Annotated in this window: 103 protein-coding genes, 12 tRNA genes, 3 rRNA genes, 1 pseudogene, 2 riboswitches and 1 other annotated feature (2 of these 122 only partly in view); of the genes and pseudogenes, 23 read left to right on the forward strand and 96 right to left on the reverse strand. The window is 45.8% G+C overall.

What is annotated here, in order from left to right; genetic code table 11:
- The 4 genes in view from ribH to ribD are tightly spaced (each overlapping or abutting the next) and all read right to left on the reverse strand, a layout consistent with a single transcriptional unit that may run on beyond the window.
- Positions 1 to 20, reverse strand: the 5' portion of a protein-coding gene (gene ribH / locus K7399_RS11000) for a 6,7-dimethyl-8-ribityllumazine synthase (protein ID WP_128167108.1). It extends 448 nt beyond the left edge of the window; only the first 20 of its 468 coding nucleotides appear in the window; the start codon lies at positions 18 to 20; its stop codon lies beyond the left edge, outside the window.
- The gene (gene ribA / locus K7399_RS11005; RefSeq protein WP_128167110.1) at positions 17 to 1,222 is read right to left on the reverse strand and encodes a GTP cyclohydrolase II; all 1,206 of its coding nucleotides are present in this window, start codon (positions 1,220 to 1,222) and stop codon (positions 17 to 19) included. Before ribA ends, ribH begins: the two co-directional genes overlap by 4 nt.
- A complete protein-coding gene (locus K7399_RS11010) occupies positions 1,215 to 1,841 on the reverse strand; it encodes a riboflavin synthase (RefSeq protein WP_128167112.1) in 627 nt (208 codons plus the stop codon). The genes ribA and K7399_RS11010 overlap by 8 nt, the downstream gene beginning before the upstream one ends.
- Positions 1,842 to 2,900: a bifunctional diaminohydroxyphosphoribosylaminopyrimidine deaminase/5-amino-6-(5-phosphoribosylamino)uracil reductase RibD gene (ribD, locus tag K7399_RS11015; protein WP_128167114.1), complete on the reverse strand. Its 1,059-nt coding sequence runs from the start codon at positions 2,898 to 2,900 to the stop codon at positions 1,842 to 1,844.
- Between the two features lie 140 nt (positions 2,901 to 3,040).
- Positions 3,041 to 3,178: riboswitch (FMN riboswitch) on the reverse strand.
- A gap of 214 nt (positions 3,179 to 3,392) precedes the next feature.
- On the opposite strand from ribD, the gene K7399_RS11020 reads away from it, so the two are divergent.
- Complete coding sequence (locus K7399_RS11020; RefSeq protein WP_128191227.1) at positions 3,393 to 3,821, forward strand: RpnC/YadD family protein; 429 nt, start codon at positions 3,393 to 3,395, stop codon at positions 3,819 to 3,821.
- Positions 3,822 to 4,253: 432 nt separating this feature from the next.
- Here the strand turns inward: K7399_RS11020 and K7399_RS11025 are convergent, their stop codons facing one another.
- The 4 genes from K7399_RS11025 to K7399_RS11040 all read right to left on the reverse strand — a co-directional run bounded on the left by K7399_RS11025 (position 4,254) and on the right by K7399_RS11040 (position 6,907).
- Positions 4,254 to 5,084 (reverse strand): SDR family NAD(P)-dependent oxidoreductase, encoded by an 831-nt coding sequence (locus tag K7399_RS11025; protein WP_028976551.1) that lies wholly within the window; start codon positions 5,082 to 5,084, stop codon positions 4,254 to 4,256.
- A gap of 80 nt (positions 5,085 to 5,164) precedes the next feature.
- Positions 5,165 to 5,785 carry a TetR/AcrR family transcriptional regulator gene (locus K7399_RS11030; RefSeq protein ID WP_152540355.1) on the reverse strand — a complete coding sequence of 207 codons (621 nt, stop codon included), beginning with the start codon at positions 5,783 to 5,785 and terminating at the stop codon, positions 5,165 to 5,167.
- Positions 5,786 to 5,910: 125 nt separating this feature from the next.
- Positions 5,911 to 6,429 (reverse strand): spermidine/spermine N(1)-acetyltransferase, encoded by a 519-nt coding sequence (gene paiA / locus K7399_RS11035; RefSeq protein WP_028976549.1) that lies wholly within the window; start codon positions 6,427 to 6,429, stop codon positions 5,911 to 5,913.
- A 25-nt stretch (positions 6,430 to 6,454) separates the two neighbouring features.
- A complete protein-coding gene (locus K7399_RS11040) occupies positions 6,455 to 6,907 on the reverse strand; it encodes a MarR family winged helix-turn-helix transcriptional regulator (RefSeq protein WP_028976548.1) in 453 nt (150 codons plus the stop codon).
- Positions 6,908 to 7,027: 120 nt separating this feature from the next.
- Between K7399_RS11040 and K7399_RS11045 the strand changes: the two genes are divergently transcribed.
- Both K7399_RS11045 and K7399_RS11050 read left to right on the forward strand, forming a co-directional pair.
- The gene (locus tag K7399_RS11045) at positions 7,028 to 7,648 is read left to right on the forward strand and encodes a YczE/YyaS/YitT family protein (protein WP_028976547.1); all 621 of its coding nucleotides are present in this window, start codon (positions 7,028 to 7,030) and stop codon (positions 7,646 to 7,648) included.
- 98 nt (positions 7,649 to 7,746) lie between these two features.
- On the forward strand, positions 7,747 to 8,619 hold the full coding sequence (locus tag K7399_RS11050) for a dihydrodipicolinate synthase family protein (RefSeq protein ID WP_028976546.1): 873 nt from the start codon (positions 7,747 to 7,749) through the stop codon (positions 8,617 to 8,619).
- Positions 8,620 to 9,426: 807 nt separating this feature from the next.
- On the opposite strand, the gene K7399_RS11055 is transcribed toward K7399_RS11050, so the two are convergent.
- The 6 genes from K7399_RS11055 to K7399_RS11080 all read right to left on the reverse strand — a co-directional run bounded on the left by K7399_RS11055 (position 9,427) and on the right by K7399_RS11080 (position 13,012).
- On the reverse strand, positions 9,427 to 9,906 hold the full coding sequence (locus tag K7399_RS11055; RefSeq protein ID WP_028976545.1) for a hypothetical protein: 480 nt from the start codon (positions 9,904 to 9,906) through the stop codon (positions 9,427 to 9,429).
- A 22-nt stretch (positions 9,907 to 9,928) separates the two neighbouring features.
- Complete coding sequence (gene tnpB / locus K7399_RS16310) at positions 9,929 to 10,300, reverse strand: IS66 family insertion sequence element accessory protein TnpB (RefSeq protein WP_051577842.1); 372 nt, start codon at positions 10,298 to 10,300, stop codon at positions 9,929 to 9,931.
- Complete coding sequence (gene tnpA, locus K7399_RS11065) at positions 10,297 to 10,602, reverse strand: IS66 family insertion sequence element accessory protein TnpA (RefSeq protein ID WP_028976544.1); 306 nt, start codon at positions 10,600 to 10,602, stop codon at positions 10,297 to 10,299. Before tnpA ends, tnpB begins: the two co-directional genes overlap by 4 nt.
- 239 nt (positions 10,603 to 10,841) lie before the next feature.
- On the reverse strand, positions 10,842 to 11,642 hold the full coding sequence (locus K7399_RS11070; protein WP_028976543.1) for an ABC transporter permease: 801 nt from the start codon (positions 11,640 to 11,642) through the stop codon (positions 10,842 to 10,844).
- Positions 11,639 to 12,550, reverse strand: coding sequence for an ABC transporter ATP-binding protein (locus K7399_RS11075; RefSeq protein WP_128167118.1), 912 nt, complete (start codon positions 12,548 to 12,550; stop codon positions 11,639 to 11,641). Before K7399_RS11075 ends, K7399_RS11070 begins: the two co-directional genes overlap by 4 nt.
- 60 nt (positions 12,551 to 12,610) lie before the next feature.
- Positions 12,611 to 13,012 carry a hypothetical protein gene (locus K7399_RS11080; protein WP_028977655.1) on the reverse strand — a complete coding sequence of 134 codons (402 nt, stop codon included), beginning with the start codon at positions 13,010 to 13,012 and terminating at the stop codon, positions 12,611 to 12,613.
- An 849-nt stretch (positions 13,013 to 13,861) separates the two neighbouring features.
- Here K7399_RS11080 and istA point away from each other — a divergent pair.
- Together istA and istB are read left to right on the forward strand one after the other, a co-directional pair.
- Entirely contained in the window at positions 13,862 to 15,358 is a 1,497-nt protein-coding gene (gene istA, locus K7399_RS11085) for an IS21 family transposase (RefSeq protein ID WP_223362304.1), read from the forward strand.
- A gap of 30 nt (positions 15,359 to 15,388) precedes the next feature.
- A pseudogene (gene istB, locus K7399_RS11090) lies at positions 15,389 to 16,131 on the forward strand (IS21-like element helper ATPase IstB).
- A 458-nt stretch (positions 16,132 to 16,589) separates the two neighbouring features.
- Here the strand turns inward: istB and guaA are convergent.
- Complete coding sequence (gene guaA / locus K7399_RS11095) at positions 16,590 to 18,131, reverse strand: glutamine-hydrolyzing GMP synthase (protein WP_223362305.1); 1,542 nt, start codon at positions 18,129 to 18,131, stop codon at positions 16,590 to 16,592.
- A gap of 320 nt (positions 18,132 to 18,451) precedes the next feature.
- On the opposite strand from guaA, the gene K7399_RS11100 reads away from it, so the two are divergent.
- Positions 18,452 to 19,228 (forward strand): carbon-nitrogen family hydrolase, encoded by a 777-nt coding sequence (locus K7399_RS11100; RefSeq protein ID WP_028977653.1) that lies wholly within the window; start codon positions 18,452 to 18,454, stop codon positions 19,226 to 19,228.
- 355 nt (positions 19,229 to 19,583) lie between these two features.
- On the opposite strand, the gene K7399_RS11105 is transcribed toward K7399_RS11100, so the two are convergent.
- Together K7399_RS11105 and K7399_RS11110 are read right to left on the reverse strand one after the other, a co-directional pair.
- Positions 19,584 to 20,276: a DUF3298 and DUF4163 domain-containing protein gene (locus K7399_RS11105; protein ID WP_128167141.1), complete on the reverse strand. Its 693-nt coding sequence runs from the start codon at positions 20,274 to 20,276 to the stop codon at positions 19,584 to 19,586.
- 94 nt (positions 20,277 to 20,370) lie between these two features.
- Entirely contained in the window at positions 20,371 to 20,742 is a 372-nt protein-coding gene (locus tag K7399_RS11110) for a hypothetical protein (RefSeq protein WP_338061686.1), read from the reverse strand.
- 195 nt (positions 20,743 to 20,937) lie between these two features.
- Here K7399_RS11110 and K7399_RS11115 point away from each other — a divergent pair, with 195 nt between their 5' ends.
- Entirely contained in the window at positions 20,938 to 21,114 is a 177-nt protein-coding gene (locus tag K7399_RS11115; RefSeq protein WP_156031536.1) for a hypothetical protein, read from the forward strand.
- A gap of 270 nt (positions 21,115 to 21,384) precedes the next feature.
- On the opposite strand, the gene K7399_RS11120 is transcribed toward K7399_RS11115, so the two are convergent.
- Both K7399_RS11120 and K7399_RS11125 read right to left on the reverse strand, forming a co-directional pair.
- Entirely contained in the window at positions 21,385 to 21,699 is a 315-nt protein-coding gene (locus K7399_RS11120; protein WP_128167143.1) for a hypothetical protein, read from the reverse strand.
- Between the two features lie 54 nt (positions 21,700 to 21,753).
- Positions 21,754 to 22,824 (reverse strand): carbon-nitrogen hydrolase family protein, encoded by a 1,071-nt coding sequence (locus tag K7399_RS11125; RefSeq protein WP_223362603.1) that lies wholly within the window; start codon positions 22,822 to 22,824, stop codon positions 21,754 to 21,756.
- A gap of 169 nt (positions 22,825 to 22,993) precedes the next feature.
- Here K7399_RS11125 and K7399_RS11130 point away from each other — a divergent pair, with 169 nt between their 5' ends.
- Complete coding sequence (locus K7399_RS11130) at positions 22,994 to 24,304, forward strand: IS1380 family transposase (protein ID WP_028977669.1); 1,311 nt, start codon at positions 22,994 to 22,996, stop codon at positions 24,302 to 24,304.
- A 139-nt stretch (positions 24,305 to 24,443) separates the two neighbouring features.
- Here K7399_RS11130 and K7399_RS11135 read toward each other — a convergent pair whose 3' ends face one another.
- The 3 genes from K7399_RS11135 to groES form a co-directional block, all read right to left on the reverse strand.
- Positions 24,444 to 24,929, reverse strand: coding sequence for a nitrilase-related carbon-nitrogen hydrolase (locus tag K7399_RS11135; RefSeq protein ID WP_128167147.1), 486 nt, complete (start codon positions 24,927 to 24,929; stop codon positions 24,444 to 24,446).
- 868 nt (positions 24,930 to 25,797) lie between these two features.
- A complete protein-coding gene (groL, locus tag K7399_RS11140; protein ID WP_028977645.1) occupies positions 25,798 to 27,432 on the reverse strand; it encodes a chaperonin GroEL in 1,635 nt (544 codons plus the stop codon).
- Positions 27,433 to 27,498: 66 nt separating this feature from the next.
- Positions 27,499 to 27,783, reverse strand: a complete 285-nt coding sequence (groES, locus tag K7399_RS11145; RefSeq protein ID WP_010023603.1) for a co-chaperone GroES — start codon at positions 27,781 to 27,783, stop codon at positions 27,499 to 27,501.
- Positions 27,784 to 28,053: 270 nt separating this feature from the next.
- Here groES and K7399_RS11150 point away from each other — a divergent pair, with 270 nt between their 5' ends.
- The gene (locus tag K7399_RS11150; RefSeq protein WP_051575316.1) at positions 28,054 to 28,722 is read left to right on the forward strand and encodes a CPBP family intramembrane glutamic endopeptidase; all 669 of its coding nucleotides are present in this window, start codon (positions 28,054 to 28,056) and stop codon (positions 28,720 to 28,722) included.
- Positions 28,723 to 29,038: 316 nt separating this feature from the next.
- Here K7399_RS11150 and map read toward each other — a convergent pair whose 3' ends face one another.
- Together map and K7399_RS11160 are read right to left on the reverse strand one after the other, a co-directional pair.
- Entirely contained in the window at positions 29,039 to 29,794 is a 756-nt protein-coding gene (gene map / locus K7399_RS11155) for a type I methionyl aminopeptidase (protein WP_128167149.1), read from the reverse strand.
- A gap of 103 nt (positions 29,795 to 29,897) precedes the next feature.
- The gene (locus K7399_RS11160; protein WP_028984079.1) at positions 29,898 to 30,539 is read right to left on the reverse strand and encodes a redox-sensing transcriptional repressor Rex; all 642 of its coding nucleotides are present in this window, start codon (positions 30,537 to 30,539) and stop codon (positions 29,898 to 29,900) included.
- A gap of 279 nt (positions 30,540 to 30,818) precedes the next feature.
- On the opposite strand from K7399_RS11160, the gene K7399_RS11165 reads away from it, so the two are divergent.
- Positions 30,819 to 32,771, forward strand: a complete 1,953-nt coding sequence (locus K7399_RS11165) for an ABC transporter ATP-binding protein (RefSeq protein ID WP_128167151.1) — start codon at positions 30,819 to 30,821, stop codon at positions 32,769 to 32,771.
- 428 nt (positions 32,772 to 33,199) lie between these two features.
- Here K7399_RS11165 and tsaD read toward each other — a convergent pair whose 3' ends face one another.
- The 5 genes from tsaD to K7399_RS11190 all read right to left on the reverse strand — a co-directional run bounded on the left by tsaD (position 33,200) and on the right by K7399_RS11190 (position 37,774).
- A complete protein-coding gene (gene tsaD, locus K7399_RS11170) occupies positions 33,200 to 34,228 on the reverse strand; it encodes a tRNA (adenosine(37)-N6)-threonylcarbamoyltransferase complex transferase subunit TsaD (protein ID WP_028977641.1) in 1,029 nt (342 codons plus the stop codon).
- A complete protein-coding gene (rimI, locus tag K7399_RS11175; protein ID WP_172969021.1) occupies positions 34,225 to 34,680 on the reverse strand; it encodes a ribosomal protein S18-alanine N-acetyltransferase in 456 nt (151 codons plus the stop codon). The genes tsaD and rimI overlap by 4 nt, the downstream gene beginning before the upstream one ends.
- Positions 34,681 to 34,682: 2 nt before the next feature.
- A complete protein-coding gene (gene tsaB, locus K7399_RS11180; RefSeq protein ID WP_128167155.1) occupies positions 34,683 to 35,372 on the reverse strand; it encodes a tRNA (adenosine(37)-N6)-threonylcarbamoyltransferase complex dimerization subunit type 1 TsaB in 690 nt (229 codons plus the stop codon).
- Positions 35,353 to 35,820 (reverse strand): tRNA (adenosine(37)-N6)-threonylcarbamoyltransferase complex ATPase subunit type 1 TsaE, encoded by a 468-nt coding sequence (gene tsaE / locus K7399_RS11185; RefSeq protein WP_028984075.1) that lies wholly within the window; start codon positions 35,818 to 35,820, stop codon positions 35,353 to 35,355. Before tsaE ends, tsaB begins: the two co-directional genes overlap by 20 nt.
- A 280-nt stretch (positions 35,821 to 36,100) precedes the next feature.
- A complete protein-coding gene (locus K7399_RS11190) occupies positions 36,101 to 37,774 on the reverse strand; it encodes an alpha-keto acid decarboxylase family protein (protein WP_128167157.1) in 1,674 nt (557 codons plus the stop codon).
- 222 nt (positions 37,775 to 37,996) lie between these two features.
- Between K7399_RS11190 and K7399_RS11195 the strand changes: the two genes are divergently transcribed.
- Entirely contained in the window at positions 37,997 to 38,434 is a 438-nt protein-coding gene (locus K7399_RS11195) for a MarR family winged helix-turn-helix transcriptional regulator (RefSeq protein ID WP_051575317.1), read from the forward strand.
- A 411-nt stretch (positions 38,435 to 38,845) separates the two neighbouring features.
- Here K7399_RS11195 and rrf read toward each other — a convergent pair.
- The 27 genes from rrf to acpS all read right to left on the reverse strand — a co-directional run bounded on the left by rrf (position 38,846) and on the right by acpS (position 56,573).
- A 5S ribosomal RNA gene (rrf, locus tag K7399_RS11200) occupies positions 38,846 to 38,962 on the reverse strand.
- A gap of 72 nt (positions 38,963 to 39,034) precedes the next feature.
- Positions 39,035 to 41,962: ribosomal RNA gene (locus K7399_RS11205) — 23S ribosomal RNA — on the reverse strand.
- Between the two features lie 372 nt (positions 41,963 to 42,334).
- A 16S ribosomal RNA gene (locus tag K7399_RS11210) occupies positions 42,335 to 43,885 on the reverse strand.
- The 16S, 23S and 5S rRNA genes sit together here with 12 tRNA genes alongside, the layout of an rRNA operon.
- 227 nt (positions 43,886 to 44,112) lie before the next feature.
- A tRNA-Ile gene (locus K7399_RS11215) sits at positions 44,113 to 44,189 on the reverse strand.
- A gap of 10 nt (positions 44,190 to 44,199) precedes the next feature.
- Positions 44,200 to 44,273: transfer RNA gene (locus K7399_RS11220), tRNA-Gly, on the reverse strand.
- A 6-nt stretch (positions 44,274 to 44,279) separates the two neighbouring features.
- Positions 44,280 to 44,356, reverse strand: a tRNA-Pro gene (locus tag K7399_RS11225).
- Between the two features lie 9 nt (positions 44,357 to 44,365).
- Positions 44,366 to 44,439, reverse strand: a tRNA-Arg gene (locus tag K7399_RS11230).
- Positions 44,440 to 44,452: 13 nt separating this feature from the next.
- A tRNA-Leu gene (locus K7399_RS11235) sits at positions 44,453 to 44,538 on the reverse strand.
- Positions 44,539 to 44,547: 9 nt separating this feature from the next.
- Positions 44,548 to 44,632 (reverse strand) — tRNA-Leu (locus K7399_RS11240).
- Positions 44,633 to 44,637: 5 nt separating this feature from the next.
- A tRNA-Lys gene (locus K7399_RS11245) sits at positions 44,638 to 44,709 on the reverse strand.
- A 3-nt stretch (positions 44,710 to 44,712) separates the two neighbouring features.
- Positions 44,713 to 44,787: transfer RNA gene (locus K7399_RS11250), tRNA-Gln, on the reverse strand.
- Positions 44,788 to 44,853: 66 nt separating this feature from the next.
- Positions 44,854 to 44,929: transfer RNA gene (locus tag K7399_RS11255), tRNA-Asp, on the reverse strand.
- 19 nt (positions 44,930 to 44,948) lie between these two features.
- Positions 44,949 to 45,023 (reverse strand) — tRNA-Glu (locus K7399_RS11260).
- A 7-nt stretch (positions 45,024 to 45,030) separates the two neighbouring features.
- Positions 45,031 to 45,122: transfer RNA gene (locus tag K7399_RS11265), tRNA-Ser, on the reverse strand.
- Between the two features lie 3 nt (positions 45,123 to 45,125).
- A tRNA-Asn gene (locus K7399_RS11270) sits at positions 45,126 to 45,200 on the reverse strand.
- A 174-nt stretch (positions 45,201 to 45,374) separates the two neighbouring features.
- Positions 45,375 to 45,842: a SprT family protein gene (locus tag K7399_RS11275; RefSeq protein WP_028984089.1), complete on the reverse strand. Its 468-nt coding sequence runs from the start codon at positions 45,840 to 45,842 to the stop codon at positions 45,375 to 45,377.
- A gap of 21 nt (positions 45,843 to 45,863) precedes the next feature.
- Positions 45,864 to 48,032: a Tex family protein gene (locus tag K7399_RS11280; protein WP_128167159.1), complete on the reverse strand. Its 2,169-nt coding sequence runs from the start codon at positions 48,030 to 48,032 to the stop codon at positions 45,864 to 45,866.
- A 216-nt stretch (positions 48,033 to 48,248) separates the two neighbouring features.
- A complete protein-coding gene (gene sigB / locus K7399_RS11285) occupies positions 48,249 to 49,037 on the reverse strand; it encodes an RNA polymerase sigma factor SigB (RefSeq protein WP_037582118.1) in 789 nt (262 codons plus the stop codon).
- The gene (rsbW, locus tag K7399_RS11290; RefSeq protein WP_028984087.1) at positions 49,009 to 49,488 is read right to left on the reverse strand and encodes an anti-sigma B factor RsbW; all 480 of its coding nucleotides are present in this window, start codon (positions 49,486 to 49,488) and stop codon (positions 49,009 to 49,011) included. The genes sigB and rsbW overlap by 29 nt, the downstream gene beginning before the upstream one ends.
- On the reverse strand, positions 49,481 to 49,819 hold the full coding sequence (locus K7399_RS11295; RefSeq protein ID WP_028975631.1) for an STAS domain-containing protein: 339 nt from the start codon (positions 49,817 to 49,819) through the stop codon (positions 49,481 to 49,483). The genes rsbW and K7399_RS11295 overlap by 8 nt, the downstream gene beginning before the upstream one ends.
- A 63-nt stretch (positions 49,820 to 49,882) precedes the next feature.
- Positions 49,883 to 50,881, reverse strand: coding sequence for a PP2C family protein-serine/threonine phosphatase (locus K7399_RS11300; protein ID WP_028984086.1), 999 nt, complete (start codon positions 50,879 to 50,881; stop codon positions 49,883 to 49,885).
- Between the two features lie 480 nt (positions 50,882 to 51,361).
- A complete protein-coding gene (locus K7399_RS11305; protein ID WP_010025898.1) occupies positions 51,362 to 51,712 on the reverse strand; it encodes a type II toxin-antitoxin system PemK/MazF family toxin in 351 nt (116 codons plus the stop codon).
- 3 nt (positions 51,713 to 51,715) lie between these two features.
- Positions 51,716 to 51,994 carry a CopG family ribbon-helix-helix protein gene (locus K7399_RS11310; protein ID WP_010025899.1) on the reverse strand — a complete coding sequence of 93 codons (279 nt, stop codon included), beginning with the start codon at positions 51,992 to 51,994 and terminating at the stop codon, positions 51,716 to 51,718.
- A gap of 160 nt (positions 51,995 to 52,154) precedes the next feature.
- The gene (alr, locus tag K7399_RS11315) at positions 52,155 to 53,345 is read right to left on the reverse strand and encodes an alanine racemase (protein ID WP_028984085.1); all 1,191 of its coding nucleotides are present in this window, start codon (positions 53,343 to 53,345) and stop codon (positions 52,155 to 52,157) included.
- 237 nt (positions 53,346 to 53,582) lie between these two features.
- On the reverse strand, positions 53,583 to 54,593 hold the full coding sequence (locus K7399_RS11320) for a LolA family protein (RefSeq protein WP_128167161.1): 1,011 nt from the start codon (positions 54,591 to 54,593) through the stop codon (positions 53,583 to 53,585).
- Positions 54,594 to 54,640: 47 nt separating this feature from the next.
- Positions 54,641 to 56,155, reverse strand: a complete 1,515-nt coding sequence (locus K7399_RS11325; RefSeq protein WP_128167163.1) for an NAD(P)H-hydrate dehydratase — start codon at positions 56,153 to 56,155, stop codon at positions 54,641 to 54,643.
- A gap of 55 nt (positions 56,156 to 56,210) precedes the next feature.
- Positions 56,211 to 56,573, reverse strand: coding sequence for a holo-ACP synthase (acpS, locus tag K7399_RS11330; protein ID WP_028984082.1), 363 nt, complete (start codon positions 56,571 to 56,573; stop codon positions 56,211 to 56,213).
- 214 nt (positions 56,574 to 56,787) lie between these two features.
- On the opposite strand from acpS, the gene K7399_RS11335 reads away from it, so the two are divergent.
- Together K7399_RS11335 and K7399_RS11340 are read left to right on the forward strand one after the other, a co-directional pair.
- Positions 56,788 to 57,402 (forward strand): rhomboid family intramembrane serine protease, encoded by a 615-nt coding sequence (locus K7399_RS11335; protein WP_028984081.1) that lies wholly within the window; start codon positions 56,788 to 56,790, stop codon positions 57,400 to 57,402.
- 118 nt (positions 57,403 to 57,520) lie between these two features.
- Positions 57,521 to 57,763, forward strand: a complete 243-nt coding sequence (locus tag K7399_RS11340) for a ferredoxin family protein (protein ID WP_010025905.1) — start codon at positions 57,521 to 57,523, stop codon at positions 57,761 to 57,763.
- Between the two features lie 78 nt (positions 57,764 to 57,841).
- Here K7399_RS11340 and K7399_RS11345 read toward each other — a convergent pair whose 3' ends face one another.
- The 3 genes from K7399_RS11345 to K7399_RS11360 all read right to left on the reverse strand — a co-directional run bounded on the left by K7399_RS11345 (position 57,842) and on the right by K7399_RS11360 (position 60,472).
- On the reverse strand, positions 57,842 to 58,108 hold the full coding sequence (locus tag K7399_RS11345) for a late competence development ComFB family protein (protein WP_028975638.1): 267 nt from the start codon (positions 58,106 to 58,108) through the stop codon (positions 57,842 to 57,844).
- Positions 58,109 to 58,317: 209 nt separating this feature from the next.
- Complete coding sequence (locus K7399_RS16235) at positions 58,318 to 59,292, reverse strand: peptidoglycan-binding protein (RefSeq protein WP_276530139.1); 975 nt, start codon at positions 59,290 to 59,292, stop codon at positions 58,318 to 58,320.
- 451 nt (positions 59,293 to 59,743) lie between these two features.
- A complete protein-coding gene (locus tag K7399_RS11360) occupies positions 59,744 to 60,472 on the reverse strand; it encodes a DsbA family protein (RefSeq protein ID WP_028983425.1) in 729 nt (242 codons plus the stop codon).
- A 286-nt stretch (positions 60,473 to 60,758) separates the two neighbouring features.
- Between K7399_RS11360 and K7399_RS11365 the strand changes: the two genes are divergently transcribed.
- Positions 60,759 to 61,358, forward strand: a complete 600-nt coding sequence (locus tag K7399_RS11365) for a DedA family protein (protein WP_028975641.1) — start codon at positions 60,759 to 60,761, stop codon at positions 61,356 to 61,358.
- Between the two features lie 233 nt (positions 61,359 to 61,591).
- Here K7399_RS11365 and K7399_RS11370 read toward each other — a convergent pair whose 3' ends face one another.
- From K7399_RS11370 to K7399_RS11435, 14 genes are all read right to left on the reverse strand, one after another.
- On the reverse strand, positions 61,592 to 62,485 hold the full coding sequence (locus K7399_RS11370) for a DUF1002 domain-containing protein (RefSeq protein ID WP_128167167.1): 894 nt from the start codon (positions 62,483 to 62,485) through the stop codon (positions 61,592 to 61,594).
- 109 nt (positions 62,486 to 62,594) lie between these two features.
- Complete coding sequence (locus K7399_RS11375; protein ID WP_028983423.1) at positions 62,595 to 62,894, reverse strand: Dabb family protein; 300 nt, start codon at positions 62,892 to 62,894, stop codon at positions 62,595 to 62,597.
- Between the two features lie 335 nt (positions 62,895 to 63,229).
- Positions 63,230 to 65,092, reverse strand: a complete 1,863-nt coding sequence (locus K7399_RS11380; RefSeq protein WP_028983422.1) for a bifunctional homocysteine S-methyltransferase/methylenetetrahydrofolate reductase — start codon at positions 65,090 to 65,092, stop codon at positions 63,230 to 63,232.
- Positions 65,092 to 66,279, reverse strand: a complete 1,188-nt coding sequence (metC, locus tag K7399_RS11385) for a cystathionine beta-lyase (protein ID WP_128167169.1) — start codon at positions 66,277 to 66,279, stop codon at positions 65,092 to 65,094. The genes K7399_RS11380 and metC overlap by 1 nt, the downstream gene beginning before the upstream one ends.
- Positions 66,272 to 67,393: a PLP-dependent transferase gene (locus K7399_RS11390; RefSeq protein ID WP_128167172.1), complete on the reverse strand. Its 1,122-nt coding sequence runs from the start codon at positions 67,391 to 67,393 to the stop codon at positions 66,272 to 66,274. The genes metC and K7399_RS11390 overlap by 8 nt, the downstream gene beginning before the upstream one ends.
- 102 nt (positions 67,394 to 67,495) lie before the next feature.
- A riboswitch (SAM riboswitch) is annotated at positions 67,496 to 67,606 on the reverse strand.
- Positions 67,607 to 67,666: 60 nt separating this feature from the next.
- Positions 67,667 to 67,855, reverse strand: a complete 189-nt coding sequence (locus tag K7399_RS11395) for a helix-turn-helix transcriptional regulator (protein ID WP_415640311.1) — start codon at positions 67,853 to 67,855, stop codon at positions 67,667 to 67,669.
- 190 nt (positions 67,856 to 68,045) lie between these two features.
- Positions 68,046 to 68,579, reverse strand: a complete 534-nt coding sequence (gene msrA / locus K7399_RS11400) for a peptide-methionine (S)-S-oxide reductase MsrA (protein ID WP_028977228.1) — start codon at positions 68,577 to 68,579, stop codon at positions 68,046 to 68,048.
- A complete protein-coding gene (locus tag K7399_RS11405; protein WP_128167176.1) occupies positions 68,563 to 69,885 on the reverse strand; it encodes a sensor histidine kinase in 1,323 nt (440 codons plus the stop codon). Before K7399_RS11405 ends, msrA begins: the two co-directional genes overlap by 17 nt.
- Positions 69,886 to 69,893: 8 nt before the next feature.
- Complete coding sequence (locus tag K7399_RS11410; RefSeq protein WP_028977227.1) at positions 69,894 to 70,565, reverse strand: response regulator transcription factor; 672 nt, start codon at positions 70,563 to 70,565, stop codon at positions 69,894 to 69,896.
- Between the two features lie 66 nt (positions 70,566 to 70,631).
- On the reverse strand, positions 70,632 to 71,795 hold the full coding sequence (locus K7399_RS11415; RefSeq protein ID WP_028977226.1) for an ABC transporter permease: 1,164 nt from the start codon (positions 71,793 to 71,795) through the stop codon (positions 70,632 to 70,634).
- The gene (locus K7399_RS11420; RefSeq protein ID WP_047034843.1) at positions 71,795 to 72,481 is read right to left on the reverse strand and encodes an ABC transporter ATP-binding protein; all 687 of its coding nucleotides are present in this window, start codon (positions 72,479 to 72,481) and stop codon (positions 71,795 to 71,797) included. Before K7399_RS11420 ends, K7399_RS11415 begins: the two co-directional genes overlap by 1 nt.
- Entirely contained in the window at positions 72,478 to 73,506 is a 1,029-nt protein-coding gene (locus tag K7399_RS11425) for an efflux RND transporter periplasmic adaptor subunit (RefSeq protein WP_128167178.1), read from the reverse strand. The genes K7399_RS11420 and K7399_RS11425 overlap by 4 nt, the downstream gene beginning before the upstream one ends.
- A gap of 208 nt (positions 73,507 to 73,714) precedes the next feature.
- Complete coding sequence (locus K7399_RS11430; RefSeq protein ID WP_128167373.1) at positions 73,715 to 75,547, reverse strand: APC family permease; 1,833 nt, start codon at positions 75,545 to 75,547, stop codon at positions 73,715 to 73,717.
- Positions 75,548 to 75,766: 219 nt separating this feature from the next.
- On the reverse strand, positions 75,767 to 76,714 hold the full coding sequence (locus K7399_RS11435; RefSeq protein WP_223362306.1) for a DMT family transporter: 948 nt from the start codon (positions 76,712 to 76,714) through the stop codon (positions 75,767 to 75,769).
- Positions 76,715 to 76,916: 202 nt separating this feature from the next.
- Here K7399_RS11435 and K7399_RS11440 point away from each other — a divergent pair, with 202 nt between their 5' ends.
- The 4 genes from K7399_RS11440 (at position 76,917) to K7399_RS11455 (ending at position 79,740) form a co-directional block, all read left to right on the forward strand.
- Complete coding sequence (locus K7399_RS11440; protein WP_028983418.1) at positions 76,917 to 77,651, forward strand: glycerophosphodiester phosphodiesterase; 735 nt, start codon at positions 76,917 to 76,919, stop codon at positions 77,649 to 77,651.
- A gap of 155 nt (positions 77,652 to 77,806) precedes the next feature.
- Positions 77,807 to 78,478 carry a ribose-5-phosphate isomerase RpiA gene (rpiA, locus tag K7399_RS11445; RefSeq protein ID WP_128167180.1) on the forward strand — a complete coding sequence of 224 codons (672 nt, stop codon included), beginning with the start codon at positions 77,807 to 77,809 and terminating at the stop codon, positions 78,476 to 78,478.
- 153 nt (positions 78,479 to 78,631) lie between these two features.
- Positions 78,632 to 79,048 (forward strand): Rrf2 family transcriptional regulator, encoded by a 417-nt coding sequence (locus K7399_RS11450; RefSeq protein WP_028977220.1) that lies wholly within the window; start codon positions 78,632 to 78,634, stop codon positions 79,046 to 79,048.
- Positions 79,049 to 79,101: 53 nt separating this feature from the next.
- Positions 79,102 to 79,740 (forward strand): NAD(P)-dependent oxidoreductase, encoded by a 639-nt coding sequence (locus K7399_RS11455; RefSeq protein ID WP_128167182.1) that lies wholly within the window; start codon positions 79,102 to 79,104, stop codon positions 79,738 to 79,740.
- A gap of 168 nt (positions 79,741 to 79,908) precedes the next feature.
- Here K7399_RS11455 and K7399_RS11460 read toward each other — a convergent pair whose 3' ends face one another.
- The 12 genes from K7399_RS11460 to argC all read right to left on the reverse strand — a co-directional run bounded on the left by K7399_RS11460 (position 79,909) and on the right by argC (position 95,862).
- Complete coding sequence (locus K7399_RS11460) at positions 79,909 to 81,366, reverse strand: IS1182 family transposase (RefSeq protein WP_223362307.1); 1,458 nt, start codon at positions 81,364 to 81,366, stop codon at positions 79,909 to 79,911.
- Positions 81,367 to 81,551: 185 nt separating this feature from the next.
- Positions 81,552 to 81,941 carry a hypothetical protein gene (locus K7399_RS11465; RefSeq protein ID WP_028983416.1) on the reverse strand — a complete coding sequence of 130 codons (390 nt, stop codon included), beginning with the start codon at positions 81,939 to 81,941 and terminating at the stop codon, positions 81,552 to 81,554.
- A complete protein-coding gene (locus tag K7399_RS11470; protein WP_128167184.1) occupies positions 81,942 to 83,192 on the reverse strand; it encodes a multidrug effflux MFS transporter in 1,251 nt (416 codons plus the stop codon). It abuts the gene before it with no gap.
- Positions 83,193 to 83,648: 456 nt separating this feature from the next.
- Positions 83,649 to 85,037: an argininosuccinate lyase gene (gene argH / locus K7399_RS11475; RefSeq protein ID WP_028977217.1), complete on the reverse strand. Its 1,389-nt coding sequence runs from the start codon at positions 85,035 to 85,037 to the stop codon at positions 83,649 to 83,651.
- A complete protein-coding gene (locus tag K7399_RS11480) occupies positions 84,997 to 86,250 on the reverse strand; it encodes an argininosuccinate synthase (protein WP_028983414.1) in 1,254 nt (417 codons plus the stop codon). Before K7399_RS11480 ends, argH begins: the two co-directional genes overlap by 41 nt.
- 29 nt (positions 86,251 to 86,279) lie before the next feature.
- Entirely contained in the window at positions 86,280 to 87,239 is a 960-nt protein-coding gene (gene argF, locus K7399_RS11485) for an ornithine carbamoyltransferase (protein ID WP_028983413.1), read from the reverse strand.
- 15 nt (positions 87,240 to 87,254) lie between these two features.
- Positions 87,255 to 90,482: a carbamoyl-phosphate synthase (glutamine-hydrolyzing) large subunit gene (gene carB, locus K7399_RS11490; RefSeq protein WP_128167188.1), complete on the reverse strand. Its 3,228-nt coding sequence runs from the start codon at positions 90,480 to 90,482 to the stop codon at positions 87,255 to 87,257.
- A complete protein-coding gene (locus K7399_RS11495; RefSeq protein ID WP_028977213.1) occupies positions 90,466 to 91,554 on the reverse strand; it encodes a carbamoyl phosphate synthase small subunit in 1,089 nt (362 codons plus the stop codon). Before K7399_RS11495 ends, carB begins: the two co-directional genes overlap by 17 nt.
- Before the next feature lie 19 nt (positions 91,555 to 91,573).
- Complete coding sequence (locus K7399_RS11500; RefSeq protein WP_028977212.1) at positions 91,574 to 92,770, reverse strand: aspartate aminotransferase family protein; 1,197 nt, start codon at positions 92,768 to 92,770, stop codon at positions 91,574 to 91,576.
- Entirely contained in the window at positions 92,763 to 93,566 is an 804-nt protein-coding gene (argB, locus tag K7399_RS11505; protein WP_128167190.1) for an acetylglutamate kinase, read from the reverse strand. The genes K7399_RS11500 and argB overlap by 8 nt, the downstream gene beginning before the upstream one ends.
- Before the next feature lie 21 nt (positions 93,567 to 93,587).
- Positions 93,588 to 94,811: a bifunctional ornithine acetyltransferase/N-acetylglutamate synthase gene (gene argJ, locus K7399_RS11510; RefSeq protein ID WP_128167196.1), complete on the reverse strand. Its 1,224-nt coding sequence runs from the start codon at positions 94,809 to 94,811 to the stop codon at positions 93,588 to 93,590.
- A 13-nt stretch (positions 94,812 to 94,824) separates the two neighbouring features.
- Positions 94,825 to 95,862 (reverse strand): N-acetyl-gamma-glutamyl-phosphate reductase, encoded by a 1,038-nt coding sequence (gene argC, locus K7399_RS11515; protein WP_028983408.1) that lies wholly within the window; start codon positions 95,860 to 95,862, stop codon positions 94,825 to 94,827.
- A 138-nt stretch (positions 95,863 to 96,000) separates the two neighbouring features.
- Positions 96,001 to 96,241 (reverse strand) — a binding site (T-box leader).
- 264 nt (positions 96,242 to 96,505) lie between these two features.
- Here argC and bacA point away from each other — a divergent pair.
- Positions 96,506 to 97,309, forward strand: coding sequence for an undecaprenyl-diphosphate phosphatase (gene bacA / locus K7399_RS11520; protein WP_028983407.1), 804 nt, complete (start codon positions 96,506 to 96,508; stop codon positions 97,307 to 97,309).
- A 553-nt stretch (positions 97,310 to 97,862) separates the two neighbouring features.
- Entirely contained in the window at positions 97,863 to 100,070 is a 2,208-nt protein-coding gene (locus K7399_RS11525) for a glycosyltransferase family 39 protein (RefSeq protein WP_128167199.1), read from the forward strand.
- Between the two features lie 240 nt (positions 100,071 to 100,310).
- On the opposite strand, the gene K7399_RS11530 is transcribed toward K7399_RS11525, so the two are convergent.
- The 3 genes from K7399_RS11530 to K7399_RS11540 all read right to left on the reverse strand — a co-directional run bounded on the left by K7399_RS11530 (position 100,311) and on the right by K7399_RS11540 (position 105,488).
- Positions 100,311 to 103,601, reverse strand: coding sequence for an SH3 domain-containing protein (locus K7399_RS11530; RefSeq protein WP_128167203.1), 3,291 nt, complete (start codon positions 103,599 to 103,601; stop codon positions 100,311 to 100,313).
- A 152-nt stretch (positions 103,602 to 103,753) separates the two neighbouring features.
- Positions 103,754 to 104,539 carry a C39 family peptidase gene (locus K7399_RS11535; protein WP_028978056.1) on the reverse strand — a complete coding sequence of 262 codons (786 nt, stop codon included), beginning with the start codon at positions 104,537 to 104,539 and terminating at the stop codon, positions 103,754 to 103,756.
- A 28-nt stretch (positions 104,540 to 104,567) separates the two neighbouring features.
- Positions 104,568 to 105,488, reverse strand: coding sequence for a ketopantoate reductase family protein (locus tag K7399_RS11540; RefSeq protein WP_028978055.1), 921 nt, complete (start codon positions 105,486 to 105,488; stop codon positions 104,568 to 104,570).
- 245 nt (positions 105,489 to 105,733) lie between these two features.
- Between K7399_RS11540 and rnhA the strand changes: the two genes are divergently transcribed.
- Positions 105,734 to 106,192: a ribonuclease HI gene (gene rnhA / locus K7399_RS11545; protein WP_028978054.1), complete on the forward strand. Its 459-nt coding sequence runs from the start codon at positions 105,734 to 105,736 to the stop codon at positions 106,190 to 106,192.
- Positions 106,193 to 106,345: 153 nt separating this feature from the next.
- On the opposite strand, the gene nrdG is transcribed toward rnhA, so the two are convergent.
- From nrdG to K7399_RS11560, 3 genes are all read right to left on the reverse strand, one after another.
- Positions 106,346 to 106,849, reverse strand: a complete 504-nt coding sequence (nrdG, locus tag K7399_RS11550; RefSeq protein WP_028978053.1) for an anaerobic ribonucleoside-triphosphate reductase activating protein — start codon at positions 106,847 to 106,849, stop codon at positions 106,346 to 106,348.
- 46 nt (positions 106,850 to 106,895) lie between these two features.
- Positions 106,896 to 108,758 carry an anaerobic ribonucleoside-triphosphate reductase gene (gene nrdD / locus K7399_RS11555; RefSeq protein ID WP_051578099.1) on the reverse strand — a complete coding sequence of 621 codons (1,863 nt, stop codon included), beginning with the start codon at positions 108,756 to 108,758 and terminating at the stop codon, positions 106,896 to 106,898.
- 287 nt (positions 108,759 to 109,045) lie between these two features.
- On the reverse strand, positions 109,046 to 109,900 hold the full coding sequence (locus K7399_RS11560) for an HAD family hydrolase (protein WP_028978052.1): 855 nt from the start codon (positions 109,898 to 109,900) through the stop codon (positions 109,046 to 109,048).
- 256 nt (positions 109,901 to 110,156) lie between these two features.
- Between K7399_RS11560 and K7399_RS11565 the strand changes: the two genes are divergently transcribed.
- Positions 110,157 to 110,306 (forward strand): DUF5670 family protein, encoded by a 150-nt coding sequence (locus K7399_RS11565; RefSeq protein WP_156031524.1) that lies wholly within the window; start codon positions 110,157 to 110,159, stop codon positions 110,304 to 110,306.
- 433 nt (positions 110,307 to 110,739) lie between these two features.
- On the opposite strand, the gene K7399_RS11570 is transcribed toward K7399_RS11565, so the two are convergent.
- Complete coding sequence (locus K7399_RS11570) at positions 110,740 to 112,035, reverse strand: aspartate aminotransferase family protein (RefSeq protein WP_028978051.1); 1,296 nt, start codon at positions 112,033 to 112,035, stop codon at positions 110,740 to 110,742.
- A 148-nt stretch (positions 112,036 to 112,183) separates the two neighbouring features.
- Here K7399_RS11570 and K7399_RS11575 point away from each other — a divergent pair, with 148 nt between their 5' ends.
- Positions 112,184 to 113,068, forward strand: coding sequence for a LysR family transcriptional regulator (locus tag K7399_RS11575; protein ID WP_028978050.1), 885 nt, complete (start codon positions 112,184 to 112,186; stop codon positions 113,066 to 113,068).
- Positions 113,069 to 113,078: 10 nt separating this feature from the next.
- Here K7399_RS11575 and K7399_RS11580 read toward each other — a convergent pair whose 3' ends face one another.
- The 4 genes in view from K7399_RS11580 to K7399_RS11595 are tightly spaced (at most 55 nt apart) and all read right to left on the reverse strand, a layout consistent with a single transcriptional unit that may run on beyond the window.
- A complete protein-coding gene (locus K7399_RS11580; protein WP_028978049.1) occupies positions 113,079 to 113,804 on the reverse strand; it encodes an amino acid ABC transporter ATP-binding protein in 726 nt (241 codons plus the stop codon).
- On the reverse strand, positions 113,791 to 114,468 hold the full coding sequence (locus tag K7399_RS11585; RefSeq protein ID WP_028978048.1) for an amino acid ABC transporter permease: 678 nt from the start codon (positions 114,466 to 114,468) through the stop codon (positions 113,791 to 113,793). Before K7399_RS11585 ends, K7399_RS11580 begins: the two co-directional genes overlap by 14 nt.
- 33 nt (positions 114,469 to 114,501) lie before the next feature.
- The gene (locus K7399_RS11590; RefSeq protein ID WP_028978047.1) at positions 114,502 to 115,278 is read right to left on the reverse strand and encodes a transporter substrate-binding domain-containing protein; all 777 of its coding nucleotides are present in this window, start codon (positions 115,276 to 115,278) and stop codon (positions 114,502 to 114,504) included.
- A gap of 55 nt (positions 115,279 to 115,333) precedes the next feature.
- Positions 115,334 to 115,343, reverse strand: the 3' portion of a protein-coding gene (locus tag K7399_RS11595) for a M20/M25/M40 family metallo-hydrolase (RefSeq protein ID WP_028978046.1). 1,658 nt of this gene lie beyond the right edge of the window; only the last 10 of its 1,668 coding nucleotides appear in the window; its start codon lies beyond the right edge, outside the window — the gene reads right to left on this strand; it ends in the stop codon at positions 115,334 to 115,336.

The following is a 115,343-nucleotide window of genomic DNA, read 5'->3' on the forward strand; positions in this document are numbered from 1 at the left end:
TTTCCTTCATAAACCGTCATGATTTAATCCCCTTTTCGAGTGATAACATGTGATGAAATTTTTCTTGCTTCGTCTTTAAATAATGCTTATTTTCTTGATAAACCGTTGTTTCGAGCGGTACACGTTCGACAACTTCAATATGATGTTGCTGCAGCTCTGCTATCTTTTCCGGATTATTGGTGAGTAACTTAATTTTTGAAACCCCTTCGTTTTTTAATAGCCATGCCGCTTGCGCATAGTGTCTTTCATCAGGTAAGAATCCTAAAGCAACATTCGCTTCATAAGTATCCATACCTGCTTCTTGAAGTTTGTATGCTTTTAGCTTATTCCGTAGGCCAATTCCCCTGCCTTCTTGACGTAAATATAAAATGGCGCCTGTTTTCGCTTCAGCAATTTGCTTCATTGCCTGATCTAATTGTTCGCCGCAGTCACAGCGATGCGAACCAAATACATCTCCAGTCAAACATTCTGAATGCACGCGAATCAACGGGGGTTCCTTGCTCTTCTTTAAGTCCCCCATTGACAGGACCAGCTGTTCTTTTCCTTCATGGTCAAGGTAGAGCGATAATTTAAATTCACCGTATTTAGTAGGTAATTGGACTGTGACATCAGCGCTCTTCTTTTGGTGGGTTAAATAGTCACTTAACTCGTCAATCGTTATAAAATCGAGTTGCCATTTCTGAGCCAGCTCTTTTAAGTCGGCCGTTCTCGCCATTTTGCCATCTTCGTTTAGAATTTCACAAATATAAGCGGACTCTTCATGAGCCAGTCTTGCTAAATCAACAGCCGCTTCCGTATGACCTCTTCTTTTCAAAACACCCGCATTTTCAGCAATGAGCGGAAAAATATGTCCCGGCCGTAAAAAGTCGCTTGGCTCACTAGTCGGATCAGCGAGCGCCTTTATCGTTTTCGCTCGGTCAAATGCTGAAATGCCTGTAGTCGTTTCTTTATGATCGACACTAATTGTAAAGGCTGTTCCAAACGCATCGGAATTTTCAGCCGTCATCGCATGTAAATCTAACCGTTGCGCAATCTTCTTAGTTATAGGTACACAGAGTAAACCCCGAGCGTTTTTGGTCATAAAATTAACCGCTTCGGGGGTCACTTTACTGGATAGCCCGATTAGATCGCCTTCAGCTTCTCTATTGTCATCATCAGCAACAATAATTAATTGCCCTGCTTTTAACGCTTCAACCGCATGTAGGATCTTTTCTTCACACATGATACCCTTCCTCGTTTAAATGAATCGTTGTTCTCAATAATGACTTCACATATTTACCGACGACATCGGTCTCCAAATTGACATAATCCCCTTTTACTAAACGATCAAAATTCGTATTTTCTAAAGAATGTGGGATCAAAGCTACAGCGAATGTTCCCGGTTTGACATCATCAACCGTCAAGCTCGTGCCATTGATGGCAATTGAGCCTTGTGGAACAATTTCACCTTTTAGTTCTGGTGGATAATAAAAGGTTAATTTAAGTGAGTTTTCGTACTTCATTTTTTGAATTAATCGAGTGGTTTGATCAACATGCCCAGAGACGATATGCCCTTCAAACCGGTCATTTGGAGCCATTGCGCGCTCTAAATTGACTAAAGTGCCTTCTTTCATTTGCGAAAAAGTCGTTTTCTGAAAGGTTACCGGCATAACGTCAACGGAAAAGTGATCCTTTTCAACAGTGGTTGCCGTTAAGCAAACACCGTTAATTGCCATGCTATCGCCAACTTTGAAACCCTTTAATCGATCCGTATCTTCTACAGATACCGTCAACGTGATGTGATGTTGCTGCTTATTCACCCGTTTTATTTTCCCAACCGTTTGAATTAACCCTGTAAACATTTACTTCACCCTCTCACTGACAATGCGTAAATCTTCACCAATACGTTCGATACTTTTGAAGGTCAAATTAGTTTCACGATCGATCATTCCGTTGCCGGAAAACGCGGATAAACCGGTACCGCCAATTAATTTAGGCGCGAGATAAGTAATCACTTCTTCATAGCAATGCGCTTGCAAAAAGGTGTGATGAATCTGCGCGCCGCCTTCAACATAGATGGATTGCACCCCTTGCTGTCCAATATCATCCACAATCTTTGGTATTGAGAAATCATCGGTTTGGATAATTTTCACATGATCGGGTGCCTTTTCTTGTAATGCACTCCTCGTAAAAATCCAAATTGGCTCTGGATGCTCAAATAATTTAAACGCTTCAAAATGCAGCGTCTTCCCGCTTCTGTCTACGATTATTCGAATGGGTGGATAGTCACTGTTTTCACTAGGCAATAAGATGGGATTGTCTGCTAAAACTGTGCCACTTCCGACTAGAATCGCTTGATAGCCTAATCGCTCTTCATGCACAAATCGATTCGCCCGTTTACCGGTAATCGCCGTTCTTTCACCTGGTTTAGCTGCTATTTTTCCATCTAAACTAAGGGCTTGTTTTAACACAATATACGGTTTTTTATGTCGATAGAAATAGTTATAGTGCTTATTTAGTGATTCAGCTTCACTCGTGAGACAATTCATTTTCACGTCAATTTGATGGGCTTTTAAGATTGCTGCGCCTTTATGAGCAACAATCGGATTAGGATCAAGTTGGCCAATGACCACGCGCTTAATCCCACTGTCAATGATCGCTTGCACACACGGCGGCTGTTTTCCGTAATGTGTACAAGGTTCTAAAGTGACATATAAAGTTGAATCGTGCAGTTCTTCGGGGTGAGCACAATGGTCAATGGCCATTCTTTCCGCATGTTTTTCACCAAATTTCGCATGATAGCCGGTTGCAATAATGCGATTATTTTTCACAATAACGGCACCTACTCGTGGATTTCTATACGTGTTTCGACCACCTTTTTCAGCCAGCTCAATTGCTTTTTTCATGAACCGTTCATCCAATTGCACGTCCCCCTTTCTTTAAAAAGATACAAAAAGCCCCGTAGTAACCTACGGGGCAACACAAAATAGACTTAGTTTTATTATTATCTAACTAGACCATAGCAAAAAAGATACAATCCTCGTTAGAATTGCAATAATACTAAATTCTTCTCCCATCCAGACTTTAACTGTCGGTTCTAGACTCTCACTAGATCCACCGCAAAATTGCGGGTCACGGACTTTAAGCTTACTTGCTTATTACCGTCGGTCGGGAATTACACCCTGCCCCGAAGAATATATTCAACTTTACTTGTAATACTAAATCATTACATTTGATCTGTCTACTTTTTCGTTTTTTCAATGATTTATTTAAAATTCAGAAAACCTGTTTTACCGATTGCCATTTTCAGTTATGATGGAGTAAGAATAAGCGATGAACCGAATGAATTCATCATCAAAACCCCTTTTCTTGATACCATGCGATTTCGTTTTTATAAGATGGAACTGGGCAAAATGAACTGGCACGCATTTATGCACAGCAACAATCCTGCAAGTGCCGCTTTGATGAGTAAAATGAATTATAAAAAGAAAGAACGTGTAGCCGTTCGGCTTGCCTTTCTCAGGCAGATGGCCGGTTTGCAGCTTGATGAAGCACGCAGCAGCATGATCAACGGTTTTTTTGAAACCTATTTAAATCTGAGTGAAAATGAGGTGGATCAACTCATGAAAGAAGTCCATGCATTACCGAAAGATGAGCGAGAACAAGTCATCAAATGGCCGAATTCATTCTATGATCGCGGATTGAAGAAAGGTAAAACTGAAGGCAAAATAGAAGCTCGAAAAGAGATGGCGCTGCGTATGCTTCAAAAGAAAATAGACCTCCACACCATCGCCGAATTAACCGGGTTATCAATAGAAGAGCTCATCAAGATGAATAAATAAGCACAAAATAATGAACAGGCATCATTCTAAGAAGTGATGCCTGTTCAGCTGCGGATTCGGTAAAAGAGTAGCAATCCCAAAACTTTCCATCTATTGATCGTCTCCCACATAGGTGATAAATTCGGAAAAATTCATGTTGCTTCAGATGCATATAAAGACCGGAACCCTGTTTTATGTTCTTTGATGGAATACAGTCTAAACGTGTAGGCTTTTTTCTGGATCATGGGCTCACCCACCTGCTTAGGAAATCCTTTTATACACAAATCATAGTGCGAACGCTTATTCTAGTCAATCGTGATTATTGCCAATGGTAACGAGACACTAAAGAAAGCGATTCATCTTACCGCTTAGCTTCTCGCAAAGCTTGAAGCGGGGAATTCTCGCCAAAATCGTGTTAAACAGAGTCGTTTTAATGACGACATTTTCACTTCGTCATTTTCCCATTCGACGCATCATTTTCCACATGCCAAAGCGCCAAAGGGACGGATGATTTCTTGCAATCCGTACCGCAATTCTATCTGTTAATGAATGATAATACCTTCTTGAGGGATTTGAATCCGTCGCAGCTTTATAGAAAATTTTTGCTAAATCATCAGACGTTGCCGATGCTTGAAAAGAAAATAAAAGCTTCTTGATCGCCAGCACGAGTTTCCTATAGGGTGAGTCTGCTTTTAAATTCTTTTCCGCTTTTTGCATTGCTATGTCTCCCCACTCAGACTGAGTAGCTCCCGGTTGAATCACAATGCTCCGGAGACCAAATTGTCGGATTTCCATATCGAGTACATCTGACCATATCCCCAGCGCTGCTTTAGTCGCATGGTACCATCCACCAAGAGGCATATAAACATTTTCTCCAACCGACGTCACATTGATCATCCGTCCAAATTGTTGCTTCCGCATCAGCGGCAAGACCAGCTTAGACAATTCACCGGCCGCAAATAAATTGACATCAAATTGATATTTGGCATTTTCAAGGTTAACTTCTTCCAGTGGACCGTACTCTCCATAACCTGCATTATTGATCAATACATCGACTCGGCCTTGTTCTTTTATTGCCGTCTCGACAAAATTTTGATTTGATTCATTGTCTGTAACGTCCAACGGGAGGACATGAATGCCGAGTTCATTCAGATCTTTCATACGTTGCGTTCGTCTGGCACCTGCATAAACGACCCAACCGTGATCATGAAAATATTTAGCACTTGCATACCCCATACCTGACGATGCGCCTGTAATTAATACCACTCTTTTTTCATTTTGCATGATTATGGCTCCTATCAAGACCGAACGTTCGGTCTTTTTATATTTTATTAAAAAGCGCATTTCTGCGCTCCCGTCAATCTTTAACGCCTTTTCATTGCATTCAGCACCATACAAATGATCGAATCCAGTTCCGAATCTGTCATTGTCCCATTGATCTCTGCCATTTTCATAGGTAAAGAAAAGAAAGTCGCGTACACATAGGCCGGTGCCTGAACAAACTCCGGATTTCCAACTATTTCTTCAAAAGCCCTGTAAATAGGCGCAGCCGTCGTTTCGGCATATTGGTGCGCCTCTTCGCTGACTACACTCGGATTGGTTTGAACCGCCTCCATAAATTTCGCTTCTTTAGGATAACGCTGATAGCGCTGAACAAAGTGGCGAATGAATGCGCCGATGCGTTCATCTAAATCCGGATGCTTCGCTTCAACTTCGGCAATACCTTCGTCCATCAAATCCTTTACGTACATATAGGTTTTGGAAAGTAGCTCCTCTTTATCTTTAAAATAGACATAGACCGTTGACTTGGATATTCCTGCTGCCGCAGCAATTTTGCTGATCGACAAATTGACCAGATCATTCGTTGAAGTCAGACTTAGAACTGCATGAAGAATCATTTGTAATTTATTTTTATCTTTATTTTTCATACAGCAATGGTAACCGAACGGTCGGTCGCTGTCAATTGTTTTTAACTCCACCCTCACATGCGTTCTCCATAAATCAATCGATGCAGCCTCTAATAGAGGTGAATAAACTTTTAATGGAAGAACACTTCTGTTAATGTAATGATCATCATGGGCGAGCAGAGGATTAATTCGAACTTCTGAATTCAAACAAGGGGTTTTTTCATGATGAAATCCGTCTGTTCCTCGTCACCCATATAAAAGGAATGGGCTCCATTTTGTACAAAACCAAATTTCTTATAAAAGGCAATTGCCTTCTCATTCTTTTCCCAAACACCTAGCCAGACCATTGTTTTATTTTGAATGCGGGCCATCTCCAGCGCTTGATTAATGAGATACTTTCCAAGTCCTTTTCTTTGAAACGTGCGTCTAATATAAATCCGCTCTATTTCAAGTGATTCATCGCCCATTTTTTCAGACTGAGCATCATTAACATTTATCTTCAAATAACCAGCAAGGTCTTTATTGAGATAGATGAAAAAGAACTCTGAAGAGGGGTCAGACATTTCTTTTTCCAGCTGTTTCACATTAAATGCTTCTTCTAAATAGGCTTTCATCGTTTCCGGAGAATTCTGCTCCCTAAATGTCTGGTCAAAAGTTTCAATACTTATTTCTTGGAGTATTGGTAAGTCTTCACGGCAGCACTTGCTAATCCTTATAGTCATTTTAAAATGGCACTCCTTTTATCGATCAATAATTTCTTTTGTTTCCCTTTTTTACAAATTCCCAATCTTTTTCTACATTTTTTCTAACTCTTTGAAGAAGATAAAAAATCGTTTCTGTTTCTTCTCCGGAAAGTCCCGCTAATGCAACGCTATTCGAATAATCATTTTCTCTTTTAATAAAAGGAAATACCTTTTTCCCTTTTTCTGTGAGAAAGAGTTTTTTTATTTTTTTGTTATGTTCATCATCTTTTTTTTCAATAAAACCCTTCATTTCAAGTTTTTGAATGGCACGAGCTGCTGTTGTTCGATCCACTTTGATCATCTCAGCTAACTTTTCTTGAATGATTCCCGGGTTTTCACCTATTCGCACAAGGTACAAATACTGCCCTTTTGTCAGTTCATATTCTTTAAATTCTATATTGCTTATCGAATCTAGTGCCCGGGCAATCATTCCAACTTCACGGAGAATTTCCTTCATCATTAACTCCTTCACAAATATTTTTATTGCATATGCAACAACTATGATATATATTAAATTTAAACTAATTTTATTGCATTTACAACAAAAACATTGATCAAGAGGAAGTGGCAAAATAAAGTGAAATATGCTTTTTATGTACTAGGCATTTTACTATTAACTCTTGGTATTTCTTTCACGATACAATCGGACCTCGGAACTTCACCCTTTGATGCACTTTTGGTAGGCCTATCTATAAATGTAGGGTTTACTGTAGGAAGTTGGGAAATTATACTTGCTTTACTATTAATAAGTTGTAATTCATTATTAAAAAGACAAAGGCCAGAATTTTTAGGGTTGTTAACATCACTTATAACAGGAATCGGTATTGATCTGTGGCTTTTTTTATTGCACTTTTTTGTAACACCTGAACAATGGTACAGCAAAGCGGTTTATTTTGGAATCGGCTTAGTTGTTATCGGATTAGGAACGTCAATCTATTTACATACAAATTTCGCCCCGATTCCAGTTGACCGATTAACATTAATTATTCAAGAATTAACGAGAACAAATATATTTTTTTCAAGGACGCTCATTTACGTCCTATTTTTGATCATCGCAGTCATTTTAAATGGACCCATTGGTGTTGGAACTCTATTAACGGTTTGTTTAGGGGGACCCCTACTCAATTACTTCATGTCACTAACTAAAAAAGTATTTGGCCGCTTACAAATAGACCGCCATCTTGAGCGTGCTCAATAAACAGTGGAATGTTCAGGGTACAGCCAAGTCTTGGGCAAAGCCAAAGACTTCGTTTGACAATTCAAGAGTATAAAAAATAGAGATTAGGAGATGGAAAAATGAACAAACCTTTTTTACCTTTCAGTGTCGCTATGATTACACCTTTTTCGACGAATGGCGATCTCTATTTAAAAGGAATTCCCCCTTTAATCGAATACTATAAGAAGCAGGGCGTTCCTGCATTATTGATTAGCGGATCTACCGGCGAGCAGCATTCAATGACTTATGAAGAACGCGCAGCTTTATTCAGCGAAGTAAAAAAAGAAGCAAAAGATGACCTGATCTTATATGGCGGTGTCGCTGCTGTTCGAACAAAGGATGCAATGGCCCTAGCTGTTTCTGCGGAGAAATCGGGACTCGATAGTATCATGCTGGGCTTCCCTCCTTATTTACGCATTAGCCAACAAGAAGCGATCACTTATGTGGAAAAGATTTGCCATACAACGACATTGCCAATCATGCTTTACAACAATCCTCCACGAACAGGATTCGATCTGCATCTGGAAACACTCTTCAAGTTGATTGACAAAAACCCACAAATCGTTGCATTCAAACAGGCGGGCAATCCCAATACTGTACCCCATATCAAAAAACAACTGGGTAAGGCATTCATGGTCTTATCCGGAGATGATTTGTCGCTTATTAAAAATCATCAGTTAGGATTTGACGGCATTACAAGTATTATAGGAAATATATTTCCAAATGAAATCCAGTTCATGATCAAAGCGATTCATGAAGGAAAAACTGAGGCCGGAGAAAAACAGCTGACTAAACTTTTACCCTATATCCATTCAATCATGGAAATGGGAACCTTGCGTTCAGTTAAATATCTTTTTGAAAAGCAAAAGATTGATGTCGGAATCTGCCGTGAACCCCTTTCCGTTTTAAGTGAAGAAGAGAAAAAGATTATTGACCAAGCTTTTTCAAAGTAACAAAATACAATTACGAAACACCTGTACGAATCACTACGTTCGCACAGGCCTTTTCCAATTGATAAAAGTTTTTCTGGATAGGAGAAATGTGCAACAAAGAATATGGTCCTCGTAAGTGTCAGTATAAAAAAGGAAAGAAAAGTAATTTGCCTTGTTTCTAACAAGCTGCTTGGAAAGGGCACTATTTATGAGGCCACTCTCTGGAAGAGATTCCCTAGGGAACCCTATCATCTTTAACAGTTTTTATTCATCACAATAAACGCCGTGAAATAGGCATTATTGCTTAATTTGTATTTGTCTTTATCCCCACTCGTTTGCTATGAACGGAGTTAAAGAGCAAAAAGTTGGTTTATTGGGGCTTTGATGAGTTAAATATACTTAAATAAGGTTTGATAAATAGGAGGCCTCGTCCCGCAATCTTACCGGTTTTACAAATTACTGGATCCTTTTCCCTTTTCCAGCAAGGACTTTATATTGTAATGAAAGATGCTAGGTGCACCATATGATGCGTATTGTGCGGGGATTCAGCAACCATTCGTAAATCATCGGCAGCCGTGGGGGTAGCGAACGCGTCAAAAACAACTGTTTGATCCCCGCATTTGACCACGAGCCAGTTCCAGGTATAGAAAGCGCTGCCCAGACACCATCATCAAGCGGAGTCAACGAAAAATATTTAGCTTTAGGAAGGGATTCATTAAATACGGTCAAATATAGTCAATTCCTTTGACTATTCTTAGATACGGATTTTTAAACCTCTTTCTTGCTTATGATGACTTGTTCTTCCCTATTACTGAAACTACGATTCAATCAATCCCACCAACTTTCCGAATACCTTTTCAAGTAATCGAATAATTGTTTATGTTCTTCTTCAAAAAGATCATCAGCTTCTGTCCCGCACTGACGAAATAATTTTAATTGTATCGTATTTATACTCTGTGTAACATCATAATTTCCATCTTTATTTGGTTGATCAGCAACATGCATAATTTCATTAGCATCAATAGCTGGATATTTTGTATAGTAGTCATACTTGTTAAGTGTTTCTTCAAGGTAATTATTCTTCCACAACCTATGTGCCAGATTTGCCGCATATTCTATTTGTTCAGCTATTTCTTCTGAGTTTGTTGAATGACCCTCTCTTCTTTGCATATTGGCCATATTTTGTAGCTTTTTCCATAATAGCTTATAAAGATATGCATTGTCATAATCTCTATCTGTCCATATTACGGGAAACCATTTGATTAAATTTGTTACTCCATTCTTTATTGAGTAATAAATATTAGACACCCTAATTCCCCCTCTTGTCCTTCTAGATCAAGATTTTATATGTACTCAGTTCTATGGTTTCAACGAATTGTGTAAATGTGTGTATTGATTTGCCATCCAACAGCCAATTCAGCTGTCGTCGCGTAATTTTTAAAGAAGGCGAGGAATCGTCAGCCTTTGGCCATGCAAAGGCTCCTTTCTCCAGACGCTTATAATAAAGCCAAAAGCCGTTATATTCCCAATGCAAGATTTTTAACTTGTCCCGCTTACGATTACAGAACACAAATAGGCAGGAGGAAAAAGGATTAAGATGAAAGCCTTCCTGTACGATAACGGACAACCCATCAATCGACTTTCTCAGGTCCGTAGGACCTTTGGCTAAATACACTTGCTCAATGATCGAATCCCGAATCATAGCGTTCGCAACACACGAACCACATCAGCCAACAGATCCGGATCGAACCCGGCGTGGACCTCGATCCTTGAAACTCCAAGATGGACAAAAAGACTCTCTTGTTTCTGTGCACGATCAAAATCCATGGTCATCCATGAATGCGTTGAAGGTGTCGCTGGCATCAATCTTAGCTTACGTCGCCAATATCGAAATTGACTGAGTGAAATTCCTTGTGTCGAACACCATTCTTTGCCGTTCTGTTCACTTTTCTCAAAATCTTTCATGCGCTCTTGCCAAAGATTTTGTAACTCGATACGCGTCATGGATCATCCTCCAGATCATTTGATAGAGGCATTATCGCATGCTTGACTGATCAAGAGAAGGTGTCCATTATTTGACGCTTACGTTAAAAATTAAAATGAGCTTTCATTATTTCGATTGTCAACTTGACAGGGTACAGATCATTGTGAATAGGTGTGGGTTATTTTTATAATTCTAAATGCAAAAAATCTGAATCTCAAAAAAATTGCCATTCAAAAAGGTCACAAATGTTTTTCAAATATTATTTTTCTTCGCTTAAGAGTGGAGCGCGCTTAATAAGAAAAACTGCGAATAAATACATTAATAACGATAATGCCAACGTGATGCCAATCATCTGAAAATTAATATTTCCAAAAACAACCGACCTCATAGCATTTAATTGATAGGTTAAAGGATTAAGATGGGATAGAACGAGTATATAAATTGGAGCATGATCTAAACTATAAAAAGTTGGTGCTGTAAAAGATATTGGCAAATACAACACACTCAATAAGATATCCCTCTGCTGATAATTTTTAACCATTAATGAAATAATAATCCCTAATGAGGTCCAAAATATAAGACATATTAAAGAAAAAAATACAATTATAATGAAACTATAAAAGCTTATGCTATTTTGAATAGCTACTGATAGACTATACACAATCAACACCTGAATAAAAACTGAAATTAACGGAAAAGTGGACATCCCAATTACATAGTATTTTGGACGAATTCCATTAAATAATTTTATAGGTAATAATCCCCATCTTTTATCAATAACAGTTCTGTACACCGCTTGAGACATTTGTGAAATTATCAATATACCAAAAATTCCTATGGTCGTATATTGAATATAATTTACGTTTTGCCCCTGATACTCAAAATTATCCATTGATTGTTTAATACCAACAGTAAGAAAAAGAAAATAAAAAATAGGCGTCAAAACCTTAGAATATAATATATTTTTATTATTCCAAAATGCCTTCATTTCTATTAAAACTACTATAAAAAATCCACGTAAACCCAATTGTCGATTGTTTCTAAATTCATTTGGTGTCATTTCCCCGCCCTCTCTCTTTGAGTCTCTAAGAAAATATCTCTGAGAGACGGTTTTTTTTCTTGAATACTATTTATTTGTACGACAGATGCTAAACAATCCCATATTGAATTAATCGAAGTCTGCTTGCTTAATTTTATCTCAAGAGGTTTCCAATTTACGATATCTACGCATCTTTCTTTCAAAGACTGTATGGAATCATCAGTCAATTTACCATTAAAATTAATCGTTAATATTTTCAAATTTTGACTGTTACTTAAAAAATGAGACATGTCTCCGAAAAATTTAATTTTGCCACTAACTATAAATATAATTTTTGTACAAAATGATTCAAGTAGATCCAGATCATGTGACGAAATGACTATAGATTTGTTATCTTTTGATAACTCTTTTAAATAATTGAGTAAAGTTGTTGAGGCACTTACGTCTAACCCAGTCGTTGGTTCGTCAAGAACTAAAAATTTTGGTTTATGAACTATAGCGCGTGCAATTTGAACTCTCTGTTGTTGTCCTCCAGAAAGTTCATCAACCGCCTGATTCTTATATTTACTAAGTTCAGTTAATTTCAATGCTTCTTCCGTCAGATGTTTTGCAATATTCATTTTGTACCCTGCTAGTAAAGCCCCCATCAAAACGTTATCAAATACACTTAGATACCAATCAATAGAAAGAGTTTGCGAACTAAAGCCGAGTTGATTAAATGTAAAATCATCTGTGAAATTAATTGAACCATGGTGTGGTTCAATTAAACCAGTTATAAGATTTATTAGTGTTGATTTTCCTGCTCCGTTTGCTCCAATCAGCCCAACAAAATCACCCGGATTAATCTGAAAGTTTATATGTTCAATACCCCTTCTATTTTTATAGTGATATGAAACATCATTGACAGAAAAAAATGTGTTACTAGGCATTATTATCACATCCATTTTTCAAGGTTAACAATATAGATTTAATATTTAATTCTTCTTTTATCAGTCTTTCAACAGAGCATCTTTAAAAGACTTATAAACTCGAACTGTTCCATTTTTGTATAATGAATACAATCTTTTATCTAGACTAATAATATCCACTGATGCAATATTACTCATCATACAAACTAGCTTCATTGTATTTAATTCATATATTTTTACATTATTATCCATAGTTTGGATGAATATATACTTATTTCTGAACCATCCAATATTAATAATTTCTTCATTGGTCTGGAAGATCGTTCTAATATTTATCGATGATCTATAATAAGAACCCAATAAGACTTCATTATTATGTCGTTTATTTTGAACAAATATGAATTTTTCAATTTCCCTATTAACTCCTAATAAATAAGATCTAACTTGATGAAAGTATTCTATATCTTTTTTCATAGATTTCATGATAAACGCCCTTTAGCCCTTTATTGTTAAATAAAAAGAGCGTTTTCCACGCCCTTTTTAAATTACACACATCCAACTGGCTCATGTGAAGCTACATTAACCATTTTCTTAATGATTCTGTCCAAGTACACCCTCAAAAAATTGGCTCTATAACTTTTGATAAAAATCCACATAGGCTGTTTCAAATGTGATCCTTAACTTACATTTTCTAGAATTTAGTACCTTCATTTCCACTATCCAATGGTACGATACAACTGCAAGTAGAACTATGGGCACCAGATAAAGCACCTTCAGCTACCATTCTAGAACCAGTAAGTGAAGTTAGAGCATCCAAATCTCGATTAAGAAAAATATCTCGTTCTTCCTCGCTTAATTTATAGGTATTTAAAATCTCCTGAGGATTTGATAAGAACTTTGATATTAATCTGTAATCAGACTGAAGCGAGTCTACTAATGATTCAAAACCATTTGACATTATTCAACCCTTTTTACTTGGTATTATATCAAATAATGATTTTGAATAAAGAAAATAATTCTGACCATTTCCATCAATATTCGACAAAAATTTCACTTAAATATCTTTTTTCTTATTATTCACATGTTTTTACTATTTTTTTATGTATAATTATGTCGTAAAACATTTTACATCTGTACAATTATGTATCCCGGTAAAGTCAGGTTTTTTATCTACCCGTATTCCGGTGTGTATATTGCCATTGAATAGTGCCAGCTGTGCCATAATTTAGAGCACGTTAGGACAGAACATAGAACCACTTGTGCCATATTAAGAGCCACCTCCTGAATGGGCATGCACCGTCGGTGCAAATTCATTTAATAGGAGGTTTTTGTGTGATCAAGTACCGTGAAATCTTACGTCTTCATGCGAAGGATTTAAGTATTCGCAGTATTGCTTCAGGGGTGGGTAGTTCTAGGAATACAGTCAGTGACGTTTTGAAACGTGCTAATGAAAAAGACGTTTTATGGCCGCTTGAAAAAGATGTTGATGACGCAGAACTGCAGGCTCTTCTGTTTCCAGAAAAGCACCAATCAGATGTGAGAAAGAAGCCGGACTGTGTCCACATTCACAAAGAAATGGCTCGGAATGGTGTGACTTTGTCTCTACTTTGGCATAAGTATGTTCAATTATGTCGCGAACAAAGAGAAATTCCATATAGTTACCGGCAATTTTGTCGTTTCTATACGCGCTACGCCACCAAGACAAAAGCAACCATGCGAATTAAGCGGAAGCCAGGAGAAACAATGGAAGTCGATTGGGCAGGTCAGACGGCATCCGTTAAGGTTTCCATCACTGGACAGGTAAATCCGGCTTATGTTTTTGTCGCTGTCCTTCCGTGTAGCCAATTTGCGTATGTAGAGGCTTTTTTGTCCATGGGCACATCGAGTTGGGTCCAGGCACATATCCATGCTTTTCAATTTTTTAATGGCGTTCCTCGGACGATTGTTCCTGACAATCTCAAGACAGGTGTAGATCGTTCCTCAAAAACGGACCCTATCATCAATAGGACCTATCAAGAATTAGCGGAACATTATCAGACAGCGATTATCCCCGCAAGAGTGCGTCATCCCAAAGATAAACCAAATGTCGAAGGAACCGTAAAAATCATATCCACTTGGATTATTGCCGCATTAAGAAATGGCCAGTACTTCTCCATTCGAGAACTCAATGTAGCCATTAGAGAAAAATTAGTTGAATACAATCAAAAACCATTTCAAAAGAAAAATGGAAGCAGACAATCCGCTTTTGCGGAGGAAGAGAGCTTTGCGCTGCTCCCTTTGCCTGCTTCCCCATACGAATTAGCCACTTGGAGAACAGCTACCGTACCCTATGATTATCACATATCTGTAGAAAAAATGTATTACTCCGTTCCCTATGAATACTTAAAACATCAAGTAGATATCCGCATGACTCAGCATATTATCGAAGTCTTCTATCAAGGTATGCGCATTGCATCGCATGTTCGTCTCGATGGAGATCCAGGTCAATTATCAACAAATCCCGATCATATGCCTGATCAACATAAAGACTATTTAACGTTTACTTCAGAGCATTTTTTAACATGGTCAAAATCCATAGGTACTCATACACAGATAACGGTTCAAGGATTTCTCGATTCCTATAAAGTGGAGAAACAAGCTTTAAAATCTTGCTTAGCCCTCTCGAAACTTGCGGACAAATACTCAGTAGAACGATTAGAAGCTGCATGCATGAGGGCTCTCAGTTATTCTCCAAGGCCTAATATCAAAAGCATCACAACGATCCTAAAGACTGGACAGGATAGAACAAGAAAATACCAATGGACAACAAAAATCTCATGGATTTATTAGAGGCGCAGCTTATTACGGGAGGACAGAAAAATGACCAATGACAGTACACTTTCAAAGTTAAATGAAATGCGCCTAAGTGCAATGGCTGAGTATTATCATGAACAGCTTCACAATCCTCAGTTTAATGACCTATCCTTTGAAGAACGATTCAGCCTGCTCGTAGATCGAGAATGGGATCACAAAAAAGCAACAAGCTAGACCGTCTCATCAAAAATGCTGGATTTCGATATCCTCAAGCCTGCATTGAAGATATTGAATATCATCCGGATCGTAAACTGGATAAGGCTCAAATTCTCCGATTAGCCTCCGGTCAATACATTCAGGAAAAGCATAATTTGATTATCAAAGGAGCCTCTGGGAACGGTAAATCTTATCTATCCTGTGCGTTTGGAATCGCTGCATGTCGGCAATTTTTTACCGTAAAGTATATTCGCTTGCCAGATTTATTGGATGAGCTCGCTGTCGCTAGGGGAGAAGGTGTTTTTCAAAAAGTAATGAAAGTGTACCGAAAGGTAAATCTTCTTATTCTAGATGAATGGCTTCTTACTTCACTGAAGGGGAATGAAGCAAGAGATTTACTTGAAATTGTAGAAGCAAGGCACCAAACATCCTCCACGATCTTCTGCTCACAATTCGATACACAAGGTTGGTACGAAAGCATTGGCGAAGCAACTTTAGCCGACGCGATCTTGGATCGAATCATCCATGACTCTTATAGCCTTTTAATTGACGGTGAAGTATCTATGAGAGAACGCCATGGGATAAAGCAATAAATGAAGCTGAGCCACCATTAAACGATGGTGGCTCTTCCTATGGCAAAAGCTGCTCTCGAATCTGTCCGAAGTGGCATATACACGGTGTTTTTATACTAAGTTCACCATAATAGAGTAAAAATCCAAGCAAAAAATTCTGCACTCAATCGTTCGGTCGTCCGGAAACCGGATGCTATGATCCATCAAGCGCTCACCAAGTAAGAGAACATAAAAGCCCCATTGTGGTGCGGAACGAACATGTGCCAACTTCTCCAAACAAAACGCGAGAGGCAACCAAAAATGAAACGAAAATTTGGGATGGTACTCAGTACCGTGTTTATAGTACTTTTTTCGCTACTGATTTTTATCGCTTTTCATGTTCAGTAAAGACTCAATATCAATGTGTGCCAAAAGTGTGCCAGACAAAATAAAAAAGCCCTAAAAACCTTGTTGTATCAAGGCTTTTAGGACACCAATAATTATTCCCACTCAATTGTTGCCGGTGGCTTGGAGGTGACGTCATACACGATACGGTTGACGTGTTCAACCTCGTTGACGATTCGGGTTGAGATCTTCTCAAGCACGTCCCATGGGATGCGTGCCCAGTCGGAGGTCATGCCGTCGATCGACGTTACGGCGCGGATCGCGATGCAGTGATCGTAGGTGCGGCCATCGCCCATGACGCCGACGCTCTGGATGTTCGGCAGGACGGTGAAGTATTGCCAAATGTCGCGGTCGAGGCCGGCTTTTTTGATTTCTTCGCGCAGAATCGCGTCGGATTCGCGCACGAGTTCGAGTTTTTCTTCGTCGATGGCGCCGAGAACGCGGATACCGAGGCCCGGTCCTGGGAACGGCTGACGCCAAACGATATCGTCGGCGAGACCGAGCTCCGTACCCAGTGCGCGCACTTCGTCTTTGAACAGCGTGTTCAGCGGTTCGATCAGCTTGAACTTCATGTCTTCCGGAAGTCCGCCGACGTTGTGGTGCGATTTAATGTTCTGCGATGAGCCGCCGGCGCCGCTTTCGACAACGTCGGTGTAGAGCGTGCCTTGTACAAGGAAGGAAATGTCCTTGAGCTTGTTCGCTTCATCTTGGAACAGATAGATAAATTCATTGCCGATGATCTTGCGCTTCTTTTCCGGATCGCTGACGCCTTCCAGCTTATCGAGGAAGCGTTTCTTGGCATCGACATGAATGAAGTTCATATGAAAACGGTTCTGGAATGTGTCGACAACGCCTTCTGCTTCGCCTTTGCGGAGCAGACCGTGATCAACAAAAATGCAGGTCAGCTGATCGCCGATTGCTTTGTGCACAAGCGCTGCAGCAACCGATGAATCGACTCCGCCGCTCAATGCACAAATGACGTTTTGATCGCCGACGGTGGCTTGGATCTTTTCCACTTGCTGATCGATAAAGTGTTCCATCGACCAGCTTTTTTCTGCGCTGCAAATGCCGTAAACGAAATTGCTCAGCAGTTCGTTGCCATGCACGGAGTGGCGCACTTCCGGATGGAACTGAACAGCGTAAACGTTCTTCGCGCGGTTTGCCATCGCCGCAACGGGACATGATGGGCTGCTTGCTTCGATTTTGAAGCCTTCCGGAAGCGTCTTGACACGGTCGCCGTGGCTCATCCATACCGTTTGGGTTGCCGGAAGTCCCTTGAACAGTGGGTTATCGGTATTGGCCGTGATATCCGCTTTTCCATATTCGCGGCGTGTCGCACGTTCAACCGTTGAGCCGTAGTGCTTGCTGATCAGCTGCAAACCGTAGCAGATCCCCAGAATTGGAATATCCAGATCGAAAATAGCCGGGTCGCACAGCGGTGCCCCTTCATCATAAACACTGTTCGGTCCGCCGGAGAAAATGATCCCCTTTGGCTTTTTCTCTTTAATTTGTTCTGCAGTCAATGTATTCGGAAACAGTTCGCTGTACACGCCTAAGTCGCGAATACGGCGCGCAATCAGCTGATTGTACTGACCACCGAAATCCATGACAAGAATCAAGTTGTTTGCTTGTCCCATCCTTTTGTCCCACCTCAACTGTTGTTTATCAATCACAGACAGCACTGCTTTGTATTGTCCATACTATTTAAAAAGCCGGAGGCCGCGGGAGCTTCCAGTCTTTCTTTCCGGTACTATTATTCGCTATTTTTCATCAAAATGCACTACTTTTCCTATTTTAACAATGAATGCGATGTTCAGCAAGCGCTCACTTCCTATAATGGGGTAAAGTTTTGTATCCATGCACAGATCTGTGCAATAATTAATGACGTACAAAGCGCATAAACTTTTCAGCCTGAATTTTAAATCAATCATTTGAATGGAAAAGGAGTGAACGCGTCATGAAAATTGCTTCACTACAAGTGCAGATCAACGATTCGGAAACCGCCGCCGATCGGATGAAAAAAGTTGATGCCCAACTTGAGCATCTGCACGGCTATGACTTTATCCTGCTGCCGGAGATCTGGATGACCGGCTATAATACCTTTAATCGTTATATGGAGGAAGCAGAACCGCTTGACGGCGCTTTCGCCGCTCATTATGCGAAAAAAGCTAAAACATTGCATGCTTATTTGTTCGCCGGCAGCTTTGTTGAGAAAAGCGGCGGCCAGTATTACAATACGAGCCTTCTCTTTAACCGGGAAGGTGAGCGAATTGCTGCTTACCGGAAAATTCATCTGTTTACCTATGGTTCTGAAGAAGGCGAGCTGCTGACTCGCGGCACAGATCCGGTGACGGTGGAAACGGAATTTGGCAAGGTCGGCCTAGCCACCTGCTACGACTTGCGCTTTCCGGAACAGTTCCGCAAAGCGCTTGACCGGGGTGCGAAAATGTTCCTAGTCACCTCCGCCTGGCCGCTCGCTCGCCTAGAACATTGGAAACTTTTTAATGCTGCTCGTGCCGTAGAAAACCAATGCTACCTTGTCTCCTGCAACTGCGTCGGCAACAACCAAGGCGTGATTCTCGGCGGACATAGTCGCGTCGTCGACCCATGGGGCAACGTACTGGCAACTGGAGATGAAACCGAATCAATCGTCACCGCCGCTTTCGACCTTAGTATGGTGGATCAGATCCGCGAGGACTTCCCGCAGCTGAAGCACCGCGTCCCGATAAACTAAAGCGCCCTCACCCGCCTGCCACCTCGCGCAAGCGGGTTTTTTCTTTCCCATAGACAAAAAAGAACACCCGATTATCTCAGGTGCCAAGATTTTTTCTTATAGAAAAGGGGGAGAGTTAAACAATGAATCATCGATTAACTCTCCTTATCTTAACGTCCGTTCCTTAAGAAATGCTTAATACGCGATCCCGAAACGGCAAAAAAATAAACCCTCTTTTGCAAGGGTCTAAAAGAAAATCTATTAACAGGGGGAAGTTAAACAAACACAATTCATTGAACATTTATATCATAACCGCTATTGCCGCTAAATAGTCAATATCGGTAAATTTTTGAAATAAATGTGGGCTTTTTCACATTTATTGCTGATGATCAACGAACACATGGTAAGGAACTTTGAGATGGATAATCCCATTCGAATACGGGGCAACTTCATATTCCTGAAAAATGATCTCGATTCCGTGATCGTTAAAAGCGAATTGACTTTTCTTTAAGTCAACACCTTTGAATGCATCAAGGAAGAAATCGTACCGCCCTTCCTTTTTTAACTTTTCCATCTGCTGTTTCAAATAACGGTTAACACGTTTCTCTTCATGCGTGCTGCGGATGACGTCCTTTAATAAAAAGCGGCGGCCGCTGCGCGTATCAAAATTATAGACCGTCTCATGATGCATGCCGTGCGCGCCGCCTGTGTACGATTCATCAACAAAAGAAACGCTGAGCAAACATTCTTTGTTAAATAGGACGGATGGCAACGTATGCGCATAGTACGGACCCGCTGCACTGATTAATTGATCATGTTCATATTGCTTCTTATACTCTTCGTCCGTTTTCTTCACTTTTTCCGCATGTTTACGGAATACGCGATTGATTTGATCAGCAATTTGCTGATCCTCAATCCCGGATTGGATCACCGGATACGTGATCCCTTCACTAAGCCGTTGCATTTTATACTGTACCGGCGGGCAATTATCCGCTTGGGCACTGGGGACACTCCCCCATGAGAAGAGGCAGAGAACGAGAGCAAGCATGAAAAACCGTTTTATATTCATCTGTGGCAGCTCCTTTCTTTGCTCCTTAGTATATCCGGACAAAGAGAAGCTATGAATGCTGAAAAAATAATCTGAGAAAATTGTGCTGGAGCGCTCACTTACCTCTTCGAAAACTTTTAAAAAATAAAATCCACCATGCGATCAAAAATACGTACCCAATCGTAACATAGTACGCCCAAACAGCGCCGTGCAGCAGCTGACTGTATAAATGCTCAAACTCATTCCTTCCGTTTGCTCTGCCAATACTTCCAAGCACGCTGACCACTGGAATCGTTAGTGTAAACACAAGGACGCCAAGCGACCAGAGCTTGAACTGATGCCGAAACAGACCGATGATCGCCGCGACTAAGGTTGCAACAAAGATCAAATAATAGATGATCCAAAACCAATTCGGAAGCGTTTCCCAAGCCATCATTTCATTCCCCCGCTCATCTTCTGATTCATCCATCATACCATGATAGCTCACGCATCAGCCCGCATTTATTGTTCGTGGTTCCGCACATTTCATGCGGAAAATTTTACGTAGGTCTCGTATCATCTAATTAACCGCCTACAATATGATGTTTTTCTCATCACTCGAAGCCCAAAAGCGAACATGAGTTCACGAAAAGCCTTCAAAAAGAACGTGCGTTCGTATATACTATAACTAGAGGTGATGGTAATGCTTTCTGATTTTGAACGAAAACTGCGGCAAATCATCCTAAATGATCTAAATATGGGGCGAACAATGCGTTTAGATGACTTGGCGCAGCGAACCGGCCATGACAAGCAGGAAATCGTGAAAATTATTGAGGGTTTGAAGCAGATACCGATTCGTGAGGGTGGGTTGGGCTCATGATACCTCAGCAAAGGATTAAACCGTCAGCGTAAATCAACGCACCCCAAGAAACACAAAACGCATCAAAAAATGAGCTATACTATAAACGAACAGAAAACGAACAGAGAAAGATTAACCGTTCCTTCTCGCTAGTGACCTCTTTAGATTCCCCGCATGGTACGCGATTTTTTTAACAAAAAAAGACTCCTAAAAGGGAGTCTAGCAGGGGAATAAATCATAAATGATACATCGTTCAATCCGTGAATTGTTTTGGGCAACGGATATTAACGCTTATTTAAGTAATGGCTTAAAGTATGCTGGTTGTCTTGAATTAATTAACTTATCTTGATTAAACCAATTGTTTGGCTGTATCGTTTGAAAGTTAACAGCTAATGCTTCCTCTTTATTTGAAGATGCTGCCACTGGTTGATCCAATCCATAAAGAGGATCAATTGTATATAATGCACTTCCGCCTTTAAACCCTTTATCTGTGCCAACATAATTAGAAATCACGGTGTAGCTTTGCGCATCAATAGCAATTTGTGACCAAAGCTGATTTGTTCCTTTCGGATAACGTTTTACTGACATATTTGGATTGATTTCCATAGTACCTGCAAATTGTCCATACCAAGATGAAGGTACGGCAATGATATCCGCGCGTTAAACGGAAAGAACGCTTGATATTTCAGGGAAATTCACGTCATTGCCGATCATGAGACCAACTTTTCCCAAGTTGTTGTCCGTAAAAACGTTAAGCTGATCTCCTGGTGTCGCCCACTTTTTATCATATGAACTGAGCTGTGTTTGTCTATATTTACCGTCAATTTTACCATTCTTATTTAAGAGAATAGCCGTATTGTAAAGTTTCTCACCTGATTTTTCAATTAAACCATAAACAATTGCTGTGTTATATTCTGATGCCAACTTTTTCATAAATTGAGTGGTTTGTCCATTTACTGACTCACCGTATGAAGCCATTTTATTTACATGCAACAATTCAGATGGGCCGGTTACCGACAGTTCCGGCAACACTACTAAGTGCATTGCTTTTTCCTTATCACGGGCGCTGCCTATTTTTTTACGGATCAGATTTTCTATTTTAGACTCATTTGCCTTTTTATCTCCCGGTACGGGTTCATACTGAAGGGTCAGTGCGCTAACATGCTTAGGTTTCGTTGAAGCTGTATAATCCCAAGGCGCCACATGTAACATCAAGTCTTGATATAATTCCGGTCGACGTTCCTTCAATCTTCTTTTGTTCTCATTGTCATATTGTTTTGGATCAATGGAAGCATACGTAATTGTCGTTTTTGAAACGTCATCCTCAGGCTTTGTAATCAATGGTGCTTCGGCAAGCTTTTTCCCCGTCGGTGACCAAATCGCGCTTGCACCAATCATATGGAAGCCATTCTCTGTATTCGATCGGTTAGCACTAACGATATAGAAACCGTTTTGCATTGCACGCGCAGGCAATGCTGCAATCGCTTGAGCAGATGAGTTTGTTGGGAAAGCCAAGATATCCGCTCCAGCCACGGCTGCTAACCGGGCTGTTTCCGAATATGCATTATCCATGCATATATTAATCGCTAGTTTCCCCAGTTCTGTTTTAAATACAGGCACTCCAAGATCACCCCATGCAGCCCAATGTTCCTCTGTTTCCCATTGATGTGTCTTTCGATATTTACCGACGTATCCATTTGGTCCAACTAACGCTGAAGCATTATAGTAAATCCTGAATTATTCATAGCCTAATTTGCTAACTGGCCAAAACGCTTTCCCCACAAGGAGATAACCCTTTTCGTTTTTTCACCGATTAGGTGAAAAAAGTTAATGAAAAAGGAACCATTCCTTTGTATGATAATAGGTGACTAAACCAAAAACATACAAGGAGGTTCCTCATATGCTCAGTGTAGAGGAAAAGTCGTGTCAATTCAACAGGAAGATCAAAATCAATTTTACCGGTGGCGAACTTTCTTCCGACAGCGGTCATCTGATTTTTAAAGAATTTGATGAAAAACTCGGTTTCTCAAAAACGCTGACTCACCATCTGGTGCTGAACGATTCGCGCAAAAGTCCGGATTATTCCAATGAGCAACTTTTGCGCCAGAAGATCTATCAGCTGCTGGCTGGTTATTCTGAAGATGATGCAGCGGATTCATTGATTCACGATCCCGTGTTCACTCAGGTTGTTGAATCACCAACACTTGCGTCACAGCCGACACTCTCCCGTTTTTATGATCGCTTTGATCCTAATGCTCTGGATCAGCTTGGCATGGCCAACCAAAAATTACTCGACAAAGTTCACCGCTATCGCAAGAATCCAGCACTGATCCTTGACTTGGATTCCACCCATGTTGATACGTATGGAAAGCAAGAATCCTCGGACTATAACGCGCATTACGGTACGATCGGCTTCCATCCCTTGGTGGCGTTTGATGGGGCAACGGGTGATTTTTTGAAAGCGAAACTGCGTCCTGGAAATCGCTATACATCGCATGGCGTTGTGGACTTTGTCCGGCCGATTCTCGAACACTACAACGAGCACTTTCCAGAAACCACGCCGCTCGTTCGCGCTGACAGCGGTTTTGCCACACCGGACCTCTACGAGGCGTGCGAAACAGAATCCGTCTACTACGTGATTCGGCTGAAGACCAACGCCGTGCTTCAACGGATGGCCGAAGAACTTCACCCGAATGATTCACCAACCGGTAAAACTCAGTGTTACTATGAAGAATTTGATTATCAGGCGAAGTCCTGGGGTAAGCCAAGACGGGTTGCCGTTCAATCCATTCGCCCGGCCAATGAACTTTTCTTTACGCATACCTTTATCGTGACCAATCTGGTTGAATGCTTCTCCCCGAAACAGGTCTTTCAGACTTATCAGAAACGAGGGACGATGGAAAACTACATCAAGGAAGCCAAATCCGGATTCAGTCTGGATCAACTGTCTAGTCACAAATTCGAAATTAACGAAGTCCGATTGATGCTCAGTCTGCTCGCCTACAATTTAACGAACTGGATGCGGACGATGGCATTCCCAAAAAGACAGAAGGCCATGCGAATCGAAACCATCCGAACGCGGATCGTCAAAGTGGCCAGTAAGCTCGTCCGGTCAGGACGATCCCTTTATTTCAAGCTGTCTTCCAGTTTTGTCTATCAGGCATTCTTCTGGAACGTGCTCAACCGGATTCAACAACTTCACATCGAGTAACAAAAAAACACTCAGCTCAAAATTCAAAACGGGTTCATCAGATCAACGGGGGAAGTCTGTCTCAAAATGGCCTTCTTTTACGTGAATGTTCAGAAATTGATCTTCAAGGTCATTTTTCCATTCAAAAAATCAAGTGAAATCAGGTTGGCTGCATCCTGGTGAGCAAAATCCCGAAAAAACGGCAAGCGGTGAATAATTCAGGGTAAATATTTGTTTTTGGCTCTTTTTCTGCCATGCCAAATACTATGTAAGCGTGATATTTTTTTGTTAATTTTGCGAATTTATTTGTTGCCTTCCCAGGAATTGTATCGACATAGGGTTTTATAGCTTCGCGATCCTTATAGTAATAACCCGTTGTTGCCATTTCCGGGGCCACTGCTAATTTTGCTCCATGTTTAAAAGCCGTTTCAACTTGTTCATAAAGTGCCTCAATATTTTTATCGCGTTCATTTAGCTTCGGATTGAATTCAATGGAAGCAACTTTAAATGGCTTTGATTCTTGTTTCGTGGAAGACTTTGCGTCTGACGTTGAATTTTTTCCATAGAAGATAATTAATGAAATGATTGCAACGATTGCTGCTAACAGAATAATATAAAAATATGGTTTACGACGAATGACAGACATTCTTTTCCTCCTTAACGATACAAAACATGTTAGGTTTTATTACGTGAATGAAGTTAATTATAACGAGTTACTGGTTATGTGTAAATATAATTTCAGTTAGATATTGACAAAATTATTAGATATTTAAATAATTTTTTTCAAAAAAAAGAGATATTCTAGTCACCGTTTATCATGTATCCCGGCACAGCCGAGTAGCTTAATTTATGTCCTTTCGCCCCTTCGATCTGTTTCTCTGCATCCAAGCACTTTTGGTAGTTCTGTTATATGTTCTTAAGCGAATGACCTCATGAAAATTGCGCTCATATCATTGTGGTTACCTCCTTCATTTTAGCTGTCAACTGCACAAAAAAGTTAATCATCCACACAGCATCCCAAGTATAATGAATTTCGAGAGGAAACGATAACCATGAATGAATTTCTTACTGATTTGAAAAAACGATTCACAGGAAAACGGCTTGTATTTTTGACAATCCCATATTTAGTGATCTTGCTTTCATTTTTGTTTCTGCCTTACCTTGGCCCTTATGAATCAATGATTCTACTTGTCCTTCTTATTTCCTACGCTGTTGCAAATTGGATCTGGGATAGGTTTGATCGAAAAAGGAATCAAAACAAAAATTGCTGATAAAACTTATTTTGCACACCTCCCACTTGTATTTCTTTACATTCATTCCCAGGATTTTTGTTCGTACCAACAAAATGAAAAAAGATACCTCTCAGAAGATGGATCGATATCTGAAAGGTATCCGTAAAATCACTTTATGATTCTCATTTGAAATAAAATGAGGATTTTTTGCTACTTTTTAGCCTTTTTTGTTTCCGAAAACCGCTCATAAATCCTATTGCAAAGGGATTTATTGAGGTTCTATCACATCATGCCGCCCATTCCGCCCATGCCTGGTGCGCCTGCTGGCATTTGCGGTTCTGCATGTTCTTCCGGTTTGTCGGCAACGACTGCTTCAGTGGTCAGCAGCATTGCGGATACGGAAGCTGCGTTTTGCAGTGCAGAACGCGTGACCTTCGTTGGATCGACAATTCCGTTTTCAATCATGTTTACCCAATTGCCTTTGGCAGCGTCAAAGCCGATACCGGCTTCTTGAGCTTTCAGTTTTTCAACGATGATCGAGCCTTCGAGGCCCGCGTTTTCACCGATTTGGCGTACTGGTTCTTCAAGCGCGCGAACAACGATGTTGATTCCGGTCTGTTCATCGCCTTCAGCCTCCAGTGCCTTAACATTCTTGATGACATTGGCAAGTGCTGTACCGCCTCCGGCTACAATCCCTTCCTGAACTGCAGCGCGTGTCGAGTTCAATGCGTCTTCGATACGCAGTTTGCGTTCTTTCAGTTCAGTTTCGGTTGCCGCACCGACTTTGATCACTGCGACACCGCCGGACAATTTAGCCAGACGTTCTTGCAGTTTTTCTTTATCGAAATCAGAAGTGGTTTCTTCCAATTGTGCTTTGATTTGGCTGACACGGCCGGCGATCTTATCCGGTGCGCCTGCGCCTTCAACAACCGTCGTGTTTTCTTTGGTTACGATGACTTTGCCTGCTGTTCCAAGTTGGTCAACCGTTGTTTCTTTCAGTTCAAGACCGAGGTCGCTCGTGATCACTTGACCGCCAGTCAATACAGCGATGTCTTCGAGCATTGCTTTTCTGCGATCGCCGAAGCCAGGAGCCTTAACCGCAACAACGTTGAATGTCCCGCGCAGTTTGTTCAGTACGAGCGTTGCCAGGGCTTCGCCTTCAACGTCTTCAGCAATAATCAACATTGGTTTGCCTTGTTGTACAACCTTTTCAAGAACCGGCAGGATTTCCTGAATGTTGGAGATCTTCTTGTCGGTGATTAAGATGTATGGGTTGTCAAGAACAGCTTCCATCTTGTCTTGGTCGGTCACCATGTATGCGGAAGCGTAACCGCGATCGAATTGCATCCCTTCAACCACGTCTAGTTCCGTTGCAAAACCTTTGGATTCTTCAAGCGTTACTACGCCGTCATTGCCGACTTTTTCCATCGCTTCGGCGATCAGTTCGCCGACTTTTTCGTCAGCAGCAGAGATTGCGGCAACTTGTGCAATCGATGCTTTGCCTTCGATTGGTTTTGAAATTTCTTTCAAGCCTTCAACGGCAGCCTGCGTTGCTTTTTCAATTCCGCGGCGGATACCCATTGGGTTTGCGCCGGAAGCAACGTTCTTCAAGCCTTCGCGAATCATCGACTGAGCCAGAACCGTAGCGGTTGTTGTACCGTCACCGGCAACGTCGTTTGTTTTGCTGGCAACTTCGGATACGAGACGCGCACCCATGTTTTCAAATTTATCTTCGAGTTCGATTTCTTTTGCAATGGTTACACCGTCATTAGTGATCAGCGGTGAGCCGTATTTTTTGTCAAGGACAACGTTGCGGCCTTTCGGTCCAAGCGTTACTTTAACCGCATTAGCCAATACGTCGACCCCGCGCAGCATTGAGCGGCGCGCTTCTTCACCAAATTTAATATCTTTTGCCATTGTGAATAGTCCCTCCTAATGTAAATGCGATCAAAAAATCTTTTCAACGTACAATCTGTCAGACAATCAGCCGATTACTGCAAGAACATCATCCTGACGGACAACGAGATACGTCTTGCCGTCATATTTTACTTCTGTTCCTGCATATTTTGAAAAGATTACTTTTTCTCCTTCTTTTACATCCAAAGCGATGCGTTCGCCTTTGTCCGATACCTTGCCGGCACCAACAGCAACGATGCGGCCTTCTTGCGGCTTCTCTTTAGCCGAGTCAGGAAGTACAATACCGCTTGCAGTCTTCTCTTCTTTTTCTTGTGGTTCGATCACAATACGATCACCCAATGGCTTTAACATGTTGAAATACCCTCCTTAAAAATGTTAAGTAAAGTACTTTGTTAGCACTCCATGCACCTGAGTGCTAATCCATTTAATATAATAATCAATTCCATATAGATTTGCAAGTTTTTCCTTAAAAATATTTGCGCAGTAAAAAATGAGAAAACGGGGAAAAAGAAATAGAAAAGAAGCTATGTTAAAATAGGACAATAAGTCTTCGTGAAAATCATGTCATCAGCATTGCCACAAACGTTTGAAACGATACTTAAGAATATGAGGTGTCCGGACTTGCTTTTACGCTACATCCTAGTTGTTTTTGTTTATTTCGCCTGTGTTCTATCACCGCTGTTTCCCTGGTTTCCGAGTGCGCATCAAAGTACCGCATACATAAATACGTACACTGCCGTCTTTTTTGTGACCGTCATCATTATCGGTCTGCTGCTGCTTCCGGAGCGCCGGATGGAGCGGAGCATGCGCGCGTCTTGGGGGGAGTCGATCGCCTGGGCAATTTGCGGCATCTTCATTCTCTATGTGTTGCAGATCGCTGCTGTGCTGATCAACAATCTGATTCTTGGTCAGCCGCTGTCATCTGAACATACAGCCGGCATCGTTAAAATGGCGAAAACTGCGCCGCTTTTTATTTTCGCCGTTAGTGTCATCGGCCCGATACTTGAAGAAATCGTCTTTCGTAAAATTCTCTTCGGAAGTCTAAAAAAAGTGATCGGCTTTATTTTTTCCGCTGTGATCAGTTCGCTAGTCTTCGCCGCCGGTCACTTTGACTTTTCGCATCTGCTTATCTATTTTGTGATCGGCTTCTTTCTTTGTTATGCCTATCATAAAACCGGCCGAATTTGGGTGACCATGTTCATGCACGCGGCGATGAATACGATCGTTGTCCTGCTTACGATGAACGTTCAGCTGACCAATACAACCGGATGGATTCACTGGCTGCTCTGAACTCCAGCCCTGTGCGATGGGTTCGCGTCTTTTCGGTGCTGAATCGTCGCTTCGGTTACTCGCTTGCCGCGGGCGCACCACGAGCCTTCTCAGACAGGCAGGAATCCGCGGCGTCTCGCATCTGCGCGTTGATGCACGGTCTTTTGCATGACCAAAAATCTTATACTTTGTACGTAAATACAAGTTAGACGCTTTATCTCAAGGGTATTTTCATTCCGGCGGTGTCCCGCGCCCCCCCAAGCGGGTCATGAATGTTTATTATCCTGCGAGAAAAACGGAGCCCCGATCTGGGACTCCGTTTTTCTAGTACACGTTTTTATGCTTCGTCGAGGCTGGTCAGAATTTCCGGACCGTTCTTCGTAATCGCAAGCGTATGTTCATACTGTGCAGACAAGGAACCGTCAACCGTTCGCGCGGTCCAACCGTTTGAATCAACCTTCGCGTGCCAGTCACCGGTATTGAGCATTGGCTCAATCGTGATCGTCATCCCTTCACGCAGGCGCAAACCGCGTCCAGGACGCCCGTAATGGGCAACGGGCGGATCTTCGTGCATCGTCGGTCCGATACCATGCCCGACAAATTCGCGGACAACGCTGAGCCCTTCTGCCTCCGCATAGCTTTGAATCGCGTAGCCGATATCGCCGAGACGATTGCCGACAACCGCTTGTTCAATGCCTTTATACAGCGATTTTTCCGTTGTTTCAAGTAGGTGCTGCGCTTCATCGGAAATTTCTCCAACCGCATAGCTCCAGGCTGAATCGGACATCGCGCCGTTCAGATTAACCACCATGTCAATGGTGACAATGTCACCTTTTTTCAGTGGCTTTTTGTTGGGAAAGCCATGGCAGATCTCATCATTTACCGACGCGCAAGTCGCAAATTGATAACCTTCGAAGCCCTTCTCTTCAGGAATAGCGCCGTTTTTTTCAAGAAAGTCGTTCACGAATTCCTCGATCTCCCACGTTGTTGTTCCGGGACGAATCATTGATTTAATGTGCTGATGGGCGCGGGCCAGCAATTGACCGGATTTTTTCATCTCAGCAATTTCATTAACTGATTTTAATTGAATCATTGTTTCATTCCACCTTATCTTTGAACCTGATCGGATAAAACGCATTACTCTCGCTTCATGTTTCACGTCGTCAAGGTTTCACCTGTATTTTACCACTTAATCTTTAAGAATTCTTTGTTTCCATTGAATGATTCAGAAAGTAGATCAGTGCTTGAAGTTCAACCGTCATATCGACATGACGGACATAGGCATTCTCAGGAAGGTTTAAGGTCGTTGGCGAAAAATTCAAGAATCCGCGAATTCCTGAGGCCAATGCCTTCTCTGCCGCTTCTTGAGCATGAGCTGCCGGAACGGTTAGAATTGCGGCGACAATCTCATGATGGTCGTTCGCTGCAAGTTCATCCATCGCAAATACTTTTGTCCCGCTCACCTTTGTACCGATCTTTTTCGGATCAACATCATAAGCGCGTACAATTTGCGTATTATTATTCTTTAGAAAATTATGGTTGAGCAGCGCCGTACCCAAATGACCGACACCAATCAGGATCACGCGATTGAGTTCATCTTGGTACAGCGTCTTTTTTAAAAAATCCATTAAATATTGCGTATCGTAGCCGTAGCCTTTTCTCCCCAGTGCACCAAAATAGGAAAAGTCCTTACGGATCGTCGTCGAATCGATTTGCACAAGCTCACCGAATTTCGAGGATGAGATGCGCGTCTTCCCATTCGCAACCAGTTGCTGAAGGGTTCGGTAATACAATGGAAGCCGCTCGGCTGTCGCCTGCGGTACAGTTTGGCTTGCCATGACCGAATCTCGCCTCCCAATCGTCCAATCTCATTATTATTTGCGTCATGGATGTTTCTCGTTCAACTATACTATATTCACCGATTCATTTGTTCTTTATTTCACAATCCTTACTGTTTTCGCCTCATTTTTCCCAGATCATGCCCTTTATGTTGCCCAACAAAACACCAGTACGCTACAATAAAACTAACTATCCTTATTATACTCAAGGTAAGCGTCTATCGCTTGAACGCTGCCTTGCATTGAACGAATTCCTAATTGTGTCTGAGGTGAAGATCCGTGCTGCTTCTACAAACAAGCGAGATCAGCAAATCATTTGGTACTGATCTTGTTTTATCGACTATTACGATCGATGTCCAGTTCGGCGAACGTGTTGCGCTTGTCGGCCGAAACGGGGCAGGAAAATCAACGCTTCTGAAAATCATCGCCGGCAAAATAAGCGCCGACAGCGGCGAAGTGATCATGCCCAAGGATCGCACCATGGGCTATTTGCCGCAAAATGCTACACTTGACTCAACACGTGGCATCTATGACGAACTGGTCTCGGTTTTCAGTCCGCTCATCGCGCTTGAGAAGAAGATGCGCGCGATGGAGGCGCAGATGGCTGATCCCGGCAGCTTTTCAAACCCTAAAGATTATGAACAACTGCTCAAATCTTATGACCTGATCCAAGCCGACTACCGTGCAAAAGGCGGGTTTACGTATCAGGCAGAAACCCGAAGCGTGCTGAATGGCTTGAAATTCGGCCGTTTCCCCGACGATACACCCGTCTGCAACCTCTCCGGCGGACAAAAGACGCAGCTTGCGCTTGGCAAACTGCTGCTGATGAAACCTGATCTGCTAATCCTTGACGAACCGACCAACCATCTGGACATCGACACACTCTCTTGGCTGGAAAATTACCTGCAGCGTTATAACGGCAGCGTGCTCGTTGTCTCGCATGACCGCTATTTTCTTGATAAAATTGCGACAAAGGTATTTGAAATTGCTCGTCACCGCGTGCGCAAATACACCGGCAATTACTCGCGCTATCTCCAACAGCGTGCAGCGGAGTACGAGAGCGAAATGAAGGCCTATGACAAACAGCAAAAAGAAGTCGCCAAGCTGCAGGAATTTGTTCAGAAAAATATCGTCCGCGCCTCGACGACCAAACGCGCGCAAAGCCGGCGCAAACAATTGGAGAAGATGGAACGGATGGAACGGCCGACAGGCGATGCAAAATCGGCCAAATTCTCATTCACAATCAAGCAACAGAGCGGCCGAGACGTCTTGGCCGTTTCCAATCTCAGTGTTGGTTACGCAGAACAGGCACCGATGATTTCCGATCTGACTTTTCGAATCAGCCGCGGTGACCGTGTCGCATTGGTCGGACCGAACGGAATTGGAAAATCGACCGTCCTTAAAGCGATCGCCGGATCGGCCACTCGTCTCACAGGTGATGTACGCCTCGGGAGCAAGGTTAGCATTGGTTACTACGATCAGGAACAGCGCAGCCTCGATCCAACAAAAACGGCGCTTCATGAACTTTGGGATGATTATCCACTGACTCCGGAAGGAGATATTCGCACCATACTCGGCGGCTTCCTTTTCTCCGGAGCTGAAGCCGATAAGTTGGTCGCACAATTAAGCGGCGGTGAGAAGGCGCGTGTCATGCTCGCTAAGCTGATGATGCGCCACGATAACCTGCTGATTCTTGACGAGCCGACCAATCATCTCGATTTGGACAGCAAAGAGGTCTTGGAAAATGCGCTGATTGACTATCCGGGAACGATCTTATTCGTATCCCATGACCGTTACTTTATCAACAATCTTGCCAGTCGCGTGTTTGAGTTGTCGCGTGAGGGGATCACGGAATACCTCGGCGATTATGACTATTACATCGATAAAAAAACCGAGCAGCAAGAAATTGCAGCGCTTGATCACCAAGCAGAAACCACGCAGCAAAAAGAAGCCGCTGCGCCGGAAGGAAAAAGCCAATTTTTAAAAGATAAAGAGCTAAAGAAGAAGAAACGTCAGCTTATCCGCTTCATCGAGCAGTCGGAAGCAGCTATCAGCGCATTAGAAGAAAAGATAGAACAAAACCAACAAGCATTGCTCAAGCCGGAAGTGTTTAGCGATACAAAGAAAGCTCGCGAAACTCAGGAAGCCATTGAACAATTGGAAGCCCAGCTTAACAAAATGATGGAGGATTGGGAAGCGGCACAGCTGGAGCTCGACAACTTTGATTGCTGATTTGTAGTTGCCCACAGCATGAAGGGGGTTTATCCACAAATAAATGTGTTTATCCCCAGATCATTCCGTTTATGCCCACACTTATTCACATATATTGTGGATAAGTGGTTATCTGTATTACACATGCACTTATCCACCGGTGCATAAGTCTTCTAAAATCTTTTTCAAATCTGGCACTCGGTGTGTATCATTGGTAAATACGTCCGTTGATCCTACGCAACCTGTGCTTAACTTGTGAAAACAACGAAACAATTGCACTAAAAAATTGCAAATTGATCACCTATTGTGGAAAAACGGTCATGAACTGTGGAAAAGCTAAGCGAAACCCAAAACGATCAATAAGCCGCCCCAGTCGGCAAAATAAAGAGCCTCAAAGGCACAGCCTTTGAAGCTCTTTATTTTGCATCCTATACGTTTTAATCACGCGCTTAAAAATCTTCAATGTTCAAATTCGCACGTCCGTTTAACGAGAGATCGGCACGCGTTCCTTTGAGGAAGCCGATTGTTCCCGATGCAGCAATCATTGCTGCATTATCCGTGCACAACGAGAGCGGCGGTATGGTCAGCGGTATCGATCGCGTTCGAGCCGCCTCTTCTATTTCAGAACGAATCTTGCTGTTTGCCGAAACCCCGCCTGCAACCAAAATCTGTTTGGCATGAACACGCTCGGCCGCCATCATAGTCTTTTTGACAAGGACTTCGCTGACGCTTTCTTGGAAGCTGGCGGCAATGTCGGCATGATTCAGCTTATGGCCGCGTTGCTGCTCGTTATGCACATAGTTAATCACAGCCGATTTTAAGCCGCTGAAACTGAAGTCCAGTGACCCTTCTTCCAACCAAGCACGCGGAAAGTCAATAACCGGAGATCCTTGCTTAGCCAAGCGATCAATTTCCGGACCTCCCGGGTAAGGCAGACCGAGCGTGCGGGCAACCTTATCAAATGCTTCTCCGGCCGCGTCATCTCTCGTGGTTCCGATCACCTCATAGGCGCCATGTTCTTTCATGTGAACAAGTTCCGTATGACCGCCTGAAACAACAAGTGCAATTAATGGAAAGTGCAGTTCACTAACCATTCGGTTTGCGTAAATATGTCCGGTAATATGATGCACCGGAATAAGCGGCAGCTGATGCGCATAAGCAAGCGCCTTGGCTGCATTTACGCCGACAAGCAGCGCACCGATCAAACCGGGGCCTTGCGTGACGGCGATCCCGTCAAGGTCTTCCCAGGCCACTCCGGATTTGCGCAACGCTTCCTCGCAGATCACGGTGATTTGATCCACATGATGTCGTGATGCAATTTCAGGAACAACTCCGCCGAAGCGGCGATGAACCTCAATTTGTGATGCAACAGCATTCGAACGAATCACCGTTCCGTTCTCCACGACCGCAGCGGCCGTTTCATCACAACTTGTTTCAATACCTAAAATTAGTGTTTTCTGATTTACATTGAGTTTCATAATCTCACCCACATCACAAGTGCATCTTCCCCGTTATTTGAATAGTAATTTTTGCGGATCCCTCCGTCACGAAATCCGAGTTTGCGGTACAGATTCTGTGCCACTTGATTGCTGACGCGAACCTCTAAACTGACCGAGTGCGCATGCTGGGACAATGCATGGAGCATGACGTGGCGGAGCAGTGATTCACCAACCTTATAGCCTCGATAACCGCTCAATACAGCCAGATTGGTAATATGCGCCTCATCAACGATGACCCAAATACCGCAATAGCCAATAATTTTCCCTTCAAAATCTGCAACAAAATAGCTTGCAAACTGATTGCTCGACATTTCATTTTCAAATGCCCTTTGCGACCACGGCACTTCAAAAGCACTGTGCTCAACAACCATGACCTGATCGATATCTGTCATGGTCATCGGACGTATCGTGAATGATCGTAAATCCGGCATGTTTATCGCCCCTGTTTGGCCAGCCACTTCGCTTCAGCTTCTGCTAAGCGAAGGTAAACCGGCAAAAAGTGATGCACATCAGAAACCGGTTCTTTTGTTGCGCCGATTCGCGCCAGCTCTGCTGGTCTCGGCAGATTCTGCGTGCTGCCTCCCAGCACTGCAAAGGCTTCGGAACTGAGCTTCTCGCTCCATTTGTCAAGATCGTTACTGAGAAAAAGTACCGGACGTTCACGCTTTGCAAGCGCCGGGAGCCAATTCTCCATCAGGACGAGCTGATCGGGAACAGTCTGTACCATTTTGCCGTCTTTTTGCTCATATAAACCGGCAAAGACCTGTCCACGTCTTGCATCGAAGAACGGCGCAACATATCCGTCAAATCCGCGCCCGTTCTGAGCGACGACCTCTAGGCTTGAAACCCCGACAAGTTCCTTTTTTAGTGTCCAAGCCATCGTTTTCGCAATGGTTATGCCAATACGCAAACCCGTATACGATCCCGGTCCTTCCGCCACAACAATCCGATCGAGTTCCGACGGCTTTAAGCCCGCCGCTTGAACCATTTGTGCAAGAGCAGGCATTAATCGTTCTGAATGATTTTTCTTATTGTTGGTGATCAGCTCGCTTAGCACCTTCTGCTCTGCCGTCACGGCAACGCCCATCACTAAATTGGATGAATCAATGGCTAATACGTTCATCTTTTGATATCTCCTCATATATACGCTCAGATCGTGTACCGCCGGCTGCGCAAGTAATGATCCGCTCCTGTTCATTCACACGCTTAACAGCAATTGACAAGACGTCTTTCGGAAGCCATGAGGGAATGTTCTCGGCCCATTCGATAACCGTAACCCCATCCTGTTCAAAATAATCTTCCAGACCAATATCCTCTTCATCGCTGATCCGATACACATCCATATGATAAAGGGCAATACGCCCACTGTGGTATTCTTTTACAATTGTAAATGTTGGACTGTTCACCATTTCTGTGATGCCTAGGCCCTTGGCAATCCCTTTAGAAAAAATTGTTTTTCCCGCTCCAAGGTCCCCTGACAAAGTCAATACATCGCCCGGTTGCAAATAGCTCGCCAAACACTCAGAAAATGCCATGGTTTCCTCCGGGGAATGCGTCACCCACTGATGCATGTACGTTCACCTTTTCAATGGTTTTATGTGAATAGGTAATCTTTATGACCATTCTTCACAAGCCAAATATACACTTAGTGTACCATAATTAAACAACAATTTCTTTCCTCACAGCGATGTCTGTAACCTTCGTGCTTCAACTAAAACCTGTACCTAATTAGTGGCCGTGTTAAAAAATTATGTTGGTCTTCATGATTTATCCGCAATAGAAAAAGGTGCCTCAAGAGTCCTTGGACTCTTGAGACATCTTCTCATTACAATTTTATAGAATCTATTCCCGTCAGTCATTCTGAGCAGCAAAAATTTTACCGAGGGTGGTCAATAATTCAGGCATATCCATCTTCTGAGTAACCACCTCAACAAATCTCAAGACATCCGGTGATTCAGCGATATCCTTAAGGGCATCCGCAAATTCGCCTTCTGTATTCGTCTTGTAGCTTTTAAAATTCTTGTTTCCACCGAGAGCGGCCGGAAGATCTGCATAGCGCCACATTTTAATATCATTGTATGAGGCTTCAGGTCCGTGGATTGAGCGTTCAACCGTATAGCCGTCATTATTGATCACGAAAATGATCGGATGAAGATTTTCACGTAACATGGTTGAAATTTCTTGAAAAGTTAACTGAAATGCCCCATCACCAATCAGCAAAAGGTTGCGCCGCGACAGATCGGCAAGCTGCGCGCCAAGTGTCGCTGGTAATGTATAGCCGATTGATCCCCATAGCGGCTGTCCAATGTAGGTAACATTTTCTTTAAGAGGGACTGTCTGCGCACCAAAAAATGAAGTCCCTTGATCGGCAACAACCACATCTTCTTTCTGAATGAAAAGTCGAATCATTTCCCAAAAACGTTTCTGTGTCAGTGCCTGATCATCTTTCACATAGAAAGGTTCTTCTCTCTGCTGCTCTGTAACTGGGATAATATTCAGAGATTGCTCCTCACGCTTTTTCAGCATTCCTGCCAATTGATTGAGCGATTCATCCATCGCTATTTTTGAATAAACTTTGTTCAGATATTTGACTTCCTTAGGTGCTATGTGGATAACAGACTCTTCCTTGAAGCCTTGTGAGAAACCGCTCGTAATCGAATCAGTAAATTTAACCCCAATACTTATCATGCAGTCTGCATGATCAATCCGATTTCGCAAATAATCAGGACTTGTTTTTCCGCTATAGACACCAATAAATTGAGGATGTTCTTCATTAAAGACACCCTTCCCCATGCTCAGTGTTGCGATAGGGAACCCAGTCGCTTCCACAAAACGTTTCAATGCTTCTTCAACATGAAACCGAGAGACTTGATAATCTGCCAAAATGACTGGTGACTTTGCCTTTTCAATCACAGGGATGAGCGTTTCGAGCATTTCGCTGATCGTATTTGCTGATGCTGCAGAGTCTTCTTTAAGCAACGGTTCCTTTGGCTGCTTCGCCGGAAGTCCATGTATATCTACCGGAAGATTGATATAAACCGGCGCCTTCTCGTACCAGCAAGTTCTTAGTACCCGGTCAATTTCTTCTGTTGCATTCTCTGCTGTCAGAGTTGTTTGAGCGGCCGTGACCTCTTTGTACATTTTCGAAAAATGATTAAACTCGCCATCACCTAATGTATGGTGAACAAGACGACCTTCTTCTGCAACCTTTGATGCAGGAGAGCCTGTAATTTTAACTACGGGCACCTGTTCAGCTCGTGATCCAGCAATTCCGTTCACTGCACTGAGTTCGCCAACGCCGAATGTTGTGACCAATGCAGCAATACCATGGATGCGCGCATAACCATCCGCAGCATAAGCCGCGTTCAATTCGTTACAGTTTCCTACCCATTCAAGTGCCGGATGCTCAATAATTTTATCAAGAAACGAAAGATTGTAATCCCCGGGCACACCAAAAATGTGTCGAATGCCAAGTTCACCTAATCTGTCGACCAAATAACGCCCAATTGTGTACGTTGTACGCATTTCTTCCTATCCCCTCACTTTAAAAATTTATGAAAGAGTATTAGGTCAATACTATTGACCTTTATAGAAAGTATAGACTGAGCATTTTAACAAGTCAACCATGTTGTCCTATTTTAAAATTATGTGCGACATCGGTCCTCCTTTTATGCTATACTACTAAATCAGTACGAAAGGAGTTAGAAAAACGTGAATGAGGAAGAACAGCAGCTAAACAAGGTTCTCATGCTTTTCTATTTCGGATACAGAACCTTTACCGAGAAACCAGACCAAATCATTGAAAAGTATGGTATACAGCGTGTGCACCACCGCATTCTTTTTTTTATTGCTCAAGTCCCAGGGATCACCGTGAATGACCTTCTTTCGATCCTCGAAGTTTCAAAGCAAGCACTCAATACACCGCTCAGACTCTTATCTGAAAAAAATCTGATCAAGATGGTTCAGGCAGATTACGATAAACGCTACAAACTGCTCTATCTGACGGAGCAAGGAAAGCAGCTTGAAAGTAAACTTAGCCATGTACAAAGAGAACAGATGAAGACAATCTTTGACTCTCTCGGATCAAATCATCAAAAAGCGTGGATTGATGTCATGAACGCTCTTGCAAAAGTCCGTCCAGGGCAGCAGCAATTTAATACGCAAATTAATAAACAGAGACATTGAAAAAATTAACGGATTGCTCATTTGCAGATCTATGATTCCTTCGTTTGTTGAATCATAACGGGGAACATCGACAAAGGAAGTTTCCCCTTAAAAAAGCAACATTTAATTAAGGCAAAAAGCGCCCGGTCCCTAATCTCCAACCATGTTTGATGGGCTCGTGTCTTTTCGGCGCTGAATCGCCGCTTCGGTTACTCGCTTGCCGCGGGCGCACCGCGAGCCTCCTCAGACAGGCCAGGAATCTGCGGGGTCTCGCTGGCACGCTGTTCCCGCAGGCGCCAGAGCCCCTCCGCTTTGATTCTTGGCCAAGACACTGGTCTATTGGTTTGAAGACGGGGCAAAATCCTATACTTTCTTATCCTGTCAAAAAAACACGCGTCTCTCAATTTCTGAGAAACGCGTGTTGATCGCTTTGCCTGGCAGTGACCTACTCTCACAGGGGGACAGCCCCCAATTACCATCGGCACAGAAGAGCTTAACGACCGTGTTCGGGATGGGAACGGGTGTGACCTCTTCGCTATAACCGCCAGACTTAAACCGGCTCTCACGAGCCTTCAAAACCGGTAACGAAAACTTCAAAGTCATTCATCCAATTGTTTGTTTTGGGTTAAGTCCTCGACCGATTAGTATCTGTCCGCTTCACACGTCACCGTGCTTCCACTCCAGACCTATCAACCTCATCATCTCTAAGGGGTCTTACTGATTAAAATCATGGGAAATCTCATCTTGAAGGGGGCTTCATGCTTAGATGCTTTCAGCACTTATCCCGTCCACACATAGCTACCCAGCGTATGCTCCTGGCGGAACAACTGGTACACCAGCGGTGTGTCCATCCCGGTCCTCTCGTACTAAGGACAGCTCTTCTCAAATTTCCTACGCCCGCGACGGATAGGGACCGAACTGTCTCACGACGTTCTGAACCCAGCTCGCGTACCGCTTTAATGGGCGAACAGCCCAACCCTTGGGACCTACTTCAGCCCCAGGATGCGATGAGCCGACATCGAGGTGCCAAACCTCCCCGTCGATGTGAACTCTTGGGGGAGATAAGCCTGTTATCCCCAGGGTAGCTTTTATCCGTTGAGCGATGGCCCTTCCATGCGGTGCCACCGGATCACTAAGCCCGACTTTCGTCCCTGCTCGACTTGTAGGTCTCGCAGTCAAGCTCCCTTGTGCCTTTACACTCTGCGAATGATTTCCAACCATTCTGAGGGAACCTTTGGGCGCCTCCGTTACCTTTTAGGAGGCGACCGCCCCAGTCAAACTGCCCGCCTGACACTGTCTCCGAACCGGATCACGGTTCAGGGTTAGAATGTCGATATCGTCAGGGCAGTATCCCACCGATGCCTCCACCGAACCTAGCGGTCCGGCTTCCAAGGCTCCTGCCTATCCTGTACAAACGATACCCACATCCAATATCAAGCTGCAGTAAAGCTCCATGGGGTCTTTCCGTCCTGTCGCGGGTAACCTGCATCTTCACAGGTACTATAATTTCACCGGGTCTCTCGTTGAGACAGTATCCAAATCGTTACACCTTTCGTGCGGGTCGGAACTTACCCGACAAGGAATTTCGCTACCTTAGGACCGTTATAGTTACGGCCGCCGTTTACTGGGGCTTCAATTCAAAGCTTCTCCCCGAAGGGATAACCTCTCCTTTTAACCTTCCAGCACCGGGCAGGTGTCAGCCCCTATACATCACCTTACGGTTTAGCAGAAACCTGTGTTTTTGGTAAACAGTCGCTTGGATCTTTTCACTGCGGCTCTCCGGACCCGAAGGTCCTTCGAGCACCCCTTCTCCCTAAGTTACGGGGTGATTTTGCCGAGTTCCTTAACGAGAGTTCTCCCGAGCGTCTTAGAATTCTCTTCTTGCCCACCTGTGTCGGTTTGGGTACGGGCACCGTTTCACTCGCTAGAGGCTTTTCTTGGCAGTGTAGGATCAGGCGCTTCGGTACTTAAGTTCCCTCCTCATCACCGCTTGGCCACAAGCAGCGGGATTTGCCTCGCTGCAAGCCTCACGGCTTGAACGCACGCTTCCATCCGTGCGCTCGCCTTACCTTCCTGCGTCCCCCCATCACTCAAACGTGAAACGCTGGTACAGGAATATCAACCTGTTGTCCATCGCCTACGCCTTTCGGCCTCGGCTTAGGCCCCGACTAACCCTGAGCGGACGAACCTTCCTCAGGAACCCTTAGGCTTTCGACGGAGAAGATTCTCACTTCTCTTTTCGTTACTCATACCGGCATTCTCACTTCCAAACGCTCCAACATGCCTCACGGCACATCTTCAATGCCCTTGGAACGCTCCCCTACCATGACCTGACGGTCATCCGCGACTTCGGTGCTGTGCTTAGCCCCGTTACATTTTCGGCGCGACGCCACTCGACCAGTGAGCTATTACGCACTCTTTAAATGGTGGCTGCTTCTGAGCCAACATCCTGGTTGTCTGGGCAACGTCACATCCTTTCCCACTTAGCACAAACTTAGGGACCTTAGTCGGCGGTCTGGGCTGTTTCCCTTTCGACGACGGATCTTATCACTCGCCGTCTGACTCCCGGACGTAAGGGCTTGGCATTCGGAGTTTGACTGAACTCGGTAATCCTGTGGGGACCCCTTATTCAATCAGTGCTCTACCTCCAAGTCTCACTCATCCGAGGCTAGCCCTAAAGCTATTTCGGGGAGAACCAGCTATCTCCGTGTTCGATTGGCATTTCACCCCTACCCACACCTCATCCCCGCATTTTTCAACATGCGTGGGTTCGGGCCTCCATTCAGTGTTACCTGAACTTCACCCTGGACATGGGTAGATCACACGGTTTCGGGTCGACAACCCTAAACTCATTCGCCCTATTCAGACTCGCTTTCGCTGCGGCTCCGCCTCTTCAGCTTAACCTTGCTTAGAATCGTCACTCGCCGGTCCATTCTACAAAAGGTACGCTGTCACCCCCGAAGGGGGCTCCAACTACTTGTAAGCACACGGTTTCAGGATCTCTTTCACTCCCCTTCCGGGGTGCTTTTCACCTTTCCCTCACGGTACTGGTTCACTATCGGTCACTGGGGAGTATTTAGCCTTGGGAGACGGTCCTCCCGGATTCCGACGGGGTTTCTCGTGTCCCGCCGTACTCAGGATCCACTCCGGAGTGTACGTTCCGTCGGCTACAGGGCGTTTGCCTTCTCTGGCCGACCCTTCCAGGTCGTTCGCCTGAAACGTACATTTGTAACTCCATGCGGAGTGTCCTACAACCCCAAAGGGCAAGCCCTTTGGTTTGGGCTGTTTCCCTTTCGCTCGCCACTACTCAGGAAATCGCATTTGCTTTCTCTTCCTCCGGGTACTGAGATGTTTCAGTTCCCCGGGTCTGCCTTACTCTGCCTATGGATTCAGCAGAGCATGCTATCCGTTCAGGATAGCGGGTTCCCCCATTCGGAAATCTTCGGATCAAAGCTTACTTACAGCTCCCCGAAGCGTATCGGCGTTCGTTCCGTCCTTCATCGGCTCCCAGTGCCAAGGCATCCACCGTGCGCTCTTTATAACTTAACCACTGCATGCGCGATGAGCGGCGAATCTCTTCGTCAGCTTGTTCCCTGTGATCCTCATGTAATTAAGGAACTTCTGCTAAAAACGTGTACGTCCTGTACACAACGCAGAAGTCACCACTTCCTGTGGAAGTTACATTCCGGTTCTCGGAAACGACGCTTCCTCGATCTTCTTGCTCCTAGCACATGCCATTTATGATTCGTCGCTTGATCGAAAGATCAATTGAATAATCATTTTGGATGTTTCTTGACTTTGTTGCTTGTTTTCGTTATCCAGTTTTCAAGGTTCATGGCTGCCTTTCGGCTCGCCGGTGAAGGAATGCTTCCTTCAAAACCAAACAAAAGACCAAGCGTTCGCTATTGATCGTTTCCTTAGAAAGGAGGTGATCCAGCCGCACCTTCCGATACGGCTACCTTGTTACGACTTCACCCCAATCATTTGTCCCACCTTCGGCGGCTGGGTCCATAAAGGTTCCCACACCGACTTCGGGTGTTACAAACTCTCGTGGTGTGACGGGCGGTGTGTACAAGGCCCGGGAACGGATTCACCGCGGCATGCTGATCCGCGATTACTAGCAATTCCGGCTTCATGCAGGCGAGTTGCAGCCTGCAATCCGAACTGGGGGCGGCTTTATGGGATTCGCTTGACCTTGCGGTTTCGCTGCCCTTTGTACCGCCCATTGTAGCACGTGTGTAGCCCAGATCATAAGGGGCATGATGATTTGACGTCATCCCCACCTTCCTCCGGTTTGTCACCGGCAGTCACCTTAGAGTGCCCAACTTAATGCTGGCAACTAAGATCAAGGGTTGCGCTCGTTGCGGGACTTAACCCAACATCTCACGACACGAGCTGACGACAACCATGCACCACCTGTCACTCTGTCCCCCGAAGGGGAACGGCCTATCTCTAGACTTGTCAGAGGATGTCAAGACCTGGTAAGGTTCTTCGCGTTGCTTCGAATTAAACCACATGCTCCACTGCTTGTGCGGGCCCCCGTCAATTCCTTTGAGTTTCAACCTTGCGGTCGTACTCCCCAGGCGGAATGCTTAATGTGTTAACTTCAGCACTAAGGGGTTGGACCCCCCTAACACCTAGCATTCATCGTTTACGGCATGGACTACCAGGGTATCTAATCCTGTTTGCTCCCCATGCTTTCGCACCTCAGCGTCAGTAACAGACCAGAGAGCCGCCTTCGCCACTGGTATTCCTCCACATCTCTACGCATTTCACCGCTACACGTGGAATTCTACTCTCCTCTTCTGCACTCAAGCTCCCCAGTTTCCAATGACCTTTTGCGGTTGAGCCGCAAGATTTCACATCAGACTTAAGAAGCCGCCTGCGCGCGCTTTACGCCCAATAATTCCGGACAACGCTTGCCACCTACGTATTACCGCGGCTGCTGGCACGTAGTTAGCCGTGGCTTTCTGGCCGGATACCGTCACAGCACCAGCATTTCCTCTGGCACTCGTTCTTCTCCGGCAACAGAGCTTTACGATCCGAAAACCTTCTTCGCTCACGCGGCGTTGCTCCATCAGACTTTCGTCCATTGTGGAAGATTCCCTACTGCTGCCTCCCGTAGGAGTTTGGGCCGTGTCTCAGTCCCAATGTGGCCGATCACCCTCTCAGGTCGGCTATGCATCGCAGTCTTGGTGGGCCGTTACCCCGCCAACTAACTAATGCACCGCGGGCCCATCTGTAAGTGATGGCCGAAACCATCTTTCAACCTCGCACCATGCGGCGCGAGGGATTATCCGGTATTAGCTCCGGTTTCCCGAAGTTATCCCCGTCTTACAGGCAGGTTGCCCACGTGTTACTCACCCATCCGCCGCTCACGTCCAGGAGCAAGCTCCCTTCTGTGCGCTCGACTTGCATGTATTAGGCACGCCGCCAGCGTTCGTCCTGAGCCAGGATCAAACTCTCCAAAAAGTTTACTGTTTACTTACTATTGTACTTCTTGTCGTACTCCCAAGGAGAGGAACTTCTGCTAAGGGCGTGCACGTCCTGTGCACAACGCAGAAGTCACCACATCCTGTGGAAGCTATGATCCATAGCAAATTGAATTGATTATGGGGTTTAAAACCCTCTATTCACGCTTGGCTTTTGTTCAGTTTTCAAGGAACATTCATATAAATGAATATTAATAATAATAATAATGGTGGGCCTAAGTGGACTCGAACCACCGACCTCACGCTTATCAGGCGTGCGCTCTAACCAGCTGAGCTATAGGCCCATAGATATAATGGAGCGGGTGATGGGAATCGAACCCACGACCAGAGCTTGGAAGGCTCTTGTTTTACCACTAAACTACACCCGCAAAAGATGGTCGGGAAGACAGGATTTGAACCTGCGACCCTCTGGTCCCAAACCAGATGCTCTACCAAGCTGAGCCACTTCCCGATAAATCAATGCGCCCTAGAGAAGTCGAATCCCTAACCTTCTGATCCGTAGTCAGACGCTCTATCCAATTGAGCTAAGGGCGCATATTAAATTAAATGGTGCGGTCGAGAGGACTCGAACCTCCACGAAGTTGCCTCCACTAGCCCCTCAAGCTAGCGCGTCTGCCATTCCGCCACGACCGCATATATAAATGGTGCGGGTGAAGGGACTCGAACCCCCACGTTGGAAAACACTAGATCCTAAATCTAGCGCGTCTGCCAATTCCGCCACACCCGCTAAAATGAGCCACGAAGGATTTGAACCTTCGACCCTCTGATTAAAAGTCAGATGCTCTACCCCTGAGCTAGTGGCTCATGTGGCTGGCCCAGCTGGATTCGAACCAGCGCATGACGGCACCAAAAACCGTTGCCTTACCGCTTGGCTATGGGCCAAAAACAATTATGTATCATAACATAAATCGTTTATAGCTGAATATCAATTACATGTATCATTTATAATGGCGGATCCGATCGGATTTGAACCGACGATCTCCTGCGTGACAGGCAGGCATGTTAACCCCTACACCACGGATCCTCATATATTTTATTTAAAATGGTGACCCGTACGGGATTCGAACCCATGAACCCACCGTGAAAGGGTGGTGTCTTAACCACTTGACGAACGGGCCAAATTAATGGCGGAGAAGGAGGGATTCGAACCCTCGCACGATTTACACCGTCTACTCCCTTAGCAGGGGAGCCCCTTCAGCCAACTTGGGTACTTCTCCATATGGCTCCACAGGTAGGATTCGAACCTACGACCGATCGGTTAACAGCCGATTGCTCTACCACTGAGCTACTGTGGAATAAGTGGTTTTAAAAACAAATGCATAGGCTATTCTACACTGTGATAATTCATTTGTCAACAGTGCTTCGAAAGTTCTTTTAATCGGTCGCTTTCATCAGCATGTCCTCTTGACGACTTAAATAATTTACCACAGAATCAAATACCTAGTCAACCCTTTTTTTAAACTTTTTTATTAATTGATCCGTCGCTTACTTATTAGACGGATGCTGCCCCCACAAGTGCCGCAAACATAACGTTTTGTATCAAGTTTTCTTTTTCTCTTAAAATGGGCGCCGCAAACCGCACACTGGTAATCATAGCGTACGCTTGAACGCGTGCGTGCATGAGGGATTGCTTCGCAGTACCGCGAACCGCCGACCTTTGCAAGCAGCATGCGAAAGTCGGCGTCTCGGTGACGATAGCCCATCCCCAACAAGTGAAGATGGTAGTGGCAGAGTTCATGTTTGATAATCTTAACAAACGATTCAATACCAAAGTGCTGCAACTGACGATTGTTAAATTCCAAGCCGTGCGTAATCAGCAAGTAGCGTCCGCCTGTAGTGCGCAGTCTTGGATTAAAAATAGCGCGATGAAGAAACGGCCGATGAAAACTGTCTAGGGATATCTGCTCCACCATTTTTTGAAGTTCTTCATTGGTCATTTGACCACCTCCACAGGCACATTAAGGCATGATTCTTTCTTTTGGCGCTACCATCGTTAAAGAAATACGTCCCTTGTCTGCATCCACCTGTTCAACCCAAACAGTGACGATCTCGCCGACTCGAACGACATCTAATGGATGGCGCACAAACCGTTCAGCTAGTTTTGACAGATGTACAAGCCCGTCTTGTTTGACACCAATATCGACAAAAGCACCGAAGTCAACCACATTGCGGACCGTTCCTTCAAGCTGCATGCCTGGTCTTAAATCCTCCATTTTCAATACATCCGTTTTTAAAAGTGGTTTTTTTAAATCATCACGCGGGTCACGCCCCGGCCGAATCAGTGCTTCGGCTACATCGCGCAAAGTCGGCTCGCCAACTGAGAGTTCCGCTGCTGTTTTCGCTAGATCCATCGCTTTAAGTTTATCCGCCAATCCGCTTGAGCCGATTTTCTCCGTCGTGCCTCCAACCTTGGCAAGCAGCCTGCCTGCTACTTCATAGCTTTCCGGGTGAATGGGAGTATTATCAAACGGATTGTCTCCACCGCCAACGCGCAGAAATCCTGCGGCTTGTTCAAATGCCCGCGCACCTAAACGCGGTACCTTTTTAAGCTGACTACGATCGGTATACCTGCCCCTTTTTTCCCGTTCTGCAACCACATTCGCTGCCACTGTTTTTGAGAGTCCTGCCACGTATTGAAGCAATTGTGACGATGCCGTATTGACATTAACACCGACCTGATTCACCACCGTCTCAACAACAAACTGCAGTGATTTGGCTAGATCTCTCTGTGATACATCGTGCTGGTATTCGCCGACTCCGACTGATTTCGGATCCACTTTCACCAGCTCTGCAAGCGGATCTTGTAGACGCCGCGCAATGGATACCGCACTCCGCTCTTCGACATGCAGATCAGGAAATTCCTCACGCGCGAGTTTCGATGCTGAATACACACTGGCACCTGCTTCATTAACAATCATATAGAAAAGTTTGCGCCCGTTGACCTGCTTCAGCGTTTCAGCAATAAATGCTTCCGTTTCGCGTGATGCTGTACCGTTGCCGATCGCAATGATATCAATCTTATATTGGTCAATTAGCTGCAAAACCGTCCGCCTCGCTCCTTCTTTATCGGACTTGGGCGGTGTTGGATGGATCAAGGAAATAGCGAGCACTTTGCCTGTAGGATCAACAACAGCCAGCTTACAACCGGTTCGATAAGCAGGATCCACGCCAAGTACCGTCCGTTCCTTTAAAGGTGGCTGCAGCAGCAACCCGCGCAAATTTTCCGCAAAGATGTGAATGGCTTGTTTTTCTGCTTTCTCTGTGAGTGCTTGTCTGATCTCTCGCGCGGTTGCTGGAGCGATCAACCGCCGGTAAGCGTCTTCCGCGCATTCCTTTAGCTGCTGAGCAGCCGTAGTCTTTTTCCCTGGGTTTAATGCACGCAGAACGGACGGAAGAATAGTGTTCTCAGGTGATTCAATCGCGACTTTCAAGATGTCTTCTTTTTCGCCGCGATTGACCGCAAGAATACGATGTGGCACGATGCCTTGGATGCGTTCTTCATAATCATAGTAATTGGCATACACGTTTTTCGGATCAAGTTCAGGATGCTTGGCTTGAACATGCACCGTGCCCTGCGCGAGTGTACGTTTTCGGGCAAGTGCGCGAAGTTCAGCATGTTCGGAGACACGTTCCGCAAGAATATCTCTTGCACCTTGAAGCGCTTCCTCTACAGAAGCCACATGCTTTTCCCCAGAAATATATCGGGCAGCTTCATGTTCAATGGGCTGAACGGGTAATGATGCAAGCCAATCGGCCAGTGGTTCCAGCCCTTTCTCTTTAGCCTTTAGCGCGCGCGTCCGTCGTTTTTGACGATACGGAAGATAGAGATCCTCAACTTCTTGAAGAATGGACGCTTGATTAATTTTTTGTTTTAATTCAGGCGTTAGTTTTCCCTGTTCCTCGATCCGGTTGAGTACTTCTTCTTTGCGTTTTGCCAGTTGCTGCTTGTATGTATAGGATTCTTGTATTTTCTCAATTTGTACTTCATCGAGCCCGCCGGTCATTTCCTTACGGTAGCGTGCAATAAAAGGAATCGTATTGTCCGCATCCAGAAGCTGCACCGTTCGTGCAACCTGGCCGGCATCCAGTTTTAATTGCTTTGCGATCTGTATAATTGTTGCATCCATGCTGATCGTCTCCTTTGCATTTATCATATCAAAAAATGGAGACGCGTGTTTGAGCAAATCACTGCGTTTTGGAAACCGACCGTGAGTCAATGAAAAAAACCGAGCAAAAGCGCCCGATTCTTATTTCCACTGTCTTTTGCGTGGCCAAAAATCACCTCCTTTCTTTTCCTGCAATAAAAAAACAGCGCGTTTGATGTGAGCGGTCAACGCGCTGTGCTATTTATGGGATGACAAACCGATTTCTTCTTTATGCGGCAGTATGTTTCTCAGTTTGCATAAGGCATTTCTTTGCAGCCGCGATACATGCATTTGTGAAATACCTAGCCGCTCTCCGGTTTCTTTCTGGCTGAGATTTTCAAAATATGTGCAGGTTAAGATATCCCGTTCGCGCTGGGTGAGAAAGCGAAATGCTTCCCTTAAGATCAACTTTTTGTGCACATGCTCATAGCCTTGCTCTGGTTTTCCGACTATATCCAGCAAGGTTACCGCCGAACCTTCTGCGTCGCCGTCGATCTTAGAATCTACCGACAAGGTGTGATAACCTTGAGCCATTTCCAACGTTTCAAGAACGACTTCTTCGCTTTCGCCGACCGCGTCTGCAATCTCATCAATACGCGGCGAACGCTGCAGTTCACGCGTCAATTGCTCGGTTGTTTTGCGGATCTTGGGACTCAGTTCTTTAACGCGCCTTGGCACATGAACACTCCAGGTCTTGTCGCGAATGTAACGTTTGATCTCTCCGATAATCGTTGGAATGGCAAAGGACTCAAAGCTTCCGCCTACCGATGGATCAAACCGTTTCATCGCGGCAATCAACCCCATCATCCCCACTTGATAGAGGTCTTCACGGACATCGCTGTTTTTAGCAAATTTTGCTGCGAGTGCGCCCACCAGACGCTCGTAGTTGCTAATGATCATCGTTTGCAGATGTTCATCATCAGGGTTGTTTTGGTAGTCAACGATCATCTTTTGAATTTCAGTCCGTTGTTGAGACTTTGTCGGCAATTTGCTCCACCCCGTCTCTAGTCAGAAGCTTGGTCATACGAACGGCCACTCCTGATTCTGTGCTGATGGATACGCGATCCATCAAAGTATTGATCAAAAAGAGTCCCAGACCTCCTTCATTAACTTCTTCAAGATCAACAGTAGTATCAATTGGATGCAGCTTTTTGAGCGCTTCGTTTGCATTAAAGCTTTCCCCGTCATGCATGACGGTGATCGTGATCGATTGGACGTCGCAGTCCATCACCATTCTAATCTGACCTACTTCATCTTCTTTGTAACCATGATTGACCGCGTTTGTACAGGCTTCCGATACGGCAACCTTAATATCCTCGATCGCATCAAATGAGAAGCCCATTCTGCTTGCCGCTCCGGAACTTGCAAGCCGTGCAATGCTGACAAACTCTGGTTTTGCCGGAAGGCTCAGCTGAATTACGTCATTCACTTCATTCATTTGTATCCCCTCCGCCCACCTGTGTTCGTGCAATCAGTTCGGTCAAACCGGTAATCTCAAACAGCCGCTCAATTCGCGGCGTCAACCCGACCACAGAGAATTTGCAGTGATGTTTTACCGATGATTTAAGGGCGGCGACAATCACCCCGATAGCCGTACTGTCCATATAATTTGTTTTATTAAGATCTAAAATCAGTGCTCCCCCGTTTAATTCAGTTAAAGGAAGCAGGTTTTTCTTAAATTCAGGAGCTGTGAATACATCAATTTCTCCCGACACAACAACCCGATTCGTGTTTATTCTCTGATTTTCGCGTTCGATCGATAAATTCATATCGCTCCTCCTCCCCGCTATATATCTTTATTGAACAATACCCGCTTGTCAGAGACGCGAAACTTAAAACTTCATCGCAATAAATGTAAAATCATCGGTCAGTTCAAAGTGCTGCATTCTCTTCAACTCATAAAGGACACGTCGAACAATACGTGCGGCAGGAAGATGCATGGATCGTCGGATCAGCTTAATAATGTGTTCCCGCTCAATAAAATCACGATCTTTGCGAATCTCCGTAACGCCGTCCGTCAGCAAGAAAATCATATCGCCCGGCTCAATGACACGCGCGTATTCTTTGTAGCGGGACCCTGGTGCGAGACCAAGCGACATGCCCCTTGCTTCAAGGTCGAAAAAACAATCCTGCTGCGCCGAATAATAAAAACCGGGTTCATGTCCGGCTGACGAATTGGAAAATACATGGGTTACCGGATCATAAACACCGTAAAACATGGTCACAAACATGCTTGAATCCGCATTGCGTGCAACGACTCGATTTAAATTTGCAAGGATAGAAGAAGGTGCGCCCTGCTTGTTCTCAGGAATACTGTCCATCGCGTATTTGATCATCGACATACACATGGCCGCTGGAATCCCTTTGCCGACAATATCGGCGATCGTGACCGCCAAACGTTTACCGTCGTTAACAATGCGGTAATAGTCACCGCTCATCTTTTTTGCCGGCTCACTAATTGCACCGATATCTGCAAAGTCACAGTGTGGTACCTTTCCTTCAATCAGCGCTTTTTGCACTTCAGCAGCTACATCAATTTCCTTGTCCAGCTGTTTCTGTTTATGCTTAAGTTCTTGATGTTCCCAATACTCTCTTCCATAGCCTGCCATCATATTAATCAGAAATTCCATTGATCGAAGTGTGGCACGATCCAATGTGCGCGTCTGTTTCATCACCTCTAGATGCATGGCGACAAGATCTGCTGGAGATACCCCGTGTTCTTGAAGAAAATCACTCAGCAGCTCGCTCTCCTCAATGACCAGCTCAGATTCATGCGTCATGTAACGAATCAATAGATCTCGGTATGTGGCTAACTGCGGCCCATCTTCCATTGTTCCCACTCGTTGCACTCCCTTCCGGTAACCAAAAACCAGTCTCTTTCATCATGAATGGTTCAATGATTGTGCACGCACTCTTTTTTTCTTTATATTCGTAATCTTCATAATAAAAAAATTAACGAAGCCTGCGTTCTGCCCTTAGGCACCGGCTGAGCCTTAGTTGCGACGACCTAGTGTCCGGCATGCGTTCTGCACGGACTTCTTATCTCCCCTTTTTCTCTAACCTTCTCTATTTTCTTCTATATTAATATTAAAAAGTCTCTTATTTTATTATTTCATTTATTCCATCAAATGGCAAAAAATAGAGACAATACATTACTTTTTCGCATCATTGCCTCGCTTTTTTCGACTTTTCATGTTGAGGTACAACATGGTTCGATCGAGATTTGCCGCACATCAATCAATCTTGATGCAAAAAAATAGGCGCTGCTTGGCAGAAGCAGACGCACGATCGTTATCTTTGATCAGTTTCTATTAGAAGTCAATCAAACTCAGACTGATCTGAATGGCTTTATTTACTTGGCCCATCATTTCTTCGTCTAGATGCGTGATTTTATCCGTCAGTCGCTGCTTGTCAATGGTTCTGATCTGCTCAAGCAAGATAACCGAGTCGCGATCGAATCCGTACCGTTTTGCATCGATCTCCACATGAGTCGGCAATTTGGCTTTTTGAATTTGGGCGGTGATAGCCGCCACAACAACCGTTGGGCTAAAGCGATTGCCAATGTCATTCTGGATGATCAGAACGGGGCGGACCCCGCCCTGTTCCGATCCGACAACCGGAGAGAGATCTGCAAAGTAGACGTCGCCGCGTTTAACAATCACCGGTCACACCCCGCTGACGGAGCGTTCCAGTGTGATCTCTGCCTCCTCTTCAGCAAGAAAAGCTTCAGAAGCAAGATTTAGATTAATTTTAGCCATTTCCATGTAGCCCTGACGCATAATTTCACGGACATAGCCCCTATTACGCTCACGCAGATACAACCTGATGGCGCGATGGAGAAATTCGCTGCGATTCATCTTGTCTCGACTTGCCATTCCATCAATCTCGTTCAATAAATGTTGCGGCAAACTCAGCATGATTTCTTTTATCTTCGATTCCGACATGCCTGCACCCCCACCACTTTTGTCAGAATATATCTTTTTTAAATCTAAAATTTATGTTATCATTTCACATTTATTTTGCAAAGCTATTTTCGCCAAAAACTGCATACTTTTATGCCTCTTTGGAACTTTTTTTTACATTTTGACGATTTTTCTCAATAAATCACGACTCTTCTGCAACTGAAAGAATAGGATTGTATGTTTCGACGACTTTTCCATCCTTCCAATATACTCTTGGAATGCGCGGGTTAATGGTGCAGGTCACTTCATAATTAATTGTCGAAAGCTGCTCAGCACGTTCATCGGCCGTAATCGTCTCGCCGCCGTTCGAGCCGATTAGTGTGACGAGCGTTCCCTCCGGATAGTGATGAGGAAGCCGGCACATAAACTGATCCATACAGATGCGCCCGACAATTCGACAGCGCTGTCCATCAATGAGAACATCGGTATCGCCGAGTCCCCTCAGCCAGCCATCGGCATAACCGATCGGAACAGTCCCGATCCATTCATCGCATGCAGCTTGGTACGTAGCTCCGTACCCGATATGCGTTCCGGCTTCTACTTTTTTTACATGCGTCAAACGGCTGGACAAACCCATCACAGGTTTCAATGGGAAGGGCAGCTGTTCTACCATCTCAGCAGATGGAGACAAACCGTACATCGCAATGCCATAGCGCACCATCGTAAACAAAGGGTGTTTCTCTTTCGGATACTTTAGGGCCGTTGCGCTGTTCCCGCAATGAATCAGCGCTGGATGGACACCGAGCTGCTGGAACCAGTCAACCATTTGTTCAAAACGCGCATACTGAGTCGCGAAATACGCTTCGTCGGTTTGATCGGCCGTTGCAAAATGGGTGAAAAGCCCTTCGATGATCAAGCGGGAATCTTTACCGATTTCGCCGACAAGCGCTTGGGCATCGGTTTTACTGCGTACACCGATTCGGCCCATTCCCGTATCGCAGGAAATATGAAGGTTTATCGGATCCTTGCCGTCATATAACCGTTCCACCTGCGCTACCCATTCCCGGTCGGATACGGTCAATGAAATATGATGTTCGGCCGCTAAGGCGACATGACGCGGCGGGATCGGTGAGAGCACCAGAATAGGTGCCTTGATTCCTTGCTTGCGCAGTGCAAGTGCTTCATCAAATAGTGCAACGGCCAGCCATTTTGCGCCATTGGCCAGTGCAATGCGTGCGATTTGCTGTGCACCATGTCCATAGCCGTTTGCTTTGACAACAGCCAGTAAGGTTACCCCCTCAGGCAGCCTCTTTTTCATATTTCGTATGTTCTCAGCAGCGGCATCTAAATGAATATCCACCCACGTCTCTCGATAAAAACCAGCAGCTCCCATTGCGAATCCTTCCCATCTGCCTGCAAAAGTTACGCTTGTCGACGCATCCGCACTACGATTAAACGCTCGCGCGAAAGCGCTACAATCCGACAAGGTTTTCAATTACTATTTAATCACTTATTGATCAAAAACGGAAGCGCCTAATCGTGTGCATTCCCGCAAGGAACAGCGGCTATTTTGCCCGGAAAAGAAAAAAGAGCGCCCGATCTCGAAGAACGGTGCGCGGGCATTGCCTCATTATTTTGTTACGGTACCATTCACCGATTGGGCAATGGTGATCATTTCATCCTGAGTTAATTTTTCTGACGCAAGGTAGAAGTCCGTCCCATTGCTCGACCATGAGAGCGAGTGGTCGCCAAAGGATCCGACAGCAAAACCGAGATTCGCCGGCGTGCCTGTAGCAAGCGTCGCAGCGCTGGATGCTGCGGTTTGACTCTTGGTTTCTATTAACGTAAATGGCTTTTTACCGGCATATTTAAGCACATAGCGATCGCCGAATTTGCTTGATGCAGGCTTCAAAGTCTCGAGTTTCGTGCCTGAAATCACTGCTGTCGGATAAAGCAGCTTCAGCGACGATTTATTTTCAGCAGACGTACTCTGCGTTTTCGAAAGATTTGCCGCAGTCATGTTTTGCTTCACATCAAACGTCTTGTTCGGAATCGACGGATTTACTTTAAAGTTTTTGAAGGTGACGGTTACGACAACCTTTTGATCTTTATCCTTAATTTTCACGGTCTCCGGTGTCAGATCTTTCTTTAATGAAATCTCTTGGTTAGCCAGCTGTGCGGTATTGTAATTGGTCTTGGTATTGAAAATATAATGATTTTCTTTAGCCGTAAAGCTAGGATTCGGATCATTCAAGATGTCTTTCGCTAGGGAATGATAGAGATAGGCCTGGCTGCGGTTATTCGGCCAATCGCTGTCGAACCGGTAGCTTTTGTTCAGTTCAGGCGTCAGAACATAAACACCCTCTTTATTCTTCAAAATCATCTGTTTGTTAGCTTTATTGGCATCGCTAAGCGACACGCGGTAAAGATTCGGCCGTTTATACATGATATTGACTTGATACGCTTGCGCTTTTCCATGATTATGGAACGTCATGACTGCATTGGTCGAATAGCTGTTGATCTTTTCATAGCGTTTGTTCAGATCATTAATCACATCTTTTTCCGATTTAGCGCCGCATCCGGAGAGCAGCAATGCCGTCATCAGGATGGCACTAAGCCATAATGCCGACCACTTTTTCATGTATCTCCAACCCCTTTGCCTCTATTCGGTGACAAAGGAGAGACTGATTACCGACATGTTTTCTCGTCGTAAAGCTGATGCAGAACAGGAGGAATCGCTTCAATAAGGTCCGATGCCAGCACATCGAGCAAAGAATGCTCGCGGGCCGCCAATTCTTCTGCGGCAGCACCATGTACATAAACAGCGTTGCTGACGGCGTCCATCATTTGCTCATGCTGCAGGAGAAAAGCAAGCAAAATACCGGTGAGTACATCGCCGGAGCCGCCTTTTGCCATGGCTGCATTGCCGGTAGGGTTTACAATCTGACGCCCGTCCGGCGCAGTCACGAGTGTCGCTTTGCCTTTTAATACAAGATACACCTGATACTTTTCGGCAAATGCTTTCGATATGCCGAATCGATCACGTTCAACGTCTTGAACCGATGAATGGGTGAGCAGTGCCATCTCGCCCGGATGTGGCGAGAGCACCGCTGGTTTATGCCGCTTAGGGAGCAGATCCAAATGATTTCTCAAATGAAAGAGCCCGTCGGCATCAATCACGCATGGAATCGTGTCGCTCTCTTCAACAAGACGACAGACGAGTTCCTCTTCGCGAGCATCTCTTCCTAATCCGGGACCAATACCGACTCCGGAAGCTCCATCCAGAGCGACTTGAACACGCGGCAGATACATTGTTTCAGGAAGCTGCGCAGCCAGGATCGGTTGAATCACTTCCGGTACACTGACCTTCAGCAAACCGATTCCCGAACGCAATGCAGCTTTTGCCGAGAAAAAGGCTGCACCGGGCATATTTTTCGATCCGGCAATAAGCAAACCTTTTCCATGATTGCCTTTGTGCGAAAAAGGGTCGCGCACCGGCAGTGTCCGAACGACATCGCTTCTCATCCGAAGTTCCCGCTGTACACCGACTTGTTGGTAAGCCTTGTTCGGAATACCTATCGGCAGCACGCGGACGGTTCCAAAATGTCTGGCTGCCGGCTGCATAAATTGCGCCAGCTTCGGGCATTCAAGTGTCATTGTCTGATCGGCAAGCACCGCCGGATGGTCGAAGGCTTCGCCGTTGGCCGGTACACCACTAGGGAGATCCACAGAAATGACGGTTCCCTTGGATGCATTGATCCAGCGAATCACCTGCTGATCGGCCGGGTAGGGCGCTCCATGAATCCCGGTCCCCAGTAAAGCATCGATAATCCAATCGGCTCGGTCAAGCTGTTGTTGAAAGGTCTCAGGTTCGTCGCTTATACGCAAAAGCGTCCCGCCGCATGCACAATACGCGCGCATATGATTGGCAGCCTCGCCACTGATTTTTTGCGGATCGGCCGCCAGCCATGTACTCACTTTCGCACCGCTGTCAAACAACATGCGGGCAATCACAAATCCGTCACCGCCATTATTTCCTTTGCCAATAACCACACAGATGCGGTCCCCTGCTTTGCATTCAGGTTCGAGCGCCGCATATACCGCCCGCCCTGCATTTTCCATAAGCACCGGTCCTCCCAACCCGATGTGCGTTATGGTGTACTGATCAATGTTCCGCATTTCTTCACGCGATACAACATGCACTGTAGTCCCTCCCAGCGTAGTAAACTATATGAGACAAGGTTCTTTAATATGCAGACTAGCATGACAAGCTTTCAATAATCACAAATGCCGCTGCCGTGTGTTCCGTATGCGTCAGCGACACATGAACCACATCGCCGCTTGACAAATGTTCTTGAAGCTGCGGTTTTCCCAGTTCACCGGAAACAATGGACAAATCTTGAAAGGAGACCTTTTTTCCGATTCCGGTGCCTCTTGCTTTGGCGTACGCCTCTTTTGCTGAAAAGCGTCCGGCCAAATATTCCAATTTGCGCTTGCTATTGAGCTGATCATATTCTTGCTGCTCTTTTTTAGTTAAAATGCGTTTCACAAATGCCTGCTGATCGACCTTCCCCGCAATTCGATTGAGTTCAATCAGATCAACACCGATTCCTTTTATCATTCACGTTCCCGCCTTGCATCTTAATCCGGGCGATTACCCGGCCGTCTCTAAATGATCTAAATGAATGCCACGTGTAAAAACTGTGTCTAACGTTCAAGATAGAAAAGTTCGGTTCAAGGATTCATTGAAACCAAACCATTGTTTTTCTACCACTAATATCTATTTTACCCTATACTTAGTACAAGATCATTCTTCAAGGGGGTTTCTTGACGCATTGTTTATACGAAACGAATCATTCAAACTGTTTTTAAAGCTTTACCCAATCACAGCAATCCTTTTGGGCATTAATGTGCTGCTCTATCTTTTGTTTGTGCTGACGGGCACATGGCGCCTTGCCCCTGAATTCGCCTTTACCATTTTTAATTTTGCGGCCGGCTCCAATGATGCCATTCTAAACGGCGGTGCCTGGTGGCAGCTGGTCACACCGATCTTCCTGCACATTACCTTTTCACATCTTCTCTTTAACGCATTCTCGCTTTATATTTTCGGTCCCGCACTTGAACAGCTGATTGGCAAGTTCCGCTATTTAATCGCGTTCATAAGTACCGGAATCATCGCCAACATTGCGGCACTGTTCCTTGAACCGATTGGATTTGTCCACTACGGCGCAAGCGGCGCCTTATTCGGATTGCTCGGCATTTACATCTATCTCGTTGTTTTCCGCCGCGAATTCATCTCGCGCCAGGACCAAACCATCATATTCGTCATTGTGCTTGTCAGTCTAATCAGTTCATTTTTCAGTGCAAACATTGATATTATCGGTCATTTGATCGGCTTCCTGGCCGGGCTGGCGCTTGCTCCGTTGTTTTTTTACAAAAAAGCACTGTAAATCAGCTCTAAAACCAACCGATTATCTATGAAAAACATTTGTTTTTTGTTCAAAAATTGTTCATAATAGTAGAAGTTAAACTGACTCATGATTTCTATTTTGAAAGGAGCTCTTCTTCATGGCATTCGTCATCACTTCTGCCTGCGAAAATGAAAAAGCAGGTGAATGCATCGAAACATGTCCTGTAGACTGTATCGTTGAAGACCAGAAACAAATGTATATCGATCCTGATGTATGTATTGATTGCGGCGCTTGCGAAGCCGTATGCCCGGTTGAAGCGATTTATCCGGAAGATGAAGTGCCGGAAAGCGAACAGAAATACATTCAGATCAACCGTGATTTCTTCAAATCAAGATCTTGATCCTAAAATAAGGAACCCCCGCTGCATAAAGGTGCGACGGGGGTTTGCTCTTTTTCAGCGGGCTATTTACGCATCGTTTCAGTGATGCGGATCGGCGGAAACGCGTTTTACGCTTTCCGTGAGGGCCGTTAAAATCGTTGCACGGGATTGCACCGTCATGAGATGCGCCTTCACGTACATGCTTCCCACCGGCATTCGCACATAATGCGGCTTAAGCCTATTCAGTGTCAGTGCATAAACATCTGCTTTGCATCCGTCACAATGGCATGAAGCAGGTAGATTACTCCATTGCTGCTGCAGCAAATCCGTGACCGCATCCTCCATGACATTATGCACTCGCTGCATCACAAGACCTTCTTTCGTCAACGAACCGCTTTAATTCATTGCCTTTAAAAAGCGTAACATTCTTTCTGAATCGTAGCACAGAACAACCAACGACTCAAGACGCTCAGCCGATCATGGTGCTTCTTATCGCACAAGAAAAATGCCTGATCCTCGGACACGGGAAAATCAGGCAACATCGATTATTTTGTTCTGCTTCTTGATGCGCATAGTCATTCAAGAATTTTGACCTTAACCGTTCGTCTGCCCCATTGCAGTGCCCGGTTGTTGTCTTTAAAGAAAACATCGATGCGGTGTCCTTTAATCGCACCCCCGGTATCACCGGCAATTGCATACCCATAGCCTTCCACAAACAGTTTCGTGCCCAGCGGAATCACTGAAGGATCCACCGCGATCACCTTTGAGTTCGGGTTCTGATGCAAATTGATTCCCGTTGCTGTCGTTCCTGAGCATCCGTTGCAGTTTGCCGTATATGCGGTACTGTTGGCATAGAATTCCCGAACGATGGAAACATTCTCTGTCTTTCGCACCGTATCTTTTTTTAGCGGTGCTGCTTGAACCCGTGACTGTTCAGCCGCCTTTTTCGGATTGTTCTGAGCAGCGGAGGTTGCGGGTACTGCTGTGTCGATTTTACGTGAATTTTTCAGCAGGGATTCAATCTTTTTCCAGGTCTTAGGACCGACCACCCCGTCACGGCTAATCTTCATCTCATGCTGCAATGTACGAACTGCCGCTTCGGTTCGTGCACCGAAGTAGCCGTCAACCGGTAGATTGCTGAACCCGATTTCACGCAGCATTTCTTGAAGATAGGCGACTTCATTCCCTTTCGACCCGTGCTCAAGCAGATCCATATGTTGATTAATGTATTTGATCAATGCACCTTTCGTCTCCGACCCAACAATGCCGTCAATCGCGATTTTACTGTTCTTTTGAAAGGATTTAACTGCTTTTTCAGTCTTTGATCCGAAGTAACCCGTCGTTTTTTTTAGCGGATAGTCGCCGCTTGCTTTCAGTATCGATTGTATCGTCTTAATCTCGCCACTGTGCATCCCTTCGTAAAGTAAGGCATCATTGTTTAAATGTGCAGCCGCGTTCTGAGGCAGAATAATAAAACTTGAGGTAAATGTAGCCGCCACGGCAGCAGTTTTTGCAAGTGTGATCCCGGTATACATTGGTGTTCCCCCCATCGTTGATCTCTTTCCTACTACTATGAGCGGCTGGTGCGGAACATACTTTACATTTATATAACAGGACAAGGAAAGGAAATCGGGCAAGCTCGGCTCCTATTTCCGTAGGATGTGATGACTTTCGCGTTGCATACAGGACGTACTTTCACAGGATGTGATGACTTTCGCGTTGCATACAGGACGTATGCGCACTTAGCGAAAGTTCCTTTAAGAAAGTTCCTTTAAGAAAGTTCCTTTAGGAAAGTTTCTTCATACATGTGTGATGGACTCGTGTCTTTTCGGTGCTGAATCGCCGCTTCGGTTACTCGCTTGCCGCGGGCGCCAGAGTACCTCCGCTTTGACTCTTGGCCAAGACACTGGGCTATTGGTTTGAAGACAGGGCAAAATCAGATACGACTTTTCCTGTAAAAAAAGAGAAGCCCCAGAACGCTTCTCCGAAAAGTACATCGGTTTATTTGGTGTTTGCCAGCGCTTGATCAATTGCTGCTGTCAAAGCTGCATCATCCAAGCCATCATCAATCATTTGATCGCCGACAAAGACCGCCGGAGTGCCAGGAACGCCGAGTGAATCAGCCATCGCCGTGTCCTTGTCCACCTCGTTTTGCCGTGTTTTATTATTCAGCGCGCTTTGAAATGCTTTTAAGTCAAAGGACGGAACGGTCTTCTGAGCAATATCGGTCAGCAATTCTTTTGTCACCCATTCCTCCTTCTCATTCTTCTGAGCGGCAAAAAGCGCTTTATGGAACGTCCAGAATGCTTTTGGGTTTTGATGGTACACTTCTTCAGAAGCATTCGCAGCGAGTACCGATCCCGGTCCAAGGACCGTGTCATTAATGAAGTACAAGCTGATCTTGCCGGTATCGATATACTCCTTTTTCAGTTTCGGTACGACATCCTCCTCGAATTGCTTACAGTAAGGGCAGCGATAATCTGAGAACACGACGAGTTTTACCGGTGCATTGCTGCTGCCAATGTATGGCTGCCCTGCGTAATTAATCCTTGTTTGTGTTCGGGTGGTCTGCTTTTTCTCCTTTGGCTGAGCATCCTGTTTCTGTGAACGGTATACCATCGCCATAATTGCCGCAATCAAAATGATGACAATAATTGAACTGAATAGGACAATTCTTCCCTTTCTTTTTTGATCATTCGTCCTTTGGTTTGCGTGTTCTTTGTCTGACAATCCTTTCACCTCTCCGATTCTCAATGATTTTCCTAAAAAATATGATCAAGTCTTTTCAAAATCGTTCATTCTGCCGACAGACGGACAAACATTGCTTCGATAGTTTATAATAACAGGTTGTCTCTCCTTTCAGCCAGTAAACACTACCATTTATTGCCGAAATGGTCGAATAAAAATCATTCTCGGCTCGGCAACGGCTATAATTATGCATAGGCTTGACCATCCTGTGATTAGGCGGATCAGCGAAGGCCTTTTTTTCAAGTTAAGAAGATTAGGTGGTCTCATCATGGAACAGTTTCAATCGTTATTTTATACGTATGGCTATTTCTTTGTCTTTCTGTTTCTGTTTTGCGGATTGATCGGTGTTCCGGCTGCTGAAGAATCTTTTCTGCTTTTTGTCGGGGTCACCCTCTCGCAAGTTGCAGCCACAGCGTACAGCCTCAATCTCACCCTTTGTATCCTGATGGCTGTTCTTGGCGCTTCTTCAGGAATGGTCAGTGCTTATCTGATTGGTTTCTATATTGGCGAACCGTTTATTGAACGATTTGGCAAATATATTGGTTTAACTGAGAAACGATGGAAAATCGCGCAGAAGCGTTTTCAGCAGCATACGTTTCTTGCTATTATCGCCGGCTACTTCATTCCGGGAGTACGGCAAATCAATCCTTATCTGGCAGGGCTCAGCCGCGCCCGTTTTGCTTCGTATCTTCCCGCGACAATTCTCGGCGCAATCGTTTGGTCCACGCTCTTTCTGATGCTCGGCTATTACATGGGCAATCAGATTCGCCAGCTGCTTGGATTAGGCTTACTTCACGTCATGATTATTGCTGTCGTTCTGCTGATCGGATTTATCATCGTCACCATCGTTCAAGTAAAAAAACGATGACGTCTTCGGCATCTCTCCGATCCTGCGTTCCACAGGTACCTCGTCGTGAGTGATAAAAAAGATGCTGCGTATCCGCAAGTTCAAAATCAGATACTTTTGTACGCAGATGGGATGAACGCTCAAAAAAAGACATTTTCATTCAAGCGGTGTCCCGCGCTCCTCAAGCGGGTCATGGATGTTTCTTAACCGCACAAAAAAAGCGATCGGGATGCGACCGCTTTTCCAATGATTCATTAGTTAAACAAAGATGAGATGGCATGAAAAATGGAAGAGAAGAAATCACCGATCGCTTGGAATACCTGCGCCAAGAATCCCTTGGTCTGATCAGAGTTTGCAAGCTGTTTTACCTTGTCTTGAAGTTGCTGCATCTGACTGCCGACGTCTCCCCAGTTAATGTTCATGCTACGCATTTTATCAAAAAGATCCACAAGTTTTTGAATGTCGGCGCTGCTTAGCGTCACGTTCACCTGTTTCGCTGCATCACGGACGGCCTGTTCGACATCCTCCCGGGATTGCGGCTTATTCTGCGCCAGGTTGTTCTTGATTGCGGTCACCAGATCGGCTGCCTTTTCCTTGCCGACACCGTCTTTGTCTGCAAGCTGAGCCGTCGTCACGACCTCTTCATTAGCCACCTGTTTCTTTTGTTCCGGAATTTTCTTTCCGGTCTCGGTCTCATAGGCTTTAATCAAGCCGGTCAATGCAGCCGTACCGGACACCGGGAACGGAGCCGTGACATAGACATCCGCATCTTTGACACCGGCCGTTGCCAGCGCGTTAATGTACATATCTTTAGAAACATAGGTGATATTATGGGTACTTGCGGTCAAGCCGGATCCTGATTTTCCAAGCGTAATTTTCGATGAACTGATTGATCGCGTGCCGATTTGTGCCTTGGACAGATAGTTATCAAGGTATTGATGTTCTTCACTGTTATTGACTGTAATAATCTGAGCCGTGTCGGCATCGACGCCCATCTCATTGAGTATTGACTGCTTTTGATCAGCAGTCAGATTGGCACCAAGCGTGACAACGACATCGCCGGGTGCAGCATCGGCAAATACCTTGGTCGGAATAAATAGCCCGATCGCCAGCATCAAGCAGGCAACGAGCAAGCTTATTTTTTTCATCGATTCGTTCCTTTCCGGAAGCAGTCGGACAGCGGCTCCCCAAAAGCGTGTACTGTATTGCTATTGTTATAATAATGTCTAACGTATTAAGAGACAGCCCTTTTTCATCTTATTCAGCAATCTCGAAATCCATGGCTAAAGAATCAACAAGTCCTATTTCTTTTAAATAAGAAACGCAAGCCTGATGTTCCGTTGATGGCGTATAGCGTTCATGGTCTGCTTTCGAGCTGAAGCGTACGGTCAATGCCATCGCATAACCTTTTCCGCGTGTAGAGTAATTGAGCCCTGCTTGAATATCGAGAATGTATGGGAGCTTTTGTTTTAGGGACCGCAGCTTACGCGCGCCTTCTTCAATCTGTGCCGTTGTGGTTTCATCGCGAAATTTAAAGAGTACGATATGTTCAATCATGAATAACCCTCTTTTCAACATGTTCTCAAGCTTTCATTCGTTCCTATCATATCACCTTTTGATTCGTCTGCGGTTATTTTGGTGATCTTCACACAGATGACTGACGGATTACATCGATCAATTAAACGTTTGTTTATGACGTGAATGAACAAACATTCGCTCTTTGGTTGCAGTGCTGCATTCGGTTTTGATTCTCGATCAAGACACGGGTCTGTTGTTTTGAATAAGGGGCAAAATTCTAAGCATTCTTTATCTGTAAAAAAAAGAGGCAGAGCCTTCGCACGATGGGAGGCCCTGCCTGAGTCTATTGCTGCATATGATCACGCATGCTTACATTACAGAAGCATATTTTCACTGTTTTCCAAAGTGGTATACTCACGCTCTTTTTTCTTAATATACTTGACCAAGTCCACGCTCATTGAGTAGTGACTCATCGGCGTGATCAAATAGATACCGCGGAAATGCGCCATTGCCGTATCGATCAGTTCACGGCAAATGTCGAGACTGACCTGACGCGCCTCTTCTTTTCCGGAGGTCGCCGCCATTTTGGCCCGAACATCATCCGGCAAACGAATACCGGGTACTTCATTATGCAGGAATTCGGCGTTGCGCGCGGAAGTCAGCGGCATAATACCAATGTAGATTGGTGCTGAGATGTCACGTGTGGCTTCACTAATCGCAATGATTCGTTCTTTATCAAAGACCGGTTGTGAGATAAAATAATCAGCCCCGCATTCAATCTTGCGCTTCAAGCGCTGAACGGCGCGATCCAAGTTGCGGACGTTTGGATTGAAAGCAGCGGCGACGCGAAAATGCGTCGGTTTCTTTAAGCTCTTCCCTGAGTAAGAGATGCCGCGATTGAATTGCTTGATCAGCTTGATCAGTTCCATTGACGATACATCATAGACGGATGTGGCACCTGGAAAGTCGCCGATTTTGGTCGGATCCCCGGTAATCACAAGCAGATCATGCAGCCCGAGCACATCCAATCCAAGCAGATGCGACTGAAGCCCAATCAAGTTGCGGTCACGGCAGGTTAAGTGAACGAGCGGCGGCATGTGAAAACGATCTTTGACCAGCTTGCCGATCGCCGCATTGCTGATGCGCGGGGACGCCAGCGAGTTGTCGGCCATCGTAATTGCGTCCGCCCCTGCCGCTTCAAGCGCTTGGACGCCTCTAAAAAAGTGATCGGTATTCAGGTGCCGCGGAGTATCGAATTCAACAAAGACCGAGCGGCCATGCACGCTTTTTTGATACAGCGCAGATTCCGGAGGTTCAGCAGCTTCACTGACATGAACCACCTCAGGATGCACGGTAACCACTTTTGTCTTCAGCGGTTCCAGGGCGGAAATGCCTGCTTTAAAAGCCTTAATCTGCACTGGTGTTGTCCCGCAACAGCCGCCAAGGAGGCGCACCCCTTCATTACGGAAGTCAACGGCATACTTTTTAAAATACTCCGGTTCATTCTCATAGTGAAGCTTTCCGTCGCGGTAATCGGGAAGACTGCTGTTCGGGTAAGCCGATAGAAAAGCTTTCTTTGGCAGCGGAATGCCGCGCAGTGCTTCAATCATATGGAACGGCCCAAGCCGGCAATTGGTTCCGACCACATCGGCGCCTTGTGCTTCCAAGCCTTCTAATGCCTTGGCTACCGGCATCCCGTTCTGGAGTACACCCGGTTCCTGCATCGAAACATGAGTGATAATCGGGAGATCCGTCATGGTGCGGGCAATCTGCAGGACGTCCCGCAACTCGTCAAAATCATAGTAGGTTTCAAGCAAGAGCGCATCAATGCCTTCACTGAGCAGTGCATCCGCCTGTTCTCGGAAACTGGCACGGATCGTATCCAGCTCAACCGATTGTTTCTGAAATCCACGGATACCGCCGATCGTCCCGAGTACGAAGGTTTCCGGCTTCGCCGCTTGTTTGGCCAGTTGAACCGACGCCCGGTTGAAACGGGCGACCTCGTGTTCAAGTCCGTATCTTGCCAGTTTGATGCGATTTGCACCATAAGAATTGGTCTGAATGACATCTGCGCCTGCATTAATGTAAGCTTCATGGACATGGCGAACCGCCTCGCTCTGCGACACATTCAGTTCCTCAAAACATCGATCGATCCCATACGAGTAGAGCAGCGTCCCCATCGCTCCATCACCAATTAAAATTCTTTCCTTTAATACATCAAGTATAGAATGCCCCATTACCGTTCACTCCTCACCGTCACCTGTTCATGATCCTGAACATCAGCGAATGCCTCGCTGAAATCGCCGATCAAGTCCTCCGCGTCTTCAAGTCCTACCGACAGGCGCAGCAATCCGCTGCCAATGCCTGCTTTCTCACGTTCTTCTTCATTTAACTCCGCGTGCGACATTTTCGGTGGATAGGACAAAATAGACTCCACGGCACCGAGACTGACCGCGAATACGGGCAGTTTCACGTGATTGACAAACGCCCGGGCACTTGCTTCATTCTTGAGTTCAAAGGAAAGCACCGCGCCGCCGGAAGAGGCCTGCCGAGCATGCAGTGCTGCCCCTGGATGATCGGCGAGTCCCGGATAAAAAACGCGCTTCACCTCAGGCCGTACTTCAAAAAATTCGGCAATGCGCTGCGCCGACTCCGCCGATTTACGAATGCGGACATCAAGCGTCTTCAGTCCGCGGAGCAGCAGCCATGAATCCTGAACACCGAGCACCGCGCCAAGCGCGTTTTGAAGGAAGTAAATCTTGTCGGCAATTTCCTTAGAAGCGGCAACAGCAAGCCCAGCAACCACATCGCTATGTCCGGAAATAAATTTCGTCGCACTGTGCAGTACCAGATCAGCACCCAGATCGAGCGGGCGCTGGAACACCGGCGTCATAAATGTATTATCGACAAAAGTCAAACATCGATGTGCTTTCGCAAGTTGAGCAATTGCGCGGATATCGGTCACGCGCAAAGTGGGATTCGATGGCGTCTCCACATAGATTACCTTCGTATTCGGACGGATCGCCTGCTCGACCTCTTCAAGGTCTGTCGTGTCGACAAACGTATGAGCGATACCAAATCGGCCAAGCACCTGAGTCAAGATGCGAAACGTTCCGCCATAAACATTTTTCGGAACAACGACATGATCGCCTGCAGACAGAAGTAAAAATGCAGTTGAAATTGCTGCCATACCTGAGGCAAAAGCAAAGCCGCGTTCGCCGCCTTCAAGCGCTGCTATTGCATCTTCAAGCGCTTCGCGGGTTGGGTTTCCAGAGCGGGTATAATCGTATTTTCCAAAATGATCAAAATCCTTTTGATGGAAGGTTGACGAGAGATACACCGGTACATTCGCCGCACCGGTTTGCGGATCAACCGCAACGGTCTCTTTAATCAATTTCGTTGAAAACTGTACCGACTCACTCATGTTCAACCACTCCTACTTTCAAAGATTCAAAGGCTTGATCAAGATCGGCAATCAAGTCGTCCGAATGTTCAATACCAGTTGATAGACGCAGCAGCGAATTGGACAAACCGTATTTCAAGCGCAGTGCTTCAGGAATATCCGCATGGGTTTGCGTTGCCGGATAAGTAATCAAGCTTTCGACTCCGCCGAGACTTTCCGCGAAGGTAATCAGATTTAGCGCAGTCAGGAACGGTTCAATCTGCTTCGGTGAGGTTAATTCAAAGCTGACCATGCCGCCTTTTCCCGGGTAGAGCACCTTCGTCACAAACGGCTGTTCTTCAAGATAAGTGACAATTCTACGCGCATTGTCTTGGTGCTGGCGTATCCGCAAAGCAAGGGTCTTCAATCCACGAATCACCAACCAAGAAGAAAATGGATCAAGGACGGCGCCGCAGCCGTTATGGTAGAGACGCAGTTTCTCAGTCACCTTCGTGACGTTCGAGACAACAAGACCGGCCAGCACATCATTGTGTCCGGCTAAATACTTGGTCGCGCTGTGTACAACAAGATCGGCACCTTGTTCAATCGGTCGCTGCAGGATTGGCGTATAAAACGTATTGTCCACGATCAACAGCAAATCGTTTTGCTTTGTGATTTTGGCAATCGCCGACAAATCAACCTCGTGCATCAGCGGATTGGTTGGCGTCTCGATAAAGATCGCTTTCGTCTCCGGACAGACAAGATCAGTCAATTCATCAAGGTTTTCGCCGTCCCAGTAGGAAAATGAAAGATGATACTGCTCCTTGAGAATGTCAAAGAGACGAAAAGTGCCGCCGTACAAGTCTCGTGACGCAATAATATGATCACCACTGCTGAATAACTGGAACACCAGTTGGATGGCACTCATTCCCGAGCTGCAGGCAAAACCTTCTTGACCGCCTTCAACATCGGCAATCGCTTTTTCGAGAATTGAACGTGTCGGATTGCCGGTCCGCGTGTAGTCGAAGCCTTTTGAAATTCCGATTCCTTCATGCTTGTAGGCAGTCGATAAATAGATTGGTGTATTCACCGCCCCAAGTTCATCAAAGCCATTGCCAATTTGTGCGAGCTTTGTTTCTGTTTGATATGACGCCATGCTACATGCCTCCCAAAAAATATCAAGTTCCAACTCATGTGCCAAAAAAGCGTATTAAAAAAGCCTTCTTCGATAAGAAGAAGGCTTTATCCGCCATGTATCTTCTTATCCCTCAGACTGCGTTGCCGTCTGCTGGAATTAGCACCTTGTCGCACATACGCGACGGTTGCTGAAGCTTCATCGGGCCAGTCCCTCGGCTTCTCTTGATAAGAATCAAAACATCTTGTTTAGTTGTTAAATAGTTTACATGACTGTCGCGATTTTTTCAAGACTTTATTCATGATCAAATAAATGATCCACCGAGGTTCCTAATACATCTGCCAGCTTAAACGCTAGTTTTAATGTCGGATCATACTTATTATTTTCAATGGCATTAATTGTTTGCCGTGACACTTGGCATTTCTTCCCTAGCTCATCCTGTGACAAGCGTAAAGCGTTTCGTTTGCACTTAAGAAGGGACAAATTCTTGAGCTTTTGAATTGGTCTAAGGAAAGCACGGATTTAACGCTTTCCTTAACGCTGCAGCACGATTGATTAATTTGCACGTGATTTGGGTCTTAAAAAGAAAACAAAAAGTAATCCATCCGCTTCCTCCCTGCGTGATGGACGACTTTTTGTGGTTTTCCGCAACGTCATGAATAAGCCACTCTGATTACTCATTCCCCCACGTTTTCTTAATAAACGCATCGCGTCCGGACTCCTCACGTTCAGCTTTATAGCGGTCCGGGTGTTTCCTGTAAAATTTCTGATGTTCTTCCTCGGCCGGATAAAACGGCGCTTCCGGAAGAATCCGCGTCACAATCGGCTTGTGGAAGCGTCCACTTGCTGCCAGGACTGCTTTCGATTGCTCCGCCAGCCCCTTTTGCTCCGCATTATGATAAAAAATCGCGGTTCGGTAATTAGAGCCGCGATCAAAGAATTGTCCCTCATCATCGGTTGGATCAACCTGTGTCCAGTAAAGCTCAAGCAGTTTTTCATAAGGAAACAGCGTTGGATCAAAGATGACCTGAATGGCTTCCATATGGCCGGTTGTCCCTGTTTTCACTTGTTCATAGGTCGGATTCTCAACGGTTCCGCCTGTATAACCGGAAACCACCGATTCGATGCCCGGCAATGTATCAAAAGGCTTGACCATGCACCAGAAACAGCCTCCGGCGAACGTGGCCTTCTCAAGCTTTTTCGTCATGTTCCGCATCCTCTCCTTGCGCGTTGCGCTCAATCTCCGGCTCGTTTTTCATTAATGGCAGCCGTACCGTAAAGGTTGTCCCTTTGCCCAGCTCGCTTTCTACTTCGATTTTGCCACGATGTTTGCTGACGATCCAATCGGCGATCGACAGCCCGAGACCGGTCCCTTTTCGTTCCGTTCGCGATTGATCGACCTGATAGAACCGATCGAAAATATGCGGGAGTTCTTTCTCAGAAAGTCCGCAGCCGCTATCCGATATGGTCAGCTTGGCAAATTTGTTTTCACGCGAGCAAGCCACTTGAATCGCTCCATTTTTCGATGTGAATTTCATCGCATTATCGAGTAGAATAACGAGCAGCTGATGCGCACGCTGTTCATCCCCATTAATATAAATGGGATCTTCCGATACTTCAAGTGAAAATGCTTTCTCTTCAAATTCAGCCATCTCCGAGAATGGCTCTGTTACCTTTTTAATCATTGCCTTTAGGTCAAACGGCGCGAGTGTGACTTCAAGACGGTTGGCATCACTACGGGCAAGGGTCAGTAAATTGCCGACAAGCTTGGAGAGGCGGCGTGTCTCATCAAGCATCACTGCAATGTCCTCGCCGGATTCCTGCACTTTTTGCCGCGGTTGCCGCAACAGTCCTTCGATTTTCAATTGAATGATTGAAAGCGGCGTACGCAACTCATGAGACGCATCGGCGACAAACCGATTTTGTCGATTCCACGCCTTTTCAATCGGCTGAAGCGCACGCCACGCCAGAAAGTAGCCGGCAATGATCGACACAAAAGCGCCAATGGCAAGCCCTAACAAAATAATCATCTGAAGGGTGTTTAAGAGATTCTTTTCCGCAGTCACATCGTTAATAAAAATAACTTTAAAGGCTTGTCCATCGATATCTGCTTTTCTGACGAGTAAATGGTAATAATTGTCATCCACTCGCTGTTCAACACTATTTTCTGATGTTGCGGTTAAAAAAGGTTTGAAAAACTGCTTGGAAACTTGGGTGCCCTCAGCAAAATCCAGACTGGATTTTTTTTGTTCATTCTTCGCATTAACAATGACCCAATAGAGTCTTGGATTGCGCAGGCGCTGCTCGACCATTCCGCCGCCCGGCATGGGTCTTTGGTTCATTCTTGGGACGTCAGGACTGTCAACGGATTTCATCAAAGCTTGATCACTGTTTCGAAAGGTTACATTTTTCTCGTAAAAGTAGATCGTTCCGCCTAATAAGCTAAGAAGTAAAATCAGAAGCGCAGCATTTAAAATGGTCAGTTTGATGAGTGTTTTTCGAAAAAGATCCATGGATTCACTCACTTATCCGTCAGCATATAGCCGATGCCGCGCACGGTGTGGATGTCGGCGTCATAGGCATACTTTTTCAGTTTTTTGCGCAGTTGGTGGATGTACACTTCGACTATGCCCACGGTTGTATCCGAATCAAAACCCCAGATCCGGTCAAAAATCTGCTCTCGTGTAAGAATTTGATCCTCGTTCTGTACCAAATATTCGAGCAGATCATATTGCTTTGTCGTGAAAGAAAGCAGATCGCCATCCACCTTGATCTGTTTACGTTTGTTATCAATTGCAATGCCTTTATAGCGGAGGATGTGGTCGAGCGACATCGGTGAACTCCGGCGCAAAATCGCTGCGATTCTGGCTTTCAATTCCTGATTTTGGAACGGCTTAACGATATAGTCATCGCCGCCGAGGTTCAGCCCCTTGACGCGATCATCCACCGCATCGCGTGCCGTCAGAAAAATAATCGGTGTTTCGACCCCTTTTTTACGGATCTGTTCCGTAACCTCAAAGCCGTCCAGTCCCGGCAGCATCACATCGAGTATGATCGCATCATAGATATTCTGTTCCGCCTGATACAGCGCTTCATCGCCGTCTTCTGCTGAGTCAACCGTATAGTCCTCTTGCAGCAGGCGGACAATTTCTTGACGTAGATAGGTGTTATCTTCAACAGCCAACAGCCTCATGCTTCTCCCACCATTCATCCCTCATACCCTTTATTTTACACAGAATTGTCAAAAGGTGAAACACGTTCACTCCGTACGCAACGCGTCAATCGGTTTAAGTTTTGATGCTTTGTATGCCGGGAAAACGCCGAAGATAATGCCGACAATTGCCGAGAAAAGAAAGGCAGCGGTCATGATCGGCAACGAAAAGACAATTGTGGCTCCGGCGGTCAATTCATAGACTTTTGCAGTCAAAACGCCAATGGCTGCGCCGCACAACCCGCCAAGCATACTAAGCACCGCGGATTCAATTAAAAATTGCAGCATAATATCGCGACGTTTCGCTCCGATCGCTTTTCTAATCCCGATTTCTCGTGTTCGCTCGGTTACCGAAACAAGCATAATGTTCATAATCCCGATCCCACCGACGAGTAAAGAAATTCCGGCAATGCCTGTAAGCAGCATCGTCATTGAATCGGTCACTGCGCGCATTGCTTCCATAACATCCTGCTGATTTACAACACTGTAATCATCCGAATCGCTGTAGGTTTCGCTCATCACACGTGAAATAGCGGCCATTGCAAGATTAACCGACTGCTGATTCTCTGCCTGCGCATAAAATTGAGTAATATACGTCGTTTGCTGCAGACGCTGCGCGGTTGAGTAAGGAAGGAAAGCAGCATCATCGCTGCTTGTCCCCATCGAACCGCCCTTGCTGTTCAAGACACCAACGACCAAATAGTTTGCGCCGTCAATCCGCACATACTTGTCGATCGGCGACTGATTTTCAAAGAGCGTCGTTGCAAGATCGCTGCCAAGCACAACCACCTTCTGCCGAAATTTTTCATCAAGTGAAGAAATAAAGCGGCCTTCCTTCACCGTCATTTGCCGAATTGACAAATAACTCGATGTTGTTCCTGTGACACTGGCAGTCGTGGACGTACTGCCCTTCTGAAAGGTATTTCGCCCGCTCAGCACCGGCGCAACATGTTTAACCCCAGTTGCTTGTTTCACTTGCTTTAACTGATCCATCGTAAAATGGGTATCCGTATTGGTAATATTTACGGTGATGAGATTGGTGCCTAGGCTGTTTACACTATCGGCCACCGATTTGCTCGACCCTTGACCAATCGCAAGCAGGGCAATGACGGAGCCAACACCGATAATGATGCCCAGCATGGTCAGAAACGAACGCAGTTTATTGCCCTGAATATTGCGCACAGCCATTTTAATAGATGTGAATACGTTCATCAGATATGCTCACCTTCCTGCAGTTTACCGTCGCGAATGCTAACGGTCCGCGTCGCCTTGCGCGCTACCTCCAAATCATGGGTGATCAGAACAATGGTGCGGCCTTGATGATTCAGCGCAGTAAGCAGCGCCATAATATCGTCGCTTGTCTTGCTGTCCAAAGCGCCGGTTGGTTCATCGGCCAGCAAAATTTGCGGCTGCCCGGCCAGCGCCCGGGCAATGGCAACGCGTTGCTGCTGTCCGCCTGAAAGCTGATTTGGCCGATGTGCAGCCCGTTCTTTTAGTCCAACAGCCTCCAAACATTCGCGTGCTCGTGCCTTCCGTTCCTTTGTTTTGACCCCGCGATAAATCAACGGCAGTTCAACATTTTCTAATGCGGTCATCTTGCCTAAAAGATTAAAGTTCTGAAAAATGAAGCCAATTTTTTGGTTTCGGATCTCAGCCAAATCGCGATCCTTGAGTCGATCAACGGCGCTGCCGCCTAACACGTAACTGCCGCTATCTGGTTTGTCCAGACAGCCGATGATGTTCATCAAGGTCGATTTTCCCGAACCGGAGGGCCCCACAATGGAGACAAAAGCCCCTTCTTCAATGGTTAGATGAATACGATTGAGTGCATGAACCACTTGCCCGCCCAGCTGGTACGTTTTTTCGACAGCTTTCATTGTAATGATCGCTTCGGTCATGGCCGTTGTCCGCCTCCGTTTCCACCAGAGCCGAAGTTACGTCTGCCTTGTCCTTGCCCTTGGCCGTTCATAGCTCCGCCGTTTTGCATCATCTGAAATTGGCCTTGGCCTCGGTTGCTGTTCGTTGAAGTTGATGAGGGAGATGATTTGGTTATCGGATTCAACTGAACCGTCTGTCCTTCTGTAAGTCCGGACTTAATTTCAATCGATTGGTCGTTATGAATCCCGATCGATACGGTTTGCTGACTGCCGCGTTCGCTTTCCATACTTGCGCTTCTGCGGAAAGCTTCGTTATTCGAATTGCTTGACCCCGTTGACTGATAAACATAATAGTTGTTCCCGTTTTGATGTACGGCTCCGGACGGCAAATAGAGAACATTCGATTTTTTCTCAAGGATGATCTTTGCCGTTGTTGTCATGCCTGGCTTCAATTGCGTTGATTTTGTTAAATGAACGGTAACGTCAAAAGAAGAGGTCCCGTTTGTTATTGAACCTTCCTTTGCAATTGATGTTACCTTTCCACTGAACGTCTTATTTGGAAAAGCATTGACCGTAACCGTAACCTTTTGACCCTTTTTAATTTTCGAAATATCCAGTTCATCAATGGACAGAACGGTATTCAAATCGCTGTAATTTGTGAGATGGGCCACCTTTTCAGCTGTGTTTACCCGGCTTCCTTGGTAAACAGAGACACTGGTTACGCTCCCCGATTTCGGTGCAGTGAGCGTTGTGCCATCGGTAAAGGTCAGCAGCTTATCTCCTTTTTCAACGGTGTCATTTTTCGAAACGTTTACTTCATCAACCGTCTTTGACGCATCCTCTGCATCAATCGTGACCTCTTCATCAACGGCAGGCGCCAACGCCCCTGATCCGTCAACACTGGTTTCGAGTGTTCCTTTCTGAACCTTCGTGGTTGGAATGAGCGTTTGCGTTTCCTGATTTTTATTTTTCGACAGATACCAGTATGTACCGCCTCCACCTAAGGCAAGCACGACCACAAGCACCGTGATCCAAATCTTCTTCATGACAATAACCCCTCCGACATCATCGTTTGTATTGGTTTATGCATTTCAGTTTACCGACGGATTCTTAACTTTTGCTTAAGCGGTGCAAAGCAAATCCGTGTATCAACCAAAGGCAGTCAGGTCATACGCGCAGATTGTCTGTTTTCGGGTAAAAAAAATGCTTCAGCCTATGTTCTCTGAAGCGCAAAATAAAACGTTATTGTGAGCATTATTTTTTAAAATGAAAGGGAACGGTTGCGATCACAATGTCCTTATGGCGAATCAAACTTGCTTTGATCAATACCCCGGACTGGTTGTGCAGCAGGCTCTGCCACCATTTCTTCGTGTAGAATTGCGGGAAGACAACGGTCACTGTTGCGCCGCGCTTTTCTGCCTTGTATTTTACCGTACTGATAAATTTGTCGAGTGGATTGACAATGCTGCGGTAGGGCGAATGTATGGTCACTAAGCGTACGCCTGGATTCCACGCATTCCATGCATCATCCATTTTTTGAATGGCTTCCGGACTGTCCCCGACAAATACAGCGATGACATTATCCGACAGTGATCGTGCATAAGTGAGCGATTGCTCGACAACTTTGGTAATTCCTGCAACCGGAACGACAATAATGTTATCGGAAGCATGAATAACCGGTACCGGCTGGCGAGTATCCACGCGGAGCTGCTCGGCAACCAGCACATAGTGTTCATGAATTTTATGAAACATAAAGACAACGATCGGTACGAATATCAGGACCGGCCATATTTGCGGGAACTTGGTTAAGAAGAAAATCACGAGAATCATGTAGCAGATCAATGCGCCGATCAGGTTTATCACCAGCTTGCCGATCCAACCGGATGGACGCCGCTTCATCCAGTGCACGATCATCCCGGTCTGTGATAATGAGAACGGAATGAACACACCGACTGCATAAAGCGGAATCAAACTTTCCGTACGTCCTTTAAAAATAATCAGCAAGAGGATCGACAAGGCTCCTAACGTAATGATTCCGTTCGAGTAGCCAAGGCGGTCGCCTTTCACCTTAAACGGGCGCGGCATATATTTATCCTTCGCCAAGTTGAATGCTAATAATGGGAATGCAGAATAGCCGGTGTTCGCCGCAAGAATCAGGATCAATGCAGTAGACGCCTGAATGATGTAATAGAGAATGCTGCGGCCAAACAAGTGAGATGCCAGTTGCGAGAGCACGGTCTGGTCGGCAGACGGATGCACCCCGTATAAATAGGCTAAGCCAACAATACCAAGCAGCAAGACCGCAAGAATTCCGCCCATCATCAATAATGTACGTGCAGCATTTTTCGGTGCCGGTTCTTTAAAACTCGGAATGGCGTTTGAGATCGCTTCGACACCGGTCAGCGCTGAACATCCGGATGAAAAAGCACGCAGAAGCAAAAACAGACTCATCCCCATTACCGGTGTACCGATTGGTGCCGATTCATGGATAGGCGCCGACTGTCCGGTCATCATCGCAAATATCCCCCCACCGATGACAAGGAGCATCATCAATACAAAGAAATAGACAGGATAGGAAAGCAACGTTGCCGAATCCGTCAACCCACGTAAGTTCAGAATGGTAATGATCACGACAATAATCACAGCAACCGCAACGCTATGCGCGCGGAGCGCAGGAAATGCAGAAGTGATGGCATCGCCTCCTGCCGATACACTGACGGCAACCGTTAATATATAGTCAACCAGCAGCGCGCCGCCGGCAGTCAGTCCAAAATTGGTTCCAAGATTTTCTTTAGCCACCACGTAGGCGCCGCCGCCCTGCGGATAAGCATGAATGATTTGCTGGTATGATAAAACCAGTGCAACAAGCAGGATGAGTACCGCAAGACCAATCGGCAGGGAAAACCAAAGCGCGGTACTTCCGGCAGCCATGAGAACAATGAGAATCTGTTCCGGTCCATATGCGACTGAAGACAACGCGTCAGAGGACAAAACAGCAAGCGCCTTAAACTTACTTAACTTTTGTCCACTTGATTCATTTGATTTCAATGGCCGGCCGATCAGCAGCCGTTTCAGTTTTGTGAACATCATCAATACTCCTTTATCGAACCACTTATATTTCCGCACGCGTCTTTAAAAATAAATGAACACGACCGAATCACGTTTAGACGTTCAAACGTTTTTTCGATCGCGTGAATCGATTATATGCCCTTTTTTTTAACAGTACAAAGACAAAAAACAACCGTTTATAGGCATAAGTTCTGCAAGATTCGTCGTTATTTCCCAGGCAATAATCAGCAAGCGACATTATTTTCTTTTATTTTTTACATTTTTTTGTGCAAAGGCGAGTGACACAACCGTGCCGATAATACATAAAGCGCCAAGCCAATCAAATAAAGTAAACGGGACATGCAGCCAAACCACACTAACCAAAGCTGCCGACAGCGGTTCAGCGCAACCAAGCATACTGGTCTCCAGCGGCTTCAGATAGCTCAAGCTGGCTAAATACAAATAAAAGGCGATTAACGTCCCGAATAGGATGACAAAAACGATGCCAATGAACGCCGCCATCGACCATTGCCCATGAAAAATCCATGGCGGATAGAATAAACTCATTGCCGCCCCGCCGATCACCATACCCCAGCCGACCACAACACCCGGACCAAACTGTTTCAGGATGGATGCCGGTTGGGTAGCGTAAATGGCGCCGCCAAGCGCCGCCAACAGTCCCCAAATGATGGCGCCCGGAGCAATCGATAATTGATTGGGATGTCCTTTAGTGACCAGAAAAAAGACACCTAAAAGTGCAATCACCATTGCGGCGATTTCTATAACTCTCGGTTTTTTCCTCAAAATAAAAATGCTAAATGACAGGATTAATACCGGACTGAGATACTGCAGCAACGTTGCGGTTGCAGCGTTTCCAGCCGCGACCGCTTCAAAATAGGTATATTGGGCGCCAATCATTCCCACCAAACCAAAAATGATCACCCGTGCCGCCGAACGGCGCGTCTGCCAAATCTGCCACACTTGGCGTCGATTTTTTCCGCATTGCATCAAAACAAGCAGTAAAAAGCCAGCCGTGAGCATACGCACCGATGTCAGCCAGCCAGCACTAATCTTCTGCGTATCAAATAAATATTGGGCAGCATTTCCGGAAACACCCCACAGTGTTGCGCCGCTAAGCACAAGCATGATGCCGATCGGTCGCGCCCATGATCGAATGCGGCCGGCCGGTTGTGCGTATTCTGCCAAATTTTTCACCCTCCCTATCGGTAAACGGACACCCATATCGTATCCATTCGCCTCTCCTCCGTCAATCATACATTTTCTACTCATCTGAGTTTTGTGACAATGAAGTAAAGATATTGAACGGTGACGCTTATCTTTTTCCGTAAAAGCGTATAATGGACTGTACGAAACGCTTGCTTTTTTTCAGGGATGAAGGAGGAGCACGATGAAAACAGCAGTTTATGCCCACCGCGGCAGCAAGTGCAATTGTCCTGAGAATACATTACCGGCTTTTGAAGAAGCAATACGTGTAGGAAGTGACGGTATTGAACTGGATGTGCACTTGACCAAAGATCAGCAGGTCGTCGTCATGCATGATGAAAAGATCGACCGAACGACGAATGGAAAAGGACAAATTAAAACCTACACGTTGGATGCATTAAAAAAATTTGATGCAGGTTCCTGGTTCTCACCTAAATTTAAAGGAACACGCATTCCGACACTGACTCAAGTACTTGAATTTATTGCTGATTATCAAGGCGTATTGAATATAGAACTTAAAACAGATCGAAACGTCTACCCAGGCATCGAATCGCGAGTGGTCGCACTCGTCAATCGCTACCGACCGAATCTTCCGGTCGTGTACTCATCCTTTAATCATGAATCCTTAATGCGTCTTAAAGCAGTTAAACCGAATGCCGACCTGGCTCTGCTCCTATGGGAACGCCTTGCCGAACCTTGGCACTATACGAAACAGATTGGTGCTTCCGCGCAACATCTCTGGCAGCCGTCCGCACTTTCAGAAACAGCTGCCCAGCTGCAAAGCCATGGCATCAAAGTACGGGCATGGACCGTCAATAAACCTAGAATTATGCAGCAGGCTTTTGAAATGGGCCTTGACGCAATCATCACCGACCAGCCGGAAGCGGCATTAAGCTTGCGGAAAAGCTGCTGCAAGTAACTTTTGCAAGCGGCCGTACGCGCCCCCTGAGTAGCCTCTTTTTTTTTACTTGTTTATTAAACCCATCGATGTGCCATTGGAAGCACGCGCTGCTTCCGCTATAATAAAATGGGATAAATGAATGGGACGCATTAACTGAAAAAAGAGGGATACTCATGAATGGCAAACGAGCAGCAGGACGAAAAGCGGTTGAAGAAATTAAGGATGGCATGACCATTGGCCTCGGTACCGGCTCAACAGTCTATTATTTTCTAGAAGCGCTTGCCGAGAAAGTTGCTGACGGGTTTCATATGACCGGTGTTGCAACGTCTCAAAAAACAATTGATCTTGCTCACCAATGGAACATTCCGATGCAACCGCTGAATGCGGTCAAAACCATTGATATCACGATTGATGGTGCTGATGAAGTGGATGCGTTACTGAACGGGATCAAAGGCGGCGGCGGTGCACTGCTCTATGAGAAATTAGTTGCTAAAGCTTCAAAACGCCGCGTCTGGATCGTTGACAACAGCAAAAAGGTTGAGCAGCTGGGTACATTCCCGCTTCCCGTCGAAGTGGTACCTTTCGGATGGAAGCACATCGAAACCTATCTTGAAGGGAAAGGCTATCAACCGCAAGTGCGCCGCGGCGACGACAATGAACCGTACATCACCGACGCAAAACACTATATTCTTGATCTCCACTTAACGTCGATTGCCGATCCGCGTGCACTGGCCGATGAATTGGACCACCTCACCGGTGTTGTTGAGCATGGCCTTTTTCTCAATATGACCGATAAAGTGATTATCGGTTACCCGGACGGGCAGACCGAAACACTCGCGAAGTAACCGTAAAACCCGAATAGAAAACAGTTCAAAGCGGTTTGGCCACATCTTTCATGAGGTCAAACCGTTTTACTAGGGGGGGGACCCATCGATTCATCACGCTTGACATCAATTATCCTTGTAATTAGAATAGTTACAGGTGGTGACTATGAACCCATGATTAATACACGTGTTGCCGTCGCGATCCACACCATGGCTCTGATTGCATCTAGACCGAATGATGATTTGCCGTCGGACGACATTGCAGCCAGTGTCAACACAAATCCCGTTGTCATACGACGCATTCTCGGCATGTTAAAAAGAGCCGGATTAATTCGGACAACTGCCGGAAAAGCAGGTGCTTCACTCACTCGTGATCCGGAAAAGATTTCGCTGCTTGATGTATTCCATGCGGTTGAGCCAAACGGAAGCTTATTTGCCGTACATGACAATCCAAATGTCCACTGTCCGGTAGGCAAAGGTATCCGCACTGTGCTCGATGAAGCCTTTGGTGCTGCACAACATGCCCTAGAGAACAAGCTTTCTTCTGAAACACTGCAAGACATTCTTCATCATCTCTTTGATGATGCGTGATTTTTTGCACATACCCTGTAACTATACCCGTTACAAGATGGAGGTTTTAACAAATGAAAATTGCTGTAATTGGTGCTGCCGGGAAAGCCGGGTCAGCAATCACTCAAGAAGCAAAGCAGCGCGGCCATCAAGTGACTGCGATTGTACGGCACCCGGAGAAATTAAAAGAAACCTATGTTCCTGTTTTGAAAAAGGATCTCTTTGACCTAACGCGTGAGGATCTGGCTGATTTCGACGTTGTTGTTCATGCATTTTCGGCGCCTGCCGAGCAGGCAGAGTTGCATGTTAAAGCGGGAAGAAAACTCATTCAGCTGCTTTCAGGATTAACGAATACTCGGCTGATCGTTGTAGGGGGGGCCGGCAGCCTATTCGTTGATGCGGACAAAAAAGTGCCGCTTGTCGACACACCTGAATTTCCGGAAGCGTTTCGTGCTATTGCAACGAATCAGGCAAAAAATTTGCAGGATCTCTATAAAACCAGCAAGCTCAACTGGACATTTCTCAGCCCATCCGCAATCTTTGCCATTGGGAAGCGAACCGGGCATTACACAACAGGCGAGGATCACCTGCTCATTAACCGGACCGGAAAAAGCTACGTCAGCTATGCGGATTATGCGGCCGCTTTAGTTGATGAGATTGAGCACCCTAAACATCAGAATAAACGATTTACTGTGGTATCCGAAGAAGACTAAGAAGCAGAATATGCACAGGATGTTTGCGTTTGACGCGGGCATCCACTTCACATTCATCGAGGCCGCTGAAAAACTGTCGATTTTTTGATCTGAGAATTCTGGTTGGCGCAAAAAAGGACCACTTTTCGTCTGCGTTTTGACAAAAAGTGGTCCTTTTTCCCTTCTTTTTTATCTTTTTTCGTTGAGGATCTTCAGAATCCGCTTGAGATTGACTGCGAAGATCGTGGTCGCTCCCTGAATCTCCATTCCAAACAGACCCGCAGATGATGCTGTATCATACCCGTGTCTGTTTTTTAACTCACTGTTCTTCGCTTCTATTTTATAACGCGTTTTTGCCAGTGATTTAAATTGTTCCGTATTTTGAAATGCTTTCTGTTCTTTATGTTCTGTGGATTTAATCGTAACGTAATAAGACTTCGTTTTTGATCCTTCCTGATAACACCCCTCACGCATGGAACATACTTGGCATTTCGTTACATCGAACATATATCTTACACGCGGATTGACCTTTTTCGTTCCTTGTCTTCCATCGTATTTCTTTTTAAAAGCCATATGCCCTGCCGGGCAGACAAACATACCCGCATCTTTATTAAACTCAAATGCTTTTTTGCGCGTGCCTTGTGATACCACGGGGTGTAATTTTGAAACCAAAGCTATATGATTTGTTTTTGTATAGGTAATATTATCTTTTTCTGAGTAAGCCGTATCGCCAATGACCGTATCAATGGTCATCCCTGACTCCTTACTTTTTTCGATTAAAGGCTCCAGATAGTTTCCATCGCTCTTTTCGCCTGTCGTAATGACGGCCGCTGTAATAATACGTTCATCGCTCATCGCCAGATGTGTTTTATAACCAAAAAAAGAAGAATCTTTTGTTTTATGTCCGATCCGAGCATCGGGATCATTCGAAGGGTTCATATGTTCCTTAAAATCTTCGACACTCTCTTTGAGGACATTTAACTTTTCTTTAACCGCAGGCAGCGCGGTGATTTGCGGTTCGGTTTCAAGGGTGGAAATGAGTTGATGACAGTAATCTAATTCCTCGTTGACTTCGTTAGATGTATTCTTTTCTGGAAATTTTGGTTTCATGGATGCATCCAATTGATAGACGGCTTTGCGAACATTTTTAGATTTCTCTCGTAGAAATTCGATCGGTGATTTTTGGTTATAACGCGCTTTTGTATGGGTGGCATCAACAATAAGCGTTTTACTTTTAATAATTCCTTTTTCAAGCGCAATCTCAACGGTTTTCCCAATAAGCAGATCTAACAATTTAACGTCCTGAAGACGTTGCCTACGAAAATGCGTTAACGAACTTGAATCAATGACGTCCTCCTCAGGGGCCATGTTGAGGAAATATTTAAACGACAGGTCATATTTAGAACGCTCGACTAAATCGTTATCTGATAAATCATGAATCGTCTTTAATAATAAATATTTGAACATTCGAATTGGAGAGATCGCTTTACGCCCATTATCAAGACAATATTTTGTTTTCAATTCATCATAAATGAATGAAAAGTCCACGAGTTCATTGATTTGACGAAGCATATTATCTTTTGGGACAACAAGATCGTAGAGTGCTGCATAAGGGCTAAGGTTGAGTGTTTCTTGATTTGAGAGCATTGAGTTACCACCTATATACGTTGATAGCTCCATTATAAAGGAAAAGGGCCGTTGAATGTTTGATGAATCAAACATTCAACGGCCCAATGAATAGGTTGGACTTTTTCAGTGGCCTCCATTCATCCCCCTTGGATCCGTTCATCAGTACGCGGGCCAAGGGGGATTCTGATTGCATTGCGTCTACATTAAAACGCACCCTTTTTCACAGCCTGTGCACAACGATCAATCCATTGCTTCACAAATGGATCATGCGGCAGAATGCGATCCTTCAAATCGTCTATAAAGAGAATCTTATCTTTACGGCACCACTCAATACGGGTTTGAAAGAGCTGCATATCCAGATCGTCTGTATCCCAATAAACAGAAACCACCGAAATACGCGCCTTTTTATAGAGAAAAGCCCGTGTATGTCCATCCGTGAGAAAAACCTCCCCGCCAATTTTTCTTACCGGAAGCGGTGGATTAAATCGAACCCTCAGCGGATCAAACGACTGGTTTAGCCGCGCCACTTTCTTCTGATCCAAATAAAGCTGGCTGGGACGAATATCCATTAGATCCATCAAAAATGTATGCATTCAAATCGCCCTCTTTTCTTTATCGTCAGCCGCTCGTGGTTTGCGGATCAAAAGATAACCGATCAATAATGCACTCAATTCACAGATGAGGATCATCACTGCCATTGGAACGTAAGTATGGCTGCCGCCCAGTCCAACGAGCGGCGAGAATAAAGCACCGATCGTGTTCATTCCGAGTCCGAGTATTGCTGAGGCAGAACCAGCTGCCTTTGCCTGAGTCTGCATGGCGAGTGAAAAGGCCGTTGCGTTAGCAAGTCCGACCATCGAAACGATCAGAAAGAGAGGGATCATGACTGCAATCAGTCGCGGCGGGTCAAGCAAGGTACTCGTAAACAACATCACGCCTCCCAGTGCAGCAAGGATCACCCCAGTATACAGGATTTTATGGGCGTCAATGCGTCCAGCCAGCAAACCGGCAAGCTGCGACATCAGGACAATGCCAAGACCATTTGCAGCAAAGAACACGCTGAATCCTTGCGGCGAAACAGAAAACATTTCCTGAAGGACAAAAGACGAACCTGAGATATAACAAAACATGGCGCCCATAACAAGACCAAGAACAAGTGCATAACCGATAAAACGACGGTCACGGATCATTCCGCCCATTGACGCGCGTGTTGCAGCAAGTCCTCCGGAAATCCGTTTGCCTTCAGGCAGGGTTTCCGGAATAAACGCCCATGCACTGGCCAATAGCAAAAAGCCGATCACACACAGAACAATAAATACACCGCGCCACGATGCAAAACGAAGAATCACTCCACCCATAATTGGTGCCAGAATAGGAAATAGTCCATTGACAGCCATCAACATTGAGAAAAATTTCGTCAGTTTCGTTCCCGAGTAAAGGTCGCGGGCAATGGCCCTTGAGATCACCATGCCGGCTGCCCCTGCCGTCCCTTGTATCAAGCGCAGAACGATCAGTAAAAGGATTGATGTGGTCATCGCACACAGAAAGGACGTTACGGCGAAAGTCGCCAGTCCGATAAGCAACGGCATCTTGCGGCCATACCGGTCACTGAGCGGACCCACGATGATTTGTCCTAATGCGAGACCCACGAGACACGCCGTAATACTTAATTGAGCAAATGAAGGCGTCGTCACAAAATCTTTAGTCAGAGAAGGTAACGCCGGCAGATACATATCCATCGAAAGCGGGCCGAACGCACTCAGCGCTCCAAGCACCAACACAAATCGACGATAACTGCCCTTACGCTTATGTATTTTTACGAAACCCGTGTGCGCGTTTTGCATCCATAACCAGCCTTTCTATCTCGTGTCATTCCCATATTCCTTTTTGATTTCGATCAATTAATGATTGCCCATCTCTGCAGAAGCATCTGACGCTATCATAGCAAAAAAGAGGCTGTCCCAAAAGGGTGTTGAACTTATACTGCGCTCCGATTGCTCGCATCAACTGATCGCGACCGCGGGCGATCCAGGAGCCTCCTCAGACCGGCAGGAATCTGCGGGGGCTCGCACGCATCAACAAAGTGCGAGCCTGCAGGCGTCAGAGTACCTCCGCTTTGATTCTCGGTCAAGACATGGTCTACTGGCTTGAAGACGGGGCAAAGCCTCACACTTACTTATTCTGAAAAAAAGGATACGTTTAACACGTATCCTCAAAAAAGTATAACAAATTAGGGGGGTACTGCTTTTGTGGATAATGCAAATCATCTACAAAAAGCGTACTTATATGAAACAGCCGTATTAGAACGAATCATTCTGATACAGACGTGTCTCCGCAAGTTTCAGTTGTTTTGCAACCTGGTGCGGTGCGGTTCCGCCTTCGCTTTCGCGCGCGCGCATGACATTCTCAGGAAGCAGTGCATCAAAAATATCTTGTTCAAAGAGCGGACTGAATTGCTTGTATTCACTCAGCTCAAGATCCAGCAGATATTTCTTGTGTTCAATTGCATAAAGAACCATCTTTCCGGTGACCGCATGTGCTTCGCGGAACGGCAGACCTTTTTTTGCGAGATAATCGGCAATGTCGGTTGCATTTGAGAAATCTTTTTCAACCGCATGACGCATCCGATCTTTCTTAACGGTCATCGTCTCAAGAATCGGCGCAAGTAATTTCAGTGCGCCTTCCAATGTTTTGACCGTGTCAAAAATGCCTTCTTTGTCTTCCTGCATATCCTTATTGTAGGCAAGTGGAAGCCCTTTAAGCACAGTCAGCAGCCCGACCAAATGACCGAACACGCGTCCCGTTTTGCCGCGCAGCAATTCGGAAACATCCGGATTTTTCTTTTGCGGCATGATGCTGGATCCGGTGCAGAAGGCATCATCCAGCTCAATGAACTGAAATTCCTGACTGCTCCACAGAACCATTTCTTCTGATAATCGTGAAAGGTGCACCATGATCAGTGAACAGTCTGCGAGTGCTTCGACAACAAAGTCGCGATCACTCACTGCGTCTAAGCTGTTTGGATAAACGTCGGCAAAGTCGAGCAGTTCAGCCACACGGCGGCGATTAATCGGGAACGTTGTCCCAGCCAGCGCACCGGCTCCGAGCGGCAGAACATTGATCCGTTTCTCACTGTCCTGAAGGCGCGATTTGTCGCGTTCAAACATCCAAAAGTACGCAAGCAAATGGTGCGCGAATGAGATCGGCTGTGCCCGCTGCAGATGTGTGTATCCGGGTAGAATGGTATCCACATTGGCTTTTGCCTGTTCAAGCAGTGCATGCTGCACGTCTTCAAGAAGATCAATCAGCACTTTGGTCTTCTTCCGCATGTACAGGTGCATATCCGTTGCCACCTGATCATTGCGGCTTCTTCCAGTGTGAAGCTTTCCGCCAACCGGGCCAATCTCGTCAATGAGCATCTTTTCGATGTTCATATGAATATCTTCCATATCGGTAGAAAAATGCGCGTCGCCTTTTTCTATTTTTTTCAGAATTGATGTCAGACCTTGTTGAATCGTCTTCGCCTCTTCCTCGGAGACAATGCCGCATTCGCCAAGCATCTGAACATGAGCCAAGCTGCCCTCAATATCTTCTTTTGCTAGTTCCTGATCATATGAGATCGATGCCGTATAGTCATCAACAAGCTTGTTAGTTGATTTCGTAAACCGGCCGCCCCAAAGCTTCGCCATGATCTGCCTCCGTTCCTTTCTTGTGCACTTCTGCATTCACTTTCGTCGGCAGTCCCCACAGTTTGATGAAGCCGACCGCAGCATTGTGGTCGAACGCATCACCAGTCGTATAGGTTGCCAGTTTTTCATTATAAAGGCTGTTGTCCGATGCGCGTCCTACAACGTCGTGATTTCCTTTGAAAAGTTTCACGCGAACTTTGCCGGAAACCACTTGCTGTGTTTGTTCCACAAAAGCCATCAGTGCTTCTCGGATTGGCGAGTACCAAAGTCCGTCATAGATTACCTGTGAAATTTCTTTGTCGATCAACGGTTTAAATTTCGAGACTTCTTTTGTCAGCGTAATCGTTTCGAGTGCCTTGTGCGCGTTGATTAAGATGACGCCTGCAGGGCTTTCGTACACTTCACGTGATTTGATGCCGACAAGACGGTTTTCAATATGATCAATCCGCCCAACACCATGTAATCCGCCCATTGCATTCAGTTCTTTAATAATTTCAATGAAAGGCTTTTTCTCGCCGTTTAAGGCACAAGGAATCCCTTTTTCAAAGTCAATTTCAACATATTGCGGCGTATCCGGTGTTTTTTCAATGGGATTCGTCCAGGCAAATGCCGCTTCCGGTGCTTCATTCCATGGATTTTCCAGAACACCGGCTTCACATGCACGTCCCCAAATGTTCGCATCGATTGAGAACGGGTTGTCAAGGTCAACCGGAATCGGAATCCCTTTCTTTGCCGCGTATTTGATTTCTTCATCGCGTGTCATTCCCCATTCACGAACTGGAGCAACAACCGTCAACGATGGGTCAAGTGCCTGGATGGCGATTTCAAACCGCACCTGGTCATTTCCTTTACCAGTACATCCGTGAGCAACAGCGGTTGCCCCTTCCTTGTGTGCAACATCAACGAGCAGTTTGCCGATCAGCGGACGCGATAGTCCGGAGGAAAGCGGATAGACGCCTTCGTACAGCGCATTTGCTTGAAGTGCCGGTGCAAGGTAGCCTTCGGCAAGCAGTTCTTTCGCATCGACAACATAGGATTTGATCGCGCCGACATCAAGTGCTTTTTGCTTAATCTTTGCCAGATCTTTCCCCTCTTCGCCAACATCAATACTGAGTGCGATCACGTCGTAATTGTATTTGTCTTGGAGATACTTAATGCAAACCGATGTATCGAGACCTCCGGAATAGGCTAAAACGATTTTTTCTTTTGCCATTGGTAATACCCTCCTAAAAGTTGTCTTTTTTATGCGTCTTTTTCCATCAAACATTTCAGAATTGCCTTATGTGCATGAAGCCGGTTTTCCGCTTCATCAAAAACAACGGAATGATCGCCGTCAATGACGCTCTCCGTGACTTCTTCGCCGCGGTGAGCCGGCAGACAGTGCATGAAGATATGATCCGGTTTAGCAAGTGAAACAAGCGCATCATCCACTTGGAACCCTTGGAAATCGTGCAGCCGCTTGTCCTTCTCAGCCTCATCGCCCATACTCAGCCATGTGTCGGTGATGACCACATCGCAATCTTTGGCAGCCTCCTGTGGTGAATCCGTTACGGAAATCGCGCAGCCGTTCTTTGCGCCTCTAGCTTTTGCCGCCTCAAAAATAGCTGCATCCGGTTCATAGCCCTTTGGACTTGCAACCGTCATATCCATACCGAATGCCGCAGCACCCTCCATCAGTGAATGGGCCATATTATTGAAGCCATCCCCGATGAAGCATGCCTTGAGTCCGCCGATTTTACCCTTGTGTTCGTAAATCGTCAGCAGATCGGCAATGATCTGCGTCGGGTGATGCGTATCGGTCAATCCATTAATCACCGGAACATCGGCGTTCGCCGCCAGCTCCTCAACCACGTCATGACCGAACGTACGAATCATAATACCGTCGACAAAGCGAGAAAGCACCTTAGCCGTATCGGCAATCGTCTCGCCGCGGCCGATTTGTATGTCTTTACTGCTTAAGTATAATGCAGAACCGCCTAAATGGTACATCCCCACTTCAAACGCAACGCGTGTCCGTGTCGACGCTTTTTCAAAGATCATCGCCAGCGTCTGTCCGTTTAAGAAATGATGCGGAACACCCTGCTTTTGCATCGTCTTCAAGGCAACAGCCGTATTCAAGAAGGTCATCAGTTCATCTTCTGTAAATTCAGCGATCGTAAGAAAATCTCTGCCTGTCAATGTTGCTGCTGTTTCGTTTTCCAAGACATTCACTTCCTCTTATTGATTCGTATAACTGAGATTCCGATATTCATCAAGCGTGTGTACATCCGATGAAATGGCGCACTTTGCTGCATGAAGCGTCGCAACGAATGTGTCGGTGCAGGTATACACAGGCACTTGGTAGCGTAGTGCGAGCGCTCTGATTTGAAAGCCAAACGATTGCCGGTTGCGCCCGGCCGTCGGAATATTGTACACGGCGGACACTTGGCCATTTGCAATCAATTGGGCTGCAGCCTCTGCATCATCATTTACCTCAGCGACCGTCATTCCTGCCTGTCTGTATGCAGCAGCGGTCCCTGGTGTTGCAAAAATCTTGAAGCCGTCTTTAGCAAGCTGGCGGACAACATCGAAACTCTCCTCGCGCTGATTTTCAGTGATGGAGCATAAGATGGCTTTATTCGCGTTGTCCTTTGCAAATGGATTGTCCTCGTTGCATAAGACACCTTTTAGAAATGCCTCGTCAACCGTAGCGCCCATGCCCAGTTGTTCGCCGGTCGATTTCATTTCCGGACCGAGAACAGGATCAACCCCCTGCAATTTCGTAAACGAGAACACCGGTGCCTTCACCGCGTAAAAATCAGGAGATGCACAATAACCATCATCCAAATTCTGATCGCGTAAAAAATGACCGAGTTGAACGCCTACTGCATGCTCAACCATTGGAATACCGGTTACTTTGCTGATGATTGGCACCGTACGTGACGCACGCGGATTCACTTCAAGCACATATACCTTTCCTGAGGCGATCACAAATTGAATGTTAATTAACCCCTTAACATTCAAGCTGCTGCATAGTTTCCGTGTATCTGCTTCAATTTCATCCTTCACTGCTTGGCTAAGGCCGAACGATGGAAAAACTGCGATGCTGTCTCCAGAATGAACACCGGCACGTTCAATATGTTGAAAGATGCCCGGAATTGCCGTGTGCACGCCGTCGCTGATCGCGTCAACTTCGCACTCAATGCCCGGCATGTAACGATCAACCAATAAAGGAAATGACTGCTGCGTCATGTTTCGATCGCTGGTCATATATGCTTCAAGTTCATGCGGATGATGGAACAGGAACATGGATTGACCGCCGATCACGTAGGAAGGCCGGACAAGAATCGGATAGCCGAGCGCTTCGCCTGCTTTTGGAAGATCCTCCATTTTGTGCACCGTCAGTCCCTTGATATGCGGAATGTTCAATGACTGCAGCAGTTCATAAAATTGCTCCCGATCTTCGACGCGGTCGATGCTTTGCGTTGAGGTACCAAGCACTTTAATTCCTGCTTGTTCAAGCGCTTTTGCCACATTCACAGCCGTTTGACCGCCAAATTGAACGAGCGCGCCCTGCACTTTTTCCTTTTCAGCAACATGAAGAATGTCCTCAACGGCAAGCGGATCAAAATACAAGCGATCGGCAATTGAATAATCGGTGCTGACGGTTTCCGGATTATTGTTAATCACAATTGCTTCATAACCGTTCTTCTTCACTGCCATTGTTGCTTGAACCGAGCAATAGTCAAACTCGATTCCTTGCCCGATCCGAATTGGTCCTGATCCGATGATCAGTATCTTCGGCTTATCACTGACCTGTGCCTCATCGGCGCCAAACCATGTCGAGTAATAATAGGGGGTCTGCGCTTCGAATTCACCGGCACATGTGTCCACCAAATGGTAAGATACCGAAAGTCCGGCTGCACGAACACGTTTGGAAATATCCTCCACCGGGGCATTCAGCAGATCAGCCAAACGCTGGTTGCCGATATTCAGCCACTTCGCCCGCTGCCATATCTCATCGCTCAGCTCCGTTAGAGTCTTCCCTTTCATCGCTTCTTCAAAAACAACGATTCCATGAATTGCGTTGAGGAACCAAGGATCAATCGCCGTCATTTCCCACAAAGCGTCGACCGTCCGTCCTCTTCGGAATAATTCGCTGATCGCAAACAGCCGCAAATCGGTTGCCTGCTTCATACTGTTTTCCAATACAGCGTCTGAAAGAACCGTGAACGCCTTATTCTCGAGACCGGAAAAGCCCATTTCCAAAGAACGTACACCTTTATTCAATGCGCCCTCAAAGGTACGGTCAATCGCCATCACCTCACCGGTTGCTTTCATCTGAGTCCCCAAGCTTCGATCCGCTTCGGTAAACTTATCAAAGGGGAAGCGCGGCAGCTTGACAACAATATAATCGATCGCCGGTTCAAACGATGCATACGTGGTCCCGGTAATCGGGTTCAAAATTTCATCAAGATGGAAGCCGATCGCACACTTCGCTGCGACGCGTGCGATTGGATAACCGGTCGCTTTCGATGCCAACGCGGATGATCGGCTCACACGCGGGTTGACTTCAATAATCGCATACTCGTTAGAACGGGGATTCAACGCGAACTGAATGTTGCATCCGCCGACAATTTTTAAAGCACGGATAATTTTCAGCGATGCGTTGCGCAGCATTTGATAGTTCGCATCCGAGAGCGTCTGTGACGGAGCAACAACGATACTGTCTCCTGTATGTACGCCCACAGGATCCATATTCTCCATGTTACAGACAATCATGCATGTATCATTGGCATCGCGCATCACTTCATACTCAATTTCTTTCCAGCCTTTAATGCTCTTTTCAATGAGAACCTCATGAATCGGACTGAGCTTGAGTCCACGATGAAGCACAAGATCAAGTTCGTGTTCGTTATAAGCAAAACCTCCGCCAGAGCCGCCTAAAGTATAAGCAGGGCGGATGATCACCGGGTAGCCGATTTCATTAACGAACGCGAGGCCGTCTTCGTAAGAACGAATGATCTTGGACTCAGGAATCGGTTCCTTGATTTTCAGCATTAAATCTTTGAACAGCTCACGGTCTTCTCCATGCTGAATGGAGTCCACAGAGGTTCCGAGCAATTCCACATGATAGTTTGCAAGAATCCCTTGATTATAAAGAGAAACAGCTAGATTCAATCCTGTTTGTCCGCCAAGTGTGCCAATCAGTCCATCCGGGCGTTCCTTGGCAATAATTTTTTCAATCGCAGCAAGCGTCAATGGCTCAATATAGGTTCGATCAGCGATCTGATCATCCGTCATAATTGTTGCCGGGTTGTTATTAATCAGTACAACCTCAATGTCTTCTTCTTTCAGTGCGAGACAGGCCTGTGTACCGGCATAATCAAATTCCGCTGCTTGACCGATTACAATCGGTCCGGACCCAATAACCAGCACTTTTTTAATGTCAGTACGTAACGGCATGATTTGCTTCACCCTTGCTTTGTTTCATCATATGAATAAATTTTGTAAACGTTGGATGGGTATCATCCGGACCGGGGTGGGCTTCCGGATGAAACTGAACCGTTTCAATCGGAAGCTGATGATGCGTCAATCCCTCAACCGATCCATCATTAACATTCAGATAACTAATCGAAAATTGCTTTTGATCAACACTGTCTTTCTCAACAACATAGCTGTGATTCTGTGAGGTCATCCATACCTTTCCGGTCGCAAGCGCCTTGACCGGATGATTGGCACCGCGGTGACCAAAAAGCAGCTTGCCCGTGCTCGCTCCATACGCCAGCGCGATCAATTGGTGGCCAAGGCAAATCCCCAATGTTGGATAAGCCGATGTGATCTTCTTGATTTCCCCAAACAGCGGCTGCAATTGAATCGGGTCTCCAGGTCCGTTGCTGAGCATCACGCCATCCGGTTGGAGAGATTTCACCGTTTCTGCATCCGTATTGTATGGAACAACCGTGACCTTGCATCCTTCAGCCAGAAGCGCTTGAAGCATCGATTTCTTATACCCGTAATCCATTAAAACGACATGAGGTCCGTTTCCTTCATAAACCGTCGTTTTTGTTGAGGATACTTTCGCAACCATATCTGTTGGCAGCGGCTGCCCCCAATCAATTGATGCAGCATCAGGAAGATCACTGATGACTGCCTTCATCGTACCGCTTCGGCGAACGGCTTTCACGACGGCTCGTGTATCAATATTAGCAAGACCCGGAACTCCTGAGCGTTTCAGCCACTGATCCACATTCATCACCGACTGATAATGGCTGGGCACATTGCAAAGATTGCTGAACAACACCGCTTGCATTTCAATGCGTGCATGCTCATTATCGTAAAGATTAATTCCATAGTTGCCGATCAGTGGATAGCAGAATGTCATGATCTGTCCGGCGTACGAGGGATCGGTCATAATCTCTTGATATCCGGTCATGCTCGTGTTAAAGACCAATTCGCCCATCACGCTGGAAGAAGCACCGACGCGCACACCTTGAAAAACTTGGCCCGACTCCAGAAGCAAATATCCCTTTTTCATGATCAGCAGACCCCCATCTTTATCGTTCTTTTAAAACCGCATCAAAGGCAGCAATAAATGCGTCAATCTCCGTTTCATCGGTCACAAGCGGCGGCAGAATTCGCAAAACATACTTTCCTGCCGTTAGGATCAGTACATGATGTTTCTCTCTCAATTCATTAACCAGATCGATCGCCGGAGCTTTTGTCTCAACACCGATCAGCAGACCCAGACCGCGAATTGCCGTCAGCTGTTTCGGATAGCTTTCTTTCAGTGCCGTCAATTTTTCATGGAAATAGGCGGCATTGCTTGTACATTGTGCCAAGACATCCTGTTGATCAAATACCTGAATCGTGGCTACTCCGGCAGCTGTGGCGAACGGATTTCCACCGAAGGTTGATCCGTGGCTGCCCGGCGTCATCAGTTTGGAAATCTCTTTTTTCGCCATGAATGCGCCGATCGGGATGCCTGATCCAAGTGCTTTAGCTGCCGTTAGAATATCCGGTTCAATACCGTATTGTTCATAGGCGAACAGGGTGCCGGTACGGCCCATGCCTGTTTGTACTTCATCAACGATCATCGGAATGCCTTTTTCCGCGCAAATGGCTGAAAGCTGCTGTACCCATGTTTTATCCGCCGGAATGACGCCGCCTTCACCTTGAACCATTTCCAGCATGACCGCAATGCATTGATCATCCGAGGCAATGTCTGCTACAGAATCTTTACTATTATAAGGAAGATACTTAAACCCAGGAACGACCGGGCCATAACCACTTTGGATCTTCTCCTGCGCGGTGGCTGCCATGGTTGCCAGCGTCCGGCCGTGAAATGAATGGTTGAACGTGATAATATGCCCTTCCGGCTTATTCAGTACGGAAGCCGCATAGCGACGGGCCAGTTTTATCGCGCCTTCATTGGCTTCTGCGCCGCTGTTGCAAAAAAATACTTGATCACAGCAGGTTCGTTCTGTTAGCATTTTTGCCAGTTTCTCCTGTGGCCCGATGTGGTAGAGATTCGAACAATGCCATAGAAGTCCGAGCTGTTTCTTCAATGCTGCCTCAACGGCATCCGGGACATGACCAAGTGCAAGAACGGCGATCCCAGCCGTAAAGTCAAGATATTTTGTTCCTTCAGTATCCCAAACATAGCTGCCCTTGCCCTTTTCAAGCGTGATGGGAAAACGTCCGTATGCTGACATGACCGGTGCGAGCGTTTCTTCTGATTTTGTGTTAAGCATGAAGGATTTCCTCCTCAAGGAATATTTTTGTACCGACTTCAACGCCATTCGTATAATCAATCAAACAATCCGGCATCATCCCGTTCACGATGACGACTTCTTTAACGTTCTTCTTTAAGCTGTCAACGGCTGCTTTTGCTTTTGGAATCATCCCGCCGCTGATCTTCTTTAATTCGATCATTTGTTCAATTTCCAGATTTGAGACTTGTTTCAAGGGGGTTAATGCGCCGTCCTTTTCAACAAGAATCCCGGGAACATCACTGATAAAACATAATTTTCCATTCAATGCAACGGCTAGACTAGCGGCTGCCTGATCCGCATTAATATTCAGATGCTGTCCGTGCTCATCCATTGAAATCGGTGAAACCACGGGAATAAACCCTTGACCGGCAAGGCTGCGGATCACCCCGGCATCCACCGATGTGATCTCACCAACATAGCCAAGTTCGGTAAGTGAGGTTGGTTTTGCTAGAAACAAGCCGCCGTCAACCCCGCTCAGACCGATGGCTTTCCCGCCCGAAGCGGCAATTTTGGAAACAATCTGTTTGTTCATGGTTCCGCTGAGTACCATTTCAGCAACATCGAGTACTTCCTGCGTCGTAACCCGAAGTCCGTGATGAAAAACGGTCGGTATTTCCATCTTATCCAGCATTTGTGAGATGGCCGGCCCGCCGCCATGCACGATGACCGGTTGCCATTTGCCACTCTCTTGAATGATTTGCAGGCTTTTAAAAAATTCAGGAGTGAGTTTATCAAAAACGCTTCCTCCGCATTTAATCACCAGATAGTGAGTCATGGTTTTCCCTCCTTACGTTTTTCATGAACGGTACGACGCATTTATTTTCACATAGTCATAAGTTAAATCGCAGCCCCAGGCAACCGCACTGCCGTTTCCTTCACCAAGGGACGCTTTGATCACGATACTGTTTTTATCTAAAGCATTCTTCGCTTGTTCTTCATCAAAAGGGGTGGGCACGCCGTTCTCGAAAAGGACAAGGTCGCCCAGTTTCAATGTGACGTGATTGGGATCAAACGCTTCGCCGCTGTAGCCCATGGCACAGACGATTCTGCCCCAATTCGCATCGCTGCCGAACACCGCCGTTTTCACAAGACTTGAACCGACAATTGTCTTAGCGATCACTTCAGCCGACTGATCATCTTTAGCACCGGTTACCTGAACCTCAATCAGCTTGGTCGCCCCTTCGCCGTCACCGGCAATAAACTTCGCAAGTCCTTGACAAACGGCCTCAAGTCCTTTAAGAAAGACGAGCCATTCCGGATGCTGCGCGCTGAGCGGCTGATTTCCAGCCTGCCCGTTTGCCAGAAGCAGCACCATGTCGTTGGTACTGGTATCTCCATCAATCGTAATGCGATTAAACGTTTTATCAACGATCGTCTTTAACGCTTGACGGAGCGCGTCCGGGGCAACAGCCGCATCGGTCGTGACAAAGCCAAGCATCGTTGCCATATTCGGATGAATCATTCCAGATCCTTTGCACGCCCCGCCGATCGTCACCGATTTGCCGTCAATTTCAAAGGTAACCGCCAAATGTTTCGTTTTTGTATCGGTTGTAAGAATTGCCTCTTCAAACGGTGCTTCGCTTCCAGACAAGTCAATGGCGGCAATGCCTTTTTTTATCTTCTCCATCGGCAGCTGCATGCCGATCACACCGGTTGAGGCAACCCCGACAAGATGATCGGTGATGCCTAAATGCTGCGCCAACCATTGTCGGGTGACACGCGCATTTTCCAAGCCCTGCCGCCCGGTACATGAGTTTGCGCTGACCGTGTTAACGAGCACCGCTTGCAGTTTCTTCTCTTCAGCAATGCTCTCTTGTGTCACCTGAAGCGGTGCGGCTTGAAACACGTTAGTTGTATAAACACCTGCTGCCGCTGCCGGGACCTCGGAATAAATCCAGCCAAGATCCGGTTTTTTCGTACGCAGTCCGATATGCATGCCGCCGGTTTTAAAGCCTTTTGCACTGCCGACGCTTCCGTTTTCTATATAATTAATCGCTGGTTTTTGGTCTAATTTTTCCATTGAACTCGCCCTTTCACGGATAGATCGGGGTGAACGTAAGGCCTGTTTGTTCATCCCAGCCCTTGATAATGTTTAAATTTTGTACCGCCTGACCGGCCGCGCCTTTCACTACATTGTCGATTACCGAGACAATGGTTAGCCGCCTCGTTCGTCCATCAACATTTAAACCAATATCACAGAAGTTTGAGCCAAGTACTTCCTTTGTTGCCGGCCAAGTCCCAAGCGGCCTGATCCGCACAAAGGGCGATTTCTTATAAAACTTTTCATAGTGTTCCAAAAGTTCACGCGTTGAAAAGCCTTGTTTCAGGTTTGCGTAGGTGGTGCAGAGCAAACCGCGTGTCATCGGAATCAGATGCGGGTGAAACGTGATCGCCGTTTTTTGACCACTGATTTCTTCAATCATTTGTTCAATCTCCGGCGTGTGCTGATGGTGATCTAACTTATAAGCCTTGACACTTTCATTCACTTCACCGAATAAATTACCGATCACTGCTTTCTTTCCGGAACCGGAAACCCCGGATTTACCGTCGACAATAATTGAATTCAACTCGATCATGTCATGTTTCAATACCGGAGCAAGCCCCAGCAGCGTTGCTGTTGGATAGCATCCCGGATTTGAGAGTAAAGATGCCCCCTCGATCTGCTCCCGATTAAGCTCCGATAAGCCGTATACCGCATCGCTGAGCAGAGCGGCGTCAGCAGGATCCTTTTTGTACCATTCGGCATAGTCCTGCGGGTTCTTCAAGCGGAAATCTCCGGAAAGATCAATGCAAATCAGCCCGCGCTTCAGGCATTCAGGCAGCAAATCCTTGCTGACACCGGCAGGCGTTGCAAAAAAAACAACATCGGTTCGCGCCGCCAGTTCATCCGCATCAAATGCCTCGAGCCTTCGCTCCACAATCCCGCCGAGATGAGGATAGATGCTTTGGATCTCCATGCCGCTTGTAGAATGAGCGACCAGCATCTCTATTTTGATTTGCGGATGATTCAACAACAGGCGGATCAATTCCACTCCGCTGTATCCATTTGCGCCAACAATACCTGCCTTCACCTGTAAAGCCTCCAATAATCCAATGTTTTTCATTCACTAATTCGTTAAAACTTCAGAGTAGTAAACTGTAAAAGTAGTACACAATCACCGTGCACGGGGGCCCGCGGAAAAAATAAAACGCCCGCCTCTTTTCTTTAGAAAAGAGACGAGCGTTGATCACAATACCCGCGGTACCACTCTAGTTATTCCCATACGTTTTACTTAAAAGTGTAAAACAAGGAATCTGCTTAAGACTCTGTAACGGGAGTTCCCGGAAAATCCTACTCATTTCAGATCTTCACCTTCGAAGTGCGGTTCACAATTTCGCCTGTGCCGGCTTCCATCATCCCGGCTTGCTGGTGCAGCGCTCCATTGTTACTCTCTTCTTCATTGGTTTTCTTCAATCAATTGTTAGACATTTCTAACTCGTGTGATACTCATTATACATTGCTCACCAAATTAGTCAACCCATATTTTAAAATATGTTTTTTGTTTATGCGTGTCTGATTACGCTTCAATTAATCTATTCATAAAAAAATTGTTTAGAAGTACGGATTTTGTATTCCTCGACGAACAGCTATAAGGATGCAAAGTGTGAATATGCTATAATAAGAGGGCTTGTTTGACAAACGAAACGAATACCGATTTAAGGCTGGTGAATTTTTTGATTCAACTATTCATTGCGGTCATTCTCGGAGCCGTAGAAGGATTAACCGAATTTGCGCCTGTTTCCTCAACGGGGCATCTTATATTGGCTGCCGATCTGCTCAATTTTAAAGGCGAGACGGCCAAAACGTTTGAGGTCATCATTCAATTAGGCTCCATCATGGCTGTTGTAGTCCTCTATTGGAAACGATTGTGGAGTCTGTTCGGATTTTATCGAAATGAGCCAAAAACCGGACCCGAAAATTTGAATTTAATCCACATCATTGTTGCCGGAATTCCTGCAGGTATCCTCGGCTTTCTTTTGCGTGATTTTATTAAAAATGTTCTCTTTTCGCCGCAGAGCGTACTCATCGCACTGGTTGTTGGCGGTATTCTAATGATTATTGCAGAAAAGATTGCTGCCGGTCGTGGCGGCAGAGGAACAAAAGAGCTGTCTTACGCTCAAGCCTTTATCATTGGTCTGTTCCAATGTCTGTCACTCTGGTCCGGATTTTCCCGTTCCGGTTCCACGATTGCCGGGGGGATTATTGCCGGGGTAGAACGCAAAACTGCAGCAGAATTCTCCTTCATTTTGGCTGTTCCGATGATGATTGGAGCAAGCGGATTAGACTTTTACAAAAGTCTTGATTTTCTGTCGGCAAGTGACATCCCGCTCTTTGTTGTTGGTTTTCTAACCGCATTTGTCGTCGCGATGCTTGCCATTCTCTTCTTTATGAAACTGTTACGCCGCTACACGCTTGTACCGTTTGCGGTCTATCGTTTTATTCTTGCTGCTGTTTTCGCGCTGTTTATCATTTTCTGAGTACGCATCACAATGATTTTATCAAGTCCTTTCTATGCGATGAGCCGCATCTTCAGCGGAACATCGCATTTTTGCATTAAAGCAAGTCCTTTTAAGCAGATTTTCTACTCCTATTATTTCTTCCGATTGACCCAGTTTCCACAGAATTTTTGCGAATAGGTTAACGGTGTTTCGTTGATCAATCGTTCCATTTATAAGGATAGAAGCGCCATGACAGGTATTAAGGTAACTGATGAGCTTTCTATTGACGGCGCAGATCGCATTGACGACTGCTTTGGCAGAATGCACGTCGGAATGGGATCCATGCGCGTTCGTGCAGCATTTTCTTAAACCACCCGCTCGTGTCTTCTCTGTGCTGAATCGTCGCTTCGGTTACTCGCTTGCCGCAGGCGCCCGAGCATCTGCGCGTTTGATGCACTGTCTTTTGCTTGACCAAAAACACATCCTTTTTCACCTGTAAAAAAACAGCTGACTGCTGTCGCGATGCATCAAAGCGTACCCTAATCATGGCCACCGTACCAACAACTTGTGACTGAGAAGAGGGCAAAAAGTTATGGAAAAACTGAAACTTGCGAAGGCTATACATAACAAACGTTTGCTCGTGAAATTATTCAGTATCGCTTTCTTTGTTAGTTTTCTCGTCGTTCTTTTTTCAAGCTTCGCCTATCCATTTGATTATCTTCAAAAGTACGGCTATATTGGCCCCATATTGTCACTGGGCCTTTTTGCAATGATTGTGCTTCTGTTTTATCTCGCATTCTACCGCTTGCTTTCACGCTTTAATGACCGGCATATTCGTATGATCAGTACGCTGATTGGCTTCATCATGCTTGGCTTTGTTACATTTCTGATCATTGGCTTTCATGCGGTTCTCCCACCGCTCATTGACGGGGGGCACACCTATGCCGAATCGCTGTATTTGCTTGCGCATGGGCATGCGTCCGATACCCTCTACTTTAAGGTCTATCCAAACAACATTCCCATAACGCTACTGCGTTTTCTTCTGTATAAGTTTGCCGGTCTGTTTCACATCTCAAGTTATATGGGGATTGACCGCTCATTCTGCGCCATCATGCTTGGCATCGGTATTTTTGCAGGATGGCGGCTTGTTCGGGATTGGCTTGACGAACGGGCGGCCTGTTTGTATCTGTTGATCAATCTGACTTGTCTGCCGCTATTTTTTTATACGCTATACTTCTATACAGATACTGCAATTATCGCATTCCCTGTTCTGATGCTCTATTTCTGGCATCGTTACGCGCAGTCAAGAAAATTTCGCTTTATCATGATCCTCGGCGTGTTTCTCGGTATTGGCCAGCTGATCCGTCCAAATCTGATTCTGTTTCTACCGGCACTTGCCATTTACATGTTCTTTGTCTTGAATTGGAAGAAAGTGCTTCTTAATTTAGCGATCATCGGTGTCCTGCTGGCAGGATCAAGCTATTCGTTTCAAACCGTTGCGCAGCAATTTGGCTATCAAAATGACCCTAATCTGTCCATGCCAAGTGTGCATTGGATCATGCTCGGTCTGTCAAAAGACGGTTCATATAATCGCAGCGACTATGATTTTACGCGCACGCAGCCGAATCAAGCCGCAAAAAAACGCGCCGACTGGCAGCAGATTAAAGCGCGCCTCGAGAACAATCCCTTTCAACGGCTTTTGCGGCTTTGGATGATCAAAGCGTTCCGAACATGGGGAGAAGGCGCGCACGGCTATGATTGGTACACACATCTCTCGAGTCATCCAACTGAAGCTTACCAATATCTCTTTAATCATAACAAGCAACTGACACTGATCATCGTGCAAGTGTTTCATATCGCTGCACTCGTTCTGCTGCTGCTTTCAGCTTGCCATACGTTCCGTTCGAAAAAACCTGCGCTTGGTCTATTGATTCAGATCACTTTATTCGGAAACTTTCTTTTTTACACCTTTATCTGGGAGGCTGAACCGCGTTACAGCCTGCTTTTTACACCGTTTCTCTTAATTGGTGCCGTTCTGGGGCTAACGGAGCTGGAGCAGCTTCGAGCTACCGTTCAATCGACAACGGGTCGCAAACTGAATGTAATCCGGTTACCACTGATCTTTGGATTAGCTGCCGCTGTCGTTGTCTGTGGCGCTTCTGGAGCCGGAATTTATTTGAATCCTAAGTCGCCGCAACGCCACTATCTTGTGGATCAACCGTTTGCAAGCGATAAGCAAACCGTGCCTCTCGATGCCGAGCATTCAATCACTCAGACATTTCATGCACCAACCCGTTTCAATCGTATATCAATGAGTGTCGCTAGCCAGAGCGGAAAAGGCAGCTATCACTTTTCACTGGTCAATCTCCGCTCTCAGCAAACCGAATATGCGCGCAGGTTTGCACCGGATCATGAGCACGGGCCGATAACATTTGCGTTTCCCCCGATCGACGGAAACACGCATTTTCTTCTTAAAATGCATCAATTAAGCGGCAATGACAACGCACGACTTGAGCTGTTCATTAACGGCCATCGCCATGGATTTGAACAACGTGATGCCTATCCAGGAGGAGCATTGTCCCTAAACGGCATGAAGCAGGGCCGAAAAGATCTTCAGTTCAGCGTCTATGAGCAAACCCCCGGTCCCTTCATCAACACATTTATTTATGTCTTATTGATGACCGTGCCGCTTTTGATGCTAACTGCATACGCTGCAATCGGTTCAGCGAATGAATCCCAAAGACGCAAACGACAAAATCGGTTGGTATCACGAAGCAAAACCCAAGATTTCAATGAATAGAATCGTTCCATGCAGCCAATAGCAGCTGGCGATCACAGAGAAATAGCCGATGCGTAGCAGAACGCGCATCGGCTATTCGAATTGCATGCTGTTTTTTACAAGTAAAATAAGCAATGGCCCGTTGCGGCAGACTCTTTCACTTGCTGCACGCGATGCTATAGAAAACCCCCTTGGAGTCGAGATATCGCCATTCAACGCCAAGGGGTAAGTAAAAAGGTTATTTTTTCTATTGAGCTTTGCTTAGTTACCATACTCCGGAACATCAAAAATCAAACTGTATTTGGCGGCCATTCGATACAGATTGTCAATCATCGGTGTTTGTTTCACCGCCCAGCCGACATCTGTCGCATATTGATGTGCCGCGTCGCCAATGACCAGTGCTTCGGGATTCCAGCGCATTTTATAGAGTGTATCTTGACGATACGTTTGATTATAAATGTAATAGTTTGCAATCCATGCTGCTCCGCCTTGAATCGCCTTTTCCGGAGTCGTCCACCCTTGATTGTAGGCATACGCAGCACCGCTGGATACGGCACTGCCATCGTAGGCACCAATTCCAAACATGTTGTAGACCGTTTTGCCGTTATACTCCACGCCTTTGGCAAGTGTCGACGAACCATTTCCTGTCTCAAGCAAGGCGTGAGAGACGAGGTAAATTTCATTCACTTGATATTTCTTAGCTGCATCAATGAATGCTTGACCTTTACCAGAAAGAATCCCTTTTCCCTGAAGCATCGTATCCATATCGCTCAAGGACACACTCGCCAATGAAGACAATTGCAGAAATTGATAGTAATCAATGCTGCCCTTTGCAAAGTTATTTGGATTTAAATAGTAGGCAAGCGAGGAACTATTATTTACTTTTTCTTCCTTTGCTAATGCTTGTCCGAATGAAACCGAGTACTTTGTGGTGATATACGCGGTGTTGCCATCCTGAATGGTTGAGGTGATTTCATCCTTCAAATAGTCGCCATAGATGTAACCATCCTTGCCATCATAGCTTACCTTAATCCATCCGTCCGCTCCTTGGGCGAGAATTTCTACTTTCGTTCCGGCTTGGAGGACACCGTAGCTTTGATACGTTTTCCCCGGACCTTGGCGAAAATGGACACCTGTCGTCGTTAAACCATAGCTTGTTGATGAGCCGTTCTCTGATGATCCCGATTCATTAGACGATTGATTTGACGAATCGTCGGCAGATGTGTCGTCGGATGGCTGTTCGACAAACTCTGCGGACACATAGCCAGTGCCGCCGTTGTACTTGATCTTCAGCCAACCGCCCGCTTCGCTCACAACGTCGACGCTGCTTCCTTTTTTCAGCGTTGTCAGGATCTTGTTCGACGTGCCGGCTCCTGAGCGCACGTTCAGGTTCGCTGTTGTTTTGCCCGTGTACTTCACTGGTTCGCTGTTTGATTCACCCGTGTTGCTCGAGCCGGGCTTGCTTACAAACTCTGCGGACACATAGCCAGTGCCGCCATTGTACTTGATCTTCAGCCAACCGCCTGTTTCGCTCACTACGTCGACGCGGCTTCCTTTTTTCAGCGTTGTCAGGATCTTGTTCGACGTGCCTGCCCCTGAGCGCACGTTCAGGTTCGCTGTGGTTGTGCCTGTATACTTCACCGGTTCGCCGTTTGATTCGCCCGTGTTGCTCGAGCCGGGCTTGTCCACAAACTCTGCGGACACATAACCGCTGCCGCCGTTATACTTGATCTTCAGCCAACCGCCCGCTTCGCTCACAACGTCTACGCGGCTTCCTTTTTTCAGCGTTGTCAGGATCTTGTTCGACGTGCCTGCCCCTGAGCGCACGTTCAGGTTCGCTGTGGTCGTGCCTGTATACTTCACCGGTTCGCTGTTTGATTCGCCCGTGTTGCTTGATCCGGACTTGCTTACAAACTCTGCGGACACATAGCCAGTGCCGCCGTTATACTTGATCTTCAGCCAGCCACCCGCTTCGCTCACAACGTCTACGCGGCTTCCGTTTTTCAGCGTTGTCAGGATCTTGTTCGACGTGCCTGCCCCTGAGCGCACGTTCAGGTTCGCTGTGGTTGTGCCTGTATACTTCACCGACTCACTGCTAGGGCTGCTCGTGTTGCTTGATCCGGACTTGCTTACAAACTCTGCGGACACATAACCGCTGCCGCCGTTATACTTGATCTTCAGCCAACCGCCCGTTTCGCTAACAACGTCGACGCGGCTTCCGTTTTTCAGCGTTGTCAGGATCTTGTTCGACGTGCCTGCCCCTGAGCGCACGTTCAGGTTCGCTGTTGTTTTGCCCGTGTACTTCACTGGTTCGCTGTTTGATTCGCTCGTGTTGCTCGAGCCGGGCTTGTCCACAAACTCTGCGGACACATAGCCAGTGCCGCCGTTATACTTGATCTTCAGCCAGCCACCCGTCTCACTTACTACTTCGACGCGGCTTCCGTTTTTCAGCGTTGTCAGGATCTTGTTCGACGTGCCTGCCCCTGAGCGCACGTTCAGGTTCGCTGTGGTCGTGCCTGTATACTTCACCGGTTCGCCGTTTGATTCGCCCGTGTTGCTCGAGCCGGGCTTGTCCACAAACTCTGCGGACACATAACCGCTGCCGCCGTTATACTTGATCTTCAGCCAGCCACCCGCTTCGCTCACAACGTCTACGCGGCTTCCGTTTTTCAGCGTTGTCAGGATCTTGTTCGACGTGCCTGCCCCTGAGCGCACGTTCAGGTTCGCTGTTGTTTTGCCCGTGTACTTCACTGGTTCGCTGTTTGATTCGCTCGTGTTGCTTGATCCGGACTTGCTTACAAACTCTGCGGACACATAACCGCTGCCGCCGTTATACTTGATCTTCAGCCAACCGCCCGTTTCGCTCACAACGTCGACGCGGCTTCCGTTTTTCAGCGTTGTCAGGATCTTGTTCGACGTGCCTGCCCCTGAGCGCACGTTCAGGTTCGCTGTGGTTGTGCCTGTATACAAAGTTGTTTTGCTACTTAGCGTTGATACCGATGATGCCGCACTTTTTTCAGCAGTTATGTATTTTGCTGCAACATAGGCTGCTCCGCCTTTGTAATCAATTTCCAGCCAACCGTCACTTGTTTTACCGGTGACGGTTACCGTTGATCCGCGGCTCAACGTTTTCAAAATGGTTCCATCTTCAGAAGGGAGCAGACGAACATGTAGGTTGTCGGACGTGACGCCTTGGTAGCTGGCAACCCTTTGGACAGACAAAGTTGGCACCGCTTCCTTTGTTTCCTCTACGCGCTCCGTATAGTGCCCGTCAACATAAGCCGTGCGCCCCTCATATTTAATTTTGAGCCAATTTCCTTCTTCACTCTTCTTGTCTACCCCTATGACATCAAAGGTCTGATCTTTTTTTAAGAGACCAATCTTGGGGTGATCCGTTCCAGGTGTACTGCGGACATTCACATTTGTTGTTGCTTTTGCCTTGTACGCATCAAACGTTTCTGCTGAAGCATGGTTCGGCGCACCGGCTATTGCGGCTACTGCAGCCGCTGCTGCTACGGTTCCGACAAGCGTAAACTGACGATCTGGGCTCATTAGGCCACCCCCGAATATGATAAAAATCGAACGATTTCCTTTATTATACAGGTAAGTTATACCATTTGTTTAGTCCTAATAAACAAATACCTGCAAAACATGAGGAAGGTCCCATAGATTACCAGTTTGATACAGTACATCTGCATCAGCCATCATGACCCTGTATAAGCGATTGCCTGATTGCCGAACTGGGTCCACGCCTCAATGAACGTTTTTTTATCGGCTTTGCTGCCCGCAGCTTCTGCAAGCGGATCATTAAAATAAACATGGTCCGCATCAAATCCGGTAACGAGCACTGAATGTTCTTTAAACGTAATCCGAATCGTCCCTTGCCTTGTCGGCCACTCTTGCCAAGCATTGTCCGGAACAGGCACAAAATTAATGCTGGTGATGACCCACACCGGTGTTCCGGAAGCAATCTGTTGCTCAACCGCAGACCACGATTTTCCCGTCATATCAATCATGCGGCTTCCCAGATACTTGCGTGCTAAATCTGCAATCGGCCCATGATAAACGGCAAATCCGGGATTTGAGCGGTTTCCGTGATACATATTGCCAACAAATCCTTCGTTCGGATTGCCCTTATAGGTTCCGGATTGAAAAGGAACTTTTTTTATCTGACGTGCAAGCGTCAGCTTATCAACCTTTACGCCAGCAGATTGAAGCAGCATCGTCAGACTGGTGATCTCGCAACCATTAGGAAGCTCAGGCCGTTGACTGACATACGGGGCAGTCAATTTTTTTGCTAATGCTTCATCAGGTTGCTGTTGTGCTGGTTCTGATGAGCCCGATGACTCTGGTGATTCGATATCGCCTGCAGTCTCTTCCTTTGCCTGCTGTTCTTGTTTCTCCGGAGCATGAGTGACCATATAAAAAATGGATAGAGAACCGACCATGATTATGCTGATCATGAAAAGTGCCGCTGCAAACTTTTTCATCACGCTACCGCCTTTACATTTCCTAGTCTTAGTGACTACGCTCTAAGAAGCGAAGCAGATGGTACAGGGTTTCAATGGTTGGAACCGAAACCGCACATTGTTTCGCCGTCTGAATCACAAAGCCGAGAATTGCGTCTAATTCCATTGCCTGACCGTTCTCAAAATCCTGGAGCATCGATGTTTTATGATTTTGAATCTCCTCATCGGGGGTAAGAAGTCCTGTCTTGTAATCCTCTCTGATTATTATGCCCCGTTTATCCGCCAAATTCAGGAACTCTGCACTGACGCGTTCAAGCAGCAATTTGAGGTCTGGATCTTTTAATGCCGTGCCGACCCTCGTTTGCGTTAACGCGGTCAACGGATTGTAGGTGATATTCCAAAGCAGTTTTTCCCACTTGATTCGCTTGATGTCGGATGTAATGCGTACAGCCGCTCCTGCCTGAAGCAGCAGCTTCTCCAATTCGATCAAGCCGGCATCTTGATGCGTATGACTCTGCCACTCGCCGATCACCAACTTGCCATCACCAACGTGATGAACAACTCCCGGCGCTTCACGGATAATCGAGATAAACGCCGAACCGCCAATGACTCGCTGAGCACCAAACACTTCTGCCAGCCTTTCTTCATTACCGATCCCATTCAGCAGACAGATGATCTTCGTGCGGTCTTCCATTAAAACTTTTAATTCCTCAATCGCGGCTTCAAGTCCAGTCGATTTTATCGCTAAAAGAATATAGTCAAAGGCAGCATGCCCTTCCAAATGCTCAGAATCGATAACGTTGACCGGTAACGAAAAATCACCATGAATACTTTTTACAACCAATTCGTGATGTTTCAGACGATCATATGTGCGTCTTCTCGCAATGAATGTCACATCTGCATGTTCCTTAGCAAGAACTCCGCCGTAATAACATCCGATCGCCCCTGCTCCTAAAACTGCGATTTTCAAATTGCCCACGCCCCATTCCAAGTTTATGAATCGATTCTTCTGCTGCACCTTTTTCTTTTTCTCTACTATAAAATAGTTTACAATATTTTGTTTTCAATGAGGTGACAAAATGATTGCGTGTGAGCTGATTTCGAGGAGCGCCGCTCTTCTGATATACTGATCAAAGGCTTCCTGAATAAAGGATTTCGCCTAGGACGCAGAGAATGATCACAAGGCAACGATTTTAACGGAAAAGGTGACGTGAATTGAACGAAATTATTATTTATTGTGATGGAGGCTGTCGCGGCAATCAAAGCGATCATAATGTCGGCGGATGGGGGGCAATCCTTCGCTACGGAGACAAGGTAAAAGAACTGCATGGGGGCATGCGCAACACAACAAACAATGTCATGGAACTAACTGCAGCAATCCGATCGCTTGAATCGCTCAAAACAAACCAAATTCCGGTTTCTTTCTATATCGACAGCGCTTATGTCGTAAACGGTATGAATAGCTGGATCCATGGTTGGATTAAAAAAGGCTGGAAAACCGCCGGTGGAAAACCCGTAAAAAATAAAGAATTGTGGATGCACCTCAACGCACTTGCCGAAAAACAGGACAAAATCACCTTCAATAAGGTCAAAGGCCATCATGGCGTTGAATACAATGAACGCGCCGATCAGCTGGCCAATTTAGCAATGGATGAACAGGAAAAGAACTGCTGAACAAAGGAGTGAGCATAACGCTCACTCCTTTCATTTTTGCCGCGCATCCGCGGCATGTGCAACGTCCGATCCTTAGAATGCCGATGCCAAGTCCGGAGTTGCTCATTAACCTGTTCTTTTTGCTCATCTTAAAGCCGGTATTACGATACATATTTAGTGAACTTTCAGCACGATGCGTCCTTTTTTCAGTGATTCTTTCACAAGAATCACCCGCTGATTGGATGATCCGCGGAACTTTAACTTCAGGTTGCGCTTGTTGATGTCAAAGGGACCATCAACCAACACATCGAGATGGCGCAGCATGTCGCGCCGCTCAGGATTCTCCTTTAATTGTTCAAAAGTGAATCCCGTCCAGCACCAAATATCCTTGCCCGGGCAGTCTCGATTGACGCGGGTCACAAGTTCAGTTAACGGTTCCGGATGGTCAAACGGTTCGCCGCCAAGCAGCGACAAGCCTTGAACCTTAATCCCGGGAATGTTGAGATCATCAATAATCTGCGTCTCCACCTCGGCTGTGTAAGGCTTGCCAAAAGTGGGATTCCACGCCACTGCATTCCAGCAGCCTTTACAATGAAAGTGGCAGCCACTGACGAACAATGAATGGCGGATGCCGGACCCATTTAGAAAATCAAACCGTTTATAATCAGCATAATTCATCGTTCTGAATGCCGGATGCTTGCTGCATTCGGCAAATTCACTCCTTTCAGTACTGCTGTTTTTCCCTGCTGTTGATCTCTTTCAAGCGTCCTTTAATCGGTTTGCGCTGAATCACCGACCCAAGATAGCCGCACAGACGGCGAATGCAGGACGTTGTCTCAGGATTGTGATTGCCGCAGCTTGGGCATTTAAAGCCTTGCACCGTCGACTCAAACTCGCCCTCATAACCGCATTCATAACACTTGTCAATGGGCGTGTTGGTACCAAAATAACCGACACGGTCATAGGTATAGTCCCATACCGCTTCAAGTCCTTCAGGATTATTCACGAGCGATGGAAATTCGCAGTAGTGAATAAATCCGCCCGCTGTATAAGGTTCATAATCTTTTTCGAAGTCGATTTTTTCAAACGGATTTATTTTTTTACGCACGTCATAGTGAAAGCTGTTTGTATAATAATCTTTATCCGTAAGATCCTTGATGCTGCCGAAACGCTGCTTGTCCAAGCGACAGAACCGGTCGGTCAAGCTTTCCGATGGCGTTGCATAGACGCTGAACGCATAACCCGTTTTCTCACGCCATTCAATCGACACTGTTTTGAAGCGTTTCACGATATCCAGTGTGAATTTTTTCGCTTGTGGATTATGTTCCCAATTTGCTCCATAGAACACCGTCGCCGCTTCGTACAAACCGATATACCCCATTGATACCGTCGCACGTCCGTTTTTAAAAATATCCTTGACCGGTTCATCCGCATCCAGTCGTTTGCCGGTTGCACCGTATTGATACAAAATCGGCGCGTTCTTCGCCTGGACCTTATTCAGCGTTTGAATGCGGAAGAACAGCGCGCGGCAGACAAGATCGAGACGCTCATCAAAAAGGCTCCAGAACGTATTCTGATCACCAGCGGATTCAATGGCAATTCTCGGAATGTTCAAAGTCACTACACCCATATTATTGCGGCCATCGGTGATGTAGTGCCCATTTTCTTGATAAGAAGGCAGAAACGAACGGCAGCCCATCGGCGCTTTAAAGTCACCGGTGATTTCAACGATCCGATCATAATTTAAAATATCCGGATACATCCGTTTCGTTGCGCATTCAACGGCTAGTTTCTTAACATCAGCGTTTGGGTCACCTTCATTGAGGTTCAGTCCCCGTTTGATTGTAAACACAAGTTTTGGAAAGACTGCGGTTTTGTGGTCGCGACCCAAACCGAGAATACGAACTTTCAAAATAGACTTCTGAATTTCACGAGCAAACCATGATTCACCAAGCCCGAAATTCAACGTAAAAAAAGGCGTTTGTCCGTTACTGGAAAACAAGGTGTTAATTTCGTATTCAAGTGACTGCATCGAATCATAGATTTCTTTTTTCGTCATCGAATACGCATACTTTTCCTGAGCTTTCGGATCGGACATCCATTGTTTCGCCGTTTCCAAATATTTGCAGAAACTCGTTTTTGCGTACGGTTCTAATACTTCATCTGCTCGATTGAACGATGTTCCTCCATAAATATTCGATGAAACATTAGCGACAATTTGGGCGACCAGTGCTGTTGCAGTCTTGATTGATTTCGGCTGCTCAACATCGGCATTCCCAATCGAGAATCCTTTTTCCAGCATGCCTTTGAAGTCGATCAGCATGCAATTGTACATGGGGAAGAACGGTGAATAATCTAGGTCATGGAAGTGCATGATGCCCTGCTTGTGCGCATCGGCGAATTCTTTCGGCAAGATGTGGCGAAGTGCATAGTCTCTGGCGGCCACACCTGCGAGCAAATCGCGTTTTGTATTGAATACATTTTCATCCTTATTGGCATTTTCATTCGCAACATATTCATCCATATTGATTAGATCACGAATTTTATCGTCTAACATTTTCTCTTTCATTATCGGTTCATTAATCATCTTGCGGCCTCCTATAATCGGCTAATAAAAACATTATACAACAATATGTAGTATATTTAAGTGATTTCTAACACAATATGTAGATAAAAAGTAGCGAAACACGTTTTTTGGGGGAGAGGGAAAGGAAAAAATAGAATTGAAGCAAATTTTGCGAATGCCGCTTTGCCGCAGCCTTTAAGCGCTGCAAGTAGAAAGGACAACTTATTCATTATAGGGGTTTAAAACACACAAAAAAATGAGGAAAGGCATAAAAAAAATGACGATTTCGTGATCGTCATCTTCATCAATTAATGAAAGACTGTATTTAAGAATTTAAAAAGACCATTTTGGTCATAGGGGTTTTCGGTTACCCAATCTGCTTGTTCCTGCACATGATCCGGCGCATTCTTCATCGCCGCCGAATGTCCGGCAAGCTGAAACATCGGCAAATCATTTTCACCATCCCCAACCGCCAACGCCTGTTCTGGTGACAGGTTAAAATAGTCAAGCAACTGACCAATGCCGCTCGCCTTCGATATATTCTTGCCGACAAGTTCGGTATTGTTCGGTGAAGATGAAAACTGGTCAAAAGCGAATGTCTGTTGCAAAGTGCGAAGCGCCTGTTTCCATGCAGCCATGAGTCTTGCATCGGTACTGAAAAAGTACATTTTCGCGATTTGTTCCGACTCTTCCTCAGTTAGCGTATCCTTCCAGACCATATCTTCCAGAACGGCCTGTCTGCGCGAATTCCATTCATTTTCACTTACGGAATGCGGCCGTTCTCCTCTGATCTGATCGGTGATATAGCCGCGATCACGACTCAGAATGGTCCGCCTGCCTCCGATTGGGTGCAGCTGGTAATACATGCGCTGCTGCTCTGATCGCTTGATCATTTGTTGGACAAGCCCGCTGGGAAGTGCTTGTTGAAAAATCCTTTTCCCGCCTGCAAATACCGACATTCCATTCGAAGCAACCATGCCTTCATGCGGAAAGTCTTTTGGAAGAACATTCAGCGCATCGACTTCGGAACGGCCTGTGACGACAAACACATGCTTGCCAAGGGATCGCAGTTTCTTTAAGTATGCGTTCAACTCAGGGGTGACCTGATTTTCCGCTGTTAATGTCGTCCCATCCAAATCCAACATAATCGTCTCAATACTCACATCCTATCCCCCCTTAATCATCGCCTATACGGTTATTTTACCTGTTCTCAACGCGGCGCGCATGTGTTTCATACTCAGAAGCAGGCACTTTTTCAGCAGGCATGTAAACGCTCCACGATCTTCAGCAGCTTAAAGCGGGCTTTGATTGGAACATTGAAGCGACGTTCAAAACCTACATGATCTTGTTCTGATGAAAACTCATTCATTTGTCTATACTACTAAGTAATACATCAATGACTTGATGGGAGGGCATTTCATGCTGGGTCTGCTTTGGACGTTGATCGTCATTCTGTTTGTTATTTGGCTTGTTCTGCTGCTGCTGAAAATCGGCGGCGCGCTCATTTACCTTTTGCTCATTGCCGCGCTGATTTTGTTTATTGTTCAGTTTTTCACGCGCAGGCGATGAATGCGGGTGAACCGGGTGCATGTCTGATTCTATTCGCTGAAACTGTCTGAGTATCAGATTCTTATCCCCTTGAAATGGGTTCGTTCCGAGCCAATTCCAGGGGGTTTTTCAGTATTGTAAGAAAAACCGGGCAAAATACGCCCGGTCCTTACTCTCCAACCATGTGTGATGGACTCGTGTCTTTTCGGTACTGAATCGCCGCTTCGGTTACTCGCTTGCCGCGGGCGCACCGCGAGCCTCCTCAGACAAACAGAAATCTGCGGGATCTCGCTGGCACGCATCAACAACGCGCGATCCCGCTGGCGCCAGAGTACCTCCGCTTTGATTCTTGGCCAAAACACTGGTCTATGGGTTTGAAGACGGGGCAGAATCGTTTACTTAATTATCCCGCAAAGAAAAAATCGATGATCAACTGCTTCTGCGCGAGTCAGAGTCAATGCTTCTGCGCGACTTCATCAAGTGACGCTTCAACGCTTGCTTTGAAAATGTCAAAGGCGTCGTCGATTTGCTCCTTGGTAACAATAAGCGGTGGAATAAAACGAATTACATTGTGGTCCACGCCGCAGGAAAGTAAAATCAAGCCTTTTTCTAGAGCCTTGGCACGAATTGCCGTGACCAGATCGCCATCCGGGTGACCGTCACGGTCGACAAATTCAATGCCGATCATCAGACCAAGTCCTCTGACTTCCAGCACCTCATCACGCTCAGAAGCCAGCTGCAGTAACTTTTCTTTGAAGTATGCACCGACTTCTTTGCCATGATCGACTAATCCGCCTTCGAGCAATTCAAAGACGGCTACCCCTGCCGCACAGGCAACCGGGTTTCCGCCGAACGTGCCGCCATGCGTGCCGGCCGGCCATTTGTCCATCAAGTCGCGTCGTGCTACCAGTGCGCTGAGTGGGAAGCCGTTGGCAATCGCCTTGGCAAGCGACATGATATCCGGTTTCACATCAAAATTTTCGTAAGCAAAGATTTTGCCTGTTCGACCAAATCCGGTCTGAACTTCATCAAAGACAAGCAGGATACCGTGTTCATCGCAAATTTTGCGAATCGCTTGCAGAAAGGCCTTGGGTGGAACGATATAGCCGCCTTCGCCTTGAATCGGCTCCAAAATCATGCAGGCAACTTGTTCCGGTTCAATCAGATCATGGAAAATTTCATCAAGCGTATTTAAGCAGCGCGCAACTTCCTGTTCTTCGGTAAGACCGGAACGCGTTGCATAGGGATAGTCGGCATAATACACACTTGGAAGCAAGCCCTCATAATTGCGGCGATACTTCGCATTCGAAGCGGTCAAAGTCGTCGTTGCAAGCGTACGGCCATGAAAACTATGCTTAAACGTAATAATTCCCGGCCGATGGGTCACTTGTTTCGCCAGTTTGATCGCTGCCTCGTTGGCCTCCGCGCCACTGTTTGAAAAATAGATCTTGTAATCATGGCCAACATGATCAAGAATTTTTTCTGCGAGTTTAATATAAGAAGGATAGTAGACAACATTATGCCCGCCATGAACCAGTTGATCCATCTGTGCCTTTGCTTTTTCCAGCACGTAGGGGTGGTTGTGGCCGCAGTTTACAACGGCTACGCCGCTGGCAAAATCAATATACTTTTTGCCATTTTCGTCCCAGACATAAGCGCCCTCGCCCTTGACAATGCCGAGCTGTGTTGCCCGCAAGGCAATCGGCGGAAACAAATCCAATGATTTTTCATACATACTCTTATCCGGCATAATCTCCATACCTCTTTTGTTAGAAATTCGAAGCACTCATCCAAGGCTAAAGCAACAAACTATTATATACTGTTATTAAACAAGCGTTTATTTACTTTTTTTAGGTCATGATTCGCCATAAATCGCGACGATACGGAGGCAGAAATCAATGGAACTCAGGCAATTGAGAACGTTTCAAACAGCAGCAAAACTGCTTAATTTTACGCAAGCTGCTAAACTGCTTAACTTTTCACAGCCAACGGTTACTGCGCAAATCCGCTCCTTGGAAGAAGAAATCGGCCATCCACTCTTCTTCCGAATCGGCAAGCAGACGTTCCTCACCGGACACGGCGAGATCATGAAACACTATGTGGATCAGATCTTTCCGATCCTTGAGCAGATGACGACCGAGCTTCAAGCTCAGAGCCGGACAGCAAGCAAATTAACCATTGCTGCATCGGAAACCTTTTGCACGCATTACTTTCCGCCGATCATCCGCCAATTTCTTGCTGACGATCCGGATATCGGAATCAAGTTGGTCTCCTGCACTAGCGATAAAGTGATCGAAGGCATCAACAACAATCATTTCGATCTCGGCATCATTTCCGGATCGTACCGCAAATCCGGGGTGACGAACATCGTCCTCTCAGAAAAAGAGGATCTCGTTCTGATCGTGTCCGACACGCTTTATCAGCACAACACCACTCAGGACTTACTGGAAAAGTACCCGTTCATCAAATATGAGATCGTTGGACCCTTTGAAGAACAAATGAACAGCTACATCGATGAAAACGGTATCCATCTGCGAAAGATGATCGAATGCAGCAGTCTGGAAGCGGTGAAAAGCGCCGTGATGAATGACATTGGCGTCGGACTGATCAGCCGCAATCTTGTTAAAAAAGAACTGGCAGAGCGCCAGTTACATGAAATCCATTTAAACCAAAAACCCATTGTCATCCAAACCTCACTGATTATCGCCGCACATAAGCTTCGTGATCCAAAGACGATGCATTTCATTCGTCTCATTGAACAGAAATGGAATACGATTCACTGATCTTTAAGGATTACAGAATCTTTTTCAGAAAATCTTTTGCGCGATCCGTTTTCGGATTACTGAAAAAGGCTTCCGGCGTATTGGATTCCAGAATTCTGCCGTCGTCCATAAACACGACTTTGTTGGCCACTTGTTTGGCAAAACCCATTTCATGCGTCACGATTACCATCGTCATTCCGGACTCAGCAAGCGACTGAATCACATCCAACACTTCTTTGACCATTTCCGGATCAAGCGCCGAAGTCGGTTCGTCGAACAACATGTATTCAGGTTCCATCGCTAGTGCACGGGCAATTGCAACACGCTGCTTCTGACCGCCTGAGAGTTTGTTTGGGTATTGATTCTTCTTATCAAGCAGCCCGACTTTTTCAAGCAGCGCTTCCGCTCGTTTGACAGCCTCATCCTTAGACAGCTTCTTCACTTTCATTGGTGCGTAAATCAAGTTATCAAGTACGGTTTTATGCGGGAAAAGATGGAAGTGCTGAAAAACCATGCCGACCTTTTCCCTAACCTTGGTGACCTGTTTCTGTTTAAGGGAAACAAGGTCCTGATCATCGATCAAAACGCTTCCCTTCGTCGGTGGTTCAAGCAAGTTGATACAACGTAAAAATGTAGACTTTCCTGACCCGGACGGCCCAATGATGACAACGACTTCGCCCTTATTAATGTCTAATGAGACATCTTTCAGTACCTTCGTGCTGCCGAAATCTTTATATACATGTTCAGCTTTGATCACTGCGGCTCAGTCTCCTTTCAATGCGTCCGCCAACCGCGGTCAGGATCAGGACAACAATATAATACATGATGAATGCGACGAACATCGGCGGAAAGTACAGATAGTATTCCGCAGATACGATCTGAGAACGGCGCATCATATCAGTGACTGCAATCGTCGATACAATTGCAGAATCCTTGGTTAACGTGATAAATTCATTCATCATTGCCGGCAATATATTCTTGATTGCTTGAGGCAGAATGATATCCTTCATCATCGGCCAATAGCCGACGCCAAGTGCACTTGCTGCTTCAAACTGGCCTTTATCGACCGCATTAATCCCTGATCGGATAATTTCAGACATATACGCCCCTGAGTTCAAGCCAAAGGTAACGATTGCGCAAGTGGTTGGATTGACGTCGTTCAAGCCAATCAATTGCGGTATCGCAAAATAAGCGAGTGCAAGCTGCATAATCAGTGGTGTCCCTCGAAAAATCGAGGTGTATGCTCTGGCAATTCCGCTTAATAGTTTTATGTTTCCGATCTTGCATAAGGAAAGCAGTATGCCTAATACAAAACCGATGATCGCCGCACCTAATGCAATCCCCAAAGTTACCCAAATACCATTTATAATATAGGGAATTGAAGGAGCAATTGTCTTAAAACCGGTAATCACATGTTCCATTGCCCCATGATCCTTTCACTTCAAAATAGAATTTTATTGATTGACAATCCATTTCTTAACGAGTTCATCTTTCTTGCCGTTCTTTTCCATTTCTTTAAAAACCTTATTAAATTTAGCCGTTAACTTGCTGTCTTTTGGGAAAGCGGCACTGATCGGATCATACTGAGTCTTTCCATCAACCACTGCTTTAAACTGTTCCAGTTTCTTATCTTTGCTTGTGTACCCATAGGCAACCGTATCGACAGTAATGATCGCATCAAGCTTTTTCGTGCGCATGGCCTCAACCATCTCATTCAACTTGTCCCAGCTTTGAATTTTCATCGGAATTGTCTTATTCACTTTTTTAGCCAACGTTTCCTGAGTTGTTCCTAATTGCACGCCGACCTTCTTGCCTTTTAGATCGTTCATTGTTTTAATGTTTGTGCCTGCGCGTGTGAGGACAACTTGGTACGATTGGTAATAGGTCTTCGAAAAGTCAACTTGCTGGCGCCGTTTCGGTGTATCCACCATACCGGCCATAACGAAGTCTACTTTTTTGCTGTTCAATGCAGCAATCAAACCGTTAAAATCTTGGTTTTGCACTTCTAATTTGTAGCCCAGTTTATCGGCAACATATTTTGCCAAATCAAGGTCAAAGCCGACAATCTTATTTCCATTTTTCGTATCCACATTTTCAAACGGTGGATAATCGGCACTCGTCCCCATAACAATCGTTTTCTTCTTGCTTGAATCGCTGCTTCCTGAGCTGCTACATGCCGACAGAACAACCAGCAGCAGCGCCATCACAATAAAACCAACTTTTTTCATCATTAACTTTCGCCCCTTATCATTATATCTAGATTCCTATTTAGGAATTGAAACACCATTAACCATCC

The organism is Sporolactobacillus terrae, assembly GCF_019930545.1.
Classification (GTDB): domain Bacteria; phylum Bacillota; class Bacilli; order Bacillales; family Sporolactobacillaceae; genus Sporolactobacillus; species Sporolactobacillus terrae.

Coding starts and splice junctions, on each gene's coding strand:
- K7399_RS11440 (WP_028983418.1), top strand. CDS start 76,917: ATGAAAACAGCAGTTTATGCCCACCGCGGCAGCAAGTGCAATTGTCCT.
- K7399_RS11365 (WP_028975641.1), top strand. CDS start 60,759: ATGGAACAGTTTCAATCGTTATTTTATACGTATGGCTATTTCTTTGTC.
- map (WP_128167149.1), bottom strand. CDS start 29,794: ATGATTCAATTAAAATCAGTTAATGAAATTGCTGAGATGAAAAAATCC.
- msrA (WP_028977228.1), bottom strand. CDS start 68,579: ATGACGAAAAAGCTTGAGAAGGCCACGTTCGCCGGAGGCTGTTTCTGG.
- K7399_RS11120 (WP_128167143.1), bottom strand. CDS start 21,699: ATGGAAATCAATCCAAATATGTCAGTAAAACGTTATCCGAAAGGAACA.
- ribA (WP_128167110.1), bottom strand. CDS start 1,222: ATGTGTGAAGAAAAGATCCTACATGCGGTTGAAGCGTTAAAAGCAGGG.
- nrdG (WP_028978053.1), bottom strand. CDS start 106,849: ATGAATTATGCTGATTATAAACGGTTTGATTTTCTAAATGGGTCCGGC.
- K7399_RS11280 (WP_128167159.1), bottom strand. CDS start 48,032: ATGGATGCAACAATTATACAGATCGCAAAGCAATTAAAACTGGATGCC.
- K7399_RS11160 (WP_028984079.1), bottom strand. CDS start 30,539: ATGGCAAGCCAAACTGTACCGCAGGCGACAGCCGAGCGGCTTCCATTG.
- nrdD (WP_051578099.1), bottom strand. CDS start 108,758: ATGATTAATGAACCGATAATGAAAGAGAAAATGTTAGACGATAAAATT.
- K7399_RS11430 (WP_128167373.1), bottom strand. CDS start 75,547: ATGTTCACAAAACTGAAACGGCTGCTGATCGGCCGGCCATTGAAATCA.
- K7399_RS11460 (WP_223362307.1), bottom strand. CDS start 81,366: ATGCTCTCAAATCAAGAAACACTCAACCTTAGCCCTTATGCAGCACTC.
- K7399_RS11295 (WP_028975631.1), bottom strand. CDS start 49,819: ATGAATTTATCGATCGAACGCGAAAATCAGAGAATAAACACGAATCGG.
- K7399_RS11135 (WP_128167147.1), bottom strand. CDS start 24,929: ATGTCTGTCATTCGTCGTAAACCATATTTTTATATTATTCTGTTAGCA.
- K7399_RS11345 (WP_028975638.1), bottom strand. CDS start 58,108: ATGCAGCGAGTGCATAATGTCATGGAGGATGCGGTCACGGATTTGCTG.
- tnpA (WP_028976544.1), bottom strand. CDS start 10,602: ATGACGCGTATCGAGTTACAAAATCTTTGGCAAGAGCGCATGAAAGAT.
- K7399_RS11495 (WP_028977213.1), bottom strand. CDS start 91,554: ATGAAAAAGGGATATTTGCTTCTGGAGTCGGGCCAAGTTTTTCAAGGT.
- K7399_RS16235 (WP_276530139.1), bottom strand. CDS start 59,292: ATGGGGGGAACACCAATGTATACCGGGATCACACTTGCAAAAACTGCT.
- tsaD (WP_028977641.1), bottom strand. CDS start 34,228: ATGAAACTCAATGTAAATCAGAAAACACTAATTTTAGGTATTGAAACA.
- groES (WP_010023603.1), bottom strand. CDS start 27,783: ATGTTAAAGCCATTGGGTGATCGTATTGTGATCGAACCACAAGAAAAA.
- K7399_RS11390 (WP_128167172.1), bottom strand. CDS start 67,393: ATGGCGTCATATCAAACAGAAACAAAGCTCGCACAAATTGGCAATGGC.
- K7399_RS11190 (WP_128167157.1), bottom strand. CDS start 37,774: ATGCGTACAACGTACACAATTGGGCGTTATTTGGTCGACAGATTAGGT.
- K7399_RS11480 (WP_028983414.1), bottom strand. CDS start 86,250: ATGGCAAAAGAAAAAATCGTTTTAGCCTATTCCGGAGGTCTCGATACA.
- groL (WP_028977645.1), bottom strand. CDS start 27,432: ATGGCAAAAGATATTAAATTTGGTGAAGAAGCGCGCCGCTCAATGCTG.
- K7399_RS11130 (WP_028977669.1), top strand. CDS start 22,994: ATGCTCAGTGTAGAGGAAAAGTCGTGTCAATTCAACAGGAAGATCAAA.
- guaA (WP_223362305.1), bottom strand. CDS start 18,131: ATGGGACAAGCAAACAACTTGATTCTTGTCATGGATTTCGGTGGTCAG.
- argB (WP_128167190.1), bottom strand. CDS start 93,566: ATGACTCACTATCTGGTGATTAAATGCGGAGGAAGCGTTTTTGATAAA.
- K7399_RS11590 (WP_028978047.1), bottom strand. CDS start 115,278: ATGATGAAAAAAGTTGGTTTTATTGTGATGGCGCTGCTGCTGGTTGTT.
- K7399_RS11310 (WP_010025899.1), bottom strand. CDS start 51,994: ATGTCGGAATCGAAGATAAAAGAAATCATGCTGAGTTTGCCGCAACAT.
- K7399_RS11320 (WP_128167161.1), bottom strand. CDS start 54,593: ATGAAAAAGTGGTCGGCATTATGGCTTAGTGCCATCCTGATGACGGCA.
- K7399_RS11455 (WP_128167182.1), top strand. CDS start 79,102: ATGAAAATTGCTGTAATTGGTGCTGCCGGGAAAGCCGGGTCAGCAATC.
- K7399_RS11370 (WP_128167167.1), bottom strand. CDS start 62,485: ATGAAAAAAATAAGCTTGCTCGTTGCCTGCTTGATGCTGGCGATCGGG.
- paiA (WP_028976549.1), bottom strand. CDS start 6,429: ATGACTATAAGGATTAGCAAGTGCTGCCGTGAAGACTTACCAATACTC.
- K7399_RS11415 (WP_028977226.1), bottom strand. CDS start 71,795: ATGAACGTATTCACATCTATTAAAATGGCTGTGCGCAATATTCAGGGC.
- K7399_RS11070 (WP_028976543.1), bottom strand. CDS start 11,642: ATGACACCAAATGAATTTAGAAACAATCGACAATTGGGTTTACGTGGA.
- metC (WP_128167169.1), bottom strand. CDS start 66,279: ATGAGTGAGTCGGTACAGTTTTCAACGAAATTGATTAAAGAGACCGTT.
- K7399_RS11575 (WP_028978050.1), top strand. CDS start 112,184: ATGGAACTCAGGCAATTGAGAACGTTTCAAACAGCAGCAAAACTGCTT.
- K7399_RS11100 (WP_028977653.1), top strand. CDS start 18,452: ATGAAAATTGCTTCACTACAAGTGCAGATCAACGATTCGGAAACCGCC.
- K7399_RS11530 (WP_128167203.1), bottom strand. CDS start 103,601: ATGAGCCCAGATCGTCAGTTTACGCTTGTCGGAACCGTAGCAGCAGCG.
- K7399_RS11565 (WP_156031524.1), top strand. CDS start 110,157: ATGCTGGGTCTGCTTTGGACGTTGATCGTCATTCTGTTTGTTATTTGG.
- rsbW (WP_028984087.1), bottom strand. CDS start 49,488: ATGAATGAAGTGAATGACGTAATTCAGCTGAGCCTTCCGGCAAAACCA.
- tsaE (WP_028984075.1), bottom strand. CDS start 35,820: ATGCATCAGTGGGTGACGCATTCCCCGGAGGAAACCATGGCATTTTCT.
- K7399_RS11050 (WP_028976546.1), top strand. CDS start 7,747: ATGAACAAACCTTTTTTACCTTTCAGTGTCGCTATGATTACACCTTTT.
- acpS (WP_028984082.1), bottom strand. CDS start 56,573: ATGATAAAAGGAATCGGTGTTGATCTGATTGAACTCAATCGAATTGCG.
- K7399_RS11450 (WP_028977220.1), top strand. CDS start 78,632: ATGATTAATACACGTGTTGCCGTCGCGATCCACACCATGGCTCTGATT.
- K7399_RS11040 (WP_028976548.1), bottom strand. CDS start 6,907: ATGAAGGAAATTCTCCGTGAAGTTGGAATGATTGCCCGGGCACTAGAT.
- K7399_RS11570 (WP_028978051.1), bottom strand. CDS start 112,035: ATGCCGGATAAGAGTATGTATGAAAAATCATTGGATTTGTTTCCGCCG.
- argJ (WP_128167196.1), bottom strand. CDS start 94,811: ATGGAAAAATTAGACCAAAAACCAGCGATTAATTATATAGAAAACGGA.
- K7399_RS11410 (WP_028977227.1), bottom strand. CDS start 70,565: ATGAGGCTGTTGGCTGTTGAAGATAACACCTATCTACGTCAAGAAATT.
- K7399_RS11405 (WP_128167176.1), bottom strand. CDS start 69,885: ATGGATCTTTTTCGAAAAACACTCATCAAACTGACCATTTTAAATGCT.
- K7399_RS11340 (WP_010025905.1), top strand. CDS start 57,521: ATGGCATTCGTCATCACTTCTGCCTGCGAAAATGAAAAAGCAGGTGAA.
- K7399_RS11585 (WP_028978048.1), bottom strand. CDS start 114,468: ATGGAACATGTGATTACCGGTTTTAAGACAATTGCTCCTTCAATTCCC.
- tnpB (WP_051577842.1), bottom strand. CDS start 10,300: ATGATTCGGGATTCGATCATTGAGCAAGTGTATTTAGCCAAAGGTCCT.
- K7399_RS11195 (WP_051575317.1), top strand. CDS start 37,997: ATGCTTTTCTATTTCGGATACAGAACCTTTACCGAGAAACCAGACCAA.
- K7399_RS11465 (WP_028983416.1), bottom strand. CDS start 81,941: ATGCATACATTTTTGATGGATCTAATGGATATTCGTCCCAGCCAGCTT.
- K7399_RS11025 (WP_028976551.1), bottom strand. CDS start 5,084: ATGCAAAATGAAAAAAGAGTGGTATTAATTACAGGCGCATCGTCAGGT.
- tsaB (WP_128167155.1), bottom strand. CDS start 35,372: ATGAACGTATTAGCCATTGATTCATCCAATTTAGTGATGGGCGTTGCC.
- rpiA (WP_128167180.1), top strand. CDS start 77,807: ATGAATGGCAAACGAGCAGCAGGACGAAAAGCGGTTGAAGAAATTAAG.
- K7399_RS11020 (WP_128191227.1), top strand. CDS start 3,393: ATGAACTGGCACGCATTTATGCACAGCAACAATCCTGCAAGTGCCGCT.
- alr (WP_028984085.1), bottom strand. CDS start 53,345: ATGGGAGCTGCTGGTTTTTATCGAGAGACGTGGGTGGATATTCATTTA.
- K7399_RS11300 (WP_028984086.1), bottom strand. CDS start 50,881: ATGGAAGATGGGCCGCAGTTAGCCACATACCGAGATCTATTGATTCGT.
- K7399_RS11275 (WP_028984089.1), bottom strand. CDS start 45,842: ATGACCAATGAAGAACTTCAAAAAATGGTGGAGCAGATATCCCTAGAC.
- carB (WP_128167188.1), bottom strand. CDS start 90,482: ATGCCGTTACGTACTGACATTAAAAAAGTGCTGGTTATTGGGTCCGGA.
- K7399_RS11080 (WP_028977655.1), bottom strand. CDS start 13,012: ATGAAATCTATGAAAAAAGATATAGAATACTTTCATCAAGTTAGATCT.
- K7399_RS11375 (WP_028983423.1), bottom strand. CDS start 62,894: ATGATTGAACATATCGTACTCTTTAAATTTCGCGATGAAACCACAACG.
- K7399_RS11470 (WP_128167184.1), bottom strand. CDS start 83,192: ATGCAAAACGCGCACACGGGTTTCGTAAAAATACATAAGCGTAAGGGC.
- K7399_RS11525 (WP_128167199.1), top strand. CDS start 97,863: ATGGAAAAACTGAAACTTGCGAAGGCTATACATAACAAACGTTTGCTC.
- K7399_RS11010 (WP_128167112.1), bottom strand. CDS start 1,841: ATGTTTACAGGGTTAATTCAAACGGTTGGGAAAATAAAACGGGTGAAT.
- K7399_RS11075 (WP_128167118.1), bottom strand. CDS start 12,550: ATGCCTAGTAACACATTTTTTTCTGTCAATGATGTTTCATATCACTAT.
- K7399_RS11535 (WP_028978056.1), bottom strand. CDS start 104,539: ATGAAAAAGTTTGCAGCGGCACTTTTCATGATCAGCATAATCATGGTC.
- K7399_RS11425 (WP_128167178.1), bottom strand. CDS start 73,506: ATGAAGAAGATTTGGATCACGGTGCTTGTGGTCGTGCTTGCCTTAGGT.
- K7399_RS11500 (WP_028977212.1), bottom strand. CDS start 92,770: ATGCTTAACACAAAATCAGAAGAAACGCTCGCACCGGTCATGTCAGCA.
- K7399_RS11105 (WP_128167141.1), bottom strand. CDS start 20,276: ATGAATATAAAACGGTTTTTCATGCTTGCTCTCGTTCTCTGCCTCTTC.
- K7399_RS11380 (WP_028983422.1), bottom strand. CDS start 65,092: ATGGGGCATTCTATACTTGATGTATTAAAGGAAAGAATTTTAATTGGT.
- argH (WP_028977217.1), bottom strand. CDS start 85,037: ATGGCGAAGCTTTGGGGCGGCCGGTTTACGAAATCAACTAACAAGCTT.
- K7399_RS11115 (WP_156031536.1), top strand. CDS start 20,938: ATGCTTTCTGATTTTGAACGAAAACTGCGGCAAATCATCCTAAATGAT.
- rimI (WP_172969021.1), bottom strand. CDS start 34,680: ATGCCGGATTTACGATCATTCACGATACGTCCGATGACCATGACAGAT.
- K7399_RS11420 (WP_047034843.1), bottom strand. CDS start 72,481: ATGACCGAAGCGATCATTACAATGAAAGCTGTCGAAAAAACGTACCAG.